This is a genomic window from Parabacteroides caeci, assembly GCF_023656795.1.
Lineage (GTDB): Bacteria > Bacteroidota > Bacteroidia > Bacteroidales > Tannerellaceae > Parabacteroides > Parabacteroides segnis.
Genome location: NZ_JAMOKT010000012.1, coordinates 1 through 115343, shown reverse-complemented (window position 1 = coordinate 115343; position 115343 = coordinate 1). Strand labels below are relative to the sequence as shown.

At 44.1% G+C, this 115343-nt stretch carries 92 protein-coding genes and 1 pseudogene (1 of these 93 running past the window's edge); 39 read left to right on the top strand and 54 right to left on the bottom strand.

The genetic code is table 11. The annotated features are described in order from the left end of the window. The 8 genes and pseudogenes from NBH15_RS08585 to NBH15_RS08550 all read right to left on the bottom strand — a co-directional run. Positions 1-121, bottom strand: the start of a protein-coding gene (locus NBH15_RS08585; protein WP_250822463.1) for a DUF3472 domain-containing protein. Its footprint begins 1172 nt before the window's first position; only the first 121 of its 1293 coding nucleotides appear in the window; it begins with the start codon at positions 119-121; its stop codon lies beyond the left edge, outside the window. A 96-nt stretch (positions 122-217) separates the two neighbouring features. Continuing rightward, a complete protein-coding gene (gene serS / locus NBH15_RS08580; RefSeq protein WP_007657816.1) occupies positions 218-1492 on the bottom strand; it encodes a serine--tRNA ligase in 1275 nt (424 codons plus the stop codon). 79 nt (positions 1493-1571) lie between these two features. Continuing rightward, positions 1572-2105 (bottom strand): C40 family peptidase, encoded by a 534-nt coding sequence (locus NBH15_RS08575; RefSeq protein WP_128134629.1) that lies wholly within the window; start codon positions 2103-2105, stop codon positions 1572-1574. Positions 2106-2128: 23 nt separating this feature from the next. After that, complete coding sequence (locus tag NBH15_RS08570; protein WP_250822462.1) at positions 2129-3346, bottom strand: ATP-binding protein; 1218 nt, start codon at positions 3344-3346, stop codon at positions 2129-2131. A gap of 119 nt (positions 3347-3465) precedes the next feature. Beyond that, a pseudogene (locus tag NBH15_RS08565) lies at positions 3466-3666 on the bottom strand (DUF1848 family protein); the annotation flags it as partial. Between the two features lie 135 nt (positions 3667-3801). After that, positions 3802-4209, bottom strand: coding sequence for a DoxX family membrane protein (locus NBH15_RS08560; RefSeq protein ID WP_128134626.1), 408 nt, complete (start codon positions 4207-4209; stop codon positions 3802-3804). A 235-nt stretch (positions 4210-4444) separates the two neighbouring features. Continuing rightward, positions 4445-6826 (bottom strand): ABC transporter permease, encoded by a 2382-nt coding sequence (locus tag NBH15_RS08555; RefSeq protein ID WP_250822461.1) that lies wholly within the window; start codon positions 6824-6826, stop codon positions 4445-4447. A 12-nt stretch (positions 6827-6838) separates the two neighbouring features. Next, positions 6839-7537 (bottom strand): ABC transporter ATP-binding protein, encoded by a 699-nt coding sequence (locus tag NBH15_RS08550; RefSeq protein ID WP_250822460.1) that lies wholly within the window; start codon positions 7535-7537, stop codon positions 6839-6841. Positions 7538-7751: 214 nt separating this feature from the next. Between NBH15_RS08550 and NBH15_RS08545 the strand changes: the two genes are divergently transcribed. From NBH15_RS08545 to NBH15_RS08535, 3 genes are read left to right on the top strand one after another with little or no spacing between them, the layout of a single operon-like run. Next, entirely contained in the window at positions 7752-9059 is a 1308-nt protein-coding gene (locus tag NBH15_RS08545; protein WP_250822459.1) for a sigma-54-dependent transcriptional regulator, read from the top strand. Next, entirely contained in the window at positions 9029-9103 is a 75-nt protein-coding gene (locus NBH15_RS08540; protein WP_250822477.1) for a helix-turn-helix domain-containing protein, read from the top strand. Before NBH15_RS08545 ends, NBH15_RS08540 begins: the two co-directional genes overlap by 31 nt. Further along, positions 9100-10320, top strand: a complete 1221-nt coding sequence (locus NBH15_RS08535; RefSeq protein ID WP_250822458.1) for a sensor histidine kinase — start codon at positions 9100-9102, stop codon at positions 10318-10320. Before NBH15_RS08540 ends, NBH15_RS08535 begins: the two co-directional genes overlap by 4 nt. Here the strand turns inward: NBH15_RS08535 and NBH15_RS08530 are convergent. The 7 genes from NBH15_RS08530 to NBH15_RS08500 all read right to left on the bottom strand — a co-directional run bounded on the left by NBH15_RS08530 (position 10301) and on the right by NBH15_RS08500 (position 14014). Continuing rightward, on the bottom strand, positions 10301-10732 hold the full coding sequence (locus NBH15_RS08530; protein WP_250822457.1) for a DUF3592 domain-containing protein: 432 nt from the start codon (positions 10730-10732) through the stop codon (positions 10301-10303). The two genes, NBH15_RS08535 and NBH15_RS08530, sit on opposite strands and share 20 nt — an antisense overlap. Positions 10733-10828: 96 nt before the next feature. Then, positions 10829-11095, bottom strand: a complete 267-nt coding sequence (gene rpmA / locus NBH15_RS08525) for a 50S ribosomal protein L27 (RefSeq protein ID WP_128133770.1) — start codon at positions 11093-11095, stop codon at positions 10829-10831. A 22-nt stretch (positions 11096-11117) separates the two neighbouring features. Beyond that, entirely contained in the window at positions 11118-11435 is a 318-nt protein-coding gene (rplU, locus tag NBH15_RS08520; RefSeq protein ID WP_128133771.1) for a 50S ribosomal protein L21, read from the bottom strand. 139 nt (positions 11436-11574) lie between these two features. Further along, the gene (locus tag NBH15_RS08515; protein ID WP_250822456.1) at positions 11575-12165 is read right to left on the bottom strand and encodes a Maf-like protein; all 591 of its coding nucleotides are present in this window, start codon (positions 12163-12165) and stop codon (positions 11575-11577) included. A 16-nt stretch (positions 12166-12181) separates the two neighbouring features. Next, positions 12182-12703: a KdsC family phosphatase gene (locus NBH15_RS08510; RefSeq protein WP_007657803.1), complete on the bottom strand. Its 522-nt coding sequence runs from the start codon at positions 12701-12703 to the stop codon at positions 12182-12184. After that, positions 12696-13463, bottom strand: coding sequence for a Rossmann-like and DUF2520 domain-containing protein (locus NBH15_RS08505; protein WP_010800117.1), 768 nt, complete (start codon positions 13461-13463; stop codon positions 12696-12698). The genes NBH15_RS08510 and NBH15_RS08505 overlap by 8 nt, the downstream gene beginning before the upstream one ends. After that, positions 13460-14014, bottom strand: coding sequence for a nitroreductase family protein (locus NBH15_RS08500; RefSeq protein ID WP_250822455.1), 555 nt, complete (start codon positions 14012-14014; stop codon positions 13460-13462). Before NBH15_RS08500 ends, NBH15_RS08505 begins: the two co-directional genes overlap by 4 nt. Before the next feature lie 145 nt (positions 14015-14159). On the opposite strand from NBH15_RS08500, the gene NBH15_RS08495 reads away from it, so the two are divergent. The 6 genes from NBH15_RS08495 (at position 14160) to NBH15_RS08470 (ending at position 21306) form a co-directional block, all read left to right on the top strand. Further along, entirely contained in the window at positions 14160-16574 is a 2415-nt protein-coding gene (locus tag NBH15_RS08495) for a TonB-dependent receptor (RefSeq protein WP_250822454.1), read from the top strand. Positions 16575-16777: 203 nt separating this feature from the next. Then, entirely contained in the window at positions 16778-17188 is a 411-nt protein-coding gene (mce, locus tag NBH15_RS08490; protein ID WP_128133775.1) for a methylmalonyl-CoA epimerase, read from the top strand. Positions 17189-17226: 38 nt separating this feature from the next. Beyond that, positions 17227-18780, top strand: a complete 1554-nt coding sequence (locus NBH15_RS08485; protein WP_007657778.1) for an acyl-CoA carboxylase subunit beta — start codon at positions 17227-17229, stop codon at positions 18778-18780. Between the two features lie 22 nt (positions 18781-18802). Continuing rightward, on the top strand, positions 18803-19687 hold the full coding sequence (locus NBH15_RS08480) for a lamin tail domain-containing protein (protein ID WP_250822453.1): 885 nt from the start codon (positions 18803-18805) through the stop codon (positions 19685-19687). A gap of 22 nt (positions 19688-19709) precedes the next feature. Beyond that, positions 19710-20141: a biotin/lipoyl-containing protein gene (locus NBH15_RS08475; protein ID WP_046146586.1), complete on the top strand. Its 432-nt coding sequence runs from the start codon at positions 19710-19712 to the stop codon at positions 20139-20141. 4 nt (positions 20142-20145) lie between these two features. Further along, the gene (locus tag NBH15_RS08470) at positions 20146-21306 is read left to right on the top strand and encodes a sodium ion-translocating decarboxylase subunit beta (protein ID WP_046146585.1); all 1161 of its coding nucleotides are present in this window, start codon (positions 20146-20148) and stop codon (positions 21304-21306) included. 90 nt (positions 21307-21396) lie between these two features. Here NBH15_RS08470 and NBH15_RS08465 read toward each other — a convergent pair whose 3' ends face one another. Further along, the gene (locus NBH15_RS08465; RefSeq protein ID WP_167754494.1) at positions 21397-21537 is read right to left on the bottom strand and encodes a hypothetical protein; all 141 of its coding nucleotides are present in this window, start codon (positions 21535-21537) and stop codon (positions 21397-21399) included. A gap of 288 nt (positions 21538-21825) precedes the next feature. Here NBH15_RS08465 and NBH15_RS08460 point away from each other — a divergent pair, with 288 nt between their 5' ends. From NBH15_RS08460 to NBH15_RS08420, 9 genes are all read left to right on the top strand, one after another. Beyond that, positions 21826-22341, top strand: a complete 516-nt coding sequence (locus NBH15_RS08460; protein ID WP_250822452.1) for a DUF5106 domain-containing protein — start codon at positions 21826-21828, stop codon at positions 22339-22341. A gap of 18 nt (positions 22342-22359) precedes the next feature. Next, complete coding sequence (locus tag NBH15_RS08455) at positions 22360-24108, top strand: tetratricopeptide repeat protein (protein WP_250822451.1); 1749 nt, start codon at positions 22360-22362, stop codon at positions 24106-24108. Between the two features lie 210 nt (positions 24109-24318). Next, positions 24319-24690, top strand: coding sequence for a T9SS type A sorting domain-containing protein (locus tag NBH15_RS08450; protein ID WP_250822450.1), 372 nt, complete (start codon positions 24319-24321; stop codon positions 24688-24690). 31 nt (positions 24691-24721) lie between these two features. Continuing rightward, positions 24722-25141 carry a T9SS type A sorting domain-containing protein gene (locus NBH15_RS08445; RefSeq protein WP_250822449.1) on the top strand — a complete coding sequence of 140 codons (420 nt, stop codon included), beginning with the start codon at positions 24722-24724 and terminating at the stop codon, positions 25139-25141. Between the two features lie 9 nt (positions 25142-25150). Further along, a complete protein-coding gene (locus NBH15_RS08440; protein ID WP_250822448.1) occupies positions 25151-28573 on the top strand; it encodes an RHS repeat domain-containing protein in 3423 nt (1140 codons plus the stop codon). A 44-nt stretch (positions 28574-28617) separates the two neighbouring features. Next, complete coding sequence (locus NBH15_RS08435) at positions 28618-29367, top strand: RHS repeat domain-containing protein (protein WP_250822447.1); 750 nt, start codon at positions 28618-28620, stop codon at positions 29365-29367. 47 nt (positions 29368-29414) lie between these two features. Further along, positions 29415-31307 (top strand): RHS repeat domain-containing protein, encoded by a 1893-nt coding sequence (locus NBH15_RS08430; protein WP_250822446.1) that lies wholly within the window; start codon positions 29415-29417, stop codon positions 31305-31307. A 117-nt stretch (positions 31308-31424) separates the two neighbouring features. Then, on the top strand, positions 31425-32108 hold the full coding sequence (locus tag NBH15_RS08425) for a hypothetical protein (protein WP_250822445.1): 684 nt from the start codon (positions 31425-31427) through the stop codon (positions 32106-32108). A 30-nt stretch (positions 32109-32138) separates the two neighbouring features. Continuing rightward, complete coding sequence (locus NBH15_RS08420; protein WP_250822444.1) at positions 32139-32603, top strand: hypothetical protein; 465 nt, start codon at positions 32139-32141, stop codon at positions 32601-32603. 359 nt (positions 32604-32962) lie between these two features. Here NBH15_RS08420 and NBH15_RS08415 read toward each other — a convergent pair whose 3' ends face one another. Continuing rightward, positions 32963-35044 (bottom strand): BT4734/BF3469 family protein, encoded by a 2082-nt coding sequence (locus tag NBH15_RS08415; protein WP_250822443.1) that lies wholly within the window; start codon positions 35042-35044, stop codon positions 32963-32965. After that, the gene (locus tag NBH15_RS08410; protein WP_186958776.1) at positions 35041-35430 is read right to left on the bottom strand and encodes an HU family DNA-binding protein; all 390 of its coding nucleotides are present in this window, start codon (positions 35428-35430) and stop codon (positions 35041-35043) included. Before NBH15_RS08410 ends, NBH15_RS08415 begins: the two co-directional genes overlap by 4 nt. 485 nt (positions 35431-35915) lie before the next feature. On the opposite strand from NBH15_RS08410, the gene NBH15_RS08405 reads away from it, so the two are divergent. Beyond that, positions 35916-37658, top strand: a complete 1743-nt coding sequence (locus NBH15_RS08405) for a PD-(D/E)XK nuclease domain-containing ATP-binding protein (RefSeq protein ID WP_250822442.1) — start codon at positions 35916-35918, stop codon at positions 37656-37658. 34 nt (positions 37659-37692) lie between these two features. Here NBH15_RS08405 and tsaB read toward each other — a convergent pair whose 3' ends face one another. After that, positions 37693-38388 carry a tRNA (adenosine(37)-N6)-threonylcarbamoyltransferase complex dimerization subunit type 1 TsaB gene (gene tsaB, locus NBH15_RS08400; protein WP_250822441.1) on the bottom strand — a complete coding sequence of 232 codons (696 nt, stop codon included), beginning with the start codon at positions 38386-38388 and terminating at the stop codon, positions 37693-37695. Positions 38389-38599: 211 nt separating this feature from the next. Here tsaB and NBH15_RS08395 point away from each other — a divergent pair, with 211 nt between their 5' ends. From NBH15_RS08395 to NBH15_RS08365, 7 genes are all read left to right on the top strand, one after another. Beyond that, the gene (locus NBH15_RS08395; protein ID WP_250822440.1) at positions 38600-39472 is read left to right on the top strand and encodes a YicC/YloC family endoribonuclease; all 873 of its coding nucleotides are present in this window, start codon (positions 38600-38602) and stop codon (positions 39470-39472) included. Between the two features lies 1 nt (position 39473). Next, entirely contained in the window at positions 39474-40043 is a 570-nt protein-coding gene (gmk, locus tag NBH15_RS08390; protein ID WP_007657745.1) for a guanylate kinase, read from the top strand. Beyond that, positions 40040-40219, top strand: a complete 180-nt coding sequence (locus NBH15_RS08385) for a hypothetical protein (RefSeq protein ID WP_128133779.1) — start codon at positions 40040-40042, stop codon at positions 40217-40219. The genes gmk and NBH15_RS08385 overlap by 4 nt, the downstream gene beginning before the upstream one ends. Then, positions 40201-40800, top strand: coding sequence for a nicotinate (nicotinamide) nucleotide adenylyltransferase (gene nadD, locus NBH15_RS08380; protein ID WP_128133780.1), 600 nt, complete (start codon positions 40201-40203; stop codon positions 40798-40800). Before NBH15_RS08385 ends, nadD begins: the two co-directional genes overlap by 19 nt. Positions 40801-40883: 83 nt before the next feature. Further along, a complete protein-coding gene (gene lysS / locus NBH15_RS08375) occupies positions 40884-42614 on the top strand; it encodes a lysine--tRNA ligase (RefSeq protein WP_250822439.1) in 1731 nt (576 codons plus the stop codon). A gap of 11 nt (positions 42615-42625) precedes the next feature. After that, complete coding sequence (locus NBH15_RS08370) at positions 42626-43621, top strand: NAD(P)H-dependent glycerol-3-phosphate dehydrogenase (protein WP_007657739.1); 996 nt, start codon at positions 42626-42628, stop codon at positions 43619-43621. A gap of 2 nt (positions 43622-43623) precedes the next feature. Next, complete coding sequence (locus tag NBH15_RS08365; RefSeq protein WP_244050235.1) at positions 43624-44967, top strand: glucose-6-phosphate isomerase; 1344 nt, start codon at positions 43624-43626, stop codon at positions 44965-44967. 166 nt (positions 44968-45133) lie between these two features. Here the strand turns inward: NBH15_RS08365 and NBH15_RS08360 are convergent, their stop codons facing one another. The 3 genes from NBH15_RS08360 to NBH15_RS08350 all read right to left on the bottom strand — a co-directional run bounded on the left by NBH15_RS08360 (position 45134) and on the right by NBH15_RS08350 (position 56424). Continuing rightward, positions 45134-45946, bottom strand: coding sequence for a hypothetical protein (locus tag NBH15_RS08360; protein WP_250822438.1), 813 nt, complete (start codon positions 45944-45946; stop codon positions 45134-45136). A 12-nt stretch (positions 45947-45958) separates the two neighbouring features. Then, positions 45959-55546, bottom strand: a complete 9588-nt coding sequence (locus tag NBH15_RS08355; RefSeq protein WP_250822437.1) for a LamG-like jellyroll fold domain-containing protein — start codon at positions 55544-55546, stop codon at positions 45959-45961. A gap of 125 nt (positions 55547-55671) precedes the next feature. Then, positions 55672-56424, bottom strand: a complete 753-nt coding sequence (locus NBH15_RS08350) for a DUF4469 domain-containing protein (protein WP_244050232.1) — start codon at positions 56422-56424, stop codon at positions 55672-55674. A 269-nt stretch (positions 56425-56693) separates the two neighbouring features. Here NBH15_RS08350 and NBH15_RS08345 point away from each other — a divergent pair, with 269 nt between their 5' ends. The 3 genes from NBH15_RS08345 (at position 56694) to NBH15_RS08335 (ending at position 59592) form a co-directional block, all read left to right on the top strand. Further along, a complete protein-coding gene (locus NBH15_RS08345) occupies positions 56694-56906 on the top strand; it encodes a hypothetical protein (protein WP_244050231.1) in 213 nt (70 codons plus the stop codon). Between the two features lie 89 nt (positions 56907-56995). After that, complete coding sequence (locus NBH15_RS08340) at positions 56996-58822, top strand: helix-turn-helix domain-containing protein (RefSeq protein ID WP_250822436.1); 1827 nt, start codon at positions 56996-56998, stop codon at positions 58820-58822. 41 nt (positions 58823-58863) lie between these two features. Then, positions 58864-59592, top strand: coding sequence for an inorganic diphosphatase (locus NBH15_RS08335; protein WP_244050229.1), 729 nt, complete (start codon positions 58864-58866; stop codon positions 59590-59592). A gap of 86 nt (positions 59593-59678) precedes the next feature. On the opposite strand, the gene NBH15_RS08330 is transcribed toward NBH15_RS08335, so the two are convergent. The 7 genes from NBH15_RS08330 to NBH15_RS08300 all read right to left on the bottom strand — a co-directional run bounded on the left by NBH15_RS08330 (position 59679) and on the right by NBH15_RS08300 (position 67204). Next, complete coding sequence (locus NBH15_RS08330) at positions 59679-60545, bottom strand: sugar phosphate isomerase/epimerase family protein (RefSeq protein ID WP_046146578.1); 867 nt, start codon at positions 60543-60545, stop codon at positions 59679-59681. A gap of 97 nt (positions 60546-60642) precedes the next feature. Beyond that, the gene (locus NBH15_RS08325; RefSeq protein ID WP_244050228.1) at positions 60643-61896 is read right to left on the bottom strand and encodes an ABC transporter permease; all 1254 of its coding nucleotides are present in this window, start codon (positions 61894-61896) and stop codon (positions 60643-60645) included. Between the two features lie 11 nt (positions 61897-61907). Beyond that, positions 61908-63086 carry an ABC transporter permease gene (locus NBH15_RS08320; RefSeq protein ID WP_244050227.1) on the bottom strand — a complete coding sequence of 393 codons (1179 nt, stop codon included), beginning with the start codon at positions 63084-63086 and terminating at the stop codon, positions 61908-61910. After that, the gene (locus NBH15_RS08315; protein ID WP_250822435.1) at positions 63083-64096 is read right to left on the bottom strand and encodes an HlyD family secretion protein; all 1014 of its coding nucleotides are present in this window, start codon (positions 64094-64096) and stop codon (positions 63083-63085) included. Before NBH15_RS08315 ends, NBH15_RS08320 begins: the two co-directional genes overlap by 4 nt. A gap of 21 nt (positions 64097-64117) precedes the next feature. Continuing rightward, entirely contained in the window at positions 64118-65509 is a 1392-nt protein-coding gene (locus NBH15_RS08310; RefSeq protein WP_244050225.1) for a TolC family protein, read from the bottom strand. 192 nt (positions 65510-65701) lie between these two features. After that, the gene (locus NBH15_RS08305; protein ID WP_195438187.1) at positions 65702-66295 is read right to left on the bottom strand and encodes a Crp/Fnr family transcriptional regulator; all 594 of its coding nucleotides are present in this window, start codon (positions 66293-66295) and stop codon (positions 65702-65704) included. A gap of 3 nt (positions 66296-66298) precedes the next feature. Beyond that, on the bottom strand, positions 66299-67204 hold the full coding sequence (locus NBH15_RS08300; RefSeq protein WP_244050224.1) for a DUF8429 coiled-coil domain-containing protein: 906 nt from the start codon (positions 67202-67204) through the stop codon (positions 66299-66301). Between the two features lie 290 nt (positions 67205-67494). Between NBH15_RS08300 and guaA (NBH15_RS08295) the strand changes: the two genes are divergently transcribed. Both guaA (NBH15_RS08295) and guaA (NBH15_RS08290) read left to right on the top strand, forming a co-directional pair. After that, positions 67495-69015: a glutamine-hydrolyzing GMP synthase gene (gene guaA / locus NBH15_RS08295; RefSeq protein ID WP_007657711.1), complete on the top strand. Its 1521-nt coding sequence runs from the start codon at positions 67495-67497 to the stop codon at positions 69013-69015. A 51-nt stretch (positions 69016-69066) separates the two neighbouring features. Then, entirely contained in the window at positions 69067-70374 is a 1308-nt protein-coding gene (gene guaA, locus NBH15_RS08290; RefSeq protein ID WP_250822434.1) for a glutamine-hydrolyzing GMP synthase, read from the top strand. Between the two features lie 281 nt (positions 70375-70655). Here guaA (NBH15_RS08290) and NBH15_RS08285 read toward each other — a convergent pair whose 3' ends face one another. From NBH15_RS08285 to NBH15_RS08275, 3 genes are all read right to left on the bottom strand, one after another. Then, a complete protein-coding gene (locus tag NBH15_RS08285; RefSeq protein WP_244050222.1) occupies positions 70656-72455 on the bottom strand; it encodes a DEAD/DEAH box helicase family protein in 1800 nt (599 codons plus the stop codon). 4 nt (positions 72456-72459) lie between these two features. Next, on the bottom strand, positions 72460-72840 hold the full coding sequence (locus NBH15_RS08280; RefSeq protein ID WP_007657701.1) for an HU family DNA-binding protein: 381 nt from the start codon (positions 72838-72840) through the stop codon (positions 72460-72462). A gap of 276 nt (positions 72841-73116) precedes the next feature. Next, on the bottom strand, positions 73117-74028 hold the full coding sequence (locus tag NBH15_RS08275) for a helix-turn-helix domain-containing protein (RefSeq protein WP_128133791.1): 912 nt from the start codon (positions 74026-74028) through the stop codon (positions 73117-73119). A 165-nt stretch (positions 74029-74193) separates the two neighbouring features. Between NBH15_RS08275 and NBH15_RS08270 the strand changes: the two genes are divergently transcribed. The 4 genes from NBH15_RS08270 to NBH15_RS08255 all read left to right on the top strand — a co-directional run bounded on the left by NBH15_RS08270 (position 74194) and on the right by NBH15_RS08255 (position 77324). Then, on the top strand, positions 74194-74703 hold the full coding sequence (locus NBH15_RS08270; RefSeq protein WP_244050221.1) for a transcriptional regulator: 510 nt from the start codon (positions 74194-74196) through the stop codon (positions 74701-74703). Between the two features lie 133 nt (positions 74704-74836). Next, positions 74837-75334, top strand: coding sequence for a cupin domain-containing protein (locus tag NBH15_RS08265; protein WP_250822433.1), 498 nt, complete (start codon positions 74837-74839; stop codon positions 75332-75334). Positions 75335-75433: 99 nt separating this feature from the next. Further along, positions 75434-76096 carry a flavodoxin gene (locus tag NBH15_RS08260; protein ID WP_128133793.1) on the top strand — a complete coding sequence of 221 codons (663 nt, stop codon included), beginning with the start codon at positions 75434-75436 and terminating at the stop codon, positions 76094-76096. Between the two features lie 22 nt (positions 76097-76118). Then, positions 76119-77324: a DUF418 domain-containing protein gene (locus NBH15_RS08255; RefSeq protein WP_250822432.1), complete on the top strand. Its 1206-nt coding sequence runs from the start codon at positions 76119-76121 to the stop codon at positions 77322-77324. Between the two features lie 80 nt (positions 77325-77404). On the opposite strand, the gene NBH15_RS08250 is transcribed toward NBH15_RS08255, so the two are convergent. From NBH15_RS08250 to NBH15_RS08145, 22 genes are all read right to left on the bottom strand, one after another. Beyond that, positions 77405-77962, bottom strand: a complete 558-nt coding sequence (locus NBH15_RS08250) for a sugar O-acetyltransferase (RefSeq protein WP_010800140.1) — start codon at positions 77960-77962, stop codon at positions 77405-77407. A 35-nt stretch (positions 77963-77997) separates the two neighbouring features. Beyond that, a complete protein-coding gene (locus NBH15_RS08245) occupies positions 77998-79428 on the bottom strand; it encodes a sugar porter family MFS transporter (RefSeq protein WP_244050217.1) in 1431 nt (476 codons plus the stop codon). Between the two features lie 26 nt (positions 79429-79454). After that, entirely contained in the window at positions 79455-80270 is an 816-nt protein-coding gene (locus NBH15_RS08240; protein ID WP_244050216.1) for a glucose-6-phosphate isomerase family protein, read from the bottom strand. Next, positions 80251-81219, bottom strand: coding sequence for an ROK family protein (locus tag NBH15_RS08235; protein WP_244050215.1), 969 nt, complete (start codon positions 81217-81219; stop codon positions 80251-80253). Before NBH15_RS08235 ends, NBH15_RS08240 begins: the two co-directional genes overlap by 20 nt. 6 nt (positions 81220-81225) lie before the next feature. Beyond that, positions 81226-81783: a glucose-6-phosphate isomerase family protein gene (locus NBH15_RS08230; protein ID WP_244050214.1), complete on the bottom strand. Its 558-nt coding sequence runs from the start codon at positions 81781-81783 to the stop codon at positions 81226-81228. 31 nt (positions 81784-81814) lie between these two features. Further along, positions 81815-84667 (bottom strand): glycoside hydrolase family 2 protein, encoded by a 2853-nt coding sequence (locus NBH15_RS08225; protein ID WP_244050213.1) that lies wholly within the window; start codon positions 84665-84667, stop codon positions 81815-81817. An 8-nt stretch (positions 84668-84675) separates the two neighbouring features. Next, positions 84676-85341 carry a GDSL-type esterase/lipase family protein gene (locus NBH15_RS08220; protein WP_244050212.1) on the bottom strand — a complete coding sequence of 222 codons (666 nt, stop codon included), beginning with the start codon at positions 85339-85341 and terminating at the stop codon, positions 84676-84678. Positions 85342-85362: 21 nt separating this feature from the next. Further along, complete coding sequence (locus tag NBH15_RS08215; RefSeq protein ID WP_010800147.1) at positions 85363-86196, bottom strand: hypothetical protein; 834 nt, start codon at positions 86194-86196, stop codon at positions 85363-85365. 22 nt (positions 86197-86218) lie between these two features. Next, a complete protein-coding gene (locus tag NBH15_RS08210; RefSeq protein WP_186958767.1) occupies positions 86219-87913 on the bottom strand; it encodes a RagB/SusD family nutrient uptake outer membrane protein in 1695 nt (564 codons plus the stop codon). A 12-nt stretch (positions 87914-87925) separates the two neighbouring features. Then, positions 87926-91072, bottom strand: coding sequence for a SusC/RagA family TonB-linked outer membrane protein (locus NBH15_RS08205; protein WP_244050211.1), 3147 nt, complete (start codon positions 91070-91072; stop codon positions 87926-87928). A 113-nt stretch (positions 91073-91185) separates the two neighbouring features. After that, the gene (locus tag NBH15_RS08200; protein WP_244050210.1) at positions 91186-92415 is read right to left on the bottom strand and encodes a cellulase-like family protein; all 1230 of its coding nucleotides are present in this window, start codon (positions 92413-92415) and stop codon (positions 91186-91188) included. A 235-nt stretch (positions 92416-92650) separates the two neighbouring features. After that, positions 92651-93535, bottom strand: a complete 885-nt coding sequence (locus NBH15_RS08195; RefSeq protein ID WP_244050209.1) for an AraC family transcriptional regulator — start codon at positions 93533-93535, stop codon at positions 92651-92653. A 278-nt stretch (positions 93536-93813) separates the two neighbouring features. After that, positions 93814-94512, bottom strand: coding sequence for a 16S rRNA (uracil(1498)-N(3))-methyltransferase (locus NBH15_RS08190; protein ID WP_244050208.1), 699 nt, complete (start codon positions 94510-94512; stop codon positions 93814-93816). A gap of 29 nt (positions 94513-94541) precedes the next feature. Further along, a complete protein-coding gene (locus NBH15_RS08185) occupies positions 94542-95858 on the bottom strand; it encodes a NupC/NupG family nucleoside CNT transporter (RefSeq protein WP_244050207.1) in 1317 nt (438 codons plus the stop codon). Next, entirely contained in the window at positions 95855-96493 is a 639-nt protein-coding gene (locus tag NBH15_RS08180; protein ID WP_186958764.1) for a bifunctional nuclease family protein, read from the bottom strand. The genes NBH15_RS08185 and NBH15_RS08180 overlap by 4 nt, the downstream gene beginning before the upstream one ends. Positions 96494-96765: 272 nt before the next feature. Continuing rightward, the gene (locus tag NBH15_RS08175; protein WP_128134949.1) at positions 96766-97560 is read right to left on the bottom strand and encodes a M48 family metallopeptidase; all 795 of its coding nucleotides are present in this window, start codon (positions 97558-97560) and stop codon (positions 96766-96768) included. A gap of 21 nt (positions 97561-97581) precedes the next feature. Then, positions 97582-98511, bottom strand: coding sequence for a DUF5106 domain-containing protein (locus NBH15_RS08170; RefSeq protein WP_250822431.1), 930 nt, complete (start codon positions 98509-98511; stop codon positions 97582-97584). A 307-nt stretch (positions 98512-98818) separates the two neighbouring features. After that, positions 98819-99985, bottom strand: a complete 1167-nt coding sequence (locus NBH15_RS08165; RefSeq protein ID WP_250822430.1) for a SusF/SusE family carbohydrate-binding protein — start codon at positions 99983-99985, stop codon at positions 98819-98821. A gap of 22 nt (positions 99986-100007) precedes the next feature. Beyond that, a complete protein-coding gene (locus tag NBH15_RS08160; RefSeq protein ID WP_250822429.1) occupies positions 100008-101639 on the bottom strand; it encodes a RagB/SusD family nutrient uptake outer membrane protein in 1632 nt (543 codons plus the stop codon). Positions 101640-101651: 12 nt separating this feature from the next. Next, positions 101652-104669 (bottom strand): SusC/RagA family TonB-linked outer membrane protein, encoded by a 3018-nt coding sequence (locus NBH15_RS08155; protein WP_250822428.1) that lies wholly within the window; start codon positions 104667-104669, stop codon positions 101652-101654. Positions 104670-104726: 57 nt separating this feature from the next. Continuing rightward, positions 104727-106937, bottom strand: a complete 2211-nt coding sequence (locus NBH15_RS08150; protein ID WP_250822427.1) for a glycoside hydrolase family 97 protein — start codon at positions 106935-106937, stop codon at positions 104727-104729. Positions 106938-106953: 16 nt separating this feature from the next. Continuing rightward, complete coding sequence (locus tag NBH15_RS08145; protein WP_250822426.1) at positions 106954-108810, bottom strand: glycoside hydrolase family 13 protein; 1857 nt, start codon at positions 108808-108810, stop codon at positions 106954-106956. A gap of 206 nt (positions 108811-109016) precedes the next feature. On the opposite strand from NBH15_RS08145, the gene susR reads away from it, so the two are divergent. From susR to NBH15_RS08125, 4 genes are all read left to right on the top strand, one after another. Continuing rightward, complete coding sequence (gene susR, locus NBH15_RS08140; protein ID WP_244050203.1) at positions 109017-110609, top strand: SusR family glycan utilization regulator; 1593 nt, start codon at positions 109017-109019, stop codon at positions 110607-110609. Between the two features lie 86 nt (positions 110610-110695). Continuing rightward, a complete protein-coding gene (dnaG, locus tag NBH15_RS08135) occupies positions 110696-112861 on the top strand; it encodes a DNA primase (RefSeq protein ID WP_128134954.1) in 2166 nt (721 codons plus the stop codon). 16 nt (positions 112862-112877) lie between these two features. Further along, positions 112878-113804: an ABC transporter ATP-binding protein gene (locus NBH15_RS08130; protein ID WP_128134955.1), complete on the top strand. Its 927-nt coding sequence runs from the start codon at positions 112878-112880 to the stop codon at positions 113802-113804. Next, the gene (locus NBH15_RS08125; RefSeq protein ID WP_128134956.1) at positions 113801-115111 is read left to right on the top strand and encodes an ABC transporter permease; all 1311 of its coding nucleotides are present in this window, start codon (positions 113801-113803) and stop codon (positions 115109-115111) included. Before NBH15_RS08130 ends, NBH15_RS08125 begins: the two co-directional genes overlap by 4 nt. The last annotated feature ends 232 nt before the right edge of the window (positions 115112-115343 follow it).

Sequence of the window (115343 nt, the reverse complement as noted above, 5' to 3'; positions counted from 1 at the left end):
CATAAGTGTTTCCGCCTAACGGAACCGATACCGCCTCAGCCGACAGTTCCATCGGTTTACTCTGGCAGCTGCACATCAGGACAGCTATGCCGAACAGGATAATTTGTTTAATCTTATTCATTCTTATTTTAGATTTAAAGCAAAAACGGGACAGAAGTAAACCTCGCTACTTTCTGTCCCGTTTTTCTATTTATTGTCCGTAGATAAACTAAGATAATTATTTAATCATATCGAAACCTGTATAAGGAATCAACGCTTTCGGAATGCGGATACCTTCAGGTGTCTGATTGTTTTCAAGCAATGCAGCAACGATACGCGGCAAAGCCAAAGCACTGCCGTTCAGCGTATGGCACAGTTGTGTCTTTTTGTTCTCATCACGATAACGGCATTTCAGACGGTTAGCCTGATAATTATCGAAATTGGAAACAGAACTTACTTCCAACCAACGTTTCTGAGCTTCCGAATATACTTCGAAGTCGAAGCAAAGAGCGGCAGTGAAACTCATGTCGCCACCACACAGACGCAGGATACGGTACGGAAGTTCCAGCTTCTGGAGCAGACCTTCCACGTGGTCCAGCATTTCCTGATGAGACTGCTTAGAATGTTCCGGTTTGTCGATACGAACCAGTTCCACTTTAGAGAACTCATGCAGACGGTTCAAACCACGTACATCTTTACCATAAGAACCGGCTTCGCGACGGAAACATTGTGTATAGGCACAGTTCTTGATAGGCAACTGTTTCTCATCGATAATCACATCACGGTAGATATTGGTTACCGGCACTTCGGCAGTCGGTATCAGATAAAGGTCGTCCACTTCGCAATGGTACATCTGTCCTTCCTTATCCGGAAGCTGACCGGTACCGAAGCCGGAAGCGGCATTTACCACGGTCGGCGGCATGATTTCCATATAACCGGATTTGCGTGCCTCATCCAGGAAGAAGTTTATCAAAGCACGCTGCAACTGAGCGCCCTGTCCTTTATAAACCGGAAAACCGGCACCTGTAATCTTCACACCCAGGTCAAAGTCAATCAAATCATATTTTTTAGCCAATTCCCAATGAGGCAGTGCATCCTTCGGCAGTTCTGTTTCCATACCGCCCATTTTTTCTACCACATTATCTTCAGCAGCAACGCCTTCGGGCACTTCATCGTAAGGCACATTCGGAATTGTATAAAGCAGGTTCTGCATCTCTTCCGCAGCCTGATCCATTTCAGCCTGAATACCCTTGCTCAGTTCCTTGATTTCGGCAACACGCTTTTTAGCAGCTTCGGCTTCTTCTTTTTTGCCTTCTTTCATCAGGCCACCGATTGCTTTCGACAGCGAGTTAACCTCTGCCAGGTTTGTATCTAATTGATTCTGTGTACTACGTCTTTTATCGTTCAGTTCAATCACCTTAGCGATGCTTTCTTTTGCACCCTTAAAGTGTTTCTTCTCCAAACCACGAATCACGCGGTCTGTTTCTTCCGTAATCATTTTAAGCGTCAACATACTTGCTCTATGTTTATTTATTTTGAAATGCAAAGATACATAAAAAAGCAACTTCCGCTCAGATGTTTACAAAAATATCTCACTTCACCCGTCCTCCCGTTATCCAGCTCCGGGTATAATAAGGTTCGCTCAAGCTGCTGACCATTACTCCCCTGGAAGTACTGGTGTGGATAAACTTCCCGTTCTTCAGATAAATTCCTACATGGTTAGGCGTCTTTTTCTTGCCTCCTCCTGTCTTAAAAAACACCAAATCGCCTTCCTGCAATTTGCCACGGCTGACTTTCTTACAATTATATTTCAGCATATCTGCCGACGAACGTGCCAACTGTTTTCCATAAACCTCGCGAAACACAATCGCCACAAACCCGGAACAATCCACGCCCCGCTTGGTACTTCCTCCCATTCGGTGAGGTGTCCCCAGCCATTTCGCCCCTTCATTATAAAGAAAGATATTATCATCCGGCGTAATACGCACACCATATAAACGTGACAATTCTTTCGGCCCTTTAAAATCAGCCGGAAGCGCCACACGTTTCTTACTGCCGCAGGATGTCAGGACCAGTACAAACAGATACAGCCAAAGATATGATATAATGAAATTCTTGCGCGTCATAGATTATGCATTAAAAATGTATATTAAAGTTTTTCACTCAACAGGAAGTCAGCTATATAACAATGTTTCACCCCCTCTATATTTTCCCGGAAAAAGTCATCCATACTTACCACATATTTGGGATAATGGTCACTGATAGACAGTAACGGAGCAAACTCCCGTTCAATGGTAGTAGAAGATGATAGCTGATAAGTAACCTGTACATATATTTTCTCATCACGAAGAATGGCCACAAAATCAACTTCTTTATCATCTTGCTTACCCACATAAACATCGTATCCCCTACGCCTTAATTCCAGATAAACCAGATTTTCCAACAGACCAGCAATCATCCGGTCTTTATATCCCATCACTGCATAAATCAACGACAAATCACTGACAAAATATTTTTCATTCGTTTGTAAAACATCTTTCCCTTTTACATCATAACGAGGTACACGCTGAATAATAAATGCACTTTCCAATGCATTCAAATAATTATAGACCGTATTTAAATCCACCTTACGATGCTGACTTTTGAAATAATCTGCTATATTCTTCGCATTCAGTTTATTACCAATATTATCAAATGCAAATTTCACAATGCGTTCCAGCAGCTCAATATTTCGGATATTATTCCTTTGAACTGTATCACGCAGAATCACAGAAGAATAGATATCGTATACTATTCTATAAATAGCGTCATATGTATAATCAGCCGTATGAATAGCCGGAAAACCACCGGAACGAAGATATTTAATAAATTCCTCTTTCATATTCACATCATGCCCTCCTAAAACAATATCATGAAAACGAAGATATTCTTTAAAAGAGAGTGTCATGATATGAAAACTCACATAACGGCCGGTAAGATAAGTTGCAAGCTCCGAAGACAACATATTTGAATTGGAACCCGTAACATAGACATCAGAGTTAAAATCAACCAAAAAGGAATTAACGGCTTTCTCCCACTCCGCAACAACCTGTATCTCATCCAATAAGATATAATAGGTATCCTTATCCTCAATACGGGAACGGATATAACTATACAATATCTTTGAATCTTGTATATCTATCCATTCAAAACTTTCAAAATTCATATAAATAATATGGTCTTCAAGTACTCCGCGTCGCAGCAGTTCATCCTTCAACAAACGCAGAATAACAGATTTGCCGCTTCGCCGGATACCGGTCATAACCTTAACAAAAGGTTTATTTATGAATGGCTCTATTTGTTCTCTATATGAATCTCTACTTATCATGTGAATAGTTTTTAGGGATATAACCACAAAGATAATAGATTTTCCAAAAGTTTTTAGGGTTATAACCCTAAAAACTATACAATACTACAACTTTATTAAGGGTATAACCACAAACACCATCACATTCCAACGATCGATTCAAAGTAAGGATTCTGTTTGTGTCGGTTATAATTAGCTTCCGCTATCATTTTTGAAGAGTTTGCATAACAATACTCACATTTATGCGGACAGGTATTGTAGATGCCAATATCTTTACTGGCTATGCATCCGCAAAACAATCTTTGTCCCTTATCCTTGTTCGAAGGATTACTCTTTCCTCCAAAAAGTTCCAATTGAACATTCTCGGGATGATAGCCGATAAAATACAATTGTTTTTAGTTACAAATACAACTGTTTTTGTTTCTAAATACAATTGTATTTGTATTCAAATACTTAAGTTTTATGATAATAGCAACCTATTTACTATTCTTATAGAGCAAGAACGAACATGCGGATGCCGTAAATACACTATAATCCAATGGTGCTTTCAAACTCGAGAAGAACATCATTGAAAACGCAAACGTCAATAATAGAAAACCACTGAGAAGAGCTACTATACGTTTCTGGTAACCGATAATCAGCAACACTCCGAAAACAACTTCTGCAATAGTGACCAACCAAGCCAATACCGGTAAAACTTGTTTCGATGCCCACGGAACTAAAACTCCGGTATACGCAATAAAGTTACCCATATTACCCCAAACTATATTTTCACTTCCCAATACAGGAGTCCACCATCCGAAACGATCAGCCACCGCAGACAAAAAACTCATAGCAATAGCTATGCGTGCAAACAAAGCAAAATAATCTGTTTTTATATTCATACCGATTATGCATTAGTTCTGTAAAATGAAAGATAGTTTGTTTAATAATTTAACCAAACAGATATATAAAATGTTTCGAATATTTGCTTTCTGTAGTTGAAAGATTATTTCAACTACTGACCACCACTATTTATTGATTATCAGCTATAAGCATAATTTTTAAATGTAAAAACATAGGCAAATAAACAATAGAGACTATATCCAAAGTCTGTACTTACTTTCTCTTGGATACAAATTACTCCGTCTTTATAGACTTCACCGGATTGTTGAGAGCCGCTCTTAACGATTGGAAACTAACCGTCAGCAAAGCAATCAGGGTTATCAGCAAGGCCACTCCTGCAAAAATATCCCAACCGAGTGTAATCCGGTAGGCATAATCCTTCAGGTAGTGGTTAGCGGCATATAAAGATACAGGAATACCTATTACAAAAGAAATAAGTAAAAGTACCATATACGCTTTTCCCAACAAAAATAGTATATCTATTATTTTAGCCCCCAATACTTTGCGGACACCGATTTCCTTTGTTCGCTGTTCGGCAGAAAAGGCACTTAATCCCAGTAACCCCAAACAGGAGATAAAAATTGCCAGCATGGCAAATAAGGCAGACAACTTTTCTACCAGATGTTCATCCTCAAACATATCATCGAAACGGTCGGTCATAAAGGTCGGCTCAAACGCATGATATGGTGTAAAAGAACGCAATACCGTCTGTACCCGCCCTATCGCTTCATACGTATCGATATCCGGTTTCAGACGAACAAACAATATATACGTTCTTTGAGGATCATAGAAAAACAAAGCAGACGCCGGCTCTAGTGTATAAAAATCATCGAACACGAAATCTTTCATAATACCAACTATCTCCCATTTGTGATCAGGCGACTGGCCGATTTGTCCTCCTACACGGCCTTCCCTTCCCATTCTTTTTGCCAGAGTCTCATTGATAAGGATTCCTGCCCCTCCCTTATTATTTTTCTTAGCCGGATCGATATCCGTTCCGTCAAGCAGTTTTATCCCGGCAGCATCTATCAAACCTTCCGACACAAAATTAAAAGAAATATAGGCATCATCTTCCGGATCTTTTCCATTCCAATACCAGGGATTAGTACGCATACTCGATTTCAGAATCGGACTGGCTGAAAACCCGCAATTTTCTACTACACCGGTATTGATCAGTTCATTCCGCACAGCCGAAGACGCATTGCACAATTCTTCGGTGGCCGGAAAACTTACCAGATTTTCTTTTTTTATACCGATATCCCGTTTTTGTACCAGCTGTATCTGAAGATAAATAACGAAAGTACTACAAATCAGGATAAATGCCATCGTAAATTGAAAGATAACCAACCCCTGACGTATCCATGCGGCACTTCCCCCTTTACTCACTTTCTGCATTTTCAACGTAGTCAACGGATTGAAAGAGGACAGATACAACGCTGGATAGCTACCGGCCAGAAAAGTACAAAACAATCCGATCGCCACCAGTCCGGTCACAATCGTCGGATCGAGCAGACTAAAGGATAATTGAACGCCTATAAATTCATTAAACCAGGGAAGACTCAGCCAGATCAATCCGACCGACAGTAAAAGAGCTATCGATGTTATCAACCCCGATTCTACCAGAAATTGCCGGATCAGGTGTTTTCGTTTGGTTCCGAAGGTTTTCCGTACTCCGACTTCCAACGCCCGTTTTTGGGAACGTGCAGTCGATAGATTCATAAAATTGATACAAGCAATCAAGAGTATCAACACTCCGATCAGAAAGAAAAGGGAGACAGTCTTTATGTAGCCGCCACCAGTTTCCACCCCATCTTTAAACTGACCGTATAAAAGCATTTTATTAAGAGGATAAAGGAATATCTGAATACTCTCACAAGCCGGCCCGGCTTTACGAAAAGCGAGTCCTTTCAGTTTATCATTCAACTGCCCCAGATCCACTCCCGGTTCCAACTCGACATAAGTTTGCAGCCAGGAAGCTCCCCATTCGTTTACATCAAAAACGTTTTTCATTTCCTCTACGAAGACACGAAAAGGTATCAGCCATTCAAATTGGAACGAAGTATTACCGGGCATATCCTCAAATACTCCCGTTACTTGATATATAACTCCTTCATGAATCAGTCCCTTTCCTATCGGATCTTCTTCGTTATATATCTTTCGAGCCATCGACCGGCTGAGGACAATGGAATATTGCGGTTCGAAAGCGGAAGAGACATCACCACTTATGAACTTCATTCCGATCAGATTAAAGAGAGTGGAATCGGCATAAGCTCCCTTTTCTTCAAAAGAGTCTGTTGTATTTTCAGGGACAAAAACGACTGTCTGAGCATTATATCTGCTACAACTCTTCACTTCCGGAAATTCATCCTCCAAAACTTTTGACAGCATAGAATTTGATTCGAAGCTTGTTATACATTCATTCGAGACAGGAAAATAATGAGATGCACTGACATATATATTTCGGGAGTTAGGGATTGCTTTGTTGAAATTCACTTTACTTTCCACCCAGAGAAAGATAAGTGCAGCCGAAGTAATTCCGATTGCCAGTCCCAGGATATTCAAGAAACTATATATTTTGTTCCGGAAAATAATCCGGAGAGATCTTCTTATATTCATTGTGTAAGTTTTTTAGTTTGCGGTATAAGCTAATTCTTTCAGGAAATTTTCCGAAACAGGTTTCCCATCCAGCATATGAATAATCCGGTGGCTGTAACGGGCATCGTGTTCACTGTGTGTTACCATAACGATTGTGGTTCCGGCATCATTGAGCATAGTCAGCAGATCCATTATTTCCAGTCCGTTACGACTATCCAGATTTCCGGTTGGTTCATCTGCAAGGATCAGTTTCGGATCATTGACAACCGCCCGGGCAATCGCCACACGCTGCTGTTGTCCGCCCGAAAGCTGCGACGGGAAATAGTTACGGCGGTGATTGAGAAGGACGCTTTTCAAGGCTTTCTCTACTTTCATTTTGCGAAGGGAGGCTTTCATTCCGCAATTTTCCAACGGCAATTCGATATTCTCAAATACAGTTAACTCTTCTATCAGATTGAAATTCTGGAAAACAAAACCGATATTCTCCCTTCGCAAATCGCAACGTTTGTCTTCATTTAATCCAATAATCTCAACCCCATTAAAAAGATAGGAACCCGAATCAGGATCATCAAGCAATCCCAGTATATTCAGTAAAGTAGACTTTCCACATCCCGACGGCCCCATAATGGCAACAAACTCATGTTCCTTTACATGAAGCGACATATTATCCAAAGCAATTGTCCCCACCTCTTCCGTCCTGTAGACTTTCCTCAAATCATTTATTCTAATCATAGTCTTATGAATAATTTAGCATGTTACATATAAATCCGGAACAATTGATATGCCAAAACAGCAATCCCCAATATATTAACCCATTAACAAAACGACCGCCTTTGAATAGTGTCCATAAACGGACACCTTATGTATGCCAATGGACAAAAAACAGGAACGACTTGGGCATTCACTTCATTCTTGATATATTTGCAACCTACTAAAAAGAGTAATTATGAACTTACACCAGGCAAATATACTGATTGTTGATGATGATAAAGACGTTCTAACCTCCGTACGTTTTTTGCTGAAGATGGAAGTGAAAACAATACTGACAGAAACGAACCCGGACAACATTCATAAGCTGGTCACAGAGAATGACATAGACATTATTTTGTTGGATATGAACTTCAGAAGCTCCATCAACACCGGCAACGAAGGTCTGTTCTGGCTGAAGGAAATAAAAAAACGGAAACCTTCCCTGTCAGTCATTATGATTACAGCCTATGCAGATATAGACCTGGCCATCAAAAGCCTGAAAGAAGGGGCCGCCGACTTTATCGTCAAACCCTGGCATAACGAGCATCTGCTGAATATCCTGTCGGAGACACTTCGGAAACAGGCAACTCCGGACAGTAATGAGAAAACAAATAAAAGAAATACTGATATAGAGATTATCGGAGACTCGGAAAGCATGCAGCTTTTGTTCCATAAATTACAAAAGATAGCACCTACCGATGCTAACATATTGATCCTGGGAGAAAACGGAACAGGAAAGGATCTCGTTGCCCGCTACATCTATCAGTCATCCCTTCGCCGGAATCAGCCATTTGTAAAAGTAGACGTAGGTTCCCTGACGGAAACCCTTTTCGAGAGCGAACTTTTCGGACATAAAAAGGGAGCATTTACAGATGCACGTGAAGATCGTACCGGTCTAATCGAGGCGGCAGACAAAGGAACACTTTTTCTGGATGAAATTGGAAATATAACTTTGCAACAGCAGGCCAAACTGCTAACCGTGCTGCAAAACCGTGAAGTAACCCGCCTCGGTGCCAACACCCCAATGCCGGTGGATATCCGTCTGCTGTCAGCAACCAACCTGCCATTACGGGAATTAGCCAACGAAGCAAAGTTTCGTAAAGACTTGATTTACCGAATCAATACAGTAGAGATAACCGTACCGCCTTTACGTGAACGGGGCGAAGATATTATCCTGCTGGCAGAACATTTCCTGAAAATGTATGAGAAAAAGTATTTCAAACAAAAGTTCCGTTTAGCCGACTCAGCCAAAAAGAAACTGATGCTGTATCATTACCCCGGCAACGTACGCGAACTGCAATACACCATAGAAAGAGGCGTTATCATGGCCGACAGCGATGTGCTGAAAGCGGAAGACATCACCTTCTCTCCCTTAGAGCAACAGGAAGAAAATGCCCAACCGATACCAACACATAATCTGGATGATCTGGAAAAGACAGCCATCGAAAGGTCATTCAAAAACATAACGGAAACATATCGCAAGCGGCAAAAGAACTGGGATTAACCCGGGGAGCTTTATACCGCCGGCTAGAAAAACACGGACTATGACGATCGCCCTATCCATCCTAATCGTTATACTTCTGCTATATATAATATATGTACGCAGGAAAACAAAACAGGATATCGACGAATTTGCCGAGTCCATCATTAACAGAGATTTTTCAAGGAAATCCTCCCGGTTCCAGTCTATCGCGGATGCCTTTCTGAATCTGGCGGCCGAGAAAGAAGCGCAACAGCATTACCTGAAAGAGATGCTGGAACTGGTCGATACAGGTATCCTCGCCTATGATGTGGAAACCCATGAATCACTATGGATGAATGACTCTTTTACTACCCTGCTCAACATTCCCCATATCAAGAACATCAACTGGCTGAAAAAGCAAAACGAAAACCTTTTCAATGAACTGCTCGATATCCCGGTAAACAAAAGTACCCTGATAACGATCCATGCCCGGAAGCAAACCATCAAAACAATGACAAACGCTTCCGTCTTTCAAACCGGAGGAAAAACCTACAAACTGATTGCATTCCATAATGTAAGTGCAACGATGGAAGAAGTCGAATCGGGTGCCTGGAAAGGATTACTCAATGTAATGACCCATGAGATAATGAATTCTATCGTTCCCGTCTCATCCCTCTCAGATACGCTCAGAAGAAAAATACATACATTGAAAGAAAATGTATCCGAACCGTCTACTACGGATCTGGAAGATATGGAACTGGCGATGGATACAATTCACCGGAGAAGTGAAGGCCTACTGCGCTTTGCCGAAACCTATCGTAATCTAAGCCAAAAGATAGTACCTGATATGAAATCATATAATCTCTATGATTTGCTGAGTTCTGTTCATTCCCTGATGAATCCTTCCCTTCAACAAAAAGGGATCGCTTTCACGCTAAAGACAAACGCTCCTGAAGTCACCGCCTTTATGGACAGGGATTTGATAGAACAGGTTATCATCAATTTTATAACCAATGCCACCTATGCCACAAGTGAAAAAGAGAATCCGCAAATACATCTTTTCTCAGGGTTTGACTCAGAAGGACATCCTTACATCACCGTTGCCGATAATGGCAGGGGCATCCCCGACTCAATCCGCGACAAGATTTTCATTCCATTTTTCAGTACCAAGAAAAACGGCAACGGTATCGGTCTGAGCATTTCCCGGGAAATCGTCAAACTGCATAACGGAAAGCTGCACGTGCAAAGCCAAGAAAAAGAAGGAAGTGCCTTCACCATCCTATTCAGTAAGAAGGATGAGTAAAAATCATTTTACTTCTCAAAGCCAATCCGCCACCTACACAAACGCCCCCGCCCACAAGCAGAATACTCCACAGCCATTTCTCACAAACCGGAAACCGGACCTCCCGGGGCCGTTCCGGATGATAAAGGATCCGGATTTCATCTCCCTTCCCCCACAAAGGAAGAATAGGTTCTTTCAAAACACTCAACTCACCATACCGATGAGTATCATATCTCAACAATATCTCACATTTGGTCAGCACTTTCCGGTGCCTGTGCACCCTTTTATAATCCACACGCTTAACAATACCGACCGTCGATTCATACTCCTTTTCAGCCTGCCGGATAGAGTATAGTCCGTATCCTCCTCCCAACAGTAATGCCATACCTATCAACAAAATAGCCATTACTAAATATTTGATTTCCTTTCCCATCTCACTACTGTATTCAAAACAAAATCTCCAAAATACAAAAAGCGGAACATCTTTTCAGACATTCCGCTTTCCCTATTCTTTATTGAACAAAAACGATTATGCTTCTGCTACAATCTCTTTAATAGAAACGAAAGAACGGTTTTCTTTACCTCTACGGAAAGTAACAACACCATCTTTCAAAGCGTACAACGTATGATCTTTACCGATACCAACGTTTTCACCCGGATGATGAACTGTACCTCTCTGGCGAACCAAAATGTTACCAGCTTTAGCAACTTCACCACCAAAAAGCTTAACACCTAATCTTTTACTTTGTGATTCACGGCCGTTCTTAGAACTACCCACACCTTTCTTATGTGCCATTTCTTCTTTTCTCCTTTAAACGTTAAGCAACAATTTCTTTAATACTCACTTCAGTGAACTGCTGACGGTGACCGTTCAGTTTACGATAACCTTTTCTTCTCTTCTTGTGGAAGATCAGCACTTTATCACCTTTTACCAGCGGAGACAGTACTTCACATACTACCTTTGCGCCTTCTACTGTAGGAACACCTACTTTTACATCACCATTGTTGTCAACCAACAATACTTTGTCAAACTCAACAACAGCACCGCTTTCTGCGTTCTGAATGTGATGAACGAACAATTTCTTACCTTCTTCAGCTTTGAACTGTTGTCCGTTAATTTCTACGATTACGTACATCTGTCTTTTTATATTTAAACAGGTTATGTCCCGGGGGTGGATACATATTCCATACCACTTGTTTACCCTCTGCGGAATTTCAGACTGCAAAAGTACTGTTTCCGAATATATTATGCAAGAATTGTCGTAAATTTTTTATTTAAAACTTTTTCAATTCCTGATACAGCCGTTGCACCGGCAACCCCATTACATTATAGAATGAGCCGTTGATAGCTTCTACCCCGACATAACCGATCCATTCCTGTATCCCGTAACTGCCGGCTTTATCGTAAGGACGGTATTTATCTACATAATATATAATGTCATCCTTTTCCAATTTGGAAAAGGCGACTGCCGAAGAAACAGAAAAAGAAACCGTTTTCTGTTTTGTTGTCAGGCAAACGCCGGTGATGACTTCATGTACATGGTCCGACAGGTGGCAAAGCATCTCGATTGCTTCCTCACGGTCGGCCGGTTTGCCCAGGATACGATCCGGTTGCCCATAAGTGACGACGATTGTGTCAGCCGTAATGAGCAATTCGTTATCCGTCATTTTTTCCAGATACGCTTCTGCCTTTTTACGGGCGATATAAGCAGGTATCTCGTCTGCCATCAAGTCATCAGGATATGATTCGTCGATGCCGGGAATTACTTCAACCTCGAATTCGAGGTCAAGTCCGGCCAATAATTCTTTTCGCCGGGGTGAGTTAGATCCCAGCACGATTCGGTAATGTTGTAGGTTAGCTAGCATAATTCTTCATTGTTTATTACCATCCGAACGCTTCTGCGCTCATCCAATGGCCTTGTGCTTTCATTGTTTGTTCTATCACATCACGGGCAACACCCTCGCCCCCTTTGCATAAGGATATATATTTCGCTATTTGCTTGATTTCCGGGGCTGCATCCGCCGGAGCAACCGGCAAGCCTACCCGCTTCATCACATCATAGTCGGGGATATCGTCTCCGGCATACATGACTTCTTCAGGTGTCAATCCCGTCTTTTGCAGGAAATCATTGAAATCGTGTATCTTTACGGCACTCCGCATATATATATGTTCGATACCCAAGCGGGAAAAACGGATTTGCACAGCCTCCGTATAGCCACCGGTAATAATCCCGACCTGGTAACCTTTCTTTACAGCCAGTTGCAGGGCATAACCGTCTTTGATGTTGACTGTACGCATCGGATCGCCGTTGGGATGAAGTGATACCACATCACACGACAGCACGCCGTCTACGTCAAACACAAATGCTTTTATCTTTGTCAGGTCATAATTGATACTACTCATTTTGGGCCTCTTTATGTATACTTTGGCTGAGAAGCCGGTAGATCGCTTGCATATCCGGATCGTCCAGCATAGCCAGGTGTTTATTGATCACATTTTCATCATACCGGATTGCCGGCCCGGTCTGAGCCGCAGCCGGCGGCATGGAATGTATTTTCGATACTGTCTCATCAATAAGCGGCAAAAGGACATCTGCCGGAATGGATTCGTTTTCCAGTAACTTATAAGATAATGTATAAATATGATTGGTAAAATTACAGGCAAAGACAGCCGCCAGATGCAAACTCCGGCGTTTTTCCGAAGACATGAAACGAACATTCTCAGAAAGGGCGCTGGCTATATTCTTCAGATAATCCGCATTCTTATCCGTGTTTGCTTCCAGAAAAATGGGAATCACATCAAAATTCACATTCCTCCCCTTACTGAATGTCTGCAAAGGATAAAGAACTCCGAAACGTTGGGCATATCCTTCAAATACGCTCATCGGCATACTTCCTGCCGTATGGACCCACATACCGTTATTCGGTTTGACCTTCGATATTACATCCGATAAAACAGTATCCTTCAATGAAAAGACATACAGATCGCCATCTTCCTGCAAAGCGGATAAATCATTCGTCCACGGACACCCCAGTCGTGTTGCCAACTGACGGGCACTCGCCTCTGTATGGCTGTACACCTGACCAATCTGCATACCGACCCGTTGCATGGCGAGCGATAAACGTGTCGCCAGATTTCCGGCTCCGATAAAAACTATTTTCATGCTTCCTTATTTTCTTCCGGCATTTTATAAGTGCCCAGGTGAATCTTTTCCCAATGCAAATGAGCTTCATCAAACGGTTTGCGTTCCTGGTCCTTATAACCGAAACCGATAATCGAGAGCACCTCCAGCTGATAAGGAATATCCAGCAGGTTACGGACATACACATTGGCATCCGCATCATCTTCCGTCTGCCGGTTACGTATCTGACACCAACAGCTGCCCAGCCCCAGATCTTCCGCCTGAAGTTGCATATAGATAGAAGCGATCGAGGCGTCTTCTACCCAGACATCACTATCCATTACATTCGCCATTACCACAACAGCCAGTGCACAACTTTCAAGAAACGAAGCTCCGGCCGGCTTACAACCAGCCAGTTTTTTCAACATTTCCTTATCTTCCACCACAACGAACTGCCAAGGATTTTTACGCTTGGAAGCGGGTGCCATCAATGCAGCCTTTAAAATCATTTCGACTTGTTCAGGTGAAAGCAACTGGTCGGTAAACTTACGCGTGCTTCTTCTATTCTTTATCAGTGTTGCAAAACTCTCCATTTTTATCTTATTTTGTAGCTGTTAATTAATCATCTTCATTCTGTGAGGAAGATATTTCTGAACAGGACAAAGATAAAGATTTTTTACACGCTGAATATACGCTTCCTTCATTTTTCGCGTTAGTAAAGCTATAACATTATTAATTATGAAGATTCGTGCGATAGCTGCACTGCTATTTATATTAGTTTCAATCAGCGCTTTTGGACAAAAGCATGTTAAAATCACGGGATATGTTCGGGATGCCGACGGTAGTCCGCTTGAACTTGTGCTTGTTCAGATAAAGAATACGCTGAACGGGGCAATGACCAATGAAAAGGGTTACTATTCGATCACCACGTCGCCGGGCGATTCCGTAGCGGTTATTTTTTCTTGCCTGGGATATAACAAGGCAGAACGTATTCTACCTAGCCTGCAACAGGACATGCGGCTGAATGTACAGATGAACTACACCAGTATTGAACTTGGGGAAGTAATGGCAACAGCCATCCGCAAACAAACCGGAACATTACAAACACTGGATGCCGACCGTGTCAAGCTCCTCCCCGACCCTGCCGGCGGAAGCATTGAAAGCCTCGTGGTCACTTTTGCCGGAGTTTCATCCAGCAACGAATTAAGTTCCCAGTATTCGGTTCGCGGCGGTAGTTACGATGAGAACATAGTATATGTAAACGGCCTGGAAGTATTCCGTCCGTTACTGATCCGTTCCGGCCAGCAGGAAGGTCTGAGCTTTATCAATCCCGACCTGACCGAAGCGGTCAACTTCGCAGCCGGAGGATTTGAAGCACGGTACGGAGATAAAATGAGTTCTGTTCTTGACATCACCTATAAAAAACCCAAGTTATTTGAAGGATCGGCCTCCGCCAGTTTACTGGGGGCAAACGCTTATGTAGGCAGTTCCATCGGCAAGTTCACACAAATAACCGGTGTTCGTTATAAGACAGGACGTTCGCTACTAAAAACAATGGATACAGACGCCGAATATCAACCGGATTTCGTCGATCTGCAATCATACATGACTTATCAGTTAGCTCCGAAATGGGAAGTAAACTTTCTGGGGAACCTGGCGTCCAACACGTTCAAATTCACTCCGCATAAACGGGAGACAAACTTCGGTACGGTAGAAAACGCCCAACGGTTTGAAGTTTATTTCCCCAACAGCCGCGAGCGGGATAAGTTCCAGACAATCTTCGGCGCACTGACCTTGAAACACAATCCGAACGAGAAAACAGAACTAGGCCTTCAGGCATCCGCTTTCTCCAGCAAGGAAATAGAAACCTACGACATCACCGGTGAATACTGGCTGGGCGATGCTACAACAGAAAACGACAATAACCAGAATGCCCTTGAAATAGCTCGCTACCATGAGCATGCCCGCAACCGTTTAAGTTCAACCATCATGAATGTGGGACATTACGGCAGCAGCAAGATCAAAAACAACACGCTGAAATGGGGAGCTACCGTACAGATGGAAAAAATAAACGACCGCATCAGCGAATGGGAAAAACGCGACTCGGCAGGCTACTCACTTCCTCAAACGGGGAACGGGGTAAACGTGATCTCCAATCTTTATTCGGACAATGATTTGTCGACTACTCGGGTATCGGGATATTTGCAGGACGTTTTCAAGTTCCGTACCAAGCAAGGTATGTTCACACTTATCGGCGGTATCCGCGGAAGCTACTGGAGCTATAACAAAGAATTCATTTTCAGTCCGCGCGTTTCTTTAGGTTTTATCCCTAATTTCGATCAGAATCTGACTTTCCGTGCAGCGACAGGTATCTATTACCAGTCACCGTTCTATAAAGAATTACGAACTACCGTGCAGGATGCCGCAGGCAATGATATTATTAAACTGAACAAAGATATCAAATCGCAACGTTCCATCCATTTCATTCTCGGTGGCGATTATACGTTCCGGGCAGCCGACCGCAACTTTAAAGTCAGCGCCGACCTCTATTACAAGAAACTGGACGACCTGATTCCTTACACCGTCGACAACGTAAAGATCCGGTACTACGGAGAGAACTGTGCCAAAGGCCATGCAATGGGTATCGATGTTAAATTCTTCGGTGAATTTGTACCCGGAACCGACTCATGGATCAGTTTCTCGTTTATGAAAGCAGAGCAAACAATCCGCGACATGGTAACCGTTCCCATGCCCAACAGCCAGGGATATAACGTATCATTATTCTTTCAGGATTATTTCCCCGGATACAAGCGTGTAAAACTCAATCTGAAAGGCGTCCTCTCCGGTGGACTTCCTTTTATTGCACCGCGCACAAAATACGAAGATGTGAAGAGTACTTTCCGCACACCGGCCTACAAACGTGTCGACCTCGGCTTCTCTTACCAGCTGGCCGGAGGAACCGATGCGATCATGGACCGCGGCTTTTTCCGCCACCTGAAAAACATCTGGATCGGAGTGGACGTATTTAACCTGTTCGATATAAAAAATGTCAGTTCGTATTACTGGATCACCAACATCGACAACCAGCAATATGCTGTACCGAATTACCTGACAGGCCGACAACTCAATGCACGACTGATAGTCGATTTTTAGACAACGGTCAATCTTATAACCTATCAATGCGCCAATGGAATAGCTACCGTCTCGGTCGTTTTTCCGATTGGCGCATTATTTTATTGGCAAATTGACACATTATTACATTTAATAATTAATGAAATATTTCTTGATTCTTCAAAAAGAATGTACCTTTGCATCAAAAGCAAAAAGCATTTATCAATTATTAAATTCTTATTGACATGGAAATTACACATATTGAACATCTGGGTATTGCAGTAAAAAGCATCGAAGCTTGTCTGCCATATTATGAAGAAGTTTTAGGCATGAAATGCTACAACATCGAAGAAGTTGCTGACCAGAAAGTAAAGACTGCGTTCTTTAAAGTAGGCCAAACAAAAATCGAATTACTTGAACCGACCAGCGAAGACAGTACTATCGCCAAATTCATAGAAAAGAAAGGCGAAGGTATTCACCATATCGCATTTGCTGTACCTGATGTACAGGCAGCATTGGACGAAGCTGAATCAAAAGGTGTTAAACTGATCGACAAAGCTCCCCGCGGTGGTGCAGAAGGTCTGAACATTGCATTCCTTCACCCGAAATCAACATGCAGCGTATTGACAGAACTTTGCATGCCGGGTAAAAAATAACAAAAACACTTCATTTCTAACAACAAATCAGAAATACAATGAGTAACCAACTTGAAAAAGTAAAAGAGCTTATCGCTCTTCGCGAACAAGCCCGTTTAGGTGGTGGAGAAAAAAGAATCGAATCTCAGCACAAGAAAGGCAAGTACACAGCACGCGAACGTATCGCCATGTTGCTTGATGAAGGTAGTTTCGAGGAGTTTGATATGTTCGTTCAGCACCGTTGTACTAACTTCGGTATTGAAAAAACAAAATTCCTGGGTGATGGTATCGTAACCGGATATGGTACGATCGACGGCCGTCTGGTCTACATCTTCGCACAGGACTTCACCGTATTCGGAGGAGCTTTGTCAGAATCACTGGCCATGAAGATTTGTAAGGTAATGGATCAGGCCATGAAGATGGGTGCCCCTGTCATCGGCTTGAACGACTCAGGTGGAGCACGTATCCAGGAAGGCGTTAACGCCCTGGCAGGATATGCTGAAATCTTCCAGCGTAATATCCTTGCATCCGGTGTTGTACCTCAGATTTCAGGTATCTTCGGTCCGTGTGCAGGTGGCGCAGTTTATTCTCCGGCGCTGACTGACTTTAACATCATGACACGTGGTACCAGCTACATGTTCCTGACTGGTCCGAAAGTAGTAAAAACAGTTACCGGTGAAGACGTAACACAAGAACAACTGGGTGGTGCAAGCGTACACACAACAAAATCGGGTGTTGCCCACTTCGCTGTCGACACAGAAGAAGAAGGTCTGCAACTGATCCGCAAATTGCTCAGCTTCCTTCCGCAGAATAACCTGGAAGAAACTCCGCTGATCGAATGCAAAGACCCGATCGACCGTTTGGACGATGTATTGAACGACATCATTCCTGACAACGCTAACCAGTCATATGACATGTATGAAGTAATCGGCACAATCGTTGACAACAACGAATTCCTGGAAGTACATGCTGATTATGCTAAAAATATTATTGTTGGTTTCGCACGTTTCAACGGCCAGTCTGTTGGTATCGTAGCTAACCAGCCGAAAGTAATGGCAGGCTGTCTGGACAGCAACGCTTCCCGTAAGGCAGGCCGCTTCGTCCGTTTCTGCGACGCTTTCAACATTCCTTTGGTAACATTGGTAGACGTACCGGGATTCCTTCCGGGAACAGGCCAGGAATACAATGGTGTAATCCTTCACGGAGCCAAATTGCTTTACGCTTACGGCGAAGCAACTGTGCCTAAAATCACTGTTACATTGCGTAAATCTTACGGTGGTGCTTACTGCGTGATGAGTTCTAAACACCTGCGTGGCGATATGAACTACGCATGGCCGACAGCTGAAATCGCAGTTATGGGCCCGAGCGGTGCTGTAGAAGTTATCTTCGCAAAAGAAGTTGCCGCATCCGAAGATCCTGCAAAAGCAACAGCCGAAAAAGAAGCAGAATACAAGAAGGCATTCGCAAACCCGTACAACGCAGCTCAATACGGTTATATCGACGATGTGATCGAACCGCGTAATACCCGTTTCCGTATCATTCGTGCTTTACAACAATTGCAGACGAAAAAGTTAAGCAATCCTGCTAAGAAACATGACAATCTGCCTCTATAATTCTTAAAACAGGAAAATGAATATGACTAACAAAAGATTTGGAGTATTGCTGCTGTTCATCCTGCTCGTATCATTCGGGGCACAGGCACAGCGTGCAACCTCCATGCGAATAAATGAAGTGCTGGTCATCAACGAAGATAATTTCGTTGACGACTATGGCAAACGTCACGGCTGGATAGAATTATTCAATACTTCTGCCGGAACGGTTAATATTGCAGGTTGTTTCTTGACAGACGACAAGAACAATCCTAAAAAATATCCGATCCCCAAGGGTGACGTACTAACTCAGATCCCCCCCCATCAACACACTCTGTTCTGGGCGGATGGTGAACCTAACCGTGGTACTTTTCATGTCAATTTCACGTTAGACCCGTCAAAAGAAAATTATATAGCTCTTTATGACGCCGATGGTAAATCCTTGATCGACGAAATAACAATTCCGGCTGCACAAAAACCGGATGTTAGCTATGGTAGAATTATTGACGGAAAAGAAGAATGGGCACAACTCACAAAAGTGACTCCCAGCACAAACAACCTGACGTTAGATTCTAACGAAAAGATCGAAAACTTTAAGACAAACGACTCTCTGGGTATCGGTATGACTATTACAGCTATGACTGTTGTTTTTCTAGGATTGCTCCTTCTTTTCCTAATCTTCAAACAAGTCGGAAAAGCAGCTATCGCAGCCAGCAAACGTAATGCTCAGAAAGCAGGGGCACCTGTTAATGTAAATACACCGGACGAAGTTTCAGGCGAAGTTTTTGCAGCAATCGCTACAGCTTTGTATGAAATGAGTGATGACAATCACGATATCGAACATACAGTGCTTACGATCCGCAAAGTTCGCCGTGCATATTCTCCATGGAGTTCTAAGATCTATAGTTTACGTGAAACTCCCAGAAAGTGATTATCTCTAAAAACAAACAAGAATGAAAAGTTTTAAATATACCATCAACGGTAACGTATATAAAGTACACATTAATTCAGTGGTTGACGATATCGCTGAAGTAGAAGTAAACGGTACTCCTTATAATGTAAAAATGGAGAAACCGGCGAAAAAACAAATGGTTACACTCAAACGCCCGGCACAGGCTCCTACTACAGCCAGCGGCGAACCGGTTGTTACTCGTCCGGCTGCATCTACAACCCAGGGCGCCGTTAAGACTCCACTTCCAGGTGTTATCCTGCAAATCAAATGCAATGTAGGCGACACTGTAAAGAGAGGACAAACTTTACTTATCCTTGAGGCCATGAAGATGGAAAACAACATCAACGCTGACCGCGACGGTAAGATTATTGAAATTAAAGTACACAAAGGAGACTCTGTACTGGAAGGTGCTGATCTCGTCGTAATCGGATAAGAGTATGCAAGAGAGTTTTTTATCATTCCTGGGTGACAACCTACAGTTGTTCCTCACCTATACAGGAGTATATAATGCAACTCCGGGCCATATCATTATGATATTGGTTGGTTTGCTCTTTATATTCCTTGCGATTAAATATGAATTTGAACCCATGTTGCTGATCCCTATCGGATTCGGTATCCTGATCGGTAACATTCCTTTTAAAGATGCAGGGCTTCAGGTAGGTATCTACGAACAAGGGTCTGTACTTAACATCCTCTATCAGGGGGTAACCTCCGGGTGGTATCCGCCGTTGATCTTCCTCGGCATCGGGGCGATGACCGACTTCTCCGCTTTGATATCCAATCCAAAGTTGATGTTGATCGGTGCTGCCGCCCAGTTCGGTATCTTCGGTGCTTATATTATCGCTCTTCAGATGGGATTCGAACCGAACCAGGCCGGTGCTATCGGTATTATCGGTGGTGCTGACGGTCCTACGGCTATCTTCCTGTCTTCCAAACTGGCCCCTAACCTGATGGGTGCTATTGCGGTGTCGGCCTACTCATATATGGCGTTGGTACCTATTATCCAGCCGCCGTTCATGAGACTACTTACGACAAAGAAAGAACGTCTGATCCGTATGAAACCGCCGAGAGCCGTTTCTTCTACTGAAAAGATCATCTTCCCGATCGTTGGTTTGCTACTGACTTGCTTCCTTGTACCTTCAGGTCTGCCTTTGCTGGGTATGTTGTTCTTCGGAAACCTGTTGAAAGAAAGTGGTGTAACCCGTCGTCTGGCTGAAACAGCCCGCGGTCCGCTGATCGATACAATCACTATCCTGTTAGGTATCACAGTAGGTGCTTCTACACAGGCAACTCAGTTCCTGACACTGAACTCTATCAAGATCTTCGGTTTGGGTGCGTTGTCATTCGTGATCGCAACCTGTGCCGGTGTATTGTTCGTTAAGTTCTTCAACCTGTTCCTGAAACAAGGTAACAAGATCAATCCGCTTATCGGTAATGCCGGTGTATCTGCCGTTCCCGACTCAGCACGTATCTCTCAGGTTGTAGGTCTGGAATATGATCCGACCAACTATCTGTTGATGCACGCCATGGGTCCGAACGTAGCAGGTGTAATCGGTTCTGCTGTAGCAGCCGGTATCCTGTTAGGATTCTTAGGATAATAAAACAAGTGACAGTTGATAGATGGTAAGTGACAGATAAATAGAATCTTTTCTAAATCTGTCAACTGTCACTTATCAACTGTCAACTTTTTATACATTCTGCTCAATCTCCATCGGAGCTGTTTCCGGATTAGTTACTTCTTCCAATGTCGTCCCCACAAACAACCATACCATCAAAAGGACAATCGCAATAATAACCCCGATGATCAACCATAGATTTTTCTTTTTCATACTCCTGACGTTATTTCAATTATACCTAACTATTGAAACTAAACAGAAAGATAACTCTATTTGTTCATGATCAGCTTTCACAATTGTCTTATTTCATTTTCCTTTACGTTCTTCCCCCCAAATAGGAAACTCGCTCCTTCGCTGATCGCACCTATGTTTACATACAAACAAAAAGAAAACAATTGATTATCACATTACACAACATTAAATAGTTACACAACAGGCCATTTTACAGAACATTTCACTACCTTTATAGCCGATTAATTAGACAACAAAACTTAAATCGTAATGAAACAGAAAGAATTTTTATTCATACTTTCCGTTACCATTTTTACAGGATGCTATCAGAGAAAAGTTTCACAACAAAATATTGAATCCAGAACAGAGCCGGAACAGGTTGTTAACTCAGACACCTTCCAAGCAGACATTCTTCCTGAAATACCGTCGATATTGACTCCCCCTGACCAACACGCCAATTTTATGGTTGAACATTATTGGGATAAATCAGACTTTGCCGATACTTGTTATTTTACTCACGAAAATATTACCGAACAAACATGGATAGACCATGTTAACCATCTGAATTACAACGCACATGAAACGACGCAGAAAGTAATAAAAAAAGTACTCACGCGAACGTCTTTTAATAAAGATGTATTCAGTTACTTTACTGAATTGAGCGACAAACATCTGTACGATCCCAATTTCCTTATAAGACCAGTCCTATTAAAAGATGTGCCTTTTCAATCCATAGAAAACAGGTTCGCTAAAAGAAATGCCAATAATGCATCTGATATAAGATAACCAATCTAACTAATTTATATGAAAAAGAGATTCACACTTGAGAATATAGTAACATTACTAGCATCCATTGGCATATTGTCTTTTAGTTGTCAAAACAGATGCGATCCGGACAAGTTGCTGAAAAATTTGCATAACAGTTATCCATCATCCACACTTATGCTTTCAGCTATGGATTCCATCCTGGACTCTGATGCATTATCTCCACAAGACAAAGCCATACTTTGCTATAACAACTGTGAGTTACGTGATTCTTTGCATTTGTCAATGCTTCCGGACTCTCTGCTATCGGAATATATGAGCTATTATATATACCATCCAGATAACTACTATTATCCCCGGCTTTTATACTATCAGGGACGTGCATTTGCTGAAAGTGAAAAGCTATCAAATGCAATTAACAACTATTTGAGGGCTATAGACTTATTGAAGTCTAATTCAGATGCAAATCTTTCCGCTTATATTTATAGCTACATGGCAGATCTTTATGAGAATAATCTGGATCAGAAGAAAGCCCGTGAATACTATGTCAAAGCTGCAGAATTATTTTTGAAGGCGAATAATTGGCGTAGTTATATTATTGCTATTCGGGACCAAGGAGATACCTATGTACTGGAAGAAGAATATGAAACAGCCTTGCAGTTGTATTTTACAGCAGACTCACTACTGGAAGGCAGTTCCGACAGTATATTATGTTCAGATCTAGCTTGTCATATCGGAATCGTTTATCTAACGAAGGAGGATTATACCGAAGCCCGTAGATATTTCGAAGAATCGCTGGAGTTCAATCCGACTAACAGTTCTGCGTCTTTTTCACTATCCAATATCTGTGTGACAAAGGATGATTACGATCACACCCGTAAACGGTTGCTCATTGTACTTGACCAAACCAAAGACCTGACAGAACGTAGTATGCTTCTTTATAGACTGTACGAAATGGATAAATCTTATGGGAATTACCAATCTGCATTAACCTTTTTGGAAAAGTCTGACACATATCAGGATTCGATTGTTGAAAATCGGTATGATCGTCAGTTGATCGAAACAGAAAAGAAATACCAAAAACAAAAAATAGAAATGGCAAATATGCGTCTGAGTATTGAACGAAACCGTATCACTATCGTTTCTTGCATTTTAATCCTATTATTGATTTTATCTATTCTTGTTTATCGGCTAGAAGTCAATAAACGAAAACGGAAACATGCCGAGTTGCTTCACGAAACAGAAAAGCACAAATATCTATTGAAAGAACAACAACTATTAAATAAACAGCAGGAACAGGAACTCCGTTCAAAAGAAAAAGAGTTAATACAGACGCAACGACTTTCGGATCTTATAAAAGAAACACTTTTTCGTAATTCTGTACTTTATCAGAAGATCAAATTAGTATCGAATATCAGTCTTCAAAATCGTTCTAAGAAAAATAGTTATCAACACGCCTTTGAAGAAATATTCGGAGAACCGTCCTTTTCTCAATCAGATAAAGAACGTCTGATAACATTCACGAACAATATTTATCCGCATTTCACGGAGAAGCTCTTGCACCGCATACCTTCACTTTCCGAAGAAGAATTGATTTACTGTTGTCTTTTAATGTTCGATCTGTCCCTCAATGATCAGGCAATAATTTTAAATGTTACGGTAAACACGATCAAAAGCAAACGTCACCGCATTATGACAAAGGGAGGATGTACGAATCGGAATATGAGATTAGAAGATTTCTTGGAAGAAATACAGAAGGCTGTTTGGCCTGAAGAAGACCGTAAATAGAATAAAAATACCCCTGAATACAGCGTTCGTTATATCTCTCGCGGAGGTTGCATACCACTTTTCCACCGGAGATAGCCGTTATTTATATAATTTTCAATAATTTACACACGTTTCCAACAAAAGGGGATGCATACCCGAAACCGACCAAAATTCACCACTTGAAAGACAGATACCATCTAACTTTGTGTCACAATAATTCATTAAAAGTGTATGGACATGAAGAAAGTTATTTCAATGATGGTGATTTTATGCACCATGTTATTAGTATGTGTAAATCCGGTTTCGGCCAGTCGTCACCGGCACAAGACCTTTGCTTTGCATTTACAGAGAAAGCAAATGCTAAAATCCATCTTTGTCGCTCCCTATGAAGTCTCTGGGGATGGTGACAAACTGACATTCCACTCTACTACAGGAGTTGCTTCCGAAGTACAAATCCAAATCACGGATCTTTCCGGTAAAGAAATCACATCAGTAACCGTAACATTGACAGATGCTCCGTTTACCATTGACCTACCTGAAGATTGTCCTGAATGTATCATACGGTTATATGATAAAGGAGACATATACGAAGCTACTTATTAAATAGAGTACAAACATCTAAATTTCACAAAACATGAGAAAAACATTAGTTATGCTGCTAATAGCGGCAGTACCTCTTATTGCCTTTAGTCAAAATAAGTTACACTATTCGTACGACAATGCCGGCAACAGAATTAAGAGAGAGATTGTGGTCAAAACCAAGTCATTACCGGAGAGTTCCGATCCGGAGTATTATTCCGAAATGCTGTCTGATAAGGACATCCGTATCTATCCCAACCCTACCGAAGGGCATTTAAAAATAGAAGTAGCCGGTTGGGACAATTCCGACCAAGGGAGCCTTCAATTGTATAATTCTGCCGGTCAGTTAATCCTCAATCAACGGATGGGTTCTTACTTCACCGAACTTGACATCAGCTCCCGGCCAAACGGCTTATACATTCTACACATCTCATTGAATGGAAAAGAAACAAGTTGGAAAATCATTAAGAAATAAACGGAAAATATGAAAAGATTATATTACTTAATTATAGGCTTGATTATCTGTTTGAACGGATATTCTCAAAGCTCTTTGAAAACATTTGTCGGACTGACAATAGATAGCATTCCACCGGCAGATCTGGAATTGGATAGTACTTCGGTAAAGACTCCGCTAAGTGATGAAACTCCGTCATTACTATATGTTGATATCCCGTCTTTCATTCCTAATTCTCATTCTATCGACAGGTCGAAAGATGTCGGAGAAATAGCTTTTAATTCTTCACTTTCTCCTAGTGGAGCTTACACCATAGATGTGCCGATTGAAATGGCGACTGAAGCAAGAGATTTTCAACCCAAACTGTCGTTAGCCTACAACAGTTCGACTGCTAATGGTGTAGTAGGTTACGGCTGGAATCTTTCCGGACTCTCTGTTATTTCCAGAGGATATAAATCATTATATTATGAAGGAAAAACAGAAGGACCGATAGCATCCAGTAAGGAAAGTGCTTTTTCTTTGGACGGCCAGAAATTGATTAGAAAAACAGCAACATCTTCTCAAATAGAATACAGAAGTGTCACAGGAAATATAAAAGTTATAGGATATATCAAGAACGGAAATATCAGTTACTTTGATGTATTCTACCCTGATGGCAAGAAGGCCGTATACGGATTTACAACTTCTACTTCCGGTGAGACAATCAATTATCCGATCAGCAAATTGACAAGTAGAGATGGATTGGTTATCAATTATTCGTATACATTGATTTCAAATCATTACCGTCTCGATAAAATAACTTATGGACAAGCCCAGCAAGCATCTGTTGTATTTTCTTATACATCATCCAGAAGCGACGCTTTTTATATTTTTACCGGTGGTATAAAAATGACTTATAATTATCTTTTAAGTTCAATAACGACCAAACTGCAATCTACCGTTTTACGGACCTATACCATCAATTATACTTCAAAAGGGAATGTTTCAGTAGTTGATAATATCAATTGTTCGGCTGGAGGAAAAAGTCTCAATCCGCTTAAAATGTATTATGGAACCGGGCAACAGTCATCAACTTTCAAAAAAACAGAAACACAGCTGATACATTGGTATAATTTTACGGAAGCATCACAGATACGTGTATCAAAGGGTAAATTTGATTACGGAACAGAAGATGATGGTATCATTTCCGTTCCGAACAAAGCCCACTATGTTGAATATTACCAACATTCAACGGCATTCCGCCATTCAAAGAATTGGATTGAAAATCAATATGCAGGTGATGAGACAATTATTGTTGCGACTGGATTAAGTGGAAAGTTGGGTATGTTTAATCCGGAATTGAAAACGGAAGCCGGATTTGTAGACATATTCGCCGTTGACCTGGATCAGTTTGAAGGTGAAGAAATTGTTAAAGTGAACAATACGGTCTCTGGTTCTAATGACAAAGTCGATTTTACGGTATATACCCCCAATTTATATGCTGGTATTGCAAAAAAATATACCCGTACATTTAATTTCAATACAGTATTGACTTATAGGGATGATAAAAGCATCACACCTAAGTTTTATTATACGGGTGACTTCAACGGAGACGGAAAGATGGAAGTCCTGGCTGTTTCCGCATATAACACAATGGGGCAAAATAATGCATCTAAAGTTTATCTTTTCGACTTGGAAGGTAATAAGATTCTCTATCAGGGAAGTCCTTTTAACTACTACCAGCAGTTCCCGAAGTATCCCAGCGGACAAATCAGTGCTGAAGATGCCTATAAAAACTCCAACAAACTATTTTCCATAGATTATGATGGAGACGGGAAAACTGATCTATGCTTAATCAATGACAATGGAACTTACATCTATACTTTTGATGTAACAGGTTCCAGTTATACGATGAGACAAGTTGCCGTATATACAGGTTTAAAAAATTCCTCTCTGAGTGATAGAGAATTTCTTGCAGGAGAATTCAACGGAGACGGTAAAACGGATTTCCTGCTGTCACCGGCTGTAAGTGGCGGAAGTACATGGAAAATTTACACCTCTACAGGTAACGGACAATTTGAAGCGAACGATATTGCAATCACAAGTCGGCTTAGTACCTCCGATTATGTTCTTCAGGACATTAATATGGATGGGCAGACAGATTTGGTTGAAGTGTATGGTTCAGGTGATAATAAAACCTTGGTGACTTATTTCATTGCGGATAGAGTCAAAAAGGGACAGGCGACAAGTACTATTCCCAAAGAAACCGTACTTGTACCTACAAATATGGAAAGTAGAAATTATTACAACCAGTTAATCAGTCTGAAAAATGGGATTGCGACACGGATCGCTTACCAGACAAATGAATCTACAAACAGGCTCTTGTCTGGAATCGTGAATAGTTTGGGGACAGTTACCAAAATAGCTTATGCAAGATTGAACGATCAGACCGCTTCTGTTTTCACTAAAGGTTACGGGGCACAATATCCCTATACTAATTTCTACGGAGGATATACCGTTGCTGCCAGAACAGAAACATATAATAACGGAAGCCTGCTGGAACAGAACAGTTATCAATATTCGAATGCGGTCATTCATAAACAAGGTTTGGGCTTTTGCGGATTTGAGAAAATCACATCTTATAACTCTCTCAAATCTGAAACGACGACTCTGACATGTGATCCTTATCATTTCTCTGTACCTACAAAAGAAGATTCTTTTGATAAGACAAATACATATACTCATGATATCCAGATTGCATCAGACAAAACATATAAAACCTTGTTGAAGACAAGTGTATCGTTGGATAAAGCGACAAATGTTTCCATCACGACATCTTATACCTATGACAGCTATGGTTCTCCACTGACTGAAACACGTAATTACGGGAATGGTATTACGGTTGCCATTAAAAATACATATAGCAATATTAATAGTGCAGCAGCCTATATCATTGGTCTACCAGTTGAAATCAACGAAACGACAACAAGGAACGGTAGTTCTGTCACAGCTAAAGAGACATTTGCTTATAACTCAAACTACCTTCAAACATCCAAACTTACCTATTATAATAATAACAAGGTCTCCGAAGAAAATTATATATACGATACACATTTTAATCTGACTGCATCTAAGACAAAACCCTATTCTTCGGCAAATTGGATTTCAGAGAATTATGTGTATGATTCTTACGGTAGGGTTACGAAAAAAACGGCAACTAATGGCACCTATGAAACATATACTTACAATGCTAATGGTATGCTTGGTTCAACAAAAGACCATAAGAATAATACCATATCCTACTTATATGATCCTTGGGGAGATAACATTAAAGTAACACACCCGGATGGAAGTACGGAAACAGTTTCTAAAGCATGGGTTACATCTCCTGCAGGAGCGTTATATTCTAATACCCATACACTCTCTGATGCAGCCAATACAATTTCATACTACAATGCAAAGGTCAGGAAGTAAGAGAAGGTACACAACGGTATAATGGCGCCTATCTTTATACGGATATGGTCTATGACAATAAAGACCGTATTCAAAAGAAATCTATGCCGTTTATGGGAAGTTCACCATCTGCATGGAACACTTATAGTTACGATAGTTATAACCGTGTGACAGCTATTAATTACGCATCTGGAAAGAAAGATACATATTCATATAGAGGACTGAACCAGACATCTTTAATAAAAGGCGTTTCACGAACAAAAACATTCGATGCTCTGGGAGATATCATATCAATTTCAGATCCGGCTGGTACAATAACTTACAGTCTTCGTCCGGATGGAAAAATAGCTTCAAGTACAGCGCCGGGAAATGTTAAAATCGTTTTTTCATACGATCAATGGGGACGTCAGATCAGCATCGCTGATCCGAGTGCCGGCACAAAGAACTTCGCTTATGATGCAGCAGGTAATGTAAACAAAGAAACAGATGCTAATGGCAAAGTGACATTGATGACATATGATGCGGTCAATAGACTCATCAAAAAAGAAATTGTCAACGATTTCACGTCGAATTACTCATATAACTCAGACGGTTTACTGACATTATGTAACAGTACAAACGGTACCAAGAAAGAATTTACTTATGACAATCTTCTGCAGGTTAGTACGGAAACAGAAACCGCAATGGACGGTAAATGGTTTAAAAAAGCGTATACCTATTCAAACGGCAACCTGTCTTCTACTGTTTACACGTCACAATCAGGCAATATAGCAACTGAAAATTACATTTATTCAATGGTACTCTTTCAGAAATAAAGCTGAACAACTCCACTACTATATGGAAAGTAACCGGAGAGAATAATATGGGACTGGCAATATCTGAAGTTTCAGGTCCACTGACTCGTACTTACGGATATGATGCCTATGGTATGCCTACTTCCAGAACAATTAAGAATGGCGGAACAGTTATTCAAAATGCAGCATATAATTTCAATGCATCAACCGGAAACCTGAATTGGAGAAAAGATAATGGCCGCAATTTAACTGAAAATTTCAGTTATGATAATCTGAACCGTTTAACTTCCTTCTCCGGTAAGACAATCTCTTACGATGTAAAAGGAAATATTACGGACTACAAAACTGTCGGTCAGTTCACTTATAGTTCCTCCAAACCGTATGCAATAGAAAATGTGACTCCATACGGAAATGAGATTCCACAACGTATTCAAACCATCACTTACAATACCCAGGAGCGTCCGTCTACCATTTCCGAAAACGGATATGTGGCAAACTTCAACTACAATACAGACGGGAATCGGGTAAAAATGCAAGTGAAAAAAAACAACTCCACCTATCAGACCGAGTATTATTTCTCTGATCAATATGAAATAGATATCAAAGGATCAACTACGGTCGAAAGACTCTATCTGGGTGGTAATGCATATTCTGCTCCGGCTGTTTACGTTAAACAGAATGGAACCTGGAACATCTACTATCTTGGACGTGATTACCTGGGAAGTATTACCCATATAATGAATTCATCCGGCAATCTGACTCAGGAACTCAGTTATGATGCCTGGGGAAGACTGCGCAATCCGGTGAATCAGACACTCTATGCTATCGGAAACGAACCCGCATTGTTCCTTGGAAGAGGATACACGGGACACGAACATCTGCTTATGTTCGGACTTGTCAATATGAATGCACGATTATATGATCCGGTCATTGCACGTTTCTTGTCACCTGACCCCTATATTCAATCACCTTTTGACACTCAAAACTTCAACAGATATTCATACTGCATGAATAATCCGTTATTATATATGGATCCATCCGGTGAGTTTTTCCTGATCGATGATTTGGTATTAGGCATAATTGGAGGTGTTATTAATCTGGGTGTAAATATCTTCAGTGGAAACATACATGGTAATGTATGGCAGATTATTGGCCAGGGAGCGGCAGCTTTTGGTTCTGGATTCGTTGCAGGAGCGATAGCTGAATATGGTCCGGCGGCATGGGCGGCAGGAGGAGCACTCGTAGGAGCGACAAATGCCTGGCTAGGTGGAGCTACCGGAACTGATATATTACTCTCTGGTGTTGCAGGTGGAGTTGCAGGTTTGGCCGGAGGTTTCGGAGGTCAACTGGGCAGCAAACTAGGGGCAGTTGTAATCAATGGATTCAAAATCACTACTCCCATTATAAAGAGTGCTATTACCGGAACATTAGGCGGTATGGCAGGTGGTTATGCCGGAGGATTTGCCAGCACCTTCGCGGTTACCGGTGATTTGGGTGCGGCAGGAAAGGCAGGTCTGAAAGGACTGGCATCAGGAAGTGTTTCCGGTCTGGTAATGGGAACCGGCAGTTATTTGAAATATGCTCAAGAGAACAATCTGAATGTTTGGAGTGGCAAACCTAAAATGACCAACGAAGAGCTGATCCAAAAGGCTGGGGAATATGCAGAAAAGAACATTACAGACAAAGGCCATGTTGGTGGATCAAAGAAACATGCTTATGCAAGTAAGTTCTTGAAACATTATCAGAATCTTTATGGTGATAGAGGCATTGATGTAAATGTTTATTTTAAAGATGCAACCGGTGTTGGAATTTTGGATGTCTTGGATAATACCAATGGCATGATCTATGATTACAAATTTGGTTATCCCAATAAGACTGCAACTCAACTAAATAATACACAACAGATGCAGAGATATAGAAATCATTACCATTTACCATCAAAAATAATTCATATTCATTAATATACTCAATCCCGTTTTTCTTATAAATATTGAAAATCAAACATTATAAGAAAAACGGGATTAAATCTTTTGTACTAAGATTATTATTACTAATTTCGCTTTATAAATCATAAAGATATGGCTTCAGCAAAAGAAAAAAAAGATATATATAAATTATGGGGAAAAGCTTTTCCTAATTTGGCCACTTTTTCTCCAACAGCCTTTTATATGACATTGGATATCGCAGTTGTAGGTATCAAGTTAATGCCTCTAATAGGAGGAGAAGAATATCGGCCACATTTCATGTGTTTTCCTTTATGGAAAGAAAATAATGAGACAAATATGGATGAACTGATGTTCATGCAAGAACTCCGCAATGCAAAAAATATGCAATTAGATATTTCTTATCTGGCTTCTCCGGATACAATAAATAAAGCAATTGATGCTACTCATAAACAAGTAGGTGCATGTATACAAGAGCACGTACACGTAAAGGATATTTTTGGCATATTAAAAAAACAATTTGCCTATCTTCCCGTCCAAAGAAATCCTATTCTTCAATCCCTGTTATTGGAATATGAACTTATGATTGCCTTGTATATCAATAATCCCAACTTCATTAATGAAGTTAAAGAAGTGATCATTAAAGTATCAAAGAATTGGAACCCTGAGTTTTTCGAGCCGCAATGTGGAAAAATAGAAGACTGGCGCAAACAACTTTTTGATAGATTGGATAATAGAGATAGTATCCTTAAACTGATTCAAAAAAACTTGGATGAAGGTAAAATAGCTAAATTACCACGGTCACACATGGTATATTAAACGAGCACAAATAAATTAAATCGTAAAAACATGTTTATAAAAAGTTTCTTTTCTAGTTTATTCAGCAGAAAAGACAAAATAGAATATACAACTGGTGAAGCTTTATCTCTTGAAAATATCTATCTACCAGAATTGGAAAAATATCCAATATGGATATATGCCTTAGATAGAGAGGTAGAGTATGACGAGAATCAAGATGAATCCTGGTTAGAGCCAATCACAAACTCTATGAATATAACCAACGATCTTGTCGAAGCATACATCTTTTTGAAAATAAAAGAGAACGATTGTCCGGCTTTCGGACATTTGGACATTCAAAGAATGCAGCTTGATGATCTTTGGTTTTGGGATTTTGGGAATAAAGATTGGATTGAACTCCGGAAACTCAGTTTTCCATCTCCGATTCATCTGATTTCAGTTCCGTCTATTATGGATCAGGCAGCAGTAGAATTTACATACAACAAAGATAAAGATACAGCCAGCAGATTCCTATAATTAATAAACCGGTTACAACATATATAATAATGTATGTTGTAACCGATTTGTTACTACTCCTTATAAATTTTAAACATCATCTATTCATGCAAATCACTATCCTTACCTGTAATTCTAAAATTTCTTCCGCAAAACCGATTTGAAAGAAATACCCTTCGGTACAACAACCGAAACTTTTATATTATGCCATTATCGAAAACCGCCAGATCAATTTTCTAAACAATGAAACAAACTCTCATACTCTCATTTCCAAACACAACATCCTTATAATAATACAGTTAGCGCCATGACAGTTGTAAAAAACAACTATCATGGCATCTATCATACTATCACGCAGCATTCACATAACAACATAACAATCAACCATCTACCTCTTCCAGATAATAACAAGTCCCCCGCATCGTCCGCTTATTCGGTACGTTATTTCGCTTCAAAAGTTTACCGAAGTTGAGTATCATCTTCTTTGTGATAACAAAACCGGGCTGTTTCTCTGCTATTTTATCCAGTATCTCCGAAGCCAGTACAGGCGTAACACTTTCCGGATCGGCAGGAATGCTGAAATAACGCAAAAACAACTGCTCTTCTGCCGGGATTTGTTGGAAACTCCGGTTACTCTCAACCACTGCCGCCTCCTCTTCATGCGTAAACCAGAAACGTTCCCCACGACACAACATCTCTTTCGCTTCGGCATAAAGCTGTTCATAATCGACCGGCTGGATATAATCGATCAGGCCTTCCACCTCCACACAGATAAAACGGCGGCTCCCGGTCGGATCGGTCAACAAATCAAAATTATTGCTGGTAGCAATAAAAGTGGCATAACGTCGCAAGCTACGAGTCGTGCTTTGGTAAGGCAGACGGGCATTGACTGTCGCTTTCTGTAACACATGTTTCAGAAAACTCTGATGAGAAGCCTTCACCGAGTCAAATTCATCGATATTGATCAAGGCATAGCGGTGCAAAGCCAGTTCTGCCTCTTTCTTATTCCCGAAATCTATACTGTCCGTATAAAAAGGACGAAGCGACGGAGGTAACAGATTCAGGCAAAAAGTGGACTTGCCGCATCCCTGGTCACCTACCAGCAGGGGTGTCGTACTGTTCCCGTGCTCCTTATCCAGTTGCATCCAATGAGCAACCATACTTAGGAACCAACGGTAAAAACAATCGTTCCATAACGGGTTATTGTTAGGAACCCTGCCGGCCATCTCACGAATATGCGGTTTTCCATCCCAAGCCGGTAGATTTGCCAGATACGAATCGATCGGATGGTACAACGGAATCTGATCGGAACATACATAACGGTCTATATCCTTATCCCAAACATTCAACCCTTCTTTTTGAGCCTCCAGGCAAATACTATTACGAACCTTCTGGGTATAAGGCTTATATACAAACTGTATAACCGAACGGTCGAGATATTCCACTCCACCGCTCATCTCATTCATCCGGAAAAAGTAGCGCCGCGACATAAATTCATCCAGTTGCATCACCAACGAAAGGCATTCCGGCAAAGGCAACTTAGTTCCGACCGTTTTCTTCAGCAGATAAACGGAACGGAACACCTGCCGCACCAACAACTCATGCGATTTCAGAGCTTCATACCGCATAGTCCAACCGATAGCTTCCTCCTCCGGGATTCCCAGGCGGCAGCAATTTTGAGCCATCTCGGTGAACAAGGCATGCAGATCATTACTATTACTCCCGGCAAACTTACGGACCGCTTCCACTAACACGACGCTAAACAGAGTGGCAATCTGCGTATTACGTTCAACACCCGGTAACAGGCGTTCGACCGGGTCAAGCGGCACATCCTGAATGATACGGAGATCACTTTCTCCCGGCATCTGCAACGGTTGTTCCAACCGGATAGCCACCGCCGCGGGATTATAATACAACCCGGCGTCATAACTGATGCGTGTCCCTCGCGTCAGCAAAGGTTCTTTCAAAGTGATCATGCTGCTTAACTGCGGTTGAAAATGTCCGACCGCTAACTGGTAGGCCGCCGTATGAAACAGAACGGCTTTTTCTTCATTACGCGGCAACTTGCCATCAGGCAGGGTAAACGGCACGATAATCTTCACCGACTTACCGCTTAATCCTATAAAAGCCAACAAAGTCTGAGGCATAGTGGCAGCCTCTTCACGTATTGAAGCCGCTTCCTCCGGACCGGATAAACCGTTTAGTTCCAGCAAGACATATCCGCTATAATTTTTCATGCGCACTTTCCCTTCTCTTCGTAGAAAAGTTGCTCCCCAAACGATAACGGGTAACTTCCGTACCCACTCATTCGCATGCCCCGGCAGAGAAAAGTGCAGGCTATTGCGCACATTGGCAACTTGTACCCCCATATTCTCAGAGCGTAACATCTCCACCACAGGCTCCAGACTACGTATCTGTAACATAAGCTGGTTTTTCTTATAACGATATTGGCTTACTTTCATTCGAACGGGTATCTTTCAAATTTAAAAAACTTCATTTCTTTACGTAACCGCGATCCCATCCTGAAACAGACCCGCTTCGCCTTTACCCGATGCGGGGTACAGTCTTTTGCTTGTTCATACCCTTCGCTTCCGGCAGCCAGATAAAGGTCACCCATATCTTTCAACTCGACCGAGTAACCCTCTTTTAAACGTTCAAGGATAATGTCACTCATCTCGCAGACGGCGCCCAGCACATCTCCCCGCGTCAATGAGCAACGGTCGGCAATCTCTTCTGCCAACTGGTCGGTCGTGATCCTCCCCTTCGTAACGGGAACTCCATAAAACAGCTTCTTTTCGATCGGACCTGTCTTATCCGATTTCGTGCGAACAACATAGAAATGTGCCATAAACAGGTATTTTAATTTAATAATAATACTAGAAAAACTCACTAAGACGGGGATTTCACCCCTATTTACACCCGGATCAGAACGATGCCTACACCCGGGTCTCCGTAGCATTCACACCCGGATGTCAACAACTTCCTCTCCTTACAAATATAAGAAATATATATTATATAAGCAATGTTTTTCAATAGTTTATTTGAAATAAATCAATATATTTTCTTTGCTTATATCCTGCATTTCCAGTAATATCGTATGAGCTCCATGTATGATGGTTCATGATAGTTAAATGATAGTTTATTTATAGAACTATCATAATATATATTACTGATATATTGCATATTATATAATAAAATGATAGTATGATAGTTATTTTTCAAATTTATATAAGAAAATAGATAGTAAAACACAAAGTAGGAATACTTCCGCAAACATTGTTTTATTTGCCGGAATAAACTAACTTTGTCTCTATATCTTAAAAAGCATCCAACATGAGCCAAGTAAAAGGAATACCATACGGAATATCTGATTTCAAACGGTTGAGAAACGAAAACTTTTATTACGTAGACAAGACGATATATCTGCCGCTGATCGAAAAGATGCCCAGCTACTTGTTTCTTATCCGTCCCAGACGATTCGGAAAAAGTCTGTTCCTTAGCTTGATGCGTACATATTATGATATATTGCAAAAGGATAACTTCGAAAAGTATTTCGGCGATTTATGGATCGGCAGCCACCCGACTGACCAGCGTAACCGCTTTCAAGTGCTTTACTTCGATTTCTCAAAAGCCGGTTGTTCGCAACCGGGAACCGATATGATGACCGGCTTCAACGACTATTGCAGTCTTATTATCAATCAATTCGCACACGAATATGCGTCCTATTACGATGCCGATTATAAAGCTACAATCGAAAATATAGCAAGTGCCAAAGCAAAACTGTCGTACATCGAGATAAAAGCAAAAGAAAAAGGGTATCCGCTTTATCTTATCGTAGACGAATATGACAACTTCACAAATGTCATACTGAGTGAACACGGGCAGAAAATGTTTCACGACCTGACACATGCCAGCGGTTTCTACCGGGAATACTTTAAACAGTTCAAAGGAATGTTCGACCGGATTTTCCTGATGGGGGTCAGTCCTATCACTTTGGATGATTTATCGAGCGGTTATAACATCGACTGGAATATCTCGACCGACGAAACTTTTAACGCAATGATGGGATTCGATGAAACAGATGTTCGTGAAATGTTTCATTATTACCGGCAAAACGATATGCTGACAGGAGACATAGATACAATGATCGCAGAAATGAAGCCGTGGTATAATAATTATTGTTTCGCTCGAATGGCATTGGATAGCGACCGGGTGTTCAATTGTGACATGACACTTTATTATCTGAATTATCAGATACAGAAACATCGCGCCCCCGAAGATATGGTCGATAAAAACATTCGTACGGATTACAGCAAACTCAAAATGCTTGCCCGTATCGACCATGACAGTTCACAGGAAGGAAGCCGCATGAGCACTATTGAAGAGATTGCAGCTAAAGGGGAAATACTGGTCGACCTACACACCTCTTTCCCGGCAGAAAAAGTAACGGATATCGATAATTTCAGAAGCCTGCTTTATTATTACGGTCTGCTCACGATGTGTGGCACACATGGCAACCGATTAAAAATGTGTATCCCCAATAATTGCGTACGTGAACAATACTTTGGTTTCCTGCGCGATTATTATCAACAGTTTCATACAATAAACCTTTCTCACCTGAAAGATTTAATAGACGACCTCGCCTACGACGGCCAATGGAAACCGTTTTTCGAATCCATCGCCCTCGCCTATCGTGAGAATTCTTCCGTACGTGATGCTATGGAAGGAGAAAGGAATCTGCAAGGTTTCCTGAAGGCATATCTGGCACTCGCTTCTTATTACCTGGTAGAACCGGAACTGGAAATGAATTACGGTTACTGCGATTTCTTTTTATTACCCGACAAAAAACGGTATCCCGATATCGGACACAGCTACATACTGGAATTAAAATATGCCGCACGCACGGCAACCGATGCCGAACTCGAAACGCAAGCAGAAGAAGGACGCCGCCAACTATTACAATACAGTAAAGACAAAATCGCTTTACAATTGGCCAAAGACACAACGCTCCATTTGATACTGCTTCAATTCCGGGGTTGGGATTTGATTAAGTGCGAAGAAATAGCTTCCTGCTAACAATCTTCACCGGATGATAGCTTTCAAAACGCTATCATCCCAACACCTTATTCTTAGCGATTGTTGCCTGAAATTCTTTCAGGTAAAACGGCTCGAAATAAGCGACATCCTCAAACTTGTTTCCGGCAAATGCTTTTTCAGACAAGGTTACCATATTAACAGCCAACGGGTGGATGTTATCGATAAAGAGAGCATTCGGAGAAGTAATCACCTCCCGGCATTTGGCTGCACCGTTCCCAAAGAAACAAACTTTCCCTTTTTCCAGCCAGGAAGCATAAGTATCTGCATCTACAATATCAGCAGACGTTTCGCGAACCGTCTTCAAATTAACATCATAGATAGCTGCATACACCTCCATCCGACGGGCATCGAGCATGGCGCAATACAAACAGTCGGACGCATTATTTTGCTGTTCCAATGCGGCAACAGCCAACACTTCCAGCGTAGGAATACTGATCAGAGGTATGCCGTAACCGAAACACAAACCTTTGGCTACCGATACGCCGATACGCAATCCGGTATAAGATCCCGGACCACTGCTGACTGCTACTGCATCCAGCTTCAATCCTTTTTCTTTGGTTACCGCAATAGCCTCTTCCACATAAACACCCAGCAAAGCGGCATGCGACGGACCTTCAAATGAACTCTTTTCAAAAAGCACCTCACCATCAGCCGATAAAGCGACGGAACACACCGAGGTCGATGTTTCAATATTTAAAATACAAGACATAATAGTTGACAGTTGACGGTTGACAAGTGACAGATATTTTTCAATAGAACTCCGCTGTTCATCAACCGGATTAATTGGTCGCAAAAGTACAAAAACGTCTTTATACGAATGAGAAAATAACGAACTTTTTATACATAGAGCCAAATAATTGTCAACCGTCAACTGTCAACTGTCAACTGAATAAGCTATCTTTGCACAAATTTTTAGAACAATGATACAATCAATGACTGGATTCGGCAAGGTTACAGCCGAACTTCCTTCAAAAAAGGTAACCGTAGAAATAAAAGCACTCAACAGCAAACAACTGGATTTATCAACCCGCATCCCTTCTATCTACAAAGACAAGGAAATGCAAATCCGTAGCCAGCTGCTTCAGTCGCTTGAACGGGGTAAGGTCGATTTCAGCATTTATATCGAATATATAGGAAAAGATACTCCTACCCAGATCAACCTTACCGCTTTTGAAAGTTATTACAGCCAGGTTAAGGATATTGCAGAAAAACTGAACATTGCACTTCCGACTGACTGGTTCCAGACATTACTAAAAATGCCGGACGTTATCAAATCTGAAATTGTAGAAGTAGACGAAAGCGAATGGGAAGTTGTTTTCAATGCGGTAAAGGGAGCCATCAAACATCTTTGTGACTTCCGCATCCAGGAAGGCGCCATGCTGCAAAAGTTATTTGAAGACAAAATCGGTAATATCGCCCGCCTGCTGACCGAAGTGGAAGAATATGAAGGCGAACGCATCGAAAAGATCAAAGCCCGTATCATGGACAACCTCGAAAAGGTAGCCAACCAGGATTACGACAAGAACCGCTTCGAGCAGGAAATGATCTATTACATCGAAAAACTGGATGTGAACGAAGAAAAGAACCGTCTCGACAACCATCTGAAATATTTCATCAGTACTATGAAAGACGGGCACGGACAGGGAAAGAAGCTCGGTTTCATCGCTCAGGAAATGGGACGCGAAATCAACACGCTCGGTTCGAAAAGCAACCATGCGGAAATGCAGAAAATTGTCGTTCAGATGAAAGACGAACTGGAACAAATCAAGGAACAGGTACTAAACGTATTATAATATGGCTGGTAAATTAATTATATTCTCCGCCCCGTCAGGCTCAGGTAAATCAACCATCATCAACCATCTGTTAAAACAGAACCTGAACCTGCATTTCTCTATCTCGGCAACAAGCCGTGCACCGCGCGGAACAGAACAGAACGGTGTGGAATATTATTTCCTGACTCCCGACGAATTCCGGGCCCGTATCGCTGCCGGTGATTTTCTGGAATATGAGGAAGTATATACCGATAAATACTACGGCACATTGAAAAGTGAAGTGGAACGCCAACTGAACGAAGGCAACAACGTCATATTCGATGTGGACGTTGTCGGCGGATGCAACATCAAAAAGTTTTATGGTGACCGTGCTCTTTCAGTATTCATCCAGCCGCCCAGCATCGCCCATCTGCGTGAACGTCTGGAAGGACGTGGAACGGATGCTCCCGAAGTGATCGACAGCCGTATCGCAAAAGCGGAATTCGAACTGGGATTTATTCCTCATTTCGATGTCTGCATCGTAAACGACGACCTTGCGACAGCACAGGCCGAAGCAGTGGAAGTAATAAAGGATTTTCTGTCTAAAGAATGAATAACAACAGACAATTATCACGTAAATGGGGATATATTTTCGTACTGACCGGAATCGCGGCATTGGGAACCTGCATTGCAGGCCTCATTTATAAAGAATATCTCATTGCATTTGCAACCGGACTCGTATTCGGCGTACAGGCATTCAACTTTATAATGTGGAAGAAACAACGGTAAAGGAAAACAACAAACTGAAAACCGGAATCTTTTCCGGTTCTTTCAACCCGGTTCACATCGGTCATTTGGCCCTGGCCAACTGGCTGTGTGAGTTTGCGGGGTTGGACGAACTCTGGTTTGTTATCACGCCTCATAACCCGCTGAAGAAACGCGACGACCTGATGGATGACCGGCTCCGGCTCGAACTGGTCGAAGCTGCCATTGCCGGATATACCAAATTCCGTGCCAGCGATATCGAGTTTACGCTCCCCCAACCGACTTACACGATCGACACCTTACGTATCCTCGACCGTACATATCCCGACCGCGAATTTCATTTTATAATGGGGGCCGACAACTGGTCGTTAATCAATCGCTGGAAAGAATCGGAAACGTTAATCACCAACTATCCTATCCTGATTTATCCACGCAAAGGATACGAAATCAACATTCCCGGCAACCTTCCCGACATCCGTAAAGTTGATGCCCCGCTGATGGAAATATCCTCCACATTTATACGCGAATCACTGAAAGCCGGCAAAGATGTACGCTTCTTCTTGCCGGAAGCAATACGTAACCATAAGTGCTTTTCTAATATATAATTAAGTAAACTACTACTCACTTTTATCCAATAAGTGAGAAAAGTTTTGTACTTTTGCGCCGTATTATACAAAATAATAGCGTAATGAATCTATTAGAACTGAGTGAACAGGAAATCATAAGACGCAATAGCATGGAGCAATTGCGCCAAATGGGGATAGAACCGTATCCCGCTGCTGAGTACGTAACAAACGCATATTCCAATGAAATAAAGGCATCTTTTAAAGACGATGCAGAACCTCGTCCTGTAACTATTGCAGGCCGTATCATGAGCCGCCGTATTATGGGTAAGGCTTCATTCATGGAGTTGCAGGATTCGGAAGGCAGAATACAGGTATATATTTCCCGTGATGATATCTGCCCGGGTGAAGACAAAGATTTATATAACGTCGTTTTCAAGAAGCTGCTCGATATCGGAGACATTGTAGGAATCAAAGGCTTTGTATTCCGTACGCAAATGGGTGAAATCTCCGTTCATGCACAGGAATTGACGGTATTATCCAAATCACTCAGACCGCTGCCTATCGTTAAATACAAAGACGGCGTAGCTTATGACGGATTTAACGATCCCGAACTGCGTTACCGTCAGCGTTACATCGACCTGATCGTAAACGATGGCGTAAAGGATATTTTTATGAAACGTGCAAAAGTGATCAAAACAATGCGCGCCGTACTCGACGAAGCCGGATATACGGAAGTAGAAACTCCGATCCTTCAGTCTATCGCCGGTGGTGCAAGTGCACGTCCGTTTATCACGCATCATAACTCATTAGATATTGACCTTTATCTGCGTATCGCTACCGAACTATATCTGAAAAGACTGATCGTCGGCGGTTTCGAAGGGGTTTACGAAATCGGGAAAAACTTCCGTAACGAAGGTATGGACCGGACGCACAACCCGGAATTTACCTGCATGGAATTGTATGTCCAATATAAGGATTACAACTGGATGATGAGCTTCACGGAGCAGCTGCTGGAAAAAATATGTATGGCTGTCAACGGTACATGCGAAACCGTAGTCGACGGCAAGACTATCAGCTTCAAGGCTCCTTTCCGTCGCTTACCTATCTTGGAAGCCATTAAGGAAAAGACCGGCTACGACCTGGAAGGCAAGAACGAAGATGAAATCCGTTCAATTTGTAAAGAATTGAAGATGGAGATCGACGAAACAATGGGTAAAGGCAAGTTGATCGATGAAATCTTCGGAGAATTCTGTGAAGGTACATTTATCCAACCGACATTCATTATCGACTATCCGGTTGAAATGAGCCCGCTTACTAAAATGCACCGCAGCAAACCGGGATTGACTGAACGTTTCGAATTGATGGTGAACGGAAAAGAGCTGGCAAACGCTTACAGCGAGCTGAACGACCCGATCGACCAGGAAGAACGTTTCAAAGATCAGTTGAAGTTGAGTGAAAAAGGGGACGATGAAGCGATGTTCATCGACCAGGACTTCCTGCGCGCACTGCAATTCGGTATGCCTCCTACATCCGGTATCGGTATCGGTATCGACCGTTTGGTCATGTTGATGACCGGCCAGACTACTATTCAGGAAGTATTGTTCTTCCCGCAAATGCGTCCGGAAAAAACAGTAAAGAAAGATGCTGCCGACAAATACGTAGCATTAGGTATCGATGAAGCCTGGGTTCCGGCATTACAGAAAGCCGGTTATCTGACTGTCGACACGCTGAAAGAGGTGAACCCTAACAAGCTGCGCCAGGAACTTTGTGAGATAAACAAGAAGTATAAGCTGGAACTGCAAAATCCTGCGGCCGAAGAAGTGGAAGCATGGATTGCCAACGCAGCCAAATAAAAGGGAATGCTATGAAATTACCCGGTAAAATTGCAATAATGGGAGGTGGTAGCTGGGCTACCGCCTTAGCCAAGATTGTACTTTCTACACAGGATAGTATTAACTGGTATATGCGCCGGCAGGACCAGGTTGACGATTTTTTAAAGACGGGACACAACCCCAGTTATCTGTCTGCCGTAAAGTTCGATACGGACAAAATAAAATTCTACACGGATATTAACGATGCGATTAGCGATTCCGATACGCTAATCTTTGCGACTCCATCTCCGTTCCTGAAACAACATTTAATGAAGGTGACGACCCCGCTGAATGACAAATTCATCATCTCGGCCATCAAGGGGATTGTACCGGACGAGAACATGTTGATTGCCGACTATTTCACGGAATATTATAATGTACCTATGGAAAACATCGCAGTAATCGGCGGTCCGTGTCATGCGGAAGAGATTGCGCTCGAACGTCTTTCCTATATCACATTAGCCTGTTCCAATATCGACAATGCACGTGCCGTCGCCCATGTATTCCAGAATCAATATCTGAACAACTATTGTTGTAAAGATGTTAGAGGAATAGAATATGCTTCTGTTTTAAAGAATGTATATGCGATTGTTGCCGGTATCTGTCACGGGATGAAATATGGAGACAACTTCCTGGCAGTATTTATCTGTAATGCAATCGAAGAAATGCGTAATTTCCTCAATTCCGTACACAGCCTGGAACGCGACGTAACCGACTCGGTTTATCTGGGAGACCTGCTGGTGACAGCTTATTCCCGTTTCAGTCGTAACCGTACGTTCGGGACGATGATTGGAAAAGGATATTCCGTCAAGATTGCCCAACTGGAAATGGAAATGATTGCCGAAGGATATTACGGAACCAAATGTATCCACGAGATAAATGAAAAGTATAAGGTAAACATGCCGATTCTGGACGCCTTATACGATATATTATATGAAAGAAAATCGCCGACTACCGTTATACGGCAGTTGACAGAAACATTTAAGTAGGTATGAAAAACATCAGTATTAACATTGACAAAGCACTGGGCGCTGTTACAAAAGAACAGGTTTACGCACAGGAAGCCAAGGCAAACGAATGTATTGCCACTTTACATAACGGAAACGGAGCTGGTAACGATTTTCTGGGTTGGTTACATCTCCCCTCTTCTATCACGGATGCTGAATTAACAGACATCGAGAACACGGCCAACGTGCTTCGTTCTAAATGTGAAGTTGTCGTTGCCATCGGTATCGGCGGAAGCTATCTCGGCACAAAAGCCGTTGTCGAAGCATTGAACAACAGCTTCGACTGGTTGCAGTCTGACCGTAAGAACCCGGTTGTTCTCTATGCCGGACAGAATATCGGTGAAGATTATCTGTATGAACTGTGTGAAATACTGAAAGGTAAACAATTCGGTCTGATTAACATATCCAAATCGGGAACAACAACAGAGCCTGCCCTGGCATTCCGTATGCTGAAGAAGCAACTGGAAAATGCAGTCGGCAAGGAAGAAGCAAAACACCGTATTGTTGCCATTACTGATGCCAAAAGAGGTGCCCTTCGCACATTGGCAGACCAGGAAGGTTACAAGACATTTATCATTCCTGATAATGTAGGCGGACGTTTCTCCGTACTGACTCCGGTCGGTTTGCTGCCTATCGCAGTGGCAGGTATCAGTATCCGCGACCTGGTTGCCGGTGCCGTATCTATGGAGAAGGCTACAGGTATTGAAGTTCCTTTCAATGAAAACCTGTCGGCTATCTATGCTGCAACCCGCAACGAATTATATAAGAGCGGCAAGAAGATTGAAATCCTTGCTAACTTCCATCCGAAACTTCATTACATCGGCGAATGGTGGAAACAGCTGTACGGCGAAAGCGAAGGTAAAGACGGAAAAGGTATTTTCCCGGCATCTGTCGACCTGACAACCGACCTTCACTCAATGGGTCAATGGATTCAGGAAGGCGAACGCATCATCTTCGAAACAGTTATCTCTGTTGAAAATCCTTCACACAAAGTTGAAGTCCCGACAGACGAAGCCAACTTGGACGGTCTGAACTTCCTTGCCGGAAAACGTGTAGACGAAGTAAATAAGATGGCAGAACTGGGAACTCAGCTGGCACACGTAGACGGTGGTGTTCCAAACATCAAAATCACGATGCCGGAAGTAAATGCTTATTACATCGGCCAGTTGTTCTACTTCTTCGAGAAAGCCTGTGGAATCAGTGGTTATATGCTGGGCGTCAATCCGTTCGACCAACCGGGTGTCGAAGCATACAAAAAGAACATGTTCGCGCTGCTGAACAAGCCGGGATATGAAAAGGAAAGCGAAGCAATCCGTGCACGGTTGTAATTAGGCAATTAGCACCATCCTTACATACTAAAAAAGAGGGTGTGTCAAAACTCTCTTTTTAACAAAATCACCCTTGCTACAGATATCTGTGACAGGGGTGATTTTCATATTTTTGGTGTTTTGACACATCCCCTTTTTTATTCAAATCCAACAGCTCTATTGAACTCTATTGGTTGATGACCGGTTGCCACGAGAGAATGAAAGGATTTTCCTTTGTACCCAGTACACCTTTGTTAGTGAACAAAAACGTCTCATCCGCCTTGTAAATGCCACTGGCCTGTTGGCTATAGTACAAAAAGTAGACCGGTGCAGTTTCGCCTTTTTTGCCACGAATATCGAACTGAAATAACTGTTTCCCATCTACTTCTAACGGCGAACCAACACCTCGGCATTCATCACCGACGAAGGCAGCCAACTGATCCGAAGACCTAGGTTCAAACGGCAGTTGTACGTTCAACGCTACAGTAGCCGTCATTACCTCCGGATACTTGCCTGCCTCTTCAAATGGTGGAACAATCGGTTCGGAGAGCTTCCCATACGATCCGTTCTGCTCGAATTCGAACAACTCGTTACATACATACAACTTCTTGTTTTTGGCACTGTAATACTTCAACGTCACTTTCTGGGTTTCCGAAGCATTACCCCGGATATAGAGGAAGAACAATCGTTCTCCCTCGTACACCTGCGATCTCACCATTCCCCGACATTCATTACCGATGAAAGCAGATATTTCGTCCGAATCATCGGCATACGCTTCAAGAAACTCAGACAGCCGAATCGTGCCCGTCATGCTGAATTGGAATACACCGCTTGCCGGGACTTCTTCTTCCCATTTCGGTTCCGGATCATCTTCCTTCAAATCCAATTCCCATATCGGTTTCTCCACCACTGTCGGCATCAGTTCTTCTTTGTCATCCTGACAGCCCACCACACATGTGGAGGCTATCAAGATCATTATATAACATAGATAGTGTTTCATCTTACTGCTGTATTATCGTTTACTAAGTTTATAAACATGTTTTTCGCCATTGATCACAACTACCGCCATGTAGACACCTTTCGGCATATCGGTATTCACATCGATGCGGTACTGGAAATAACTGTCGCTCGTAGTCTTCGTCTGATAGCGGTGAAGCATTTGACCTGCCATTGTGTAAAGTATGATCTCTACACGGTCACCAGTATTTGTACGGAGCATGAAATTCAGTTCCTGGTCAAACGGATTCGGGTAAACCGAAATCTCCAAGTCGTTCACGAAGTCGATAATCATCGGTTGGTTAATGTCACCTCTTACGCTATTGGGCGCATAATCCAACATGGGAGAAGTCTCCGCAATGACCTCGCCACCCCGTTCAAGGGCAAATGAGATACCTTCACTGCTTTCTCCTCCTACGCTGAGGAAGAAGAGAGGTTCGCCATCTGCCGGACGTTCCATTACCATCGCTTCACCTCTCAATTCTCCGTCTGCGTATGCCAACAAGCGGTCACCAATATGAAGAGGCAAACTACCCGCCACCGTAGCTACAACTGACATATTGCTTGCGTACTGTCCGGCAATACTCGAAATGCCTTCCGTCTGTATAGCCACTGCACGGGTTGCCAAGGCACTACGTGTCGTTGTTCCGGCAGTTACTTCCGGATAGGTCAAAGTTGTAGCTTTCTTGCTGTTCAACATATAACCTTTACCCGGTTCCATATAAGTCAGGCTACCCAACCAACCGGCTCCTTCGTTGTACATTGCAAAGCGATCTTGCGATTTGATGATATCACCTTCCGTAGCCTCAAACCCCGCCAAGGCTTCTGTGATCGGCAAGTTTACAGTCGGCAAGTAGGCAATGTAGTTCCAGTTCGGACGGATATTCAATGTCAGGTTCTCCGCACCATGGATAGCAGAACCAGCCACGCTCAATTTCTGTACCACCGGCGATTCAAGCAAGAACATGTGCCGGTTGTCAAACTTCAACGTGTTGTCCGGGTTATTGTTCACCCATTTTTTACGATTGCCGTCATATTCCATATAAACACCGTTCGTCTCATCCTTCACCTTTTCATCCCCTTCAAAAAGAGCTTTGTTCAGGATGTTTACCGGCGTGGAGAACAACTCGCTCGCCACATTGTAGGAGATCCAGTTCCATCCCTTGATCAACTGGATATTTTGTACCACACGTTCTTCCGCATCGAAGATAACCGGAGTAGAAACTGTCCCTTTTACCACATCGCAATCAAAAGCAATCTCTTCGGTCGGATAAGCTGTATAAACCAAACCTGTGCTGGCATCCCACGTGCGGAACTCGATCTGGTTCGCATTCAGATGTTTCTCATTACTGTAAACCGTCAAGAAGGTAAACCACATATCCTTTGCCTTCAGATACTGGCTGTTTGCCACACCAATACAACGGCCAGTCATGTCAAACGCAGCCAACATATCTTCGGCATCTGCCGAGAAAAGGTTGTTGATGCGGACACGTCCATAAATATTCATATTATACTTGAAATCCCCCGGATTGACCGTCCAGTCCGGCTGTTCGTCAAACACTTTCAACGTGACAGGCAACGATTCAGCTACGTTGTTGTCGCCTTTGACATAGATCACTTCGTCGTAGCGGCCTACGTTTGTCCCTTCGTCTATTGTGAAAGTAATCGCTGTCCGTCCCTGCGGTTCGATGGTACCGGATTCCGGCATGGCATCCAACCAAGCGGGCAGGCCTTCAATCTTGAAGTTTTTGGCTGTTCCGCCCAAGTTCTCCACATCGACGGTGAATGACATCGTTGCATTCAGCTTCTTCTCTTTCGTTATGGATTTCTGGCTCCACTTCAATTGGTTGCGGTCGATGTAGGCACTCCAGGTCACCGGGCTTTCCATCAGGTTGCCGTTCAGGTCGCTCACGTCCTTCACGGTAAAGTTGATGGTCGTCTTCTCGATAGCTTCCGGTGTATCCATCAGGTTGATGACCAAAGCGTCTTTGTTGACAACAAACGTGAAAGGGATAGACGTTTCAGGTCCTTTCTTGCATACGGGGGCCACTTCGCTGGTTGCCACGGCTTTTTCCAATGTGACCAAGGTCGAGTCGGTCACCAAATCTTCCCCGCTGTAGACCAGTTCCTGGATGTTCGCGCTGTTCTTGATATACTTGCTGAATGGCAAGAACATCATCAAGCCCATTTCTGTACCGTCCGGCGATACGTTGTAGTTGCTGGAGATCGTCGAGGCCGGCAACGCCATGTTCCAGATACGCAATTCGTCGATCGCTCCGTCAAGGAACATATCCGTGTGGCTGACCATCTGTTCTGTTTCCGTCCAGCGACGCGCGCCGGCATAGAGTTCGGTAGAGCTGAACCCGCCTACGTTTGAAGCGTCGAAATAGCTGTTCAACACACCGTCCATAAAGATCTGGGCATTACCAGCCGTCCGGTTCACGGTCAATACGAAGTGATGCCATGCACCATCGCGGAAGCTGCCCGATACCTTTTGTTCGTACCCGTTGTTGCGGAACAAGAGTTCGTTGTTCACGAAACCGACGAATACCTTATCCCTATTCCCGTCAGCCTCTTCGCCGATCCCCTTTCCGTTGGCTACTAATGTGGCGTCTCCTTTCTGTCCGGCTGCTGCCTTGAACCAGAACTCTAACGTGTAGTCACTTGTGTTTGGCAAGGCGATTTTGGATGTCTTGACGCTCATGATGGCGTCCTTGCCGTTGAAAGCGATGGACTTGCCGTCCTGTGTGCTCCAGGTCGTGCCATACATATAGGCGGTGGCCCCTTGCGCCTTGTCTGTTGCCATGTCACCCTTGCCTTCGTTCATCCGGTAGTAGGCGAGCAATCCGGATTCGCGTCCGGTGTAGATGCGCAGCGAGTTGGCGATCAGGTCTGTCATGCCGATCACTTTGGTCCAGAGACGTGCTTCGTGCATTTGTCCAGCAAAGAAGTGGCCGCCCTTCATGCTCCGTCCGAACAGGATTTCTCCGCTTCCGCTGTACGGAACGGTCTGTAGGCCGGTGATCACCTCCTGCCCGTTGTGGTAGGCAGACAATTGCTGGTTGGCAGCGCGGTAGGTCATGGCGATGTGCGACCATTCGTTCTGTTTCAGATTCAATACCTTGGAGGTATATTCAGATTCACCGATGCGGACTTTCAGGCAGTTCTCTTTCGTCACGGTCAGTTCCAGCGCGTTGGCGGTGTTGCCGTGGCTGAAGAGCGTCATTTCCTGTCCGACGGCAGAAGGATTGATCCACATTTCCACCGTGATGTCTTTGGCTTCGAGGTTGCGTGTCACTTGGGTGGCGAGGTATGAGCTGCGTCCGTCGAACGTCAACGCGGTCGAGTGGTCGCCGTTGGAACCGTTGCGGGTTCCGGTCACGCGGAAGTTCTTCACCTCCGTCATGTAGCCCTCGGCAATCGGTTCATTGAAGGTCAAGCGGATTTCGTCGCCTACGTTCAGGATGCCGTCTGCCGGTTCGATATTCCCGAAGACAACCGGCCGTTTCGTGTCTTTCACTCCGGTGATGACCGGCGATTCCTTCGTCACGAACTCGTTGCCCACCTTCGAGAAGCTCACGGCACGGATATCGTAGTTCTGGTCTTCCGCCCCGAAGAAACGGGTTGAAATGGTCGCACCGTCGATGAACGCCTTTTCTCCGGATGCTTCTTCATAGAACGTGGTGTCGGTGAAGAAGCTACAAATGTTGGTCCAGCGCGTGTCGGCTTCCGACGATGCCTTGTACTGCACTTCGATATGGTGGAATCCTTGGAAGTTCACGTCGAACCCGTCGATGGTCAACGGCAGGTAGTACTTGCCGGTTGAGTCGGTCGGCGAGTTGGTGTTCAGCGTCCACTTGTCGGTCGGGCTCTTGATGTTGATGTCCGACGACGACGGGATGAAGTGGGCGGAGATATAGACCGTGTCGGCAATGATTTCCTGGAAGCCGGTCGGGTCGGCCTGGCATTGCGAGCTTAACACGATTGCCAGGTCTTCATAGTCATACTCCGTTCCCCGACGGATTTCCAGCGTCTTTTGCAAGACTTCGCCATAGTCGACCAAGATACCGCGCTTGTCGGCCAAGGGCACACCATCTATCGAGAACTTTGCCCCTTTCTGGTTTTGTGCATCTACGATCGAGAGGTTGAAGTAGCAACCTTCAGCCGCTTCCGATTCGTTGTAGAGGTTCAGTACGAATGTGGCGGCCTGGTCGGACGGCACGTTGGAAACAACCGGCTTTTCGGTCGAGATCTTCGGATTTTCAATGCGCAAGGTAGGCGCATTGAGCCGTGTGCCCGGTTGGTAATATTCCGTCAGCAATTCGCCTTCATACGGACAACTGGTCGCACCGCCTTTCGTACGGAACACGAAGCTGCCGAACTGTTTCCCGCTATACTTGTTCAAGCTGTCAGCGATGATCGTGTTGAAGTCTCCTTTCGGCGCCGGTGCCCGAAGAACGTCTACGCTCAGGTAATCGTCGTCACCCTCATCGGCCAATACGAAACCGATTGTATTGTTCTCTTCGGACGAAGACCCGCTTTCCGTGTCTTTCGTGCCATATCCCAATTCTTCGATTGAGACGACAAGACCGCATTTGTTTATCGTGAATCCCAAGTCTGTGAGCAATCCCCCACCGGAAATCAGATTGTAGGTATGGGTATGTTCGGTCATGTTCGAGGTCTGTTCGGAATATTCGACCATACCTCCGGCATGGAACGAGTAGTTATCGACCAAATCGCTGGCCGTTGCCTTTTCCCGTTCGTTCATTTCGAGCAGGCGTTCCCATTCCCGTAGGCTCTGGTTCAAGACATAAACCGAGTCGCACGTTCCGGTGAACGCTCCTGTCGGTAGGACGACCGTGTAGCTGTCGCCATCGGAGAGGTACCCGTCTTTCAGGTTGTCTTCTCCATAGCCCTCTTCGTCTGCCTTGCGGTGCGTGATGTAGACCGGTTGGTGGGTATTGTTGGCCATACTTTGCGCTTCCGACATCGTAGTCCCGTAGGGAGCAAAGAGTGAGTTGCGCACGGCGCGGATGTTATCCATCAGCGTGTTCTTGATATAGACCTGCGGATAGGAGAAGAAGGTCGAGTGCATGACTCCGACACTCAACGCTTTCCGTTTGGCGATGACATAACCGTCCGCTTCAATCAAAGGTGTCTGGACCTCCCCGTAGAGCGTCCCTTCTCCTTTCGCGTCTATCATACGTTGCCATTCGTCTTTCGCCATGATTGCGATTTCGTCGGCCGGCCCATACACGATATTGCTGGTCGTTCCTAAAAACAGGTCGCCATCCGCACCGACATAAATCGGGTCGTCGCTTGTCTGGTAGCGGTTGGTGATGGTGAGTGAAACAGATGATCCGTTTGCGTCACTGCTGGAGACTTCATGTTCTTCCTTGATACCGACTGTATTGATAATGTCGTTGGTCATCATCATGCCGATTCCGGTAGTTGTCGATACCCCGTAATAACCGTTGAGTGTCTCGCTTCCATGCTGGGCTTTCCCAGTTGCACGGGTAGAGTGGTAGGTATAGGTCTGCCCTGCCTCGCAATAGGAATAGCTGTGGCTTCCGGGAGGGTCGCGCAGGATGTTGAACAGGGTGATCGGGCCTGCCGATACGAAGCTCGTTCCGGAGACACGCAATCCCAAGATGTAGGCGGTCAATTGCGGTGCGGTGGTTCCTCCAACGGCAAAGTCCAACGTCTTTAAACCGCCAAAGTTTGCAGCGATGTCCGGGCTGTTCACCTCGATCTCTACTTCCACCACGCCAGTATCATCCAGTGTGGCGCTGCCCTGTGTCTGCGTATTCATTTCGTTCGTAATCTTCAACTCGCCGCCTTGTGTCGGTACCATGTCTACCACGACATCATCACCATTTTTTACGTTGTTGTAGTAGTAATCTTCGTGGCTGGAGACCCGGAAGATGTAGTTCGCTTCATGGAAGACCGGATGTCCGAACAGGTAGCTGCCCGTCTCCTTGTCGTAGAGCGTGACCTTCTGGTTGTCGCCATCCTTGGTCGTGGTCGTGAAGGTCTCGTCGCCGAAGTAGGCGAGCGCCTTTCCGCCCTTTCTATCCAACTGTTCGTAGGTCAGTACTGGGTTTACCCGATAATTATAGTTGTATTGGGCGTTGTAGGTAAACCGGTGGGCAGTGCCTTTGTCGTCCGTATATTCCGATGTCTGCTCGTCGAAACAGTTTGTCAGGTTAAGCGTCTGGCTCGTCCCGTTCAACAGGTTGTCGTAGCCTTTCACCTGGATTTCTTCTATCTTGTATTTTTCGGGGTAGAGCCAGGCGGTAAATTCGCCGGTAGCATTGTCGGCATGAATCAGGATTTCCGATTTCTTGTAATCGACCTTGTTCGTGTGCGAACCGTCGTAATGTTCCACCGTTTCGGTTTTCTCCTCGTTGCTCAGTTCAGCGGAGGCGTTTCCTTCCAATGTCAGTTTCAGGTAGATGTCATCGCCGAGGTTGTTCTTCGAGAGCGAGAAGCCTAATGGCTTGTTCTGTTCGACCGTACCGCCTGCCACGCGGCCGATCAGCTTCACCTTCGTCTGGTCCCAGAAGCGGACATCGGCCAGCGCTTCTTGGTAGTTGATGTTGCTGCCGTTGCTGTCCAACAGGCGGCCGTCGTTTTCGAACGTATGGTTGTGCTTTTCGACTCTCACCGTGTGTGTGCCGGAGGAAACCGTAAAGGTGAATTGCCCGTCTTTGCTGGATTTTACCGGTGCACCGCTTCCATCGGTCACGATCGTCCCGTCAACCGTGAAGGTCGCGTCCTGTACCGGGATGGAACTGTTTTCATAGAATACATACCCGCTGACCGTGATGCTGGAATTGTCCTTGAAGTCGATCCCGTTGACCACCGGTTGGCTGGAACCGAGCGTCGCGTTGATACTTGCCGGGGTGAATTGATGCCCCGGATAGCGAGGTGTGATCATATAGATACTTGAAGTACCGACGTAGGGCAACCCGCTGATCTGGTAGTTGCCGTTCGGACCCGTGAAGGCACGGAATCCCAATTGGTCATTGGTCGGATAGTCATCGGTAGGGGTCGCATTCGTCAGCAGGATGCGGTTCTTGTGGTAGTTCGTCCCCGTGTAGGCAAGGTCGTATGCCTCGTCTGATATCGGGTCGTTCAGGCGCCAGTAGCCGGTCAGCCCCTCTTCGTTTCCTTCCAGGATGCGGTTGTAGGTGTTGGAGACTTCTTTCTTTGTTTCGTCCAATGCTTTCGACCAGACGCGCACTTCGTCGATCTGGCCGGCGAAACCCTTGCCGGCTGTCACGTGTGCTGTCTCGCTTTTCGTGCCGATATTTCCGGAAGCGATTGTTTTAACCGCCTTTTCCCCGTCGATGTAGAGCCAAAGCGTCAGGTCGGTGTCGAACACGGCTGTCAGTTGCGTGAACTTGCCGGTGGGCAATGCCGCCTCTGCCTCGTACCACCTCGTTCCGCCGTTGGCGCTGATTGCCGCCTTGCCTTCCCGGATGCCGATGGCATAGCGGTCCCATTGGAAGAGCGTCACGTTCTGCCCGGCTTTTTGGGGTTTGACGAAGAGCTGGAGGGAGGCCTCTTCCGGCACCTCCATTTCGCTACGTGTCTGCATATAGCTGTTCTCGTTTCCGGCAAACGAAAGGCTCTGCCCGGCCTTAAGCTGGGGGTCTTTCGGTTCTGCCAATACCTCTGCGCCTACCACGGCATCGCCATACTTGAAGAGGATTTGCCCGGCAATCGTACCGGTGGGGCTGCGGAACCCGCGTTCGATGTCGGACTCTTCCCGGATGGTCTTATCAACGCATTTCAGGGTGGCGACTACGCGGTATTCATACATGATTCCGGGATGTCCCAGTTCGTGGTTGTAGATATAGGACGTTTGCGTGCCGCCGGTTACGGTTTGGAGCATTTTCCAATTGGCATCCTCGCCCTGTCCGGCCAGGTATTCCCGGCCAAGGATTTCGAAATTCTCGATCGGGTTCCCGTCTGTCTCCCATTGCACGGTGGTGCGGTTGGGATAGTAACCTTTGGAGGCGACGATGGAGGTGATCTTGCCTATTTCCGACGGCAGGATCGGCGCGTCCGGGTCGATGGTGGCGACGACCTCTTTCTGTGCCGTGTAGTTGTTGTTGCCCGGCTTGACATAGACGGTGTAGGTGTAGTTTACGCATGACACGTTCAGGTCGTCGATTATGTAGCCGTTTTTGAGGTCTTCCTCTGTAACCGGTATTTCATCCGTTTTCGTGTTGTTCCCGCCATAGTCCATCGTCCGCTTGACGATTACTTGTGCGCCATCTGTCCAAACTTTGTTGTCCGTTTTCGTGTCCAGCGTCCAGGATATCTTGGCTTGCTGGCTTGATTCCCAGTTCAGGCGTTCGGCGGTGGCGGTGGCGACGTTTTGATGGGACATCGTTTTTTGGATTGAATTGGACTTAACGTATCTCCATTCCCATAAACTGGCGTGGTTACGACGAAGACGGTAGTAAAGCGTCCCGTTCAAATTATCTGCGCCCGTATTGTCTGTCAGGGAATAGTTGGTTTGCCCTTTGTTAAACTCGATTGTACCGACTGATTTCACGTTTTGTGTGAATCCATTATCGGAGGCACGTTGTACTTCAAAAAGTCCAGTTCCGAAGTCGTCCGCATTATTATCTCCTGTGATAGTCCAACTGACTTCGGTATTTCCATTTGCAACATCCTTCAGTTGGATTGTTTCCGGGTAGCGGAACGGTAACAGCTTGATAGTTACCGAACGTTGTGTATGTGCATAAGGGTGCAATTTGTAATGATACGTGAATTTCACATCCCTGCCTGTGTTCCGTATATCATAGTCTTTGCTACCGGTAAGTGCTGTGCTTACTTTATTACTTTCACTATCCCACTGAATACGGGAGTCGTCTTTCGGAGTTGAAAGACCGGAATATGTCACCGTGTATTTACCTGGTGTCTGCGACATGGCATAACTTAGTTGTGGGGTATTGAATGTACCGCCACTACAAGAAGTAGGGGATCCTTCCAGTTCTTGTATTCCATTGCCATCACCATTATAATCGACATTCAGTTGTACCTTAAACTCCAATGTTTTTCCTGCAAATTTAGAAGGAATATACCAGCGGAAAGAAACTTTGGTTATGACAAACTTCTCTCCTTCATTTATCGTTTCTTCTGGAAAATAGTAGCGTTCTTCTCTATTATAAGGAAAAGCTTTCCAATTACCATATCTATCTTGAATATAAGGAAAACCATCTTCATAATGAGAAGCGTTATAAACACTTACCCATTTATCCCCGCCATCTTGCCAACTGTCTTCCTTTTCGATAGTCGAAAAGTTTAATGCTTTTTCCCAAGATCCTTCACCGGCGACTTTTACCCATAGCCAGCCTTCATGAATGCCTTCGTCATCACCATCGGATTCATAGACCGGCAAATCCAATTGGACATATCCTTCTGTTGCAATACGGTCGGTCAGTCTTGCCCGGCTCGGATTTAAATAGTTGCTTGCTCCAGCCTGCTGCCCGATCGCCAGCAGCACCATCCAAAGCAACCAAACCCCGAATCTAAGGCGCATCCGCCTCTTTTCGGGGTCTCTTTTTAAATGTATATCAGTATTCATTTGTTTGTTCTTAAATTAGGTGTATTTGTCTTTTTTTGCCTCACGCCGGCATTGCGTTAGAGTTGACGCATGCCCTGCGTCAGAGCTAACGCCGGTATTGCGTCAACCCTAACGCAGGATGTGCGTCACTCTATCTCTGGACGATCATTGTCGTCTGCCGGTTTGCCTCCTACATAAATCAGGGTAGAGACGCTACGTGGGGCTTTCAAACCAACGTTGCCCTTGCTGTATTGTGTGGTAACAGTCAGCGTGTATTCGCCATCCGTAAGTGTACCCGGAAGAAGCAGTGTCAGTTCAGACGGCTTGTTGATCGTGATGTCGTCGTTGTCGATTTTCGTCACTTCGCCCTTGTCGTTGGTCAGGGTGACGCCTACCGACGGGTCGTCGCCCATGACCTTAAGCATCGCACCACGCACGAAGATGTTTTTGCCTGCCGTAGCGGATCCATCCTTACGTCCGGTCTTGCGGTCTTCAACTTCGAGGATATACATCACGTTCGCCTTCTCGCCGAGGATCGAGACGAGAGTTTCTTTGATGCCTTCGCGCATCTCCTGCCCTTGTGTGAGGGCAATGTAGACAGAGTTTTTCTCCGGATTCCACTTGCCTCCTTCGACCACTCCGAGGAACTTTGCCACAGCGTAGAACAGCCCGGTGTTAACCTGCTTGCCTTCAAGCAGGGCATCAAGCACGATGCGGTGGTAGAGGTCGACCACGTGGCGAAGCGTTTCGGGCTGCAGCCCCGTGTTGGCGTTGAACATCTTTTCGAGGATGTCTTCCTTGTTCATCGCGCCAGCCGATTCGAGCAGCAGGATCTTGTCTGTCTTGTTGTCGGCGGTGACCGCGTTGTCCGCCAACCAACCTTTCAAGGTGTGTTTCATACTGATGAAATAATTATGTGAATTAATAAATATTTTGCTTTTTCGTTGGCAGTTGTAAAAGTGGTGAAAGTGTCCGTAACAGATGTGACAAATAATCCCTTGGGGTGATAAATGTTCCCTCTAATAGCATTTTTTCGGGTACGGGGACTATTTGTCATGATATCCGTGACAATTTGCGCCAACCGTTCCGGCATAAGGTTGGCGGATGAAGAAACGTTTGTGTTCCTTTGCAGATGAGTATGGATTTATAGAACAAATAGCTTATGGGTATGATACAAATAACGGCGGGCGGGGGAATCCCCGAAACAGTCATTTTGAGTGCAGGCGAGGTCTTGTTGCTCGTGATCGTGTTTTTAGTCTTGATCGATATTATTTTCCTTTTGGTGATGAAATACAAATATGTTGTCGGACTGAAGAACCGCAAGCTGCGGGAGTTCATCGAGAAGTTGCTGCTGAGAAAAGATGTGAAAAGGGATGGGTGAAGTTGGTTAAACTATTGTTATATTTGTGCTCACTAAAATAGAGGCTTCACACAGATTTCGTGGAGGCACCCAATCGAATAAAATAGAAAATGAAACATAGATTTTATACATATTTAATCATCTTATTTGCCTTCTATCCGGTATATACTCTTCAGGCTATACCTTCGGCACAGCCTGAAGAGTATATACCGGATAGTTTGCTAACCGTCCAAGCGATACGAAACGCCGCCCTTTCTGATCCCGACCGGGCGTTGCTGTTGCTGAACGAGGCGGAAAAGAGGAAGTCGTTTCCGCAATACCAAATCGACTGGACACGGGCGCAGATCTACGGAGGCCCCAAGCGGATGGAACGCATGGCTGCAAAGTGGGGAAAGCGGGTGTTGGAAAACGACTCGGTGCTCAACAATCCCCAATACTACTTCAATATGTGCAAGAACCTGATCGAGTCGATGATCGCCACCCGCGACTACGAAGAGGCGATGAAATATGCCCGCTCGATGATTGACGTGATTGAGCGTTCGGGCAATTCGACTTCCAACCATCATAATGCCTATTGGGCGATAGCACGCGTCTACCGAGCGATGGGCGATCCGGGTGAGGCCTACACCTATATGAACGAGGCGATCCGTTTCTGCCGTGAACAAATAGACATCAAACGGAAACGGGAACATCCGATTGTCTCGGACGAATTAAAGCTACTGCTTTACAAACAGAACCTCGCGGACTGGCAACAGGAAGATGGGCGGACGGCAGATGCCCTGAAAACGACCCTCTCCATGCAGGAGGAAATCGAACGGCTGCGCCCGTTGAAAGGCGGCGCATTCCCGCATAAGATACCCGATGCCTCCTTCAAGGCAAAGGAAGGGATTATAGCCGGAAAATTAGCTTACCTCTACGTGCTGGCGGGGCAGGCCGGCAAAGGACGGGAATGGTTCGAAAAGTTGCAGGAGAACCCGTTGGCAGGTCGCAATCCGGACTTGGTCCGCCTGGAAATCGAGTACTACAAACATACGCACGAATATGGCAAACTGGTCGGAAAAGCCTATCGGCTGACTGATCCGGTGGCCTACGATGACAGCATTCACGAACAACGCAAGGAAGCGTGCCTGCTGTTGGCGGATGCCTACCGCCATTTAGGGAAGGAAGGCGAAGCGAACGCCTTCTATGAGACCGCCTTGTTGCTGGCAGACAGCCTGAACCGACGGGACAATGAGAACAACGCGCTCGAAATGGCGACCCTCTTGGAAACCCGCGAGAAGGAACGGCAGATCGAGCGGCAGGCAGAAGAGCTGAAATGGCACAGGACCTTAACTACAGTGGCTGGGGGAATACTTTTTCTTATCTGCGTTATATTCTTACTGGTCGTCCGCCATTCCCGTATTGTGGGGCGCAAGAACAAGCTGATGGCACAACAAATCGAGTTGTATCTTTCCTACCGAACAAAGTTAGATACGGCACAGTTACGAATCAACCAACAGGAAGAGATGTTGGCTAAACAAACCAAGGTAAATACAGACAGCAAAGAAGAGAAAGAAGAAAAATCTACCGCCACACTTGGGGACATAAACGAGGCCGACAGGCGTTCTTTCGAAGAGTTAGACCTGAAAATCCGTAATGAGCGGCTTTTCCTGGATCCCAATTTTTCGAGGGATATACTTCTTCAGTTGACGCCGGTCGGCAAAAATCGTATCTCGTCATTGTTACAAACGTTCACCGGAGAGAATTTCAATGGATATATCAATAGTTTGAGACTTGAATACTCTCTTTCCTTGCTGAAAAAATTCAACCATTACACGATCGAGGCAATCGCAATGGATTCTGGTTTCAACAATGTCCGTACTTACCAACGCCTTTTCCGGGACAAATATGGAATGACGCCGGCTGAGTACAAGAAGAGTTTGCAAGCGGAACGATAATTTTTGTACCTTCGTGCAGTGATATTTAAAACATGAACAGAATGATACAAGAAGCTATCAACCGTTATCTGCTTAGGACTAGGCAAAACTCTCTTTCTCCCAAAGCTGTACTTTTCGATATGGATGGTGTCTTATACGACTCCATGCGTTTTCATGCCCGTGCCTGGAACGAAACAGCGATACATCATCAGCTCCAGGCTAAAGAGGAAGACTTTTACCTGTTTGAAGGCCGTACCGGAGACAGTACAATCAACGAATTGTACCAACGTACCTTTCAGCGTGATGCGACCGATGAGGAAAAACGGGAACTATATAAAGAGAAAGCAACACTTTTCAATAAATATAATGATGGTAAAGCAATGACAGGCGCCGCAGAAGTACTGGCTGCCGTTAAAGCGACCGGACTACAAACATTAGTCGTGACCGGTTCCGGCCAGCACAGCCTGATTAACAAATTGGAACATACCTATCCCGGCTGTTTTACCCGCGAAAAGATGGTTACGGCTTTTGACGTAAAATACGGCAAACCTCATCCCGAACCTTATCTGATGGGATTGCAAAAAGCTGGAGTCCGTGCCAACGAAGCATTTGTCGTAGAAAACGCTCCGATGGGTGTTGAAGCCGGTGTTGCTGCGGGCATCTTCACGATTGCTGTCAATACCGGTCCCCTCCCCGACAAAGTGTTATTGGATGCAGGAGCCGATTTACTGTATCCGGATATGGCAAGCCTGGCAAAAGACTGGGATAATATTATGAGGTGTATAGGATAGATTCTATTTCCATATAAAAAACAAAGCGATACCTACAGATAAACCGTAAGTATCGCTTTTGCTATGAATAATTATCTTATAATCGTTTACTTTACATAATTCGCCTTGTTCAGGAAGTCGAAACTTTCTTTACAGCTGGCTACAGGATCATTGTTTGTATATTGTTCTACTTCAACGTACCAGTCTCTTACATTGTTTGCATACATCTGGTCGAAGATCGGTTTGAAGTCAATCTTACCGCTGGCACCGATTTCCATGTCATCCTTAATATGGATCGTCTTGAACTGGCTCGGACGGGATTTCAGATAGGCAACAGGATCTGCACCACCTTCTTTTACCCAATAAACGTCCATCTGGAAGAATACGTGATTCGGACTTACGTTATCCAACAGGAAGTCGTAAATCAACTTATCGTCGATTTTACGGAATTCGAAAGCATGGTTATGATAACCGAATGCGATACTGGCAGCGGCAGTCTTATAACCGACCGTATTGAAATAATCGCAATACATCTTCAAGTCATCCAAAGTAGTCTGATCGTTTACCGGCATCCAGGGCTGAACCATATATTTAACCCCTAATTCGTTGTGAGCGGCAATCGCCTTATCCCACCAACTCATTACTTCCGCTTCCTTTTCTTTAGTAAACTCCTGTCCCAGGTGGGCGCTGGTACATTTCATACCCAGGTCGTTACACATTTTCTTAAATTCAGCAGGAGCTAAACCATAAATTTTACCATTGTCATAACCGGCTGTTTCCAGATTGGTATATCCTATTTTAGACGCTGTTTCCAACACCTTTTGAATGCCTTCATCTTTTACAAGGTCTCTCAAAGAATATAACTGTAAACCGATATGTTTCTTTTCGGCACAAGAAGATAACAACTGAGGTGCAACTAAACCTCCTGCAAGCAACATTGAGGCTTGCTTTAAAAAGTCACGTCTGTTCTGCATAGTACTAAAAATTAAGTTTGATTGAGAATTTGTACAAAAGTAAGACTATATTCGATGGATTCTAACATTATTTCGTTAAAATCAATGAAAAGATAAATTACTTTTGCCTTAACATTCGCTGCATCTTCATGTATCGATATTGTTTTATGATCAATTTTCGGCTACGCATAATCTGATACCTGTAAATAGCACAGGCTGTAATAAAATAGATACCGGCCTGTATCCAAAGCGTATGGTATTCGTGAGCCACTTCATTCAAGGAGGCTCCTGCCGTATTGATACGGATAAATCCCTGTATTCCCGGTGTGGAGGGGAACAGATAACCGACCGCTTTCCAGAACGGAGGTATTGCCTCTTTAGGCCAGGACACGCCGGAGATAAACAACAGAATGACCGAAGTAAAGACAAAGACCAGCATCGGCGACTCACGGCTTGTCATAAAACCGGACAAAGTCATCGACAAAAAGATGGACGCGAACAGATAAGGCAGAACAAACAACATAACAGTCCACGGCTCTCCCACCTGCGGCAAAGAGAACAATTTCGGAACCACAGCCAATGCCCAAATACAAACAACTACATATAATAATATATAGGTAAGCGACTTGCCAAACACGATACGCAACGTCCCGTTAAAATGACGGCTTACCGGAACCAGGCTGTGGAAACGGTTCTTTTCGCGTGCCGTTCCTCCCAACATACCGATACCCAGAATAAGCGTCTGCTGGATAACCAGAATAAGGATAGCCGGCACAAGGAAGCTGGCAAACCCGTTCTGCGAATTGAACAAGGCTACCGATTCATACGGAATAGGATTGATCGTTATCTTTTCCTGTTCTATCGTCGACGACGGATTATTCTGCGCCCGCAGTTCTTTTCCTATCTCGAGCGAAACTTCAGTCGTTGCCAACAAGAAGGCTTTATAAAACAACAAAGCACTCATATCACAATAAAGCGAAACTGTCGCCTGCTTTCCTTTATGTATATTTTTGCTGAACTCACTGGGGAAATACAGGATTCCGTATGCTTCTTTCGCATCCATCATCCGTTTTGCCTCTTCCATATCCGAACAGACGGCAACAACCTTTACATCTGCCGTTGCATCTACTTTACGGATATATTCGCGACTCAGATAAGAATCCGACTGGTCCACCACCACCATCTTGGCATTGTGAACCACCTCATTATTATAGATAAACGCATACAAAAGCGGATAGATGAATGGGACCAGGAAGAAAAAGATCATGACTCCCGAATCCTTGAAGACGTTCTTCAATTCATCCTTCCAGATAAAAAAGGTATCCAGTATACCTTCTTTGATTATATATCGTAAACGATGTTCTCTTTTCATTACTTTCAGTTTTACGGAATATACTTAAAGTACAGCAACGCATTCTTCAGGTTCTTTCCTATCAAGAACGGTAAGATAAGGAAGCCAGCCAACCAGACATATTCACTCCATGAATAGAACAAATCCCTACCGTTCAACGCCTGATCCACATAAATCAGAAAATAGTGACGAAGCGGGAACAGGTCGCTCAATGCCTGCAAAGTCGGATCCATCCCTAACACGGGAAAAGAAAATCCAACAATAGAGAAAGCAATCATACCGAACAAACTGGCAAAACTCAATCCCAGACGCAAAGTTGGCAACACACCGATCATAAACACACCGACAGCCTGCGAAGCCAGCACCAACAGGATCATTGCCGATATCATCGGCATCCAACCACTATTTAGCGGGAAAGCATTGAAACCGTACAAAGCGGCACAACACATCAACGCCACAATGATGAAAATAACAGTTTGCGGGAGTAACTTTCCCAGCAGACTGGTCATCAATGAATTCCCTCCCGTCTGCAACCACTGGCGGGCGGTCGAATATTTTATCTCTGTACCGATGCTGAACACCGTCACCAGGAAGATCATCAACTGAAGCACGCCCGGCAAAATCGTATTATTCAGATAGACGGAATAGTTCAGCCAGGGATTACCGATCGCATGAGTATCCACTACTACCGGCTGAAGCTGTCCCATAATCTGGTCGGTCGTATATCCTTTCGCCAGTCCGGTCTGCAAGCCGACCGAAGCGCCAGCCAAGACAGAGATGGTCTTCATATCCCTGAAAAGCAGGGAGGCTGCAATCAGATAAGTACCGTTCGTATAGAAAGACAATGTAGGTTGTTTTCCCGTTGTTGCCTCCACTGCAAAGTTCTTCGGTATATAAAAAATACCGTATATGTTTCCTTTTTGCATCTCCCGGCGTGCATCATCGAACGTAGCGGTCTTATAAACAACCTCCGTCTGTTCAAAAGCATCCAACTGCCGGATCAGGTTACGGGAAGTGGCTGAACCATCCATATCGACCACGGCAATCGGCAGATTGGTTGGCAAGCCATCTTGCATCAGTGACAGGAAGAAGACGACACAGAGAGCCGGAGCGATCAGCATACAGAAGAAATAGATCGGCTTCGATGTCAGCCGGTGTATCTCCCGCTTCGCCACATTCCAGATACTATGTAAACTCTGCTTCAATGTCATAATATTTCGTTTCCTTTTTTCTTCATTACGACAGACATTCCGGGACGTAAGTCTGCTATTTTTTCCAGCGGACGGGCACGGACTTCAAAGGTCTTCGAATCGAATTGTCCGGTTGTCTTTGTAGCTTTCCAGGCAGCATACGAACCCATGTCCTTCATATAATATACTTTCAGCTTTACCGGCTTATTGTCGAGTGCCGGAATAAAAGCATTCAGTTCGGAACCGATCTTGATATCCTTCAACAGGTCTTCACGAACACTGAATGACACCCACATATCGTTCAGGTCAGTGATATTCATAATCGGCGCACCGGTACCGACCAATTCTCCCACCTGTGGGAAACGCTCGGATACCTCTCCGTCGATAGGTGAAACCAAAGCCGACTCTTTCAAATAAGATTCCACTTCGGCAACAGCACCGCCGGCCTGTTGAACCAGGGCAGCCGCAGCAGCCTTATCTTCCGAACGGGCACCATCCCGAGCCATATCATACTGCGACTTAGCCGCTTTTTCGGTAGCGACCATCGCTTTATAGTTTGCCTCAGCCTCATCTCTTTTCTGAGCAGACATGACTCCCTTATCATATAAGTTCTGAACACGGGTATATGATTTTTGGGCAATCTCCAAACCGGCTTGTGCCTTCTGCCACATCTCGTAAGCTCCGGCTATTTCCTGTGCACGGGCTCCTTTGATCGCTTTGGCATTCTGTGCTTCGGCAGCCTTTTGAACGGCTTCCGCCTGTTGCAGTTTTGCCAAGACTTCCGGAGTATTCAGATACACCAATGTATCACCGGCTTTCACCTTATCTCCTTCATCAAAACGATACATTTCGATTCGTCCGGGTACTTTTCCGGAAATACGAACCTGATTAGCTTCAGCCTGCCCCATAATAATATCGTCGGGAGGAGTAAGCAAAAAGAAACCGGTCAATGCGACTAATCCAATCACGACCAATACCGTGATAAATGCCAACATCATGTTGCTGATCGAAAACTTTTTATTCTCGTTCATCTTTGTATATTTTTATTGTTATTACTTCTGTTTATCTATCGACAGTTTACCCATTGCCTTCGACAGGTAAACTTCCGTTAATTTCACTTCTATCTGAGCGTCAATCAGACTGGAACGTGCCGATACCCAAGCCGTCTGAGCTTCCATCAGGTTTAAAGCCGGAATAACACCTTCCTCAAAACCGAGATTGGCATGACGAAGATTTTCCTCCGCATTCTCCATATTCCGTGAAGAAGCGGTCAGTTTCTTATTGGCTTCATTCACCTTATAAACGGATTGGTTTACCTGCAACTCGACCTTTTCACGGGCTTCCATCAGTTGCAACATCTGGATACGTGTCTCAGCACGGGCGGAGTTCCTTTTATAAGTACCCTCCCACCAACCGGACAAAGGTACTTTCATCATCACACCGATATTAAACATTCCGGCAAATTCATTCTTAAAACCGTTGAAAGCATTCGGGTTCGTTACCAGATAGTTTGCCGACAAAGCCACATTGGGTAACATGTCCGCCAAGACTATCCGTTCTTTCTTCTGATAAATCTTAGCTGCCAGTTCCAGGCTTTTCAGCTCATCGCGGTTAGCAAACGCTTCATTCACATTTGCGGTAGCGTCACTGGAATGGACAGGGAAGTTCTCTATATTTTCATCTGCCAGCACCAAAGGTTCATCCAATGGCAAACCGCAAATCTGGGAGAGCAGCATACGCGACAAAGCCAGACCGTTATCCACTTTCGTCTGCGCCATTTCCGCCTCATTCAGTTTTACCTTTACCGACAGTCCGTCTGCCTGGGTGGCAACTCCTTCGGCAATCATGGCTGTCACGTCACTGTCCATCTTCCGGAGTAACCCGACATACGCGTCGGCCAACTTTTTCTTATTGACCAGCGAAATCACCTGCCAGTAAGTTTCATCGGTTTTATAAATGACTTCCTGCAACTGGAGGTCGTTCATCGATTCGGCCAATTCACGGGCATATTTGGTAATCTGATTATAGGAGACAATCTTTCCTCCCATAAAGACCGGTTGAACCAGCGAAACGCCTCCCACCCAGATATTCTGCACATCCAGATGCTGCACATCGTCAATTCCTCCCATTAATTGTCCGAAAACAGGAAGTTGGGCAAGCGGTCCCAGGGCGGAACCGAGTTTGGCACTCAAAGCGTCCATATCCAGCAGATTGATATCTTTCTGATTCCACATATATCCTCCCATGGCAGAAAGCTGCGGAAAATATTTAGTAAAAGCCGCTTTGCGTTCTTCATTGGCCGCCTTTACCTTTTCGCCGGACATCTGTAATTCCTTATTATTCTGAATAGCTAAGTTTCGACATTCTTCCAATGTCAAAGTCTGTTGGGAACTTGCATAACCAGAACAGACCAACAATCCTACTAATACAATAATCCGTTTCATCTTTTTATTGTTTTTTCATCCGGAGACTTTATTTTAACCACTAAAACAACTTATCACCTTTATCTAAATAAAAAACAACCGGTTATCTCCTATTGTTTATATTCGACAAAACTATATTCTTCGTACACAAACAAAAGTACGATTTATCGGTGCAAAAGTACTGGTTTAGTTTAAATATAAAATTGAATTAATTCAATTAAAGATGCGCTTTTTCAGCTTGCAGTACCAGGCATTGCTGATTCCCATATATTGGGCAATATATTTGTCGGGAACACGCTGCATAATCCACATATAGTGATTGTAAAGGTATTTGATAAATTCTTCAGCCGTACACGACTGGCGGATGGCAAACATAGAATAAAGTTTTGATATGATAGTCAGCATCGCATTCTGGTAATACGATGCAAATAACGGATAACGCAGAGAAAGGTCTTCGATATGGGTACGTGATAGCCTTAGCAGTTCGCCGGCTTCGAGCGCCTTAATCTCGAACTCGGAAGGCGCCTGGGTAAAATAACCGATAGCGGACAGGAAAGGATATTGATAGTCGGATGAAAAACCGGTTACGCATTCATCGCCTTTTTCGCTTACATATAAATTAATGAATAGTCCTTTATTGATGAAGTAGGCATCCTGACAAATCTCACCGGTACGAAGCAGGTAATCCCCTTTATCGACAGCAACCACTGTAGTGATATTCTTCAGTTCACTCACAAAAACTTCGTCGCGGGCCAGAGATTCCGGGAGATCCGCTAAAAGCTTCGCTAAGTGGCCATCTGTTTCCATTCGTTAATCTTCCAACGTGAAGTTTCTCTTTCCGATCAGGTTTCCGTCAATAAAAATATCTACACGGTAAGTTCCCGGAGAAAGGAATTCTTCGATATCCCAATACATGGTAACGGGATATTCTTCCCCGTCATATTCGATCAGTTTCTTCATCGAGTAGTTGATATCCTTTCCTTCAAAGGGGAAAACATCGGCACGGCTCTTTACCAGCACATCATCGTCCGGCTTCATAATACGTACATATACAGTCTTCTCACCAACGGGAGCAGTAATATTCTTGGCGATGCGGAAATCGACTACGAAACGTTCCATACGTTTGATCTTCTTTGCCAGCTTTCCACGCGAATTGACCGGAGTAACCGTGATGCCGGTAGCATCCAAGCGGCTTGCAATAGTAACGCGTTCTGCCAACTTTTCTTTTTCTTTCTTCAGGGTAGCAGCTTGTGATGTGGCACGCTGGTATTTCTGAACGGCTTCTTTCTTTTCTACCTGCAACTGTTCGTTCGCTCGGTTCAAAGAGTCGATCTGAACGACATAATTACGCATGATCTTACGAAGCGTTTCCAGTTCTTTCTTCAAACGGGCAATTTCTTTGGTATTTGTCGCCTTCACCGTACGGAGTTCTTCCATCAGGCGCTGAACCTTTGCCTGCTCTGTAGATAACAAATTCATCAGGGAATCATTGCCTACATTGAACTGGTATCCCTCATATTGCATAGAGAGTTCATTAAACTCATCTTCAAGCGTTTGCTTATCCAGGTCATAAGCCTCAACCAAATCATTCATCTGCTGTTTCTGCTGATAAATATAGTAACCTGCACCAGCGATAATCAGTATCAACACGACTACCGCCATGATTAATAATGAGAGTTTATTTATTTCCTTCGTTTCTTTCTTTTCTGTATCCATACGGTTCCTTCTAAAAATGAACGTACAAAGGTAATGTTTAATCAGATGTATTAAAACATATCCTGTCTGTTTATACATTTTTTAAGAACTAAATCATTCTTTTCAACCAATATGATGCCATTATAGTTTCATATCAGAGAAACAAAGATTCTATCTAATTGAAACTTTTGTGAAATCATAAGAAATATATTGAAATCGTCCGGCAGATTCACCTTTATATAGAAAACGCCTTACCAATTTTCTAAATAAAATTACTACCTTTGCGCCACTCAATTAAATAATAACACTGCATGCACGAGAAACTTATTATTCTTGATTTCGGCTCGCAAACAACTCAATTGATTGGCCGCAGGGTCAGAGAGTTAAACATGTATTGCGAGATCCTTCCCTACAACAAATTTCCGCATGATGCAACCGATGTGAAAGGGGTAATCCTTTCAGGAAGTCCTTACTCTGTTTACGATGAAAATGCTTTCAAGGCAGACCTGAGCGAGATTCGTGGAAAGTATCCGGTTTTAGGTATTTGTTACGGGGCTCAGTTTCTGGCTTATACATCCGGAGGCAATGTAGAACCGGCCAACTCACGTGAATACGGACGAGCCAATCTATCCTACATTAATAATGAAGATCCTCTATTGAAAGGCATCGACACCGGCTCTCAGATCTGGATGTCTCATGGAGATACAATCACTGTATTGCCGGATAACTTCAAAGTGATCGCCAGCACCGACGATGTAAAAGCGGCAGCTTATCATGTAGAAGGCGAACAGACCTGGGGCGTACAGTTCCATCCGGAAGTATTCCACTCTACAGACGGTACAAAGTTATTAGACAATTTCCTGAATATCTGCGGATGCGCCAAAGACTGGACACCGGCTTCTTTCATCGAATCGACGGTTGCAGAACTGAAAGAGCAATTGGGTGACGATAAAGTGATTCTGGCCTTATCGGGTGGCGTAGACTCTTCCGTTACAGCTGTATTGCTGAACAAGGCAATCGGCAAAAACCTGACCTGTATCTTCGTAGACCACGGTTTGCTGCGTAAGAATGAGTTCGAAAACGTAATGAAAGATTACGAACACCTGGGGTTGAACGTGATCGGAGTAAACGCAAAAGATAAATTCTATAAAGCATTAGCGGGAGTTACCGAGCCGGAACAAAAACGTAAGATCATCGGCAAAGGTTTCATCGACGTGTTCGACGAAGAAGCTCATAAGCTGAAAGATATCAAATGGCTGGGACAAGGTACGATCTATCCGGACGTTATCGAGTCTTTATCCATCACCGGAACAGTCATCAAAAGTCATCATAATGTAGGCGGACTGCCTGATACGATGAAACTGCAACTGGTTGAACCGCTTCGCCTTCTCTTCAAAGACGAAGTTCGTCGTGTTGGTATCGAACTGGGCATGCAGCCGCATCTGATCAAACGCCATCCGTTCCCCGGTCCTGGTCTGGGTATCCGTATCTTAGGCGATATCACGCCGGAAAAAGTACGTATCCTTCAGGATGCCGATGATATTTATATGTCGCTGATGCGCGAATGGGGTTTATACGACAAGATCTGGCAAGCCGGAGTCATCCTGCTTCCTATCCAATCGGTCGGTGTTATGGGTGACGAACGTACCTATGAAAATACCGTTGCCCTGCGTGCCGTAACTTCTACCGATGCCATGACAGCCGACTGGGCACAACTGCCTTACGAATTCCTGGCAAAAGTATCCAACGAGATCATCAATAAGGTAAAAGGTGTGAACCGTGTTGTGTACGACATCAGTTCCAAGCCACCTGCAACTATAGAGTGGGAATAAAAATCACAAGAAGGATAATCTAATTAACTTAATAATTTTAGGAGGAATACGATGAAACAAGATATGATCGTTATTTTAGACCTGGGAAGTCATGAAAATACGGTATTGGCAAGAGCAATCCGTGCATTGGGTGTTTACAGTGAAATTTATCCTCACGACATCACAGTAGAGGAACTGAAAGCACTGCCGAACGTAAAAGGTATCATCATCAACGGTGGTCCGAACAATGTGATCGACGGTATTGCCATCGATGTAAATCCGGGTATTTACTCGCTGGGTATCCCCGTAATGGCTGCCGGCCACGACAAAGCATTATGTGAAGTAAAACTGGGTGAATTCACCGACGATATAGAAGCTATCAAAGCGGCTGTGAAATCTTTCGTTTTCGACACCTGCAAAGCGGAAGCAAACTGGAATATGACAAACTTTGTCAACGACCAGATCGAACTTGTCAGACGTCAGGTAGGCGATAGAAAAGTCCTGTTGGCCCTGTCAGGCGGAGTTGACAGTTCTGTTGTGGCTGCCTTGCTTCTGAAAGCGATCGGCGATAAACTGGTTTGCGTACATGTAAACCATGGTCTGATGCGTAAAGGTGAATCGGAAGATGTAGTGGAAGTATTCAAAAATCAGTTGAATGCGAACCTGATATATAAAGATGTTACCGACCGTTTCCTGGATAAACTGGCAGGAGTTGCCGATCCGGAAGAAAAACGCAAGATTATCGGTGGCGAATTTATCCGTGTATTCGAAGAGGAAGCTCGTAAACTGGATGGTATCGATTTCTTAGCACAAGGTACGATCTATCCGGATATCGTGGAAAGCGGAACAAAGACTGCCAAGATGGTAAAATCTCATCACAACGTAGGCGGTCTGCCCGAAGACCTGAAGTTCGAACTGGTTGAACCGCTGCGTCAGTTATTCAAAGACGAGGTTCGTGCCTGCGGTCTGGAACTGGGCTTGCCTTATGAAATGGTTTACCGTCAGCCGTTCCCTGGTCCCGGACTGGGTGTACGTTGTCTGGGAGCTATCACCCGTGACAGACTGGAAGCCGTTCGTGAAGCTGATGCCATCTTACGCGAAGAGTTCCAGCTTGCCGGACTGGACAAGAAGGTATGGCAGTATTTCACTGTTGTTCCTGATTTCAAATCGGTTGGCGTACGGGATAATGCCCGTTCTTTCGACTGGCCTGTTATCATCCGCGCTGTCAACACCGTAGACGCCATGACAGCCACCATCGAACCGGTAGACTGGCCTATCCTGATGAAGATCACGGACCGTATCCTGAAAGAAGTAAAGAACGTAAACCGCGTTTGCTACGACATGTCTCCGAAACCCAATGCGACTATTGAGTGGGAATAAGATATAGGATTTAATAATATGAAAAGGAGTTGTGTCAAGGGATGTAACTCCTTTTTATATTATTTATAACAACCTTCCTCCTCTACAGGAAACTATTAAACGAATATTATCCGATATAGACAATCATTCATAGCCCTGGAATGACAAATATATTTTCTTTGTTTTATAGGGGGCAGCAAAAAGTTTGTCACCGATGATTATCATACTCCAAAACAGAAACGCCCTTACAACCGGGGTAAAAAAGTAGTAACTTTCGACCTTTTGTTTGTCACCATTAACATTTATTTCTTTTTGACGATCCGTATATAACGGATAGAATTTGTACGTTCCTCCTTTAATTCGAAATACTCTTTGAGAACCGTTGTATTCACCCGTTTATTAACAGGTAATCCCACTTTACGATAAGCGGCCGTTAGGATTACGGACATATCAGATCCTACATAGACTTCTCCCACCCGGAACTGCTTCTCCACTATCTCCTTCATTTGCTGCTTTTTACGAAAGACAGTGGTGCCGGCTTCCTCTACTGCCCGTTTGATTTCGCTGTCTTTGAAGTCGACGCTCCGGATATAATCGGCACCTTTGCGGAGATAACATTCATGGAACATGCAATCGTATTCGGAAGAAAGGATACGCGCCAGGTAACGGCTGTAACGGTCCTGGTCTTTCTCGTCGGGAGAAAAACGCAGGTAAGCGATCCGTTCGAACTGCTCGAGGAGAAATATACGACGCTGTTTACGACTGGTCTGCCGATGACGTGCCAAACGGTCGTTGTCGGTCAACGGATATTGTTTGTCTTCATGCGTCACCTCAAAAAACGGGACATCCCGGTAGGCATTGAACAAACTGTCCGCCGAGCGGTACAAGCTCTTTACCCGTTCCTGCTCACGGAAATTATCCTGCCGGAAATAATTATCCTTTCCATTCTGATAGACATACTGCTGATAGGTAAGATTGACGGCTGCCTCCATATACGTCTCCCGGTATCCGCGCCGCTTATCCTTTTTACTCTTTTCCCTGATCTCCGTCATGGCCAGCCGGGCACTCTCCAGCCACTCGTCTACCTCCGACGCATTCATTGCCTCCAGCGACGGCTTGATACTGGTTATATGCGTCAGGCTGCGAAAACCGTTACGGAAACGGCCGGCTATCTGTATCGCTTCCGTCCGCGGATCGATCACCGACTGCTCCGCTCCGTAAAGGTCGGAAAGCAGGATGATATCCGGCTTACATCGCACATCGATATCGACTGCCGAAAAGAAACGGCTGGTGAAGAAGTTATACCGTTTCAACTCTTCGATCCGGTCGTGCATGCTCCGGTCTTTTACATGCCTCAGCTTCGCAATGCCCTGGGTACTGCAAAAAGTAGCAGAGTTTTGCAACTCCGCCATATCCTTATAAAGCGATTCGATCGTATCGATGGAATTGACGAAGATACAAACTTTACTTTTACATTCGGGCAGCACTTCCGCCAACGCTTCCACCACATTATTGGTCGTAATCAGACGGAGCGGCTTGCGATACGGATAAGCCGGCTCGATACGTAGTTCGGTGAAACCATGTTCCTCAAACCTCGGATCGCGGGGCAGGATCGGCGTGGCACTGACAAATGCCATCTGCCGGAAAAGAAAAAAGTCGTCGAGCGGCGCCTCTATCGTCTCGCGGAAATCGTTATCCTGGATAATCTTCTCGCATTCGTCGAACAACATGAAAAAGTCCTTATACATATCGACACCTTCATCCTCCATCGCCTGCTTTACCTTCCAGAAACTTTCGGGCGTCACCATGATCTTGCAGCAGCCGGGATATTTGCGGATATGGCGCGCCACCTCATCAGTCTTGACACCGCGGTAAATACCCAGCAGGTTCTTATGTTTCTCCATCTTCCCGACGATCACCGGCACGTTCGGTTCGATAATAATAGAGGAACGGGGAGACATGATCTCGCAATAGGTAGCTCCCAATCCGGGCAATACCTTGTTCAGTATCACCCGTGTCGGTATATTTTCTTTTCCGTGGCGACGAAGGGCATCCGACAGATACTCCCCTTTCCGGATATCCAGTTTAACGGTACGTATCATCACATTATTCCCTTTCAAATTGTACGGACCTCAGGCGTTGCATGAGTTCGGGTGAAACTTTAAACACGACATCTTTCACGGAGATAGATCCGGCACGTATCTCTTTGGGATCTTTCACCAGCCTCGACTGTGCCGTCAAAGTAAATGTTCCCAGTCCGCTGATCGACACGCTGTTGCCGTCTTCCAGCAGGCTGATGATTCCTTCTTTGATTTGTTCGATTGCTCCGAGCATGGCGGCACTGCGGAATCCATGATCACCGGTCACATAAGAAGCCAATCCTTTTGAATCGACATTGTCCGAACGGATCACCTGCGGATAGAAACCATCTTCGATATCTTTGGAGAGATTGGTCGGGCGTTTGCGTAGTCTATATTTTACAGCCATTGTTTTGTATTGCTTAAGGTTACTTTTCCAAAGATAGGATATATAATCGAGAAAAAGGCGGTTCCCGACAATTAGTTATGAAAAAAGGCGGCTATCCGAATTGTCATCCCGGTGACAATGAAATATCATCGGGATGATGTTGGAACGTCACCGAGGTGACAGTTTGCAAAAGTAATAGGCTTTGCCGTTAAAGTATTAAGCTTTTGGGGTTAGATACTATTGCTTTTGAGGTTAAGGGTTATAGGGAACTCTCCGTACCTCTTCTATCCATAAAACTCAAGACAATACCTTAGCCGATGTCCTATACTCATTCGGTGAACATCCGATAACCCGTTTGAAGGCTTTGCTGAAATATTGGGGATATTGATAACCCAACGCATAAGCAACGTCACTGATCGACTTGGACGGATCGGCTAATAGTTCTTTTGCAACAGCCATTGTTTTTACCAAAATATATTCCTGGGCGGACGTTCCGGTTTCTTTCTTGATTAAGTCACCGAAATAATTAGCAGACAAATGCAACTGATCCGCACAATAAGCAACGGTAGGAGTTCCTATGGATAAAGGTTTTCCGGACGTAAAATAGTCATTCAGTAACTTTTCGAAATCGGTCAACGTATCTTTATTTGCCTTCTTACGAGTGATGAATTGCCGGTCATAGAACCTGACACAATAGTTAAGCAACAACTCGATGGCCGAAGAAATAATTAAATTGCTGTGTTTGTCCTTCGCCTCCCTGATCTCCTCGTCGATCTTCATCATGCAATCTATTATGGTCTGGCGTTCCTGCTTTGAGAGATGCAACGCTTCATTTACGGCGTAGGAAAAGAAAGTGTAGTCCTGCATATGATGTCCGAGATGTGTGCCGTGCAATAATTCGGGCTGAAAGGTCAGCCACCATCCCATTGGCTGAAATTCTTCTCCTGTATCGTCATTGCCGATCACTTGTCCGGGAGCTGCAAACACCAGGGTATTTTCTTGAAAATCATAATAATTCCTTCCGTATTTGATCTGATCGGCACATTGAATATCTTTCAGGTAAACGACGTAAAAACCAATATTCTTACGTACATGACGTAACGGACTGATCTTTGACGCATCGATCACACTGACCAACGGATGCGGTGTTTCGATACCCAGAAAGTCATTATAGTCTTTAACCGTATTCAGTTTTATGATTTTATCCATGCCGGTTCGTGATTTATGTTTTCGACAAATGTAATAAATATCTGTGAGTTATAAGATCCGATCAGTAATAATTATACGTATATCCGTAATTCGTATCATATAGAATCTTTTCGGACACGGTAATTTTGTAGTATGCTAAATAATAATTAAATGACAACAGAATAAATGAATAATAGGGAACTTATGACGATCGATCAGTTTAACAAATTGACGGGGCGGGAAACCTTGCATCCGTTGATTAGTATAATTGATCTGTCGAACGCAAATCTGAACCGCGATATTCGTATGACGTGTGATTTTTACGGACTTTTGTATTATGTAACGTTAGACGGAAATCAATATTCCGGAAAAGACAAACTCCGCCTCATTCATCCCGGAGAAATGGTAGAAATCCCATCGCTCGAACATCGTTCGACCAATGGCTATACGGGTATTATATTCCATCCCGATCTATTATATGAGACATCATTAGAGGGACGTATCGATAGTTATCCGACACGTTGCCGCTGCCGGGGACCGCTATCAGAACATGAGCAACAGATCATATCGGACAGTCTCCAAAAGATCAGGGCTGAATTGCATCATGCCATCGACCGCCACAGCGCATCGATCATCGCTTCGCATATCGAGTTGCTACTCAATTACTGCGTGCGCTTTTGTAATCAGGCAAACTAGACACATTTACTCATATCAGTAATAATTATACATGAATCAGTAATTTATGCCTGTTCCGGATGGTTTATATCAGGTAATTTTGTACCAGATAAATAAAAGTAGAAATAAATAACCCCTCAAATAAATATCCAATATGAAGAAAATAAGTATATTAGTGCTGTGGGTTGCCATATTAAGCGCCTGCACTTCCAAACAAGCCGATAAAACGGCAACTGCAACTGCCGATACATCTTCGGTGACGGCGATATTTCCGAAGGGAAATGCCATAGAAGGAGTAAATTTCAATGGAACGGCTTATCTGCAACGTCTGATGACCGACAGCAAAACATTTGACGTGGTAGTGTCCGATGTCATATTTGAACCGTCAGCCCGTAACAGCTGGCATTCACATCCGGGAGGCCAGATTCTGATTGCGACTGCCGGTAAAGGGTATTATCAGGAAAAAGGGAAACCGATTCAGGTTCTTAAACCCGGAGATGTTATAGCTATTGCTCCTAACGTGAAACATTGGCACGGTGCGGCCCCCGACAGCGGATTTACACATATTGCCATCAACACAAAGGTTTCACTGGGTGCGACCGAATGGTATGATCCGGTGACAGATGAAGAATATAATGATTATAAAGAATAATAAAATGATGTCCGATCTCAATAATGTCAAGATAGCCGATTTATTGGCTGAATGGTTGCATGAAAATAAATTAGACAAATAACATCTTAATAGAACAATATGAAAAACTTATTATTAATCTCGCTTTTACTTTTCTCCGCAACAACAATAAGTGCCTGCTCGGAGAATAATGATACCTCTTTTCCGGATACGGAACAGCCAGAGTCTTCCGACCTGCCTTCCGGGAACAGTAAAACATTAGTGGCCTATTTCTCGGCAACCGGCACGACACAGGCGATAGCCGAACGTATTACCGAACTGACCGGAGCTGACATATACCGTATTAATGCAGCCGATCCGTATGCGACGAATCCTTATGATGATACCGAACGGATACAAAACGAAGCATATAACGACCTGCGCCCCGGTGTAGCAAACCTTCCCGACAAAGAGGCGATTGCACAATACGACACGATATTCGTCGGATCGCCTTGCTGGTGGCATCAACCGGCAATGGTGGTCTGTACATTCCTCGAAAATTATGATTTAGGCAATAAGGTAATCATTCCGTTTATTACTTACGGTGCTACGACTTACCTGAACGAATCGATGCAAAAGATTTATAAGGTAACGCCTGAGTCTATTCATATTCCGGCAACATTACCCGAAGATCTCGATCCCGAAAATATCCGTGAACCACAAAATGATGATGCCGGGATAGATATGCCGAATGGTCCAGATGATGTAGAAGCATGGTTGTTGAGAATCAAACAGAGTCAATGAAAATTAATTACAAACGAATAAAATGGAAATAAATAAAACATCAACCTCGCCCGGCGGACGTATTACAGTAATTGATGCCCTGCGTGGTTTTTCACTGATCGGTATCTGCCTGATTCATGCCATGCAACATTTTGGAGCGATAGGGACAATGGCCCCCCAAGCAATGTTTCCGTGGGAAGGAACGCTGAATGAGATTTTCAGGTGGTTTATAAATTATCTGGTTTTCGGCAAATTCTTCATTATCTTCTCTTGCCTGTTCGGTTTAAGTTTCTTTATCCAGATGGACCGGGCGGCGAAGAAAGGGCTTGATTTCCGGAAACGTTTCTTGTGGAGATTGTTATTACTGGCAGTGATTGGCTATTTGCATGGTTTGATTGTTCGTGTGGATATCTTGCTGATATATGCGATATTAGGTTTCGTGTTGGTATTAATGTATAAATGGCCGACGAAATTACTGGCAGGTATCACCTTGTTTCTTTTCCTGGGAGGCGCCTCACTTGTACCGGTAGTCTACAAAAGTCTGACGGCACCGGCTATAGAGCAGGTGGAACAGGTTACTGCCAGACCTGCATCCCGTCCAACAGGTCCCCGGCAAGTTCCTACTTTATCTGAAACGATAAAGAATAACGCCTGGAACGGACTGGTCGGTAAAATGAGATTCCAGGTATCGAGCGGACGTATCTACCAGACTTTAGGACTTTTTATCTTAGGGCTTATTGTTGGACGTATCCGTTTATTCGAACGTATGGATGAATTCCGAAAACGGTTAAATCGCTGGGCATTGGCAGCCCTCGTATTATTAGGTCTGCTTTACGTTGCGAGACCTTATATTCCGGCGGTTGCCTGGGGAGAAGTTTCTTTCTATTCATGGATGGGATCGACTACCACCAATCTGATCAATCTGCTAACCGCTTATCTGTGGGTAATCATTGTAATGGAAGTTTATCGTTCACAAAAAGTACAACGGGCCGTAGAACCGTTGGTCAGTTACGGCCGTATGGGGTTGACAAACTATATTGTACAGTCTGTGGCCGGTGTCTTCATCTTTTCCGGTTTCGGATTGGATTGGAGTCATTTGGGAGTTTTCCTGAGCGTATTGGTTTGCCTTGCTTATACAGGCATACAAATCGCAATTAGTCATTATTGGCTGAAAGGTTTCCGTTATGGCCCAATGGAATGGTTATGGCGAACGGGGACCTATATGAAATGGCAACCGCTGGTACGCTAACTGTAAGTTTTTATATCTCCATCTGAAAAAACATCGTTCCGCAGATCATCAAGTATCACCGGAACGATGTTTTTTTGAAATCACTTTATCTCTTTGACTACCCGGCAAGGATTTCCTACAGCCAGTACATTCGATGGAATATCTTTTGTTACCACACTGCCGGCACCGATCACAGTATTATCGCCGATGGTTACTCCCGGCAGGATATTTACACCGGCACCGATCCATACATTATGTCCGATAGTTACGGGACGGGCATATTCAAGACCACGGTTTCGCTGCTCTGCATCCAACGGATGGCCGGCAGTATAAATTCCAACGTTCGGGGCAATAAAAGCATTGTCACCGATACAGACCTTAGCCCCATCCAGGATAACCAGGTTTACATTCGCATAGAAGTTCTCTCCTACTTCAATATTATATCCGTAATCGCAGGCAAAAGGCGGTTCGATGATCAGGTTGTTTCCTGTTTTACCCAAAAAAGATTTCAGTAATTGCGTCTTTTCCTCCTGCTGAGAAGGACGCAGACGGTTATAATCGTAAAGCTGTTCTTTCGCTTTCTCACGATCCGACAACAATTCAGCATCGTAGTTGGCATCATACAACAAACCCTGACGGCATTTTTCTTTCTCTGTCATTAGCTACATTTTTATGTTCCCCGCAAATATAAGAATTATTTCAGCTTACGGGGACTTTCCCTCTTCCGCCAGAAACTTTCTATTTGTTCCAGAGAGACGCCCTTTGTTTCAGGAACATAAAAATACCCCCAGATCAGCGCAAGAAAAGCAATCCCTCCGTAAAACCAGAAAGCACCGGCAGGATTCCCCAGGTCCTCTCCTTCCATAAGGATTTCTTTTCCCGGTATTGTCAGCGCTTTTACGATCTTAAAGAAGGTAAATGAAACAATACTGTTAAAAAGCCAGACAGAAAGTGAACCGAGGGAAGCTCCCAGCCCACGTAACTTCAACGGGAAGATTTCCGAAATAATCAGCCATCCTAGAGGTCCTATACTGATGGCAAAGAATGCTACATAACAGAATATAAGTAAAATAGCCACCCATTTTACAGAATCGCCCAACTGATTTACATAAACAAAACACAAGCCTAACAGTAAAAGCGAAACAACAATTCCAGATAATCCTATAAAATAAAGTTTTCTTCTTCCCAGGCGGTCGACAAAATAGACAGACACAACCGTAAAAATAACATTGACCAATCCAACCCCGACAGAGGCCCATATAGCAGCAACAGCCCCGTCAAAACCTGCCATCAGAAAGATTTTAGGGCTATAATAGATCACTGTATTGATCCCGACAAATTGCTGGAAGAACATAATCCCTATGCAAATAATAAGAGGCGTCCTCAACCAGGGCTGTAAAAGCTCTCTCCACCCGGACTTCTCCGCTTCACTTCTTTTTATCTCCTCCTGCATCTGCCGAAAAGAAATCTTTGCCTGCTCTTCCCCTTCTATCCTGTTCAGAATGCGGATACTCTCGTCATGCCTTCCCTGACTCATCAGCCAACGCGGAGTTTCCGGCATAAAAAACATACCAATCAAAAGGATACAAGCCGGAATAACTCCCACATAAAACATCGGCCGCCAGCAAGTCATATCGCTTTCATCCGCAAAATACAAATCGGATAAATAAGAGACCAACACCCCGATCGTAACCATTAGCTGGAACATGGAGACAAGCGTACCTCTCACTTTTGTCGGTGAAATTTCAGCTATATATAAAGGAACGGCAAAAGAGGAAACGCCTATGGCTACTCCCAGAAAAAGACGGGCTAATACTAAATTCCAGGCATCGGCAGCAATCCCTGACCAGACTGCCCCAACCGCAAAAATAACGGCAGATGCCAAAATCACTTTTCTGCGTCCTAACCGGTCCGTCAGTTTACCACAGAACAAAGCCCCCAGGATGGCTCCCAACAACCCTGCCGACGTAATCAGTTCAACCATTCCGTTATCTATTCCAAAATCCTTCTGGAAAAAAGGAATAGCTCCCGATATCACTCCCGTATCAAAGCCAAAAAGCAGACCTCCAGTTGCCGCAATAATGGCTATGACATAAATCAACATCCTGTTATGCGCTGTTTTCATGGTATTAAATTTATATATAAATGTTTCTACGGAACAAATTCCTTCCAACAATCTTCTTTTATCTGCGGAGACGGGACAAACAGAAAAGTATCCGGTTCCTCCTCAAAAGTACGATAAATAGATTTATCTTTTTTTATCCCCAACATCGAATAATCCGACGGAGATTTGCATATCAATTCCGATTTCAGATAGTAAGGATTAACCTGCCACTGAATCTCATCCGATCCGTCGAACACCGGATACCAGGCTATACCTTTATGTTTTCTAACATCATCATACACAAACCCATATTCACGGTCACACCAGGCACCAAAGGTCAACGGCCTGTCCGGATTTGCACTGATAGTAGCATGTACCCAGTAAGGAGGAACTACTACTACATCTCCCGGTCCAGCATAAACGGCGAAACAGCGTCCGGGACTGTCTCCGGCATATTCCTGCATATAAATAATCGCCTCACCGGACCATATCTCATACACTTCCGGAGTAGACCAGTTACTGAAAGGGGACACTTTATGAATATGCCCCTGGCTACGGATAGGTTCCGTCCCCAGCTTACCGGCTGCATACGTTACAACTCCGTATAGCAGATGCATGGATTTCAGTAATTCCCGATGCACGACTTTACCGACATCCATGGCTATCGAATAGACTATATCAGGACCATCACAATCAGGGTTCATCAAACTCCCGGAAATATCCTTCAACCTGCGTGTTTCTACCTCTGGTCCGAAAATTTCGGGACCATAAGAAAAGCCTATCGGATCTCCGGTTAATTTTATATCGAGTCCCGGATCAAATACAAAATCGTGACCGGAACGATCAGGCAGATAAAATTTCATTCTTTCTTCTTTTATTGGTAAAACTATATTCTGCCGCCAACACTGCTGCATTATCTCCTAATTCCGATGCTACAATCTTTACTTTTTCCGTGGGACACCAGGCCAGCCGTTCCACCCGTTCACGAATATAAGGCAATATGACATCTTTACTTTTCATAATTCCCCCTCCCAGCACAATGACCTGTGGATCATAAGCATGTATATAGGTCACAATTGCAGCGCTCCATACATCCATACATTCGTTTCTCACAAGCAAAGCATCGATATCTCCCCGAGATGCCAAACTAAATATTTCTTCAAAGTCATAACAGTCAGCCTTGTCCCTGAACGAAGCCGTCAATTTTGTATTATCCTTTATAATAGAAGAAAGAAAAAAGGATGAAGAAAGTGCTTCTACGCACCCGACATTTCCACAACTGCATTTTCGTCCTTTATAATCGACAACAAAATGGCCGCCTAACGAACCTGCCTGATAATGTTCACCATACAGGACACGGCCATCCAGAATGACTCCGGTGCCTATCCCGGTTCCGATCGTCATCATGACAACATTATCCAGTCCCCGAGCCGCTCCGCACTCCCATTCTCCAACTGTCGCCATCCGGGTGTCATTGTCCATATAAAAAGGGACTCCCCAATTCAACTCACACCAAAGTTGTAAATTCAACTCACACGCATCATCATATTTTTCGTTCGTGGCAAGCACCTGGCAATGTTTTACATCCACGATACCGGGAAATGCCAGACTGATTCCCGCCAACTCAGAAGTATGCACTTCGTTGTTATGCAGTAAATTATTGATTGCATCCTTTATTTTAGGTAGATTGATCCGAAGTCCTTTTTCCGAGTCTGCCGGTAAAACAATAAAATGCAGAATTTTACCGGAGCGGATCAAGCCGATCTTTATAAAGGTACCTCCCAAATCTATTCCAATAGTATATTTAATCATACCCTTTTAAACTAAAGTAGGAACTCCGTTTACATCCACCAGACGCCGGGCAAACCCGGCATCGGCAATTGTTGCATAATCATGTCCGGCATCAGAAGGCCAGCAAGCGGAAAATACCAATTTCTGATACCCGGTATTGGCTACCCGATGTGCGACTTTCCCCGGGATGTAATGAAGACTTCCCGGAAACATCCGTTCAGCCCATACATTCCTTCGTTCATCCATCAGGATCAGGAAGCCTTCACCTTCCACCCCCCAATAAAACTCTGCCCGATCGCTGTTGGAATGGAAATGTCCTTTCGTCATAAAATACTCCTGCCCGACCTTACCGGGATAAAGTGTCGTAATACCCATGAACAGGCCACCGGGGGTATTCTCCAAAACCGGGAGATAACTGCTGACATGATAAACGACCTGTTCTTTATTCATCTTCCCATATGCCTCTTTATCCTGGAATACCCCGTCCAGATCACCCAATACACGAGTTGATTTCACAACATCTTCTCCTGTAAGACAATCATTGGTAAAAAAGACTTCGGGTATAAAAACCTTGTTTGTTCTCATAATCATTATTTTGTCACATTGATTTTCTTCATTATCTGATCCATTCATCAGCCGATACGTAAAACTCCTTGCCGGCCAGATTTTCGGAAATCTCTATACTGACCTGTTTATGTTCATCCGGTAGCAGGTTAAAGTAACCATCAGAAACATATACCGGCAATAGCGACTTTCCCGATTCCTTGTCCCGCACATTCACTTTGATACCGGTAGCGATCTTTTGCGAGTTGTTTTTTATCTCTGCCCGGATCAATATCTTATTATCCTTTATCTTCGGTGTATTCCATTTTATGCGGAGTTCTGATTTTCCTCCTTCCTGTAAAACAGAGAAATCGGTTGGTTCGGAAGGGTTGATCCAATAATCATTCTCCGAAACGATCTTTCCCCACCGGTCAGATAATTGGGTCCGGACGAGCGAAACGTCTCTGATTTCCGGAGGCAAAGCTATTTCCATACAGTCTGTCAGCTTGTTTGCTTCTAACTCCACAGAGATCTTTTTCTCATACAATTGCTTTCCTTTCAGATCGTACACCTTAAATAAGGCTTTCGCACCCGGCATGTTTTCAAGTGTCGTATTAACGACCTGTAGTTTTTTGTTTACTGAATTCCATTGGACATGTATCGGTTCGCAGGCTTTCTTCGCTCCATAGAACGAACCGTGCGTCTCATAATCATATGAATAAGTCTGCCAGATCATACTTGGCCATGCCGGATGGCTCATCCATAACAACAGACCACTGGCATAGTTCCACATTTTCTGATTCCAAGCTTCAAACATATTACGATACAGATTATAATTAATGAACTGGGCACGTGAACAGAATTCATCCGCATTACGTGACGGAGCCTGTCCTAACTTTTCCACATCACGGATATAGTTCTTCCAATCGAAACTTTCATAGTGTAAATCATGGTAATACCAAACATCACCGATAGGCCATAGATCTTCTTCCGGTATAAATTTGCGAAGAGTTTCGACGGTCGGTACGGACGGTGCTCCCAACTCCGTACTGAAACCATCCGCTTTTCCGGTCAGATACTCCAGCTGATTATCAATGTAGTGCCACGGACCGCTTGAACAAAGATTCAAATCCCTGGAGTTCCCGTGATAATGCCGGGTACCATCCACGGTATTGATTATCTTCTGAAAACCGTCTTCCAATATTTCCGGAGCATATCCTTCATTACGTGGACACCAGATGGCAATAGAGGGGTGATTACGGAAACGAAGGACAATATCCCGGGCATTGGCAAGGAATAATTCATCATCCAACGGTTCCAGGTTGTATCCCTGAGTCGAAATGGAAAAGTCATTCCAAACGAGCAAACCGTATTCATCACAAAGAGTATAAAACAATTCTTCCGTAGATTCTCCGGTCCAGTTTCTCACCATGGTAAAATTGGCTTCCTTATGCAAACGGAAATAAGGTTCCAACCGTTCACGGGTTACCCGTTTCATACCATCATCCATTCCCCAGTTTCCCCCGCGGCAGAAGATACGCTTTCCGTTTACACAAATAGTCAGGAAAGGATTTTCCGGCTGAGTGGTCTCCTTCTGGAGATATTGTATTGCTCCGTCAGTTAACGAAGGAATGACTATCGAAGAAAAAGCAGGATTCTCCACCGATACACGCTTCTTGTAATCAAACAAAGATCTTCCTTCCTCTACATCCGTAGGGCTATACTGAAAACGTATATTTTCCTTTTCGGCAGTCTGTGCCATCAGTTCATAAGAAAGTTCCCGGATACCAAAACGGATCTCTTTCTTTTGCTTTACCTGATCCTCTTGGACCACAGTCAGGGATAATTTATACAAAGCCTGTGCCCCATAACCGTTCGGCCACCATAAAGCAGGGTTATGGATACGGAGTTGTCCGAATTGCTCCGGTGTGAAACTTATATTTTTTTGTTCGGAAGGTTTCAGTATTACTTCCTGTGAAAAAGAGATATCTCCTATCTTTCCATTCACGGAAACCGTTTGTGTCTCGGAGATTGTATTCACCAACCGCGTTTTAATTTTAATATCGGCATAAGTCGTATCCGGCAATGGCAGATCTGTGATGACCTGAGGATCTTCCATCAGGACATCACCTACCGGAACCAGTCTGACATCCTGCCAGATACCTATATTTCTGTCCCGGATACCGGGTATCCAGTCCCATCCTTCCGAAGAGATAAAAGTCGGTCCGTCCAGACAAAGGGCACCACCATTACCGCCAAACCATTCCTTATTCTCTTCAAACGGAATACCCGGATTATTGGGTGGAAAAATATGAACGGCTAATGTATTCACTCCCTGCTTATCCAACAAACCGGCCACGGGAAACAAGCCTCTTTTAAAGGCTCCGTTCATTGTACCCAGGCGGATGCCGTTCAACCAGATATCCGCCTTATAGTTGATACCGTTCAGTAATATATGATAGTCCGTATCCTTCATCGTCTGAGGTATCTCGAATGAGATGCGGTACCACCAGTCCATACGGCAAAGCGTATCCGGTATCAGTAAGTTATTCAGGCCATAATAAGGATCCGGATATACCGACTGTTCGACCAGTGTGGTAAGGACCGTTCCCGGCACAACCGCATTATACCATTCATCGGCATTTGTCCGGGTATCCCACAAAGACATATCTTTTCCTGCCAGCTTATATCCTTCGATCATCTCCCAACCGCCGGAAAGCAGGAAATTACCTTCTTCATCCTTTTGTAACTGTCCGGATACAACTTGGTAGGCTTTCCTTTCCGTTATAATCTTTCCGGCTTTTGAACGGGGAAGTTCATCAGCCTGTTGCCTGACGGTCCGTCCGAAATTCAAGTTACTCTGCCCCTGTACTGACGCTCCGATCAACAGGAATGCCAGCAAACATAACCAATATATCTTTATCATAGTTTTACCTACTTTTTCAACAATTTATCTTCCATCACTTCTTTAAAAAGAAGATATGCTTCAGGAGTGATATGAATATGGTCTTCTTTGAAGTATTCCATAATAGGGCAATCATTCTCATCGACAAATTTATCCCAGACACTTACATAATCCATATAATCATACAATGCAGCATATTCTTCCATCAGTCGATTGGCTTTCTTGTATTTCTCAAAAGAGTTCACCCGGGCCGGACAAGGCTTGATGGAAACAAGCAGAATACGGCATTCCGGATAATGATAATGAATGAGACGGCTCATACAAATGACATCTTCCATAAACTGTTCTGGAGTAGTCTCCGTCTCATTCAAATCATTATCGCCTTCATAGATAACGACCTGGCGAGGATTAAAAGGCTTGACAACTTCATCGAAAAAATAGATCTGATCGCACATCATGGAACCACCGAATGCCCTGTTCACAACCACCGAGTTTGGGAAATACTTCTGTGTATCTCCCCATCGTGTAAACGTAGAGCTACCTATAAATAAAACACAACCTTGTCGGATTCCTTCCTTACTGTTTTTATCCCTTAACTCCTGAATCTTTTCTTCCCATCGCTCAGCCCGTTCATATTGGGCCGAAGCTAAAACGCAATGACAGAATAAAATATAAAGCAGAACTATCTTTTTCATGATCTATCACACCTTTCCTTCTTATTTTTTCACTTTAAAACACCAGAACCACGCTTCCCAACCATTAGACAAGACATGTGCCAGGACCAATTTATCTTCGGTCAACTTCAGAATGTCAAATTCATGAACCGTTTTCCCTCCTTCGTTCGGAGAAACTCCTTTCAGGATCGTTCCGTCCACAATTGTCAATGTACCGATAGACCAGGGAGTTCCGTCAGCCATCACCTTTTGTTTAGTCATATCAAACTTAAAACTACCCTTCTCCACAACTTTTCCGGTCTGACTTATCTTCGTAAAATTGGCGGCACCGTTCAGGTCGAAATGCATAACGCCGTCTTTCCCGACTTCCGGATCTTGATCATCCATATCTCCCGCCTTGATCGTTGCCCAGGCCGGAGCGGTATTTCCGGGATAGCCGCCATTTCCCCAAACGACATCGTCCGGACTTGTATAATCCCACATCCAGTCCTTACCATTTTTATCCGTTCCTGCAAAAATGGCCCATTCATCTTCTATCGGATAAAGAATATTGTCAATGGTCACCTTACGGGTCGTAGAAATGGTTCCTCCGGCACATATTCCGGTGAAAACGATCTCTTTCTCACCTAAAAACGGGACCAGTACCGTATCTTGCTGACGCACAGAGATGCCTGAACCATAATTCCAATGAGATCCGACCATCGGAGTATTATTGATCATAACAATCTTATTTCCTCCCTCTGTCAGCGGATATACATCCAACTTCAACTCGCTTTCCGCGATCACACTACCTTGTTTATGCTCCTCTTCTATCGGATTACAAGACAACTGAAACATTGCCAGCAGCGAAAAAAGAGCGATTATTATCTTTTTCATATAATTTCATTTAACTGTTTGATTAATACAATGCATCATTACCCCATCCCGGAGTTTGTTCAAGTACGCCGGCCGATAAATCAATCTGTGTTTTGGGTATAGGCATGAATCCTCCCGTTTCCTGGATACGTTGTGTCAGATTACCCATATTCATCACATCATCCACTCCATTATTCTTAACTTTTACACCGTTCTGTTTTTCAAGGGATTCGCCTGCAATGCCCCAACGAAGCAAATCATAATAACGGGAACCTTCAAAGGCTAGTTCCCAACGGCGTTCATTCTGCAATGCCCTATCCGTATAAGCAGCCAGAGGGGTTAAACCGGCACGTTCACGTACCCGGTTCAAATAACTGACATCCTGTTTCAACTCTGCCATCATCAGCAATACATCTGCAAAGCGGATGATCACCTGATCCTGTGTGTTATCGATCTGGAAGTCAGGAGTTCGTCCATACAATATGCAACTGTAATTTACACAAGCTGTCGTTCCGTCCGACTTTGCCTGATGTGCGTTTATTGCGATATACTTCTTCTGCCAATAACCTGTTTCCTGTATCTGCATACTGGCTCCCCAGGTATAACTTTTTATATTCTCATCCGGATCGTTTACGTCCAAGATAGAAGCGGCACGCCTGAAGTCATTTGGTTCGCTTATCTCCCAGTCGCTTATCAGATTTGTACTGACCGGTCCTGCTCCCCAACCTTGTCCGAACGGAAATATATTCTCATAATTCGGTTGTTCACGAATGGAGAAATAAAGTACCGGTTGGTTTCCATAATAAATACTGGTAGAATGATTTCCCATTGCAGAATATTTAATGGAAAAGATCGTTTCGTTATTCAGGTCATCTCCCACCCAACTCAGGTTATTATCTGTAGCGAACTTATAATCAGGAGCCGTAGCGGAATTTGCGTAAGGCCATAAATTACCAAAATTGGAAACCAGCCCATGACCGCTATTATTAATACAGTCATCCAACCAGTTGATCACTTCTTGTTTTGTCACAGAACCGCCTTCAGTCAATGGCAGGGCGTCCTGCTTATAATATCCGGTATAAAATAAATAGACACGTGCCATCAATGATTCGGCAGCCCATTTCGTTGCATGTCCCAACTGGCTGTCTTTTACTTCATATTTTTTATCCGGCAACGTCTGAATGGCATATTTCAAATCATCCGCCATCTGAGCATATAACTCCCTGGCTTCGGCCCGCGGATTATTCACAGCTTCTGTTGTCAGAACCAAAGGTACCGTTCCAAACATACGGCATAATTCAAAATAGAAGTAAGCACGCAGAAATCGGGCTTCAGCGGCTATCTGATCCTTCAACTCCGGTTTTTCCCATGTCTTTACCACATCGAGAGTTTCCAGCAGCATATTGGAACGGAAAATCCCCTGATACATTTTTTTCCAGAAATCCGGGAACATATCGTCATTTATCTTTTTAAGCTGATCCATTGCTGCCCAGCTTCTATCTACGGCAGCTCCACCTCCCAGACGGTCATCCGAAAGCAATTCGGATACCAGAAAAGTGCATTGGTTTACATTTACTGATGGTAATATGGAATACACTCCGGTTAACGCATCCAATGCATCCTGCGATGTTTCCGGAAAACTCGACGTATCCTTTTTCACCAGATTTTCTGAATCCAGAAAACCGTCGCAACCTGTAAACAGGAATACAAGTAATGAAAGAAATGCTATCTTTTTCATATTTTAAATCGATTAGAATTTTAAATTAACACCTATCATATATGTTCTCGGACTTGGATAAAAGCCGACATCGATACCGGACACCCAACTCTTATCAGCACCATATCCGATTTCCGGATCCATTCCTGAATATTTGGTAAAGGTTGCCAGATTCTGAGCTGTCACATACAACCGGGCCTGACCTAACGGCATACGGGGGAATAGTTTCTTAAAGTCATATCCTAAAGTCACATTCTGGATACGGAAATAATCCCCGTCTTCAATGAATATATCCGATATGTACAGCCAGTTTACATTCGTTCCGGATGCAACACGAGGCAAGCGGTTGGAAGTGCCTTCACCATGCCAGCGGCCCAAAATGTCTGTTGTATAGTTTTCTTTCGGCTGGTCTGTAAACGACCGGTACGACTTGGCGATCTGGTTACCGAATACAGCATTTGTCGTTATCCCCAGGTCAAATCCTTTATATCCGAAGTTCAGTGTCAATCCCATTGTAACATCCGGATGCGGGTTACCGATCATACATTTATCTTTATCATCAATCACACCGTCCTTGTTCGTATCTGCAAAAATCAAGTCACCGGGGGCTGTACCTGACAGCTTTGCTCCGGTATATTCTGCAATCTGCTTTTCACTCTGGAAAACACCCAACGTTTTATACCCATAGAAATAACCGATCGGGTATCCTTCCTGTGCCCGGTACATTTCCGTTGTACCTTCACTCAGAATATTCGGACTTCCGTGAATAATTCCTTCGGAGTTGGCAATACGGGTTACTTCATTCTTATTATGCGACAAATTCAGGTTTACCCCGTAAGTAAAATCTCCAACATGGTCATTCCAGTTCAAAGCCAGTTCAATACCTTTATTCCGAACATCACCGCCATTGATATAAGGAGCGTTCGTACCGTAGGAATCCAGAATAGGAGCCTGTACCAACCAATCTTTGGTTGTCTTTATATAATAGTCGAATGAAAGTCCCAGACGGCTACCCAGGAAACGGGCATCCAGACCTAAATCCAGCTGTTCGGAAGTTTCCCACGTTACATCCTTATTAGGTAAAATATCGGGATAAGCCCCGGAAGAAATAGTTTGCTTGTCCGGTCCGAAGAAATAATTGGACTTCAGGGACGAGATCGTTGCCAGATACTGGAACGGATCGATATCCTGATTACCGTTTTGTCCCCAGCTGGCACGGATTTTAAGGAAATCGAGATAATTTCTCGTCGGCTCCATAAATGCTTCGTTACTCATCACCCAACCGGCAGAAACTGAAGGGAAATAACCCCAGCGATTTCCTTTGGCAAAATTCGATGAACCATCGGCACGCATGACCAGGGTCAACAAATAAGTTTCCTTATAATCATAATTGATACGGCCGAAGAAAGAAGCGATCCCTCTTTTCTGTAAGATCCCATTTTTCATATAAGGAGAACCACCGACTGTCGTTTTATCGGCATAGATAACGGTTGTATTATCCAGATAGGCATGATCGAAGTCATCAAAAATCGAGTTGACATTGCTAGCCGATAAATTGTCACCTAAACCACTCCGTTCCATAGACTGACCGATCAAGGCGCTGAAATTATGATTATTATTGATTTTGAAATCATAACTTACCGTATTTTCCCAAAGCCATCCGGAATTGATAAACATACGTTGAGTCACCTCATTCTCTTTATTATACACATTCGAAGCCAACTCATAAACCGGTTTAAAACTGCGATAGGAATTAGCTTCCATTGTCAAACCGAAGCTGCTCCTGATCTTCAGGTTTTTGATCGGCTGTAAAGTCACATAGGCATTCGCTTTAATGTTATGTTTCTTTGTCAGGTTCTGACCATGTGCATAATCCATCAGGGCAACAGGGTTTTCACCGGTAGGATCCCAATCCAGTGCATAATGATAATTCCCGTCTTCGTCATACATAGGAAGGAACGGATTGGCCTTCAACGCACCATTGATATCATTCTGATACTGGTTGCCGATAGAGATTCCCGATTTTTCAGTATAAGAATATGTAAGATTTTCTCCAAACTTAATGATATCAAAGTCCTTATTTTTTAATAAGGTATGCTCGGTATTCAGACGAAATGTATAACGATCATACTTGGGCTGTACAGGTTTACCCAGAATACCTTCCTGTGAAGTATAGGAAATACCGATAGAATAAACGGACTGTTCGCTTCCTCCCGTAATATTCAGAGCATGATTCTGGACCGGGGCATTCTCATTCCTCATTTCATCCAACCAGTTCGTCCCTTTGTTCGTTCCATTGGCATAACTTTCCCAGTTGGGTACCATCGAACTAAAATCATAAGCAGGCAGGCCATCCATTAAACGACCTTCATTCTGTATCATCGCATATTCCTGTGCATTCAGTGTCGGAACCATTTTATATACATTCTGCACACCAAAATATCCGTCATAAGATATGGTCGCTTTTCCGGCACGCCCCTGTTTTGTCGTCACCAATACAACACCATTCGCAGCACGTGATCCGTAGATAGCAGCTGATGCCGCATCTTTCAGCACATCAATAGATTCGATATCGGCAGGATTCAGATTATTGATATCCGCACCGGTAACCCCGTCTATAATGTATAAAGGTCCCGAAGAACCGGTTGTACCCAAACCACGTATCGTCACATTGAAACCTTCGCCCGGCATACCGGATGATTGGGTAATGTTCACCCCAGGAGTCTGACTTTGCAAAGCTCCCAAAGCGCTCACCGTGTTCAGCTTCTGAATATCGTCTCCCTTCACCTGTACAGTCGCACCTGTTACCAGTTTTTTCTTCTGAATGCCATAGCCCACCACAACAACTTCATCCAAAGCCTGCGAATCTTCTTTTAAAGTAACCTGATAGATTGCAATGTTTGGCCTGACGGTCAATAACTGTTCCTGATAACCGATATACGTAATTTGTAAAACACTTCCGTCCGGAACAGTCAAGGTAAATCGTCCGTCCAGGTCCGTAACTGCACCGTTTGTAGTCCCTTTCTGAACAACGTTTACACCTATCAGAGGTTCATTACCGACCTCCGATACAACAATTCCGGAAATAGTCCTTCCCGTTTGAGCTTCTGCCAGCAGGTTTCCTAAAAGCAGGAAAACGGAAATGAAAACCAGATAAAAACTTCTATTTTTCTTTTCCATAAAAGAATTGATTTAATTGATTAATCACTATTTTTTTAATGTAATTCCCCTGGCGGGAACAATATGTTCTCGCTTATATAAATTTTAACATGAGACTTTTTGATAACTGAAACTTAAAGCCGTCTCAATAATTTAGCAGCTATTTCATTATTCATGACAATAGATTCATCCAACACAGCCGACCTGATTATTGAGGTCAATTCCTGATGCCATTTTACATCTCTCCACATACCGGCAAACTGCGGTCCGCAAAAATTACTCGTAGCTATTCCTGCCCACATCCCCGTTTGAGCAGCCGCTACTGTTCCTAAAGCACAAAGTTCTTTCACCCAATCCCAGTTCAGCAGAGGCCAGTCTTTATAATCTACAATCCCCCAGCATTCTGTAGTAATAAGAGGCCGTCCTGTTTTTCTTGCGATTTTCCCTGTCAGTTCTATTTTATCGGTCAGCAACTTCTGCCAGTACAATGGTTTCTCCCGGTAAAGCTTTTCAGCAGATCTCACCACTTTCTTATAGGCTTCGGGAGAAAACTGTCCATCCTTATAATCCACGATCTTATAAAACTCGCTGTTATTCTGATGAACCATCCATATATGATGCTCATACAAATCCAGGAAAGAAGTGTCTACTTCCTCATATTTCTGAACATCCCCATAATCAAAGGAAAAGAGGAAAGGCATATTCGGATATTCTTTCCTCATCCGATTCAAAGCATGTTTCATCCACTGAAGCGACTCTTCCTTATACCATTGTCCCCATACAACATGCGGATATTGGGATGAAAAGAAAGGAGCCCACAAATTTCCCGGCCATTCATTACACAGATCCACAAATAATACAGTATCCAACAGCCCGTCTGTTTCTATAGATTTAAGAGTTGATATCCAGCAATCAGCCATCTTGTCTGGGATTGTTATCTTCATCCTGGTATCATCTACGTCCTGACGATACCAGGAAGAAAGTCCTACCTTGATATCGCGTTCCCGACATTTTGTAAGAAACTCATTCAAAGCAGGCTGAACCTGTACTTCATTTAAATCCGGACTTCCCCAAACCTGCTGGTTCCAGACTTCATTCAACATCCATTTCCCGGTTGGATTCTCTGCGACCAGATGCGGATAAGCATCAATACGTATCGCATTATAACCACGTTCGAGCAATTCATCCAACACCTTATCCCAGTCTTCGTAACCGGCTCCCGGCCAACGACGTTCCAACCAGGAAAAGTCCCACATGGTAATTGCACGAGGCGATACCTTTCTCTTACTCATTTCCGGAACTACCTCATTAAAAGAAGAAGTTCCAAACAGATCAAAAGAGGCAAGGCTACCCAAAGTTGCCATAGTAGTTTGTTTTATAAAATTCCTTCTGTCCATATTCATTACTTAAACGGGATAATTTGCATTTACACTATAAAACTCTTTATTCAAATGCTTGTGTATCCATAGGCTTTCTATTATTAGAATTATAACTGTTAACTATATCTCGGATTTCTATATGGCAAAGATATAGCCAGTTAATCCTACTTCTTTTCTTTATTTTTGCGCATAATGCTGGTATTTTACCATAATTTTGAAATCAGATAACTTTCCGGTTTTTTACTCCGAACTTTTTCTGATATTCTGATGGCGACATCTGTGTGGAGCGTTTAAACTGCTCAATAAAGTTTGACAAATTATTAAAACCAGCCTCCATACTTAACGTCGAAATCTTCATACGTCCTTCTATCAACAGCTTTTTAGCATGCCCGATACGTATATCATTCAAGTACTGTACAAATGTCTTTTTGGTACGTCCCCTGAAATAACGGCAGAAAGCATTAGGCGTCAAACCAACCAGTGAAGCGACTTCTTCCAGTTTTATCGATTTTGTAAAATTCTTCATCATATACTGGTATACTTTATCGAATCTTTCAAAATCCGAAGAATTGACAGATTCCGTGAATCCGACACTTGCCAGCAACTCATATTCGTCTGTCGTCGCCATCATTTCCAGTAACGAAATAAAGTTGGTAATACGGGCAGCCCCGGTATCATTCACCGAACGTTGGATGAAAGAACCGATCGTATCTCTAGATTTTCCCATAAACTTAATGCCGCGCCTGGAACGTTCTATCAACTGACGAATATTGTTCATTTCCGGTAAGCGGATCAGATTTTCTTCAAAAATATCTTTTAGAAAGAACAAACACAGGCAAGACGCCTTCAGTCCGGCACCTTGTTTAAAGAATTCATCATCATTCCGCCATTCATGGGGCAACTTCGGTCCTACCATACAAACATCACCTTCCTGGTATCTGTCAATATGGTCCCCGACAAAACGTGTTCCGGTACCTTCCAATATATACATAATTTCTATTTCGGGATGATAATGCCACGGAACAATAAAATGTGGCAAATCTTCTTTATAGAAGTTTATATAGCTATTGCTCGTAAATGGTAATTCCTGATAAAGTGGTATCATAATGTTTTATTTAATAAAGAAGATGGTTAGCTAATACATACTTATGCCTCTTGCACAAATATACAATCGAACTTATATCAATATTTATTTGATATTCGCAGGAAATTATGGTATTTTACCATTAACATAAAATAGGATGTTAATATAACATAACCTTCAATATCTCTCCTCCTTTTCCATTGAAGTATTAAAGTATAGTTCAAAGAAAAATAAAAAAAGGATACGAACCAAAGGTATTTCTTCGGTTAACATATCCTTTTTTCTATGATATTTAATCTTTACTGATTCAGTACATGAATCGTATGGCAAGCCACCAACGCAGCTGTTTCTGTACGAAGACGGCTTTCTCCTAATGAGATAGGTTCAAAACCCTGCTGTAAAGCCAGTTCTATCTCTTCCGGGCTGAAGTCTCCTTCAGGGCCGATCAGCACTAAAGCGTTTTCACCCGGACGATACGTTTGTTTTAATAATGTTTTATCTCCATCCTCACAATGAGCGATAAACTTACGACCGTCAAAAGGTTGGCTGACAAATGATTTGAAATCAGTCATTCCTTCCAGCTGGGGTAGTGTCGCCTTTTGCGACTGCTTCATGGCACTGATCAGGATCTTTTCCAGACGGGCTGGTTTTATCTCCCGGCGTTCTGAGAAACGACAATTCAGGCAGGTAATGGCATCAATACCGATCTCGGTCGCTTTCTCTGCAAACCATTCCATCCGATCCATATTTTTTGTCGGAGCAACTGCGATATGAAGGCGGAAGTTCCATAAAGCCGGTTGCTGCCAACTCTCCAGAATGGACACTTCGCAATGTTTATGATGGGCACGACTGATAGCCGCCTTATAAAAAGTTCCTTTACCATCTGTCACTAAAATTTCATCGCCTTCGGTCAGACGAAGTACACGAATACAGTGACCTGCCTCCTCTTCCGGCAGTTCCGGATTCACTGCAATATCCGGCGTATAAAATATCTGCACGTCTCTTTAATTTTCAATTTATTTTTCAATTACCCGAGTATCATCCCTATAATCGTAGCCGACAGCACAGAAACCAAAGCACCGGCAATCATGGCCGGAAAACCGAAACGGGTTATCATTTCCTTCTTCTCCGGAGCCAGTACTCCCATTCCGCCTAACAGAATCCCGATAGACGAGATATTGGCAAAACCACATAATATATAGGTAGACATTAAAATCGACTTTTGATACATGAACATCCCGGCATCTTTCCACTCCTGCAACTGGAAATAAGCCACAAATTCATTCAGGATCGTCTTCTGTCCCAGCAAAGAACCGACAAGCATAATATCCGGTGACGGAATACCGATCAGCCACATAAAAGGAGCCAGAATAACTCCGAGAATAAACTGGAATGTCAATCCCTGTGCTTTACCGTCAGTCACCGAAACAATCCATTCATTCAAACCGGTATAACGGCCCAGCAGTCCTTCCAGAAGATAATTCGCCAAAGCTACCAGCGCAATGAATACCAAAAGCATTGCAGCTATATTGACCATCAGGCGGATACCGGTAGATGTTCCGGCAGCCAACGCATCCAAAGCCGTCGGATGAGAACTTCCTTTTTCCAAAGTGGCAGCCTGATCAACAGCAACTTCCGTCTGCGGACAAAGCATCTTTGCCAAAACGATCGAGCCGGGTGCAGCCATCAACGACGCCGAAATCAGATGCTTGGCAAACAACACCCTGGCTACAGGGTCACCCCCCGATAACATACCAATATAAGTTGCCATAACCGTTCCTGCGATAGTCCCCATTCCGGACACCATAACCAGGAAGATTTCCGACTTATTCATCGCCGGCAAGTAATTCTTAATAAGCACGGGAGATTCAGTCATTCCCATAAATATATTTCCGGAGGTAACTAATCCTTCCGCACCCGATATATTCATAAACTTTCGTAGCAACCAGGAAAAAGCTCCCACAACACGCTGGATAATTCCCCAATAGTAAAAGAGGGAAACCAATGCTGAAAAGAAAATGACAACCGGTAATGAATGGATCAGGAATATAAACCCATTACTTTTGGTTGCATACGGACCTAATAAAAAACCAACTCCCGCCTGGGTAAAGTCCATCAGTTTAATAAACGCCTTCCCCATCCATTCCAAAGCGGTTCCCACGAACGGTATATAAAGAACTGCCAAGGCAAATATGAGCTGCATGATCAATCCGCCTCCTATCAACTTCCAGTTGATACGTTTCCGGTCATAACTCAAGGCATATGCAACAGCCAGAACTGTCACGATCCCCAGTATTCCACGTAAAAGGGACTCCAGACTAATCCCGCTCTGTTGGTCTATCATTTGGCACTACCCTCCTCTTCTTCACGACGGCGGATCTCGTCTTTGTACATCTTTGCATATTCATAGTTCTCATCAGCAACGGCTTCTTCCATCCGTTCGCTCAGTTCTTCTTCATCCAGAAGAGAAAGCCATTTCTTCAATTCCGCCTCATCTTCTATATCTTCCGGTTCTTTATCCAGCAAAGCATAATCGTTGTCATCCATTTCATCCGGCATCGAGGATTCTTCCAGCACGACTCCGCATTCTGAAACGATATGTTCTGTTGTATAGATGTCGCATTTCACCCGAAGAGCGATTGCAATGGCATCCGATGTCCGTGAATCGAGGCGTACCTGGGTTATGCCATCATCAAACAACAGCTCGGAATAGAAAACCCCGTCTTCGAACTTATAAATGAAAACCTCCCGTAGCTGAATGCCGAAAGCCTGGGCAAAAGTCATAAATAAATCATGAGTAAGAGGCCTGGGAGGCGTAATATGTTCTAATGCAATAGCAATGGATTGTGCTTCCGATGTCCCTACTATAATAGGTATACGACGGGCTCCGTTTTCTTCCGCCAGTATCAGGGCATACGCTCCCGACTGAATCTGGCTATTAGTCAGCCCTTGAACCCGTAATTTTATTTTTGTATCCACACCACATAAATTTTATAGTACTGATACAAAAGTAATATTATTTCGGAATTAAAAGAGGGAAAGTGGACAAATGATGATCGGTAAAGTCTATAAAAAAGAAAAGGTTGTCATCCCGACAACCAATCTTCATTGCTAACCTTAAATCTAATACCATGAAAAACACAGTGCAAATATAAGCACTTTATGTTATTCAGCATAGTTTTATAGCACAAATCATACTTGTTTTAGCAATATTTTAGTAGAATACCTTATTTGGCAAGGTATATTAACAATCAATTCTTATCTTTCATATATTCATCCGCTTTCTCCTTCATCCGTTCAACACGTTTAGCTGTTTCGGGATGGCTTGAAAACATCTGGCGAAATTTGGATGATTTCGGTGCTTCTTCACTCAAACTCATCAGTTTATTCAATGAATTATGCATGCTGTACGGATCAAGACCATTGGCTACACTAAACTCAAAGCCGTAATCGTCTGCTTCATTTTCCTGTTTTTGAGAATATTGTGCACCGGCCAATGCTGTTGCCAGATCACCTAACTGGGAATCCGATAATTTAGCTACGACATCACTGGTTGCTCCTGCGGCATTTTTTGCAGCCGAAGTCAGATAAGCGTTCTTCATGGCATCTTTCGAATCGGAATGGAGCACATGACCGATTTCATGTCCGATAACAGCCATTACTTCATTGTCGTCCATCACTTTCATCAATCCGCCGCAAACACGGACACTACCGTCACCACAGGCAAAAGCATTTACGTCGATAACATTGTATACCTTAAAATTCAGATCCAGTCCGTCAACTTTGATATCCTTTGTCAGACGTTCCAGACGCTGCCCCATTTCCGTATCGGGACCAGCCACTTCATTATGGGTATCCATCCATTCGATATATTCACGGCTCATAGCCACTATATCGGCATCACTAAGTGTGACAGCTTTGGCAACATCGGTAGCGGCACTAACCACTTTCTTGGTGTTAATTGTTTTCCCTCCGATTTTAAACTGCGCAGAAGCAGTCAAGCTGACACCAGCCAGAAAAATCACTGATAATAACGTTGTTCTCATACTCAAATTTTATTTACATACTTAGTTCGTTTGCATTTGTATAAATTCCATCAACTGGTTAAATGTGACATCTTTTAGTATAACTTTTTTCGTTTTATCCAACAGGTAAAGGGTTGGAATTGCTTTCAGATCGTATATCTCATCATTTTTAAGGCTTACCGTATTATCATAGGAGTTTATCCAGGTTGCCGGCACATCAGGGATATGTTTCCGCCAGGCTTCCAGGTCCTCATCGGGATAGACAGCCAGAATCTTTAGTTTTTTATCAGACATCATCCGGCCGATCAACGGATCACCCGACAATTGTTCCGTAATTTCTTTACAGGCATGGCAATCCGGATTGTAGAAGAATAACAAAAGATAATCAGCCTTTACATTATATAATGTACCGGTTTTCCCATCGGCCAAGGTATAAGTAAAGTCGGTTGCCGGCTCACCTACCCTGTTCTTTAATGCCAGTTCCAATAAATGGGCCGGACGGATTTTGTTTACTTCATCGAGGACCGGTGCGGCCAGAACGGATTCGAGTACAGGGATATACAAAGATTCATCGCGCATCGGAGAGTTAGGATCATAAAGATACTTTTCATACAGACCGGACATATGAGCAAAAAAACTGCTATCAGCCGTAGCCTTGTGCATCATACCTTTGATGGAAGAGGTCGCAACTTCCGGAGTAACATATTTCATCAGGTCGATATAGTTGGTAAGTGCCTGTTCCGTGATATCCGGCAGATGGATATACGCCGTATCGGTAAAATCAAATTTATCCCAATAATGCTGGACCAGATATTTGGCACGTTCGCCCGGATCGGTAATCATACTAGGGACGGCAACCATTTCAAAGGTTCTCGGCGTTGTATCCTCTTTCTCTGTTTTTGCAGTCTGCTGACCGTGACATGAATTAAAAATCAACGCAAATGCCAGCAAGCAAAGTATTCTGACTATCATATTTTTATGTTTTATAGTGCAAATATAACAGTTACGACAGTTTCAGATATCACTTTAGCCCAATTATTTCAAATAATAATTAATGTAACATGCCGTGGGAGATACTATTTTACCGGCATCTCTCTCTGATTAGATGCCTTACTAATATATTGCCGACAGCTGTAAGTAATATTATCGATAGTTATAAACAATATTGTCGATAGCAATCAATAATAATACAGAAAGCTATCGACAATAGATTTGTAGCTAATGTAATTCGGTTCAGTACCTATACCAAGCGAAGTTACATCAGGAACTATGAAATGTTTTATTTAATACTCCCCGTACCATCCAGAAAGTTGAGGTAAGCCTTCTGGCCTGCCGAAACATTCACTGCATCCTGATCACCTCCGTTCTTACGATATTCGATCTTATTGCTCAGGATGGCAAACTCGGTACGCCACCAGTCGGTTGACGGCAATTTAATGCACATACGTAAGGTGCCGGAGGCTACAAAAGCGGGTGAAACAAATTCGCCTTCACCGGAAGGGACGGTGAATTTACGGGTCTCGTCGAAGGTATCCCAACCGCCGGAAGGATCGCCGGTCAGGTAGATATCGGGAGCCAGAAATTCGAGAGTGTAGTTCAAATCCTTACCTGACACTTCGGTGGTAACGACCAGGATATACCAGCCGGCATTCTTCACACCGATATTCTCTCCGCCACTACCATCATCCACACCGGAGACTCCGGCTAAAGAGGCTGATGAGGCGGGGACAAGACCTTCGGAATAAGCGACCTGATTGCCGTCCCACAAAGGCTGCGCATTGAACTTCATTACGTTATTACCGCCAAAATACTGCATGGACCAGAATTTACCCGGAGTATCCGTTACCGGGATCATTTCTACCCATTTACCCCAACTGCTTCCGGAGGCAAAATCACCTACCAGGTACATCTGTCCCGGCAAAGTGACAGGAGGTTCCACATTATAACCCAACACTTTCGGAAGTTCGATAACATTGGACATGATTTGTCCTGCTCCATTATTCGTAAGGGAAGCGTTCAGACGAATATAAACCGGCATGGGTGTCTCCGGCAATTCGGCATTATCGTTCGAAGCCTTCCACAAATCCAGCAAAGCCATGGCAAAGTCAACGGCGTCTATATTCAGTTCAGGCAGTGGGTAAGCCGGGGATAAGGTGGCATAATTTGCTTTTGTACCGGCTGCCTCATCGGCCTCCTTAAAAGTTTCTTCCAGGGAGAGTTGTACTTTATAGGTGGTAGAAGCCACGTATCCGTAATTAGGTTGCGTACAGGTCAGTTCAATGGAAGAAAGATTCTTCAGATCATATACTTCATTTGCCTGTGCCGGTGTATTCAGGTTGAACTCGGTTGGTTCCTGAAAAACCGGATTATCGTCTCTGTCTTCTCCGCAACCGGTCCAGAATAATGAACCGGCTAAAAGGAGCATATATATATTCAGTTTCTTCATTTGTTTACAGATTTGGAAGTTATTATTTTAATGATTCATATCCCGGGTTTTGCACCAGGTTCGGATTGGCAGTCAGGTCGCGGTCGCTGATCGGATAGATATTGAAGCGACTGTCAATGTTTGCAACGCCTTCCAATGTACCCCCTTTATATGCCCAGGCATAATCCTTGGTAAATTTTCCGAAACGTACGAGGTCGGAACGACGCTGTCCTTCCCAATATAATTCGCGGGCACGTTCATCGAGAATAAAATCAAGAGACAGGTCAGAGGCTGTAATATTGGCACTCTTATCACCGTTAGCACGTTCACGCAGTTGGTTTACATACTCAACGGCCTGTTCCTTATTGGTTCCGGCAGCATTGCGTACGGCACATTCCGCATAAATCAGATAGATGTCTGCCAGACGGAACAACGGGAAGTCGGTGTTCGGATCGGGTGTCGGAGTTACCGCTGCGCCGTCCCAGCCCAGGTTCGTAAATTTATGGCACAGATAACCGGTGTTCCAGTCCTGCATTTTCGATTCCGGAGTACGTGTTCCGGCACCATCATAGAAAGCATAACGTTTATCTTTCTTAACCAGGCTACCGTGGCTGTCGGTTCCCGCATCCGGACTTTCGTTGAAGAATCCGATCATCTGCTGTGTCGGCTTCAGGCAAGTCCACGAAGAAGACATTCCAAACCAGGTCTGGTCCATATCACCACCATAGGCAGCGGCTGTCAGCATAATTGTACTGCCATAGCTTTTTGCATTGACATTATCGAAAGGGATCGCGTAGATGATTTCATTCTTATGCATACCCGTCAGATGGTTTTCACCACAGAAGAGGTTGGCATAATTATCTTCCAGGCCGAACCCGGCGTCAATCACTTTCTGGGCATATACAGCAGCCTTGTCATACATCGGTTTGCCTGTATAAACTTCTGCATTCAGATACATTTTGGCAAGAAGCGTGTTAATGACCGGTCTGGTTACACGACCGTACGTTGCCATAGAAGGCGTTTCGTCCAGATTACCGTTTTCGGAAAGATCGATCAATTCGGCTACAATCTTGTCAAACAATGCCTCCGCCCCTATCTGTGACGGTTTCCACGACTTATCGTCTGTCGGGCTGTCATCCCAAACAACACCCGGATTGCGATAAAGGTCGATCAGGTAATAATAATTCATTGCCCGGAGTCCGCGCACCTGGTCACGATATTTCTGAATATCAGGAATGTCGCTATCTGCCGCATAAACGTCCAGGAATTCCTTGCAGTAACGAACATTCAGTATGGCACGCTGGTAGAATGAATAAGCATAAGGCAATGTATAATCCCAGTTCAGCTGGCATAACTCCACAATACCTTCGTCCGCCCAGTTCCAGATCGCTTCATCGGAAGGGAACAACTGCAAGGAGAGCAATCCGCGGAGAAAAACCAGCGAACCCTGGTCGCCACCCTGCAAGTCAGGTTCGACATTTGTATCGGAAGAGTTTCCCGACAAGCCGAAACCGGAATAGATTTTAGCCAGGAAGGACTGGCAGTCGGCTTCATTATGGATAGAACTGCTGGATTTATCCAGTATCGGCTCCTGATCGAGGTCACCCAGACAGGAAGTGGCCCATACACAACATAAAGAGGCAAGGCCCAATGATATATATTTTTTCAGTTTCATGATAGATGCATTTTAGAAATTGATGTTAACTCCGAATAATACTGTTATCGGACGCGGATATACGTTGTTATCCATACCGTCATTCACTTCAGGATCGAGACCGTCATACTTGGTTATGATGATCGGGTTCTGCACGGTTGCATAGAAACGGGCATTCCAGCTACTTTTGATAAACTTGTCGACATTATATCCCAATGTTATATTGTCGATCTTCAGGAACGAAGCATTCTGGATATAGTAATCCGACAAACGCTGGCGTGACTGGAATCCGGTTTTCAAAGCTGATGTAGGTTTATTGCTCAACGCATTGTTCCCAAACAATTCGTTGACGCCCAATGCAGCATTGGCGGCCGTCGAGTTGAAATTGTAATTGCCCAGGCTGACACGTCCGTTGAAGCCTAAATCCCACTGCTTATACGTGAATTTGGAGTTGAAGCCCATCAACACGTCTGCGGTCGGTTTCTTATAACGATAAAGGTCATTGTCGGTAATTACACCGTCACCGTTACGGTCCACATACTCACCTTCGATCGGGTTTCCGTCGGCATCATACACTTGCTGGAAAACATAGAATGTACCCGGAGCATAACCAACGCTATGGATCTTCAGACGCAAACCACCGTCACCACCTGTCGATTCGAAACGTTTACCCGGTGAATCGGAATTATCGTTATAAGTCAGTTCCGTAATCTTAGTCTTGTTGTAAGCGATATTGAAACCCAGGTCCCAACTAAAGTCACGGCTTACTATCGGACGGGTATTGATAGAAAACTCAACCCCTTTGTTTTCGAGCGAACCGATATTCGAAACAACATATTCGGCAAAGTCGGTTCCGGCCGGCACATTCACTTCCGCATTGATAAGGTCTTTTGTCTTACGGATATAACCATCCAAAGAACCGGTAATACGGCCGTTCAGGAATCCGTAATCGATACCGACATTATAGGTAGTCGTTGTTTCCCATTTCAGATTCGGGTTGGCGGCTGTCGGTGCCAATACATTTATCCAGGTCACATTTCCGGCAGCATCATAAACAGGATACATGGCTCCCCCTTTTCCTTCCCGGTAAAATGAAAGATACGGATAATCGCCCTGGTTAATATCCTGCTGCCCGGTAACACCCCAGCCTAAACGCAACTTCAATTCATCCAGGCTACTAAAATCTTTCATAAAGCCTTCTTCATTCATCTTCCACCCCAAAGCCAGCGAAGGGAAGAGTCCCCAGCGTTTATCTTTGGCAAAACGGGAAGAGGCATCATCACGTAAAGTGAATGTCAACAGATATTTATCCATCAGCGAGTAATTCATACGTCCATAGAAAGAGGCCAGTACATATTTGGTATCTGTTTCCTTATATTCGTTGCTTACGGTCGTATTCTGTCCGAACGTTTCCGGCTTGCGCGACAAATAATAGGTCACATTATCCGTCTGCGTCTGGTAACTCTGATAAGAATAACCTGCCATGACGTCGAAGCGGCTGGCTACCGACGGTAGTTCTTTGGAATACTGTGCATAGAAATCAAACAGTTTGTTTTTATGTGTACTATTATAGATACGGTTACTTCCGGTTGCGTCATCGTCCGGCTGATAAGAACCGGGAGCATTCGGGTCTACATATTTCTTTCCTTCCACAGATGTATAATCGATACCCATATTCATATTAAAGCGTAAATCCGGCAAGAAGTGCAGTTTGTAATCGAACTGCGCATTTCCGATAAACGACTTGGCTGTCGAACGGTCATCGACCATTTCCAGCATAGAAACAGGGTTGACTCCGGCTGAGGTCGCTCTGGTGCCGTCCGGTGTGTAGTCGCCGGTCCAGGTAAAATAACCTCCGTATTTACTGCCGTTTGTAACCGGCTTGGTCGGGTCGAAGCTAACCGCGCTTCCCAAAGCACCCGTATCGGCAAAACGGTTTTTGATATAAACGCCTTTACCATTCAGGTTTACATTCAGGTGGTCCTGAAAGAAGGAAGGAGTCAATGAAACGCTTCCGGTATATCGCTGGAAATTAGATGTTTTCAGAATACCGTTCTGATCGGTATAACCGAAAGAGACACGGTAAGGCATAAATTCTTTGACAGAGCCGTAAGCACTGATATTATGGTCGGTCGAAATTGCCGTACGCAACACTTCATCCTGCCAGTCTGTACTGACATTCGGGAAGAGATTCAACGCATTCAACATACCCTCCGTCGTGTTCGGAGCATTTGTGATATAATCACGGTATTCATCCCCGCTCATTACATCTACTTTATTACGTTTCGTGCTGACAGACACATTACCGCTGTAATTGATCTTCACACTGCCGCTCTTTCCTTTTTTCGTCGTAATGATGATAACACCATTCGAGGCACGAAAACCGTAGATTGCAGTAGCCGATGCATCTTTCAGGACTGTAAAAGACTCGATATCAGAAGGGTTTATCGTACTCAGCGGATTGCTTAACCCGTCTGGGGCACTGTTACCCATAATCACACCGTCGATAACCACCAACGGATCGTTTTTAGCAGACAAGGAAGAACCGCCACGGATACGGATCGAAGAAGAGGAACCCGGCTGTCCGGTTGAAGAGGCAACGGATACACCGGCCACTTTACCCATCAACATATCCTGGGGACTGACCTGCAAGCCGCGGTTCTTTTCATCCGGCTTGATGGCGATAACAGAACCGGTAGCATCATTCTTCTTAACCGTACCATATCCAATAACGACAACATTCTCCAACATCTGGGAATCTTCTACCAGAATGATATTCATATCAGAGGTAGCAGGCAATTCCTGCATCTTATATCCGATAAATGAAACAGAGATAATATCGCCTTTAGAGGCAGACAACAGAAACTTACCGTCTATATCGGTAACGGTCCCGTTCGTTGTCCCCTTTATAATAACATTCGCCCCGATAACCGGTTCTCCTGTAGGATCTTTCACAACTCCAGTTACTGTCATTTGCTGGGCAAAAACAGAAACGGACATACACAAGCCTGCGATCAGCATCAACAGTGCTTTAAACCTTAAACGTTTCATGTGCTTAAATTTAAGTTCTTTACAAGTTTACTTAATAACCTTAACAATCCTTTCACCTTATAGATTTTTTAACCCTTTTATTTCTTTCGGGTCGCTCACTTCCTGAATGCTGATAGCAAAACCTCCTCCGCTGGCAGCCTTCAAATTCAATTTGCTTTTGCTTGTCAACACACCTTTCTTTATAGTATATGCCTGCGGATTATTTTTCCAGTCGGCATCTTTTGCATCGGCGTATATTACTGCCACATATTTCTTTCCCGGATCAAGGAAGTCGAAAAACAGGCGGGATTCATGTCCGTTCTCATCGGCCGTACAGCCAACGAACCAGTTACCTGTTCCTTTTGCTTTGCGGGCAATCGTGATATAATCGCCCGGTTCTGCTTCCAGGTAAAGCGATTTGTCCCAATCGAGAGCGACATCTTTAATAAACTGGAAGGCATCGGCATATTGTTCGTAATGTTCGGGAACATCGGCTGCCATCTGGAGCGGACTGTACATCGTTACATAAAGTGCCAGCTGACGTGCCAATGTAGAACGAACCTGTGAAGTGTTCGACGGATTCATCGCGCTGCAATGTGTTTCGAAGATACCCGGCGTATAATCCATCGGACCACCGATCAGACGAGTGAAAGGAAGAATCGTTGTATGATCCACGTTATTACCTCCAAATGATTCATATTCTGTTCCGCGAGCCGATTCGTTACCAATCAGGTTCGGATACGTGCGACACAGGCCGGTTGGGCGTGTTGCTTCGTGAGCGTTTACCATGATCTTATAGTCGGCCGCTTTCTTTACAGCATACAGATAATGGTTACACATCCACTGTCCGTAATGATGTTCGCCGCGGGGAATGATATCGCCTACATAACCGCTCTTCACACTGGTATAGCCGTTGTCTACCATGAACTGGTAGGCTTGATCCATATGACGTTCGTAATTACGGACGGAAGCAGATGTTTCATGATGCATCATCATTTTTATTCCTTTGCTTGCTGCATAACGATGGATTTCCTGTACATCGAAATCAGGATAGGGAGTAACAAAGTCGAATACATAATCTTTACTCTTGCCGAACCAATCTTCCCAACCTTCGTTCCAACCTTCCACCAGGACGGCATCGAAACCATTGGCTGCCGCAAAGTCGATATAACGCTTTACGTTCGTTGTATTAGCGGAGTGGCGTCCGTTGGGTTTTGTTTTTGAATAATCGGTTTCCCCTAATTTGACACTGCTCAATTCGTCGGTGTAAGCCCATGTTCCTTTGTTGGTGATCATATCCCACCATACACCGACATATTTCGTCGGCTTGATCCAGGATACATCATCCAACTTACAGGGTTCGTTCAAGTTTAATGTGATGCGTGAAGCCAGGATATTACGGGCGTCATCGCTTACGATAACCGTTCTCCACGGTGACTGGCAAGGTGTCTGCATATATCCTTTATCGCCTTTTGCATCCGGTGTCAACCAGGACTCGAACGTCATCGTTTTGTCATCCAGATTCAGATGCATACAGGAATAATCAACTAAAGCGGCTTCATGCAGATTGATATATAATCCGTTATCCGATTTCATCATTAACGGAGTCTGTACACCGGTCTGCGAGAAAGGTGTTTGTGATGAGTTGGGAGTAACAGCCTCTTTCATCAAACCGCGGATCTCGCTCAGGCGAGAGGTCATGGTGCTGTATTCCTGCGTATCGTAATCGCCCGGTAACCAGAATGTCTTATGGTCGCCTGCCATAGCGAACTGAGACTTTTCTTCCTTGATCACGAAGTAGTTCAACTCTTTCTGTTGCGGGAATTCATAACGGAAACCCAGTCCGTCATTGAACAGGCGGAAACGAACCACGATAGAACGGTCGTTGGATGGCTGTTCCAGCGTAACAGCCAGTTCGTTGTAGTTGTTCCGAATTTCTTTTTCTTCACCCCAGACCGGTTGCCAGGTTTCATTGAAGCTGGAAGTACGGGTATCCTTTATCCGGAAACCGTCATACAGATTCGTTTTCTTATCCAGTGCATCCACGTCCTTGCGTTGTTTGAACTCAAAGTCGACGGCGGTATCCGCATCTTCTTTCTTTAATTCTAGTCCCAGGTGGCTGGGTTTGATCACTTCTTTTTGTTTATAACTCAGGTCATAAACCGGTGCGCCCTTTTCATCCAACCGGAAGTTCATTTCCAGGTTTCCGTCAGGCGACAACAATTGCTGTGCATAGCTGATCGTGCTGCATCCGAGCAGGGCGACCAATATTAATACTTTACTTCTCATGGTGTTATTATATGATTTAATTAACTTTTCCAAATTCAAGGATCAACACGTCTTTACCTTTCAACGATAAAGAGGTCTGCAAATCGATCTGCCGATCGTTCAACAGGTCGTAAGCCCGACGGGCGGGAAGCACTTCCTGATAAGAAGCCAGGTCGACCGTGCGGTCGGCATCAGAACCGTTCAGGAAAACAACAACGGAATGATTTCCGTACTTACGTTCGTAAACGTATACTTCGTTCTGCGTAATAAAATGTTTGAACGAGCCTTTGGCTATCGCATCATTGCCTTTTCGCCAGTTGAGTAGCTTACTTATATATGTATAGGCTTCGTTCTGCTGAGGGGTGCGACCGGCCGGAGTAAATGCGTTTTGCTTGTCACCTGTCCATCCGCCAGGGAAGTCACGGCGCAGAACACCATCGCCTTCGGCTTTATCGGCAGCCATCAGTATTTCGGTGCCATAATAAATCTGCGGGATACCACGAACGGTCAGCAGGAAAGCCAAAGCCTGTTTGTAACGGTTCAGGTCGCCTGTAGGCGGTACTTTATAGAAACGGGAGGTATCGTGGTTGTCAAGGAATACCAACAGATTCATCGGGTCGGCATACACGATATCCTGTGTCAGGTAATCATAGATACGTGCCAGTCCCCTATCCCAGCTGTTCGTCTCTTCATCGAATGCCGACGACATGATATTCATCAAAGGAAAATCCATGACCGAAGGCAGGTAAGAGTTCCGGGGATAAGCCACTTTGCTGTCCTTCTGCCAGAAAGAGACACCTACATTATTTCCGATCCACGTCTCTCCTACGATATTGAAATCGGGATATTCAGCATTGACAGCCCTGCACCAGCGTGCCATCATATCGAAATCGGCATACGGATGCGTATCTTGTCGGATACCGTTGATCCCGGCATATTCAATCCACCAGATACTGTTCTGGATCAAGTAAGAAGCAACATGCCGGTTGCGTTGGTTCAGGTCGGGCATCGACTGTGTGAACCAGCCGTCTATATTTTTAACTTTGTCGTAATCAGAACGGTAGGTGTCGGCCTGCGGCATCGTCTGGTAACCGGTCTGCACGAAATGATCCTGGAAGTTAAACCAGTTATCGGACGGTTTATCGGTAAAGAAGAAATGTTCGCTTCCGCAGTGGTTAAAGATCATATCCATTACGATCTTCAAACCTTTATCATGGGCGGCACTAACCAGTTGGCGAAACTCTTCATTATCACCGAAGCGAGGATCGACTTCATAATAATCAGTAATGGCATACCCGTGATAGGAACCTTCGGCCATATCGTTCTTCAGGATAGGATTCAGCCAGATGGCGGTAACACCCAGATCGGAGAAATAATCCAAATGATCGGCTATCCCTTTCAGGTCACCTCCGTGACGGGCATACATATCCGTACGATCCACTTTCGACTCGCGCATTCCGGGAACAACATCATTCTTCGGATCACCATTGGCGAAACGGTCGGGCATGATCAGGTATAAAACGTCTGAAGCATGGAAACCTTCCCGGGCAGACGAGTCCTTCTCGCGCCCTTTTATCTGATAAGGGATGATTGTTTGTTCCCCGTTCTTTGTCAGTTGAAAGTCGAATTGCTGCGGAGCAGTTTCCGACAGATCCAGATAAAGCAGTAAGTAATTCGGATTTTGTAGCTTCACGATCTCTTTCACGCGAATATCGGAAGCTGTTATCGATATACTATCGGTTGCGATATCCGTACCATATAATAGGATTTGCAGTTCGGGATTCTTCATACCCGACCACCAGAAAGCAGGTTCCACTTTCTGTATTTTTACGCCTGACAAAACAGGCAGGCAAAAGCCAAGACATAATACAAAGGTTACAATTATCTTTTTCATGGAATGATTTGTTGGTGAACGATGCAAATGTAGCGGGATGGATTACCGGGAAAACGCATTAGAAAAAAAATCAAAACTCATAAAACATCTTTTCACCTGTAATACAAGACTATAGCATATTTCAACCAGGCAAAAAATCAAAACGTATTAGAAGGTATTTCAAATGTATTTCACTATCTTTGCGCTAGATGAATCAAATCAACAACATGAAAAACACGATATATTCTCTTTTTCTACTCCTTTTGTCGATATTGCCGGCACATGCATCCGGCGATGAGCCGACGATCAAATCCCTGCTCAAAGAGTTGGATCGTACCATCGCTATGAAAGCCAACTTTCACAAACAGCGGGAACACGAGATAGACAGTATCCGGAAACTGGCACATACCACTTCTTCGCCAGAGGAAAAATATCACCTGTACAGTTCCCTGTACGGAATCTACCTACATTACCAGGCCGACTCAGCTTTGCATTATCTGGAAAAAAGGAAAGCACTCCTTCCGTCCCTCCAAAATCCACAGTACGAGAACGATTTATGGATCGCAAGAGCCGAAGTACTGGGAATCATGGGACTTTACAATGAAGTAGCCGCTCAACTGGAGCAAGTACGCCGGGATCAGCTGGACAACCAGACCCTGCTTTACTATTATTATACCTGTCGTACTTACTATGGTTGGATAGCAGACTACACCCGTACCGACGAACGGCACAAGTATATCGAGAAAACGAATGCCTACCGCGACTCCATCTTATCCCTCACTACCAACCAGCTCGACCACAGTGTGGTACTGGCCGATAAAATGATCGTAGACGGACAAGCGGATAAAGCAATCGAACTGATAAATAAAGAGTTGGAAGGTTTGGACAACCGGGAGTCACTGGTCTATCTGTTATACAACCTGTCGCAGGCCTATGCCCAGAAAGGCGACACCGAAAAACAAATCTATTACCTGGCCCAAACCGCCATAGCCGACCTGAAAGAAGCTAAACGTGAATATATATCCTTGCAAAAACTGGCCTTGCTGATGTTTGAAAAGGGAGATATCGAACGGGCCTACAAATATCTGAGTTGCTCGATGGAAGATGCCGTTGCCTGTAATGCCCGTCTCCGTTCTGTAGAAGTAACAGAGTTTTTCCCGATCGTGGATAAAGTGTATAAACTGAAAATCGAGAAAGAGAAACAGATATCGCGCACGTTACTGATTAGTGTGAGCTTTTTATCTTTCTTATTATTGGTAACGATCATCTACCTGTACCGGCAGATGAAGAAACTGTCCCTCATGCGAAAAGCAGTCAGTGCCTCCAATGAGCAGTTACAGGAAATCAATAAAGAGTTGAGCCAGGCCAGTAAAATAAAGGAAGAGTACATTGCCCTTTACCTGAACCAATGTGTCATTTATCTGGATAAACTGGATACTTACCGCCGTTCTTTAGCAAAGCTGGCTATGGCCTCCAAACTGGACGACTTATTCAAAACAATCAAGTCCGAGCAATTCATACGGGATGAACGGAAGAATTTCTACAATGAGTTCGATAAATCGTTCCTGAAGCTATTCCCCCATTTCATCAAATCGTTTAACGCCCTGATGACGGAAGAAGGAAAACTAAGCCCTAAATCCGGTGAAATATTATCCACCGAGTTACGCATCTTCGCCCTGATCCGCCTGGGAATCAGCGACAGCAGCAATATCGCCCATTTCCTGGGTTATTCGCTGGCTACCGTTTATTCGTACCGCAGCAAAGTGAGAAGCAAAGCGCTCGACAAAGAGAAGTTTGAAGAAGAAGTTGCCTCCCTTTAATCTTTCATACAGATTGTAAACAGGCATGATATCATTTCAAATAAATTCGTTACATTTGTCACCCATTATATTAAGGAAGGAAATAAATGATCGATCAACCTACCATAGACCGGATACTTGACGCTGCAAACATTGTGGATGTTGTTTCAGAATTCGTTACCCTGCGCAAGCGAGGGATCAACTATGTAGGATTATGTCCTTTTCATACTGATAAAACGCCCTCGTTCTACGTCTCTCCGGCTAAAAATATATGTAAGTGTTTTGCCTGTGGCGAAGGTGGTACGGCCGTTCACTTCATTATGAAGCATGAACAACTGAACTATTTCGATGCCTTGCGTTATCTAGCCAAGAAATATAACATCGAGATACAGGAACGGGAGCTGACCGACAAGGAGAAGCAAAGGAAAAGCGACCGCGAAAGTATGCTGATCGTCAATAGCTGGGCGCAGCAATACTTCACCACCCAACTATACGAACATGTAGAAGGAAAAACGATCGGACTGCGCTACTTTGCCGAACGTGGGTTCCGCGAAGACACCATCCGCAAATTCCAGTTGGGCTACAGCCTCGACAAGCGCGATGCTTTATACAAGGAAGCTACCAAAAACGGTTATAAGAAAGAGTTTCTGGAAAAGACCGGTTTGGTTATTGCCTACGATAACGGAGGGGTCAATGACCGTTTTCGTGGCCGTGTGATATTTCCGGTACATACGTTAAGCGGAAAAGTCGTAGCCTTTGGCGGCCGTGTGCTCAAGAAAGACGAGAAAACAGCCAAATATGTCAACTCTCCGGAAAGTGAGATTTACCATAAGAGTAATGAGCTTTACGGTATCTATTTCGCCAAACAGGCGATTGTCAAGGAAGACCGTTGTTTCCTGGTGGAAGGTTATACCGATGTAATCTCCATGCACCAGGCAGGAATAGAGAATGTGGTCGCCTCCTCCGGTACGGCTCTTACACAGGGACAGATACGACTTATACATCGTTTCACCAGTAATATAACCGTATTGTATGACGGTGATGCGGCCGGTATCAAAGCGGCCCTGCGCGGTATCGACCTGTTGCTGGAAGACGGGATGAATGTGAAAGTGGTTCTCTTGCCGGACGGCGAAGACCCCGACTCGTTTGCCCGTAAACATAATGCCAGCCAGTTTTCCGAATTTATCAAACAGAGCGAAACGGACTTTATCCGTTTCAAAACCCGTTTATTATTGGATGATGCGGGAACCGACCCGATCAAGCGCTCGTCGCTGATTACGGATATTATCCGTACGGTAGCCATCATCCCCGATAATATTGCCCGTTCCATCTATATCCGCGAATGCAGCGCCATGATGGAGATAGACGAACAGGTCTTGCTGAACGAAGTCAATAAAATCCGGTTAAGCAAGGAAGAAAGGCAGAACGCACAGCCACAGGCCGCTCCTCCGATATCAAACACCGCGAGCCTGATACCGGAATATCCGGATCTCCCCGGTTACCAGCCCCTGGTAGAGACCAGTTTCCTGCCAACGGATAATCCTATGCCGTTGCCGGACGACAACATGCCCCCTCCTCCACCTCCGATGGAAGAATATCCGATGGAAGAAACCGGGCCTATGGATGTTCCGCCTCCCGATTATCCGCCAGCTGAACCGCCACAGACGGTTCAACCGGTACAGCCAGTACAAACATTTCAGCCGAAACGTTCACCTTACGAAGTGTACGAACTGACGTTGCTAAAATATATCGTGCGGTATGGTGAACAAATCCTTTTTGATTATGTGGATGAGGAGACAAACGAACATATCGTGATGCGTGTGGCCGAATATATCCGTTACGACCTGGAACGTGACGACCTGACTTTCTATACCCCGATCATTAAAAGCATGCTCGACGAAGCCGCAGACAAATGCAAGACCGAGGGGTTTATTGCCAGCCGTTATTTCCTGGCCCATCCGGACCCGAACGTAAGCCGACTGGCCGCCAACCTGATCAGCGAAAAGTATCAACTGAGCAAGTATCACAGCAAATACCGCGAGTTGGAACAGGAACAGGATAAACTGGACCAGTTAGTCACCCGCGAAATATATGCGATGAAAGATGCTTATATCCTCCGGCAGATAAAGGAGACACAACTGGGCATCAAAGAGGCGCATGCCCAAGGAAATGAAGATAAGGTGTTTGAGCTGATGAAACAACTCACACGCCTGAATGAAATAAAAAACGTATTGAGTAAGGAATTGGGAGAACGTATCGTATTAAAAATGTAACAACAACTTATTGCCTATGAACTTTTTGGAAACGGAAGATGTGGTTAAACAATATGCCAGTCATCTAGCCTTGAACAAAGTCAGCATACAGGTTCCCGAAGGGAAAATATTCGGGTTACTCGGACCGAACGGTGCCGGAAAAACCACGCTGATTCGTATCATCAACCGCATCACCGCCCCCGACAGCGGCACCGTCCGTTTCAACGGACGCGAATCGAGACCGGAGGATATTTACCAGATCGGTTATCTCCCGGAAGAACGGGGATTGTATAAAAAGATGAAAGTAGGCGAACAGGCCATCTACCTCGCCCAACTGAAAGGGTTGTCTTATCCCGAAGCCCGGACCCGTCTGACCCGTTGGTTTGAAAAGTTCGACATCATGCCCTGGTGGAATAAGAAACTGGAAGAGTTATCGAAAGGAATGCAACAGAAAGTGCAGTTCATCATTACCGTCATCCACGAACCGTCACTGCTTATCTTCGACGAACCGTTCAGCGGTTTCGATCCGGTGAATGCGGAAAGACTGAAACAGGAAATCCTGGAACTGAAAGAGAAAGGACATACGATCATTTTCTCTACCCATAATATGGCTTCGGTGGAAGAAATATGCGATAACATAGCCCTGATTAATAAATCGCAAGTGGTATTATCGGGAAATGTGGCGGAAGTCAGAAACCGTTTCCGGAACAATACATTTACATTACGTATCTCATCCGATAGTGTCCTTTCAAACACTCCGGCGGATACCTTCACGCTGCTTTCCGAAAAAGAACAAAGCGGAATACGCGAACTGCAAATCCATAAAGCCGACGGGATCAGTAATTCCACTTTACTGTCTACTCTGTCCGAGCAGGTCGAAATCCTGTCGTTTGCCGAGGAACTTCCCTCCATGAATGATATATTTATTAACACCGTATCGGGCACAAACACCACACAGGCATGAATAAAATAGGACTTATTATCAAAAGAGAATATCTGCGCCGGGTAAGTAAAAAGTCGTTTATCCTGCTTACGCTTCTGACTCCGTTTTTATTTGCCGCACTGGTATTCGTACCGTTATGGCTATCGACTATCAAAGGGGATGAAGTACGTAATGTTGCCATCATCGATACGACCGGGAAATATGCCTCGTTGTTCGAGAATAACGAAAGTTTTCATTTCATCCACAGCGATAAAACGTTAGACGAATATCGTCAGGGGGGAGATAAGGAGGTATTCGCCTTCCTGAGTATCACAGACGACTTGCTGAACAATCCTAAAGCAGCAACCCTATATTCGGAGAAACAGGTACCGGCCGAACTGAGCCGTTTAGTCAACCAGACACTCAGCAAGCAGTTGGAAAGCGAAAAACTCGCCTCTTTCAATATCCCTAACCTGAAAGAGATCATCCGGGAAAGTAAAATCAATTTCAACGTACAGACCATAAAATGGAGTGAAGACGGAAAAGAAAGTGCTTCATCGGCAACCGTCGCTTCCGTCATCGGGATGGTGTTCACGTTCATTATCTATATGTTTATTATGATGTATGGTGCAATGGTGATGCAGGGGGTTATGGAAGAAAAGACCAACCGTATCATTGAGGTGATGATCTCATCCGTTCGTCCGTTCGACCTGATGATGGGGAAGATCATCGGGATAGGCTTCGTCGGACTGACACAAGTGTTCCTATGGGGTATTATCACGACCATACTGGTCAGCGTAGGAGGTTTTATGTTCTCCGGTGGAGTCGATGTGGCATCCCTACAAGCCGGACCTCAAATGGGGATGATGGATGCGAATGCGCTGGCATCTTCTTCAGGCAATGAGATTATGGGGATTATCAATTCGATCAATATCGCAGAGATCGGTATTTCCTTTATTATCTATTTCATTGGCGGCTATATGTTGTATGCATCCATATTCGCGGCTATCGGTTCGGCCGTAGACAGCCAGGAAGATACACAGCAGTTTATGGCGCCTGTTACGATCTTTATGATCTTTGCGCTGTACGCCGGCATTTACAGTATGGAAAATCCGGATGGCCCGTTGGCTTTCTGGTGTTCGATGATCCCATTCACGTCACCGATCGTTATGATGGTACGTATTCCGTTTGAAATACCTTTGTGGGAGAAGCTGTTATCTGTTTCCTTATTATATGCTTCTGCTATCGGTATTGTCTGGTTATCCGCCAAGATATACCGTGTAGGTATCCTGATGTACGGCAAGAAACCGAGTATCAAGGAAATGGTGAAATGGATTAAATATAAATAAGATATTAATTATAGAAAGATTTGAGCTATCTGCTAATTATAGGATGAGCCAGTTGGCGACGGTGTCTTCAAGCTGTAGGCCTGTAACAAATTAGCCCAGGGTTCTAACCCAATGTCATCAATTTAAGGTTCATAGTGCTCTTTTGTAATTAGTTAGAGTATAGTTTTTACAATTGGGCCTTCCTTTCCTTGCTCGTGGAAACTTTCTTCCCGGTCTGATGGGCACCAAATGC

Bases quoted from the DNA above. Each gene is read 5' to 3' on its own strand.
- NBH15_RS08360 (WP_250822438.1), bottom strand. From the start codon at position 45,946: ATGAAACACTATCTATGTTATATAATGATCTTGATAGCCTCCACATGT.
- NBH15_RS08430 (WP_250822446.1), top strand. From the start codon at position 29,415: ATGGGACTGGCAATATCTGAAGTTTCAGGTCCACTGACTCGTACTTAC.
- NBH15_RS08270 (WP_244050221.1), top strand. From the start codon at position 74,194: ATGAATAATAGGGAACTTATGACGATCGATCAGTTTAACAAATTGACG.
- NBH15_RS08455 (WP_250822451.1), top strand. From the start codon at position 22,360: ATGAAAAAGAGATTCACACTTGAGAATATAGTAACATTACTAGCATCC.
- NBH15_RS08345 (WP_244050231.1), top strand. From the start codon at position 56,694: ATGATACAAATAACGGCGGGCGGGGGAATCCCCGAAACAGTCATTTTG.
- NBH15_RS08405 (WP_250822442.1), top strand. From the start codon at position 35,916: ATGAGCCAAGTAAAAGGAATACCATACGGAATATCTGATTTCAAACGG.
- NBH15_RS08335 (WP_244050229.1), top strand. From the start codon at position 58,864: ATGATACAAGAAGCTATCAACCGTTATCTGCTTAGGACTAGGCAAAAC.
- NBH15_RS08465 (WP_167754494.1), bottom strand. From the start codon at position 21,537: ATGAAAAAGAAAAATCTATGGTTGATCATCGGGGTTATTATTGCGATT.
- dnaG (WP_128134954.1), top strand. From the start codon at position 110,696: ATGATCGATCAACCTACCATAGACCGGATACTTGACGCTGCAAACATT.
- NBH15_RS08165 (WP_250822430.1), bottom strand. From the start codon at position 99,985: ATGAAGAAACTGAATATATATATGCTCCTTTTAGCCGGTTCATTATTC.
- susR (WP_244050203.1), top strand. From the start codon at position 109,017: ATGAAAAACACGATATATTCTCTTTTTCTACTCCTTTTGTCGATATTG.
- NBH15_RS08250 (WP_010800140.1), bottom strand. From the start codon at position 77,962: ATGACAGAGAAAGAAAAATGCCGTCAGGGTTTGTTGTATGATGCCAAC.
- NBH15_RS08475 (WP_046146586.1), top strand. From the start codon at position 19,710: ATGAAAAGTTTTAAATATACCATCAACGGTAACGTATATAAAGTACAC.
- NBH15_RS08530 (WP_250822457.1), bottom strand. From the start codon at position 10,732: ATGGGAAAGGAAATCAAATATTTAGTAATGGCTATTTTGTTGATAGGT.
- NBH15_RS08150 (WP_250822427.1), bottom strand. From the start codon at position 106,937: ATGAGAAGTAAAGTATTAATATTGGTCGCCCTGCTCGGATGCAGCACG.
- serS (WP_007657816.1), bottom strand. From the start codon at position 1,492: ATGTTGACGCTTAAAATGATTACGGAAGAAACAGACCGCGTGATTCGT.
- NBH15_RS08485 (WP_007657778.1), top strand. From the start codon at position 17,227: ATGAGTAACCAACTTGAAAAAGTAAAAGAGCTTATCGCTCTTCGCGAA.
- NBH15_RS08255 (WP_250822432.1), top strand. From the start codon at position 76,119: ATGGAAATAAATAAAACATCAACCTCGCCCGGCGGACGTATTACAGTA.
- NBH15_RS08435 (WP_250822447.1), top strand. From the start codon at position 28,618: ATGGTCTATGACAATAAAGACCGTATTCAAAAGAAATCTATGCCGTTT.
- NBH15_RS08210 (WP_186958767.1), bottom strand. From the start codon at position 87,913: ATGAAAAAGATAGCATTTCTTTCATTACTTGTATTCCTGTTTACAGGT.
- NBH15_RS08170 (WP_250822431.1), bottom strand. From the start codon at position 98,511: ATGATAGTCAGAATACTTTGCTTGCTGGCATTTGCGTTGATTTTTAAT.
- NBH15_RS08355 (WP_250822437.1), bottom strand. From the start codon at position 55,546: ATGAATACTGATATACATTTAAAAAGAGACCCCGAAAAGAGGCGGATG.
- NBH15_RS08330 (WP_046146578.1), bottom strand. From the start codon at position 60,545: ATGCAGAACAGACGTGACTTTTTAAAGCAAGCCTCAATGTTGCTTGCA.
- NBH15_RS08515 (WP_250822456.1), bottom strand. From the start codon at position 12,165: ATGCTAGCTAACCTACAACATTACCGAATCGTGCTGGGATCTAACTCA.
- NBH15_RS08200 (WP_244050210.1), bottom strand. From the start codon at position 92,415: ATGGCAACTTTGGGTAGCCTTGCCTCTTTTGATCTGTTTGGAACTTCT.
- NBH15_RS08315 (WP_250822435.1), bottom strand. From the start codon at position 64,096: ATGAACGAGAATAAAAAGTTTTCGATCAGCAACATGATGTTGGCATTT.
- NBH15_RS08205 (WP_244050211.1), bottom strand. From the start codon at position 91,072: ATGGAAAAGAAAAATAGAAGTTTTTATCTGGTTTTCATTTCCGTTTTC.
- NBH15_RS08460 (WP_250822452.1), top strand. From the start codon at position 21,826: ATGAAACAGAAAGAATTTTTATTCATACTTTCCGTTACCATTTTTACA.
- NBH15_RS08350 (WP_244050232.1), bottom strand. From the start codon at position 56,424: ATGAAACACACCTTGAAAGGTTGGTTGGCGGACAACGCGGTCACCGCC.
- NBH15_RS08130 (WP_128134955.1), top strand. From the start codon at position 112,878: ATGAACTTTTTGGAAACGGAAGATGTGGTTAAACAATATGCCAGTCAT.
- NBH15_RS08420 (WP_250822444.1), top strand. From the start codon at position 32,139: ATGTTTATAAAAAGTTTCTTTTCTAGTTTATTCAGCAGAAAAGACAAA.
- mce (WP_128133775.1), top strand. From the start codon at position 16,778: ATGGAAATTACACATATTGAACATCTGGGTATTGCAGTAAAAAGCATC.
- NBH15_RS08545 (WP_250822459.1), top strand. From the start codon at position 7,752: ATGAACTTACACCAGGCAAATATACTGATTGTTGATGATGATAAAGAC.
- NBH15_RS08145 (WP_250822426.1), bottom strand. From the start codon at position 108,810: ATGAAAAAGATAATTGTAACCTTTGTATTATGTCTTGGCTTTTGCCTG.
- NBH15_RS08570 (WP_250822462.1), bottom strand. From the start codon at position 3,346: ATGATAAGTAGAGATTCATATAGAGAACAAATAGAGCCATTCATAAAT.
- NBH15_RS08155 (WP_250822428.1), bottom strand. From the start codon at position 104,669: ATGAAACGTTTAAGGTTTAAAGCACTGTTGATGCTGATCGCAGGCTTG.
- NBH15_RS08340 (WP_250822436.1), top strand. From the start codon at position 56,996: ATGAAACATAGATTTTATACATATTTAATCATCTTATTTGCCTTCTAT.
- NBH15_RS08575 (WP_128134629.1), bottom strand. From the start codon at position 2,105: ATGACGCGCAAGAATTTCATTATATCATATCTTTGGCTGTATCTGTTT.
- NBH15_RS08195 (WP_244050209.1), bottom strand. From the start codon at position 93,535: ATGATACCACTTTATCAGGAATTACCATTTACGAGCAATAGCTATATA.
- guaA (WP_007657711.1), top strand. From the start codon at position 67,495: ATGCACGAGAAACTTATTATTCTTGATTTCGGCTCGCAAACAACTCAA.
- NBH15_RS08300 (WP_244050224.1), bottom strand. From the start codon at position 67,204: ATGGATACAGAAAAGAAAGAAACGAAGGAAATAAATAAACTCTCATTA.
- NBH15_RS08320 (WP_244050227.1), bottom strand. From the start codon at position 63,086: ATGACATTGAAGCAGAGTTTACATAGTATCTGGAATGTGGCGAAGCGG.
- NBH15_RS08305 (WP_195438187.1), bottom strand. From the start codon at position 66,295: ATGGAAACAGATGGCCACTTAGCGAAGCTTTTAGCGGATCTCCCGGAA.
- NBH15_RS08370 (WP_007657739.1), top strand. From the start codon at position 42,626: ATGAAATTACCCGGTAAAATTGCAATAATGGGAGGTGGTAGCTGGGCT.
- NBH15_RS08410 (WP_186958776.1), bottom strand. From the start codon at position 35,430: ATGGCACATTTCTATGTTGTTCGCACGAAATCGGATAAGACAGGTCCG.
- NBH15_RS08160 (WP_250822429.1), bottom strand. From the start codon at position 101,639: ATGAAACTGAAAAAATATATATCATTGGGCCTTGCCTCTTTATGTTGT.
- NBH15_RS08470 (WP_046146585.1), top strand. From the start codon at position 20,146: ATGCAAGAGAGTTTTTTATCATTCCTGGGTGACAACCTACAGTTGTTC.
- NBH15_RS08555 (WP_250822461.1), bottom strand. From the start codon at position 6,826: ATGAATATAAGAAGATCTCTCCGGATTATTTTCCGGAACAAAATATAT.
- NBH15_RS08450 (WP_250822450.1), top strand. From the start codon at position 24,319: ATGGACATGAAGAAAGTTATTTCAATGATGGTGATTTTATGCACCATG.
- tsaB (WP_250822441.1), bottom strand. From the start codon at position 38,388: ATGTCTTGTATTTTAAATATTGAAACATCGACCTCGGTGTGTTCCGTC.
- NBH15_RS08560 (WP_128134626.1), bottom strand. From the start codon at position 4,209: ATGAATATAAAAACAGATTATTTTGCTTTGTTTGCACGCATAGCTATT.
- NBH15_RS08235 (WP_244050215.1), bottom strand. From the start codon at position 81,219: ATGATTAAATATACTATTGGAATAGATTTGGGAGGTACCTTTATAAAG.
- NBH15_RS08385 (WP_128133779.1), top strand. From the start codon at position 40,040: ATGAATAACAACAGACAATTATCACGTAAATGGGGATATATTTTCGTA.
- NBH15_RS08185 (WP_244050207.1), bottom strand. From the start codon at position 95,858: ATGATAGACCAACAGAGCGGGATTAGTCTGGAGTCCCTTTTACGTGGA.
- gmk (WP_007657745.1), top strand. From the start codon at position 39,474: ATGGCTGGTAAATTAATTATATTCTCCGCCCCGTCAGGCTCAGGTAAA.
- NBH15_RS08220 (WP_244050212.1), bottom strand. From the start codon at position 85,341: ATGAAAAAGATAGTTCTGCTTTATATTTTATTCTGTCATTGCGTTTTA.
- NBH15_RS08310 (WP_244050225.1), bottom strand. From the start codon at position 65,509: ATGAAACGGATTATTGTATTAGTAGGATTGTTGGTCTGTTCTGGTTAT.
- NBH15_RS08535 (WP_250822458.1), top strand. From the start codon at position 9,100: ATGACGATCGCCCTATCCATCCTAATCGTTATACTTCTGCTATATATA.
- NBH15_RS08440 (WP_250822448.1), top strand. From the start codon at position 25,151: ATGAAAAGATTATATTACTTAATTATAGGCTTGATTATCTGTTTGAAC.
- NBH15_RS08445 (WP_250822449.1), top strand. From the start codon at position 24,722: ATGAGAAAAACATTAGTTATGCTGCTAATAGCGGCAGTACCTCTTATT.
- NBH15_RS08215 (WP_010800147.1), bottom strand. From the start codon at position 86,196: ATGAAAAAGATAATAATCGCTCTTTTTTCGCTGCTGGCAATGTTTCAG.
- NBH15_RS08325 (WP_244050228.1), bottom strand. From the start codon at position 61,896: ATGAAAAGAGAACATCGTTTACGATATATAATCAAAGAAGGTATACTG.
- NBH15_RS08415 (WP_250822443.1), bottom strand. From the start codon at position 35,044: ATGAAAGTAAGCCAATATCGTTATAAGAAAAACCAGCTTATGTTACAG.
- NBH15_RS08505 (WP_010800117.1), bottom strand. From the start codon at position 13,463: ATGAAAATAGTTTTTATCGGAGCCGGAAATCTGGCGACACGTTTATCG.
- NBH15_RS08480 (WP_250822453.1), top strand. From the start codon at position 18,803: ATGACTAACAAAAGATTTGGAGTATTGCTGCTGTTCATCCTGCTCGTA.
- NBH15_RS08500 (WP_250822455.1), bottom strand. From the start codon at position 14,014: ATGGAGAGTTTTGCAACACTGATAAAGAATAGAAGAAGCACGCGTAAG.
- NBH15_RS08495 (WP_250822454.1), top strand. From the start codon at position 14,160: ATGAAGATTCGTGCGATAGCTGCACTGCTATTTATATTAGTTTCAATC.
- NBH15_RS08240 (WP_244050216.1), bottom strand. From the start codon at position 80,270: ATGAAATTTTATCTGCCTGATCGTTCCGGTCACGATTTTGTATTTGAT.
- NBH15_RS08285 (WP_244050222.1), bottom strand. From the start codon at position 72,455: ATGATACGTACCGTTAAACTGGATATCCGGAAAGGGGAGTATCTGTCG.
- NBH15_RS08275 (WP_128133791.1), bottom strand. From the start codon at position 74,028: ATGGATAAAATCATAAAACTGAATACGGTTAAAGACTATAATGACTTT.
- NBH15_RS08510 (WP_007657803.1), bottom strand. From the start codon at position 12,703: ATGAGTAGTATCAATTATGACCTGACAAAGATAAAAGCATTTGTGTTT.
- rplU (WP_128133771.1), bottom strand. From the start codon at position 11,435: ATGTACGTAATCGTAGAAATTAACGGACAACAGTTCAAAGCTGAAGAA.
- NBH15_RS08125 (WP_128134956.1), top strand. From the start codon at position 113,801: ATGAATAAAATAGGACTTATTATCAAAAGAGAATATCTGCGCCGGGTA.
- NBH15_RS08225 (WP_244050213.1), bottom strand. From the start codon at position 84,667: ATGATAAAGATATATTGGTTATGTTTGCTGGCATTCCTGTTGATCGGA.
- NBH15_RS08265 (WP_250822433.1), top strand. From the start codon at position 74,837: ATGAAGAAAATAAGTATATTAGTGCTGTGGGTTGCCATATTAAGCGCC.
- NBH15_RS08175 (WP_128134949.1), bottom strand. From the start codon at position 97,560: ATGAGAACAACGTTATTATCAGTGATTTTTCTGGCTGGTGTCAGCTTG.
- lysS (WP_250822439.1), top strand. From the start codon at position 40,884: ATGAATCTATTAGAACTGAGTGAACAGGAAATCATAAGACGCAATAGC.
- NBH15_RS08550 (WP_250822460.1), bottom strand. From the start codon at position 7,537: ATGATTAGAATAAATGATTTGAGGAAAGTCTACAGGACGGAAGAGGTG.
- NBH15_RS08365 (WP_244050235.1), top strand. From the start codon at position 43,624: ATGAAAAACATCAGTATTAACATTGACAAAGCACTGGGCGCTGTTACA.
- NBH15_RS08395 (WP_250822440.1), top strand. From the start codon at position 38,600: ATGATACAATCAATGACTGGATTCGGCAAGGTTACAGCCGAACTTCCT.
- rpmA (WP_128133770.1), bottom strand. From the start codon at position 11,095: ATGGCACATAAGAAAGGTGTGGGTAGTTCTAAGAACGGCCGTGAATCA.
- NBH15_RS08425 (WP_250822445.1), top strand. From the start codon at position 31,425: ATGGCTTCAGCAAAAGAAAAAAAAGATATATATAAATTATGGGGAAAA.
- NBH15_RS08280 (WP_007657701.1), bottom strand. From the start codon at position 72,840: ATGGCTGTAAAATATAGACTACGCAAACGCCCGACCAATCTCTCCAAA.
- NBH15_RS08260 (WP_128133793.1), top strand. From the start codon at position 75,434: ATGAAAAACTTATTATTAATCTCGCTTTTACTTTTCTCCGCAACAACA.
- NBH15_RS08245 (WP_244050217.1), bottom strand. From the start codon at position 79,428: ATGAAAACAGCGCATAACAGGATGTTGATTTATGTCATAGCCATTATT.
- guaA (WP_250822434.1), top strand. From the start codon at position 69,067: ATGAAACAAGATATGATCGTTATTTTAGACCTGGGAAGTCATGAAAAT.
- NBH15_RS08230 (WP_244050214.1), bottom strand. From the start codon at position 81,783: ATGAGAACAAACAAGGTTTTTATACCCGAAGTCTTTTTTACCAATGAT.